General features: G+C 48.7%; 96 protein-coding genes (2 of these 96 only partly in view). 39 read left to right on the forward strand and 57 right to left on the reverse strand.

Annotated elements, in window-relative coordinates:
• A protein-coding gene (gene zapE / locus CPY98_RS17365) for a cell division protein ZapE (protein WP_096388503.1) crosses the window boundary here: on the reverse strand, positions 1–127 show its beginning. It extends 1,022 nt beyond the left edge of the window; only the first 127 of its 1,149 coding nucleotides appear in the window; it begins with the start codon at positions 125–127; the stop codon falls past the left edge of the window.
• A 409-nt stretch (positions 128–536) separates the two neighbouring features.
• Between zapE and zapG the strand changes: the two genes are divergently transcribed.
• The 3 genes from zapG to degS all read left to right on the forward strand — a co-directional run bounded on the left by zapG (position 537) and on the right by degS (position 3,669).
• On the forward strand, positions 537–932 hold the full coding sequence (gene zapG / locus CPY98_RS17370; RefSeq protein WP_040047155.1) for a Z-ring associated protein ZapG: 396 nt from the start codon (positions 537–539) through the stop codon (positions 930–932).
• 209 nt (positions 933–1,141) lie between these two features.
• On the forward strand, positions 1,142–2,470 hold the full coding sequence (locus CPY98_RS17375) for a Do family serine endopeptidase (RefSeq protein WP_046448696.1): 1,329 nt from the start codon (positions 1,142–1,144) through the stop codon (positions 2,468–2,470).
• 122 nt (positions 2,471–2,592) lie between these two features.
• Positions 2,593–3,669, forward strand: a complete 1,077-nt coding sequence (gene degS / locus CPY98_RS17380) for an outer membrane-stress sensor serine endopeptidase DegS (RefSeq protein ID WP_025801135.1) — start codon at positions 2,593–2,595, stop codon at positions 3,667–3,669.
• 80 nt (positions 3,670–3,749) lie between these two features.
• On the opposite strand, the gene murA is transcribed toward degS, so the two are convergent.
• From murA to mlaF, 7 genes are all read right to left on the reverse strand, one after another.
• Positions 3,750–5,009, reverse strand: a complete 1,260-nt coding sequence (murA, locus tag CPY98_RS17385) for a UDP-N-acetylglucosamine 1-carboxyvinyltransferase (protein ID WP_025801134.1) — start codon at positions 5,007–5,009, stop codon at positions 3,750–3,752.
• A 66-nt stretch (positions 5,010–5,075) separates the two neighbouring features.
• Entirely contained in the window at positions 5,076–5,330 is a 255-nt protein-coding gene (gene ibaG, locus CPY98_RS17390) for a BolA family iron metabolism protein IbaG (RefSeq protein WP_008815209.1), read from the reverse strand.
• A 188-nt stretch (positions 5,331–5,518) separates the two neighbouring features.
• Entirely contained in the window at positions 5,519–5,833 is a 315-nt protein-coding gene (gene mlaB / locus CPY98_RS17395; protein WP_025801133.1) for a lipid asymmetry maintenance protein MlaB, read from the reverse strand.
• The gene (gene mlaC, locus CPY98_RS17400; RefSeq protein ID WP_025801132.1) at positions 5,833–6,474 is read right to left on the reverse strand and encodes a phospholipid-binding protein MlaC; all 642 of its coding nucleotides are present in this window, start codon (positions 6,472–6,474) and stop codon (positions 5,833–5,835) included. The genes mlaB and mlaC overlap by 1 nt, the downstream gene beginning before the upstream one ends.
• Before the next feature lie 17 nt (positions 6,475–6,491).
• Entirely contained in the window at positions 6,492–7,031 is a 540-nt protein-coding gene (gene mlaD / locus CPY98_RS17405) for an outer membrane lipid asymmetry maintenance protein MlaD (RefSeq protein ID WP_025801131.1), read from the reverse strand.
• 4 nt (positions 7,032–7,035) lie between these two features.
• A complete protein-coding gene (gene mlaE / locus CPY98_RS17410) occupies positions 7,036–7,818 on the reverse strand; it encodes a lipid asymmetry maintenance ABC transporter permease subunit MlaE (RefSeq protein WP_025801130.1) in 783 nt (260 codons plus the stop codon).
• Between the two features lie 4 nt (positions 7,819–7,822).
• Positions 7,823–8,653, reverse strand: a complete 831-nt coding sequence (gene mlaF / locus CPY98_RS17415; RefSeq protein WP_025801129.1) for a phospholipid ABC transporter ATP-binding protein MlaF — start codon at positions 8,651–8,653, stop codon at positions 7,823–7,825.
• 542 nt (positions 8,654–9,195) lie between these two features.
• Here mlaF and CPY98_RS17420 point away from each other — a divergent pair.
• From CPY98_RS17420 to CPY98_RS17475, 12 genes are all read left to right on the forward strand, one after another.
• The gene (locus CPY98_RS17420) at positions 9,196–10,179 is read left to right on the forward strand and encodes a calcium/sodium antiporter (RefSeq protein WP_043489284.1); all 984 of its coding nucleotides are present in this window, start codon (positions 9,196–9,198) and stop codon (positions 10,177–10,179) included.
• A 75-nt stretch (positions 10,180–10,254) separates the two neighbouring features.
• Positions 10,255–11,241: an arabinose-5-phosphate isomerase KdsD gene (gene kdsD / locus CPY98_RS17425; protein ID WP_025801127.1), complete on the forward strand. Its 987-nt coding sequence runs from the start codon at positions 10,255–10,257 to the stop codon at positions 11,239–11,241.
• A gap of 25 nt (positions 11,242–11,266) precedes the next feature.
• A complete protein-coding gene (gene kdsC, locus CPY98_RS17430; RefSeq protein WP_025801126.1) occupies positions 11,267–11,833 on the forward strand; it encodes a 3-deoxy-manno-octulosonate-8-phosphatase KdsC in 567 nt (188 codons plus the stop codon).
• Complete coding sequence (gene lptC, locus CPY98_RS17435; protein WP_040047150.1) at positions 11,830–12,408, forward strand: LPS export ABC transporter periplasmic protein LptC; 579 nt, start codon at positions 11,830–11,832, stop codon at positions 12,406–12,408. The genes kdsC and lptC overlap by 4 nt, the downstream gene beginning before the upstream one ends.
• On the forward strand, positions 12,377–13,006 hold the full coding sequence (gene lptA, locus CPY98_RS17440; RefSeq protein ID WP_025801124.1) for a lipopolysaccharide ABC transporter substrate-binding protein LptA: 630 nt from the start codon (positions 12,377–12,379) through the stop codon (positions 13,004–13,006). Before lptC ends, lptA begins: the two co-directional genes overlap by 32 nt.
• Before the next feature lie 6 nt (positions 13,007–13,012).
• Positions 13,013–13,738, forward strand: coding sequence for an LPS export ABC transporter ATP-binding protein (gene lptB, locus CPY98_RS17445; protein ID WP_025801123.1), 726 nt, complete (start codon positions 13,013–13,015; stop codon positions 13,736–13,738).
• A gap of 133 nt (positions 13,739–13,871) precedes the next feature.
• Positions 13,872–15,305 carry an RNA polymerase factor sigma-54 gene (gene rpoN / locus CPY98_RS17450; protein WP_025801122.1) on the forward strand — a complete coding sequence of 478 codons (1,434 nt, stop codon included), beginning with the start codon at positions 13,872–13,874 and terminating at the stop codon, positions 15,303–15,305.
• 23 nt (positions 15,306–15,328) lie between these two features.
• Positions 15,329–15,616: a ribosome hibernation promoting factor gene (gene hpf, locus CPY98_RS17455; protein WP_040047149.1), complete on the forward strand. Its 288-nt coding sequence runs from the start codon at positions 15,329–15,331 to the stop codon at positions 15,614–15,616.
• A gap of 124 nt (positions 15,617–15,740) precedes the next feature.
• Positions 15,741–16,205: a PTS IIA-like nitrogen regulatory protein PtsN gene (ptsN, locus tag CPY98_RS17460; RefSeq protein WP_025801120.1), complete on the forward strand. Its 465-nt coding sequence runs from the start codon at positions 15,741–15,743 to the stop codon at positions 16,203–16,205.
• Between the two features lie 142 nt (positions 16,206–16,347).
• A complete protein-coding gene (gene rapZ / locus CPY98_RS17465; protein WP_025801119.1) occupies positions 16,348–17,199 on the forward strand; it encodes an RNase adapter RapZ in 852 nt (283 codons plus the stop codon).
• A 10-nt stretch (positions 17,200–17,209) separates the two neighbouring features.
• Positions 17,210–17,482: a PTS phosphocarrier protein NPr gene (gene npr / locus CPY98_RS17470; RefSeq protein WP_025801118.1), complete on the forward strand. Its 273-nt coding sequence runs from the start codon at positions 17,210–17,212 to the stop codon at positions 17,480–17,482.
• 238 nt (positions 17,483–17,720) lie between these two features.
• Positions 17,721–22,118, forward strand: coding sequence for a S6 family peptidase (locus CPY98_RS17475; protein ID WP_096388504.1), 4,398 nt, complete (start codon positions 17,721–17,723; stop codon positions 22,116–22,118).
• Between the two features lie 80 nt (positions 22,119–22,198).
• Here CPY98_RS17475 and CPY98_RS17480 read toward each other — a convergent pair whose 3' ends face one another.
• From CPY98_RS17480 to CPY98_RS17520, 9 genes are all read right to left on the reverse strand, one after another.
• Positions 22,199–24,118 (reverse strand): transcription antiterminator, encoded by a 1,920-nt coding sequence (locus CPY98_RS17480; RefSeq protein ID WP_096388505.1) that lies wholly within the window; start codon positions 24,116–24,118, stop codon positions 22,199–22,201.
• 372 nt (positions 24,119–24,490) lie between these two features.
• Positions 24,491–25,231 (reverse strand): KDGP aldolase family protein, encoded by a 741-nt coding sequence (locus CPY98_RS17485; RefSeq protein ID WP_046360451.1) that lies wholly within the window; start codon positions 25,229–25,231, stop codon positions 24,491–24,493.
• 16 nt (positions 25,232–25,247) lie between these two features.
• A complete protein-coding gene (locus CPY98_RS17490) occupies positions 25,248–26,360 on the reverse strand; it encodes a DgaE family pyridoxal phosphate-dependent ammonia lyase (RefSeq protein ID WP_038502481.1) in 1,113 nt (370 codons plus the stop codon).
• Positions 26,350–27,483 (reverse strand): amidohydrolase/deacetylase family metallohydrolase, encoded by a 1,134-nt coding sequence (locus CPY98_RS17495; protein WP_096388506.1) that lies wholly within the window; start codon positions 27,481–27,483, stop codon positions 26,350–26,352. Before CPY98_RS17495 ends, CPY98_RS17490 begins: the two co-directional genes overlap by 11 nt.
• 76 nt (positions 27,484–27,559) lie before the next feature.
• The gene (locus CPY98_RS17500) at positions 27,560–28,207 is read right to left on the reverse strand and encodes a DUF4310 family protein (RefSeq protein ID WP_025801114.1); all 648 of its coding nucleotides are present in this window, start codon (positions 28,205–28,207) and stop codon (positions 27,560–27,562) included.
• A gap of 18 nt (positions 28,208–28,225) precedes the next feature.
• The gene (locus tag CPY98_RS17505) at positions 28,226–29,002 is read right to left on the reverse strand and encodes a DUF4311 domain-containing protein (protein WP_025801113.1); all 777 of its coding nucleotides are present in this window, start codon (positions 29,000–29,002) and stop codon (positions 28,226–28,228) included.
• Positions 29,003–29,172: 170 nt separating this feature from the next.
• Positions 29,173–29,472, reverse strand: coding sequence for a DUF4312 family protein (locus CPY98_RS17510; protein WP_025801112.1), 300 nt, complete (start codon positions 29,470–29,472; stop codon positions 29,173–29,175).
• A 3-nt stretch (positions 29,473–29,475) separates the two neighbouring features.
• Positions 29,476–29,838 (reverse strand): glycine-rich SFCGS family protein, encoded by a 363-nt coding sequence (locus CPY98_RS17515; RefSeq protein ID WP_040047142.1) that lies wholly within the window; start codon positions 29,836–29,838, stop codon positions 29,476–29,478.
• 2 nt (positions 29,839–29,840) lie between these two features.
• A complete protein-coding gene (locus CPY98_RS17520; RefSeq protein WP_096388507.1) occupies positions 29,841–30,188 on the reverse strand; it encodes a transcriptional regulator in 348 nt (115 codons plus the stop codon).
• A gap of 429 nt (positions 30,189–30,617) precedes the next feature.
• Between CPY98_RS17520 and rnk the strand changes: the two genes are divergently transcribed.
• A complete protein-coding gene (gene rnk / locus CPY98_RS17525) occupies positions 30,618–31,028 on the forward strand; it encodes a nucleoside diphosphate kinase regulator (RefSeq protein ID WP_025801109.1) in 411 nt (136 codons plus the stop codon).
• 157 nt (positions 31,029–31,185) lie between these two features.
• Positions 31,186–32,277, forward strand: coding sequence for a transglutaminase-like domain-containing protein (locus CPY98_RS17530; RefSeq protein WP_096388508.1), 1,092 nt, complete (start codon positions 31,186–31,188; stop codon positions 32,275–32,277).
• A gap of 61 nt (positions 32,278–32,338) precedes the next feature.
• On the opposite strand, the gene CPY98_RS17535 is transcribed toward CPY98_RS17530, so the two are convergent.
• The 3 genes from CPY98_RS17535 to pmbA form a co-directional block, all read right to left on the reverse strand.
• On the reverse strand, positions 32,339–32,839 hold the full coding sequence (locus CPY98_RS17535) for a cytochrome b/b6 domain-containing protein (protein ID WP_226930203.1): 501 nt from the start codon (positions 32,837–32,839) through the stop codon (positions 32,339–32,341).
• A 14-nt stretch (positions 32,840–32,853) separates the two neighbouring features.
• On the reverse strand, positions 32,854–33,246 hold the full coding sequence (gene cybC / locus CPY98_RS17540) for a cytochrome b562 (RefSeq protein WP_025801106.1): 393 nt from the start codon (positions 33,244–33,246) through the stop codon (positions 32,854–32,856).
• A gap of 236 nt (positions 33,247–33,482) precedes the next feature.
• Positions 33,483–34,823: a metalloprotease PmbA gene (gene pmbA, locus CPY98_RS17545; RefSeq protein ID WP_025801105.1), complete on the reverse strand. Its 1,341-nt coding sequence runs from the start codon at positions 34,821–34,823 to the stop codon at positions 33,483–33,485.
• 188 nt (positions 34,824–35,011) lie between these two features.
• Here pmbA and yjgA point away from each other — a divergent pair, with 188 nt between their 5' ends.
• Positions 35,012–35,569, forward strand: coding sequence for a ribosome biogenesis factor YjgA (gene yjgA / locus CPY98_RS17550; RefSeq protein WP_025801104.1), 558 nt, complete (start codon positions 35,012–35,014; stop codon positions 35,567–35,569).
• 83 nt (positions 35,570–35,652) lie between these two features.
• On the opposite strand, the gene CPY98_RS17555 is transcribed toward yjgA, so the two are convergent.
• The 4 genes from CPY98_RS17555 to CPY98_RS17570 all read right to left on the reverse strand — a co-directional run bounded on the left by CPY98_RS17555 (position 35,653) and on the right by CPY98_RS17570 (position 38,640).
• The gene (locus CPY98_RS17555; RefSeq protein ID WP_043489253.1) at positions 35,653–35,931 is read right to left on the reverse strand and encodes a barstar family protein; all 279 of its coding nucleotides are present in this window, start codon (positions 35,929–35,931) and stop codon (positions 35,653–35,655) included.
• A 5-nt stretch (positions 35,932–35,936) separates the two neighbouring features.
• On the reverse strand, positions 35,937–36,395 hold the full coding sequence (locus CPY98_RS17560; RefSeq protein ID WP_046448664.1) for a ribonuclease domain-containing protein: 459 nt from the start codon (positions 36,393–36,395) through the stop codon (positions 35,937–35,939).
• A 256-nt stretch (positions 36,396–36,651) separates the two neighbouring features.
• The gene (locus CPY98_RS17565) at positions 36,652–38,112 is read right to left on the reverse strand and encodes an NAD-dependent succinate-semialdehyde dehydrogenase (protein ID WP_227743349.1); all 1,461 of its coding nucleotides are present in this window, start codon (positions 38,110–38,112) and stop codon (positions 36,652–36,654) included.
• A 213-nt stretch (positions 38,113–38,325) separates the two neighbouring features.
• Entirely contained in the window at positions 38,326–38,640 is a 315-nt protein-coding gene (locus CPY98_RS17570) for an HdeA/HdeB family chaperone (RefSeq protein ID WP_025801100.1), read from the reverse strand.
• Between the two features lie 710 nt (positions 38,641–39,350).
• On the opposite strand from CPY98_RS17570, the gene hha reads away from it, so the two are divergent.
• The 4 genes from hha to glsA all read left to right on the forward strand — a co-directional run bounded on the left by hha (position 39,351) and on the right by glsA (position 43,931).
• On the forward strand, positions 39,351–39,560 hold the full coding sequence (gene hha, locus CPY98_RS17575) for a hemolysin expression modulator Hha (RefSeq protein WP_025801099.1): 210 nt from the start codon (positions 39,351–39,353) through the stop codon (positions 39,558–39,560).
• A 227-nt stretch (positions 39,561–39,787) separates the two neighbouring features.
• Positions 39,788–41,188, forward strand: a complete 1,401-nt coding sequence (locus tag CPY98_RS17580; protein WP_025801098.1) for a glutamate decarboxylase — start codon at positions 39,788–39,790, stop codon at positions 41,186–41,188.
• A 152-nt stretch (positions 41,189–41,340) separates the two neighbouring features.
• Positions 41,341–42,888 carry a glutamate:gamma-aminobutyrate antiporter gene (gadC, locus tag CPY98_RS17585; protein ID WP_096388511.1) on the forward strand — a complete coding sequence of 516 codons (1,548 nt, stop codon included), beginning with the start codon at positions 41,341–41,343 and terminating at the stop codon, positions 42,886–42,888.
• 104 nt (positions 42,889–42,992) lie between these two features.
• Positions 42,993–43,931, forward strand: coding sequence for a glutaminase A (gene glsA / locus CPY98_RS17590; RefSeq protein WP_096388512.1), 939 nt, complete (start codon positions 42,993–42,995; stop codon positions 43,929–43,931).
• Between the two features lie 129 nt (positions 43,932–44,060).
• Here glsA and CPY98_RS17595 read toward each other — a convergent pair whose 3' ends face one another.
• Positions 44,061–47,666, reverse strand: a complete 3,606-nt coding sequence (locus CPY98_RS17595; protein ID WP_231899425.1) for a transporter substrate-binding domain-containing protein — start codon at positions 47,664–47,666, stop codon at positions 44,061–44,063.
• Positions 47,659–48,273, reverse strand: coding sequence for an acid-sensing system DNA-binding response regulator EvgA (evgA, locus tag CPY98_RS17600; protein WP_025801094.1), 615 nt, complete (start codon positions 48,271–48,273; stop codon positions 47,659–47,661). Before evgA ends, CPY98_RS17595 begins: the two co-directional genes overlap by 8 nt.
• A gap of 675 nt (positions 48,274–48,948) precedes the next feature.
• Here evgA and adiC point away from each other — a divergent pair.
• The 5 genes from adiC (at position 48,949) to CPY98_RS17625 (ending at position 56,076) form a co-directional block, all read left to right on the forward strand.
• Positions 48,949–50,277, forward strand: a complete 1,329-nt coding sequence (adiC, locus tag CPY98_RS17605) for an arginine/agmatine antiporter (RefSeq protein WP_046448661.1) — start codon at positions 48,949–48,951, stop codon at positions 50,275–50,277.
• A gap of 81 nt (positions 50,278–50,358) precedes the next feature.
• Positions 50,359–52,665: an Orn/Lys/Arg decarboxylase N-terminal domain-containing protein gene (locus tag CPY98_RS17610; protein WP_043489241.1), complete on the forward strand. Its 2,307-nt coding sequence runs from the start codon at positions 50,359–50,361 to the stop codon at positions 52,663–52,665.
• A 106-nt stretch (positions 52,666–52,771) separates the two neighbouring features.
• Positions 52,772–53,065, forward strand: a complete 294-nt coding sequence (locus CPY98_RS17615; protein ID WP_096388513.1) for a YtcA family lipoprotein — start codon at positions 52,772–52,774, stop codon at positions 53,063–53,065.
• Positions 53,066–53,077: 12 nt separating this feature from the next.
• Entirely contained in the window at positions 53,078–54,097 is a 1,020-nt protein-coding gene (mdtN, locus tag CPY98_RS17620) for a multidrug transporter subunit MdtN (protein WP_043489239.1), read from the forward strand.
• A gap of 11 nt (positions 54,098–54,108) precedes the next feature.
• On the forward strand, positions 54,109–56,076 hold the full coding sequence (locus tag CPY98_RS17625) for an FUSC family protein (RefSeq protein ID WP_096388514.1): 1,968 nt from the start codon (positions 54,109–54,111) through the stop codon (positions 56,074–56,076).
• 97 nt (positions 56,077–56,173) lie between these two features.
• On the opposite strand, the gene CPY98_RS17630 is transcribed toward CPY98_RS17625, so the two are convergent.
• The 15 genes from CPY98_RS17630 to yiaK form a co-directional block, all read right to left on the reverse strand.
• Positions 56,174–56,536 carry a hypothetical protein gene (locus CPY98_RS17630; RefSeq protein ID WP_147602449.1) on the reverse strand — a complete coding sequence of 121 codons (363 nt, stop codon included), beginning with the start codon at positions 56,534–56,536 and terminating at the stop codon, positions 56,174–56,176.
• Between the two features lie 180 nt (positions 56,537–56,716).
• Positions 56,717–64,021 carry an inverse autotransporter beta domain-containing protein gene (locus CPY98_RS17635; RefSeq protein ID WP_172863851.1) on the reverse strand — a complete coding sequence of 2,435 codons (7,305 nt, stop codon included), beginning with the start codon at positions 64,019–64,021 and terminating at the stop codon, positions 56,717–56,719.
• Positions 64,022–65,381: 1,360 nt separating this feature from the next.
• The gene (dbpA, locus tag CPY98_RS17640) at positions 65,382–66,761 is read right to left on the reverse strand and encodes an ATP-dependent RNA helicase DbpA (protein ID WP_025798220.1); all 1,380 of its coding nucleotides are present in this window, start codon (positions 66,759–66,761) and stop codon (positions 65,382–65,384) included.
• Between the two features lie 209 nt (positions 66,762–66,970).
• On the reverse strand, positions 66,971–67,234 hold the full coding sequence (locus CPY98_RS17645) for a YdgH/BhsA/McbA-like domain containing protein (protein WP_040046064.1): 264 nt from the start codon (positions 67,232–67,234) through the stop codon (positions 66,971–66,973).
• A 157-nt stretch (positions 67,235–67,391) separates the two neighbouring features.
• Positions 67,392–68,795, reverse strand: coding sequence for a GH1 family beta-glucosidase (locus CPY98_RS17650; RefSeq protein WP_043489218.1), 1,404 nt, complete (start codon positions 68,793–68,795; stop codon positions 67,392–67,394).
• 56 nt (positions 68,796–68,851) lie between these two features.
• A complete protein-coding gene (locus CPY98_RS17655; protein WP_096388773.1) occupies positions 68,852–70,168 on the reverse strand; it encodes a PTS sugar transporter subunit IIC in 1,317 nt (438 codons plus the stop codon).
• Positions 70,169–70,306: 138 nt separating this feature from the next.
• Positions 70,307–70,879, reverse strand: coding sequence for a C40 family peptidase (locus CPY98_RS17660; RefSeq protein ID WP_096388517.1), 573 nt, complete (start codon positions 70,877–70,879; stop codon positions 70,307–70,309).
• 533 nt (positions 70,880–71,412) lie between these two features.
• The gene (gene araD / locus CPY98_RS17665) at positions 71,413–72,114 is read right to left on the reverse strand and encodes an L-ribulose-5-phosphate 4-epimerase (protein ID WP_025798231.1); all 702 of its coding nucleotides are present in this window, start codon (positions 72,112–72,114) and stop codon (positions 71,413–71,415) included.
• Positions 72,108–72,980: an L-ribulose-5-phosphate 3-epimerase gene (locus tag CPY98_RS17670; RefSeq protein ID WP_043489212.1), complete on the reverse strand. Its 873-nt coding sequence runs from the start codon at positions 72,978–72,980 to the stop codon at positions 72,108–72,110. The genes araD and CPY98_RS17670 overlap by 7 nt, the downstream gene beginning before the upstream one ends.
• Positions 72,977–73,636 carry a 3-keto-L-gulonate-6-phosphate decarboxylase UlaD gene (ulaD, locus tag CPY98_RS17675; RefSeq protein WP_046448992.1) on the reverse strand — a complete coding sequence of 220 codons (660 nt, stop codon included), beginning with the start codon at positions 73,634–73,636 and terminating at the stop codon, positions 72,977–72,979. Before ulaD ends, CPY98_RS17670 begins: the two co-directional genes overlap by 4 nt.
• 12 nt (positions 73,637–73,648) lie before the next feature.
• On the reverse strand, positions 73,649–75,175 hold the full coding sequence (locus tag CPY98_RS17680) for an FGGY-family carbohydrate kinase (RefSeq protein WP_096388518.1): 1,527 nt from the start codon (positions 75,173–75,175) through the stop codon (positions 73,649–73,651).
• A 145-nt stretch (positions 75,176–75,320) separates the two neighbouring features.
• Positions 75,321–76,658, reverse strand: coding sequence for an MFS transporter (locus CPY98_RS17685; RefSeq protein ID WP_096388519.1), 1,338 nt, complete (start codon positions 76,656–76,658; stop codon positions 75,321–75,323).
• Positions 76,659–76,782: 124 nt separating this feature from the next.
• Complete coding sequence (locus CPY98_RS17690) at positions 76,783–77,745, reverse strand: DUF4862 family protein (RefSeq protein WP_043489202.1); 963 nt, start codon at positions 77,743–77,745, stop codon at positions 76,783–76,785.
• A 37-nt stretch (positions 77,746–77,782) separates the two neighbouring features.
• Positions 77,783–78,250 (reverse strand): YhcH/YjgK/YiaL family protein, encoded by a 468-nt coding sequence (locus CPY98_RS17695; protein ID WP_096388520.1) that lies wholly within the window; start codon positions 78,248–78,250, stop codon positions 77,783–77,785.
• A gap of 12 nt (positions 78,251–78,262) precedes the next feature.
• Positions 78,263–79,261 carry a 3-dehydro-L-gulonate 2-dehydrogenase gene (gene yiaK, locus CPY98_RS17700; protein WP_040046074.1) on the reverse strand — a complete coding sequence of 333 codons (999 nt, stop codon included), beginning with the start codon at positions 79,259–79,261 and terminating at the stop codon, positions 78,263–78,265.
• Positions 79,262–79,559: 298 nt separating this feature from the next.
• Here yiaK and CPY98_RS17705 point away from each other — a divergent pair, with 298 nt between their 5' ends.
• Entirely contained in the window at positions 79,560–80,381 is an 822-nt protein-coding gene (locus CPY98_RS17705) for an IclR family transcriptional regulator (RefSeq protein ID WP_025798246.1), read from the forward strand.
• A 27-nt stretch (positions 80,382–80,408) separates the two neighbouring features.
• Here the strand turns inward: CPY98_RS17705 and CPY98_RS17710 are convergent, their stop codons facing one another.
• Together CPY98_RS17710 and CPY98_RS17715 are read right to left on the reverse strand one after the other, a co-directional pair.
• Entirely contained in the window at positions 80,409–81,026 is a 618-nt protein-coding gene (locus CPY98_RS17710) for a DUF3156 family protein (RefSeq protein WP_096388521.1), read from the reverse strand.
• Positions 81,027–81,275: 249 nt separating this feature from the next.
• Positions 81,276–82,853 (reverse strand): DNA cytosine methyltransferase, encoded by a 1,578-nt coding sequence (locus CPY98_RS17715; RefSeq protein ID WP_096388522.1) that lies wholly within the window; start codon positions 82,851–82,853, stop codon positions 81,276–81,278.
• Between the two features lie 402 nt (positions 82,854–83,255).
• On the opposite strand from CPY98_RS17715, the gene CPY98_RS17720 reads away from it, so the two are divergent.
• Both CPY98_RS17720 and CPY98_RS17725 read left to right on the forward strand, forming a co-directional pair.
• Entirely contained in the window at positions 83,256–84,401 is a 1,146-nt protein-coding gene (locus CPY98_RS17720; protein ID WP_096388523.1) for an MvaI/BcnI family restriction endonuclease, read from the forward strand.
• A gap of 353 nt (positions 84,402–84,754) precedes the next feature.
• A complete protein-coding gene (locus CPY98_RS17725) occupies positions 84,755–85,045 on the forward strand; it encodes a hypothetical protein (protein ID WP_096388524.1) in 291 nt (96 codons plus the stop codon).
• Positions 85,046–85,126: 81 nt separating this feature from the next.
• Here the strand turns inward: CPY98_RS17725 and CPY98_RS17730 are convergent, their stop codons facing one another.
• Positions 85,127–85,744: a DUF3156 family protein gene (locus CPY98_RS17730; protein ID WP_025798252.1), complete on the reverse strand. Its 618-nt coding sequence runs from the start codon at positions 85,742–85,744 to the stop codon at positions 85,127–85,129.
• A gap of 501 nt (positions 85,745–86,245) precedes the next feature.
• Between CPY98_RS17730 and CPY98_RS17735 the strand changes: the two genes are divergently transcribed.
• From CPY98_RS17735 to CPY98_RS17755, 5 genes are all read left to right on the forward strand, one after another.
• Positions 86,246–87,157: a LysR family transcriptional regulator gene (locus CPY98_RS17735; protein ID WP_096388525.1), complete on the forward strand. Its 912-nt coding sequence runs from the start codon at positions 86,246–86,248 to the stop codon at positions 87,155–87,157.
• Between the two features lie 122 nt (positions 87,158–87,279).
• On the forward strand, positions 87,280–88,398 hold the full coding sequence (locus tag CPY98_RS17740) for an adenosine deaminase (protein WP_172863852.1): 1,119 nt from the start codon (positions 87,280–87,282) through the stop codon (positions 88,396–88,398).
• A 13-nt stretch (positions 88,399–88,411) separates the two neighbouring features.
• The gene (gene dcuC, locus CPY98_RS17745) at positions 88,412–89,668 is read left to right on the forward strand and encodes a C4-dicarboxylate transporter DcuC (protein WP_040046081.1); all 1,257 of its coding nucleotides are present in this window, start codon (positions 88,412–88,414) and stop codon (positions 89,666–89,668) included.
• Between the two features lie 510 nt (positions 89,669–90,178).
• Positions 90,179–90,973 carry an MgtC/SapB family protein gene (locus CPY98_RS17750; RefSeq protein ID WP_231899426.1) on the forward strand — a complete coding sequence of 265 codons (795 nt, stop codon included), beginning with the start codon at positions 90,179–90,181 and terminating at the stop codon, positions 90,971–90,973.
• Between the two features lie 95 nt (positions 90,974–91,068).
• Positions 91,069–91,950 carry a pirin family protein gene (locus CPY98_RS17755; RefSeq protein ID WP_096388526.1) on the forward strand — a complete coding sequence of 294 codons (882 nt, stop codon included), beginning with the start codon at positions 91,069–91,071 and terminating at the stop codon, positions 91,948–91,950.
• A 78-nt stretch (positions 91,951–92,028) separates the two neighbouring features.
• Here the strand turns inward: CPY98_RS17755 and CPY98_RS17760 are convergent, their stop codons facing one another.
• The 3 genes from CPY98_RS17760 to CPY98_RS17770 are packed head-to-tail and all read right to left on the reverse strand — an operon-like array spanning position 92,029 to position 96,982.
• Entirely contained in the window at positions 92,029–93,153 is a 1,125-nt protein-coding gene (locus tag CPY98_RS17760) for an ABC transporter permease (protein ID WP_096388527.1), read from the reverse strand.
• Positions 93,153–95,912: a ribosome-associated ATPase/putative transporter RbbA gene (gene rbbA / locus CPY98_RS17765; protein ID WP_096388528.1), complete on the reverse strand. Its 2,760-nt coding sequence runs from the start codon at positions 95,910–95,912 to the stop codon at positions 93,153–93,155. Before rbbA ends, CPY98_RS17760 begins: the two co-directional genes overlap by 1 nt.
• Positions 95,909–96,982 carry an HlyD family secretion protein gene (locus CPY98_RS17770; RefSeq protein ID WP_096388529.1) on the reverse strand — a complete coding sequence of 358 codons (1,074 nt, stop codon included), beginning with the start codon at positions 96,980–96,982 and terminating at the stop codon, positions 95,909–95,911. Before CPY98_RS17770 ends, rbbA begins: the two co-directional genes overlap by 4 nt.
• Positions 96,983–97,463: 481 nt before the next feature.
• On the opposite strand from CPY98_RS17770, the gene CPY98_RS17775 reads away from it, so the two are divergent.
• Positions 97,464–98,963 (forward strand): aldehyde dehydrogenase family protein, encoded by a 1,500-nt coding sequence (locus CPY98_RS17775; RefSeq protein ID WP_096388530.1) that lies wholly within the window; start codon positions 97,464–97,466, stop codon positions 98,961–98,963.
• A 222-nt stretch (positions 98,964–99,185) separates the two neighbouring features.
• Here the strand turns inward: CPY98_RS17775 and tynA are convergent, their stop codons facing one another.
• The 3 genes from tynA to CPY98_RS17790 form a co-directional block, all read right to left on the reverse strand.
• Positions 99,186–101,453, reverse strand: a complete 2,268-nt coding sequence (tynA, locus tag CPY98_RS17780) for a primary-amine oxidase (protein WP_096388775.1) — start codon at positions 101,451–101,453, stop codon at positions 99,186–99,188.
• Between the two features lie 328 nt (positions 101,454–101,781).
• The gene (feaR, locus tag CPY98_RS17785; protein ID WP_043489174.1) at positions 101,782–102,693 is read right to left on the reverse strand and encodes a transcriptional regulator FeaR; all 912 of its coding nucleotides are present in this window, start codon (positions 102,691–102,693) and stop codon (positions 101,782–101,784) included.
• A gap of 135 nt (positions 102,694–102,828) precedes the next feature.
• Positions 102,829–103,929 (reverse strand): DUF1615 family protein, encoded by a 1,101-nt coding sequence (locus tag CPY98_RS17790; protein ID WP_046448979.1) that lies wholly within the window; start codon positions 103,927–103,929, stop codon positions 102,829–102,831.
• A 354-nt stretch (positions 103,930–104,283) separates the two neighbouring features.
• Between CPY98_RS17790 and CPY98_RS17795 the strand changes: the two genes are divergently transcribed.
• Together CPY98_RS17795 and CPY98_RS17800 are read left to right on the forward strand one after the other, a co-directional pair.
• Positions 104,284–104,595, forward strand: coding sequence for a type II toxin-antitoxin system HigB family toxin (locus CPY98_RS17795; protein WP_043489169.1), 312 nt, complete (start codon positions 104,284–104,286; stop codon positions 104,593–104,595).
• Positions 104,592–105,011, forward strand: a complete 420-nt coding sequence (locus CPY98_RS17800; RefSeq protein ID WP_043489166.1) for a type II toxin-antitoxin system HigA family antitoxin — start codon at positions 104,592–104,594, stop codon at positions 105,009–105,011. The genes CPY98_RS17795 and CPY98_RS17800 overlap by 4 nt, the downstream gene beginning before the upstream one ends.
• An 84-nt stretch (positions 105,012–105,095) precedes the next feature.
• Here CPY98_RS17800 and CPY98_RS17805 read toward each other — a convergent pair whose 3' ends face one another.
• The 7 genes from CPY98_RS17805 to caiT form a co-directional block, all read right to left on the reverse strand.
• A complete protein-coding gene (locus CPY98_RS17805) occupies positions 105,096–105,779 on the reverse strand; it encodes a hypothetical protein (RefSeq protein ID WP_096388531.1) in 684 nt (227 codons plus the stop codon).
• Positions 105,772–106,806, reverse strand: a complete 1,035-nt coding sequence (parM, locus tag CPY98_RS17810; protein WP_038503035.1) for a plasmid segregation protein ParM domain-containing protein — start codon at positions 106,804–106,806, stop codon at positions 105,772–105,774. The genes CPY98_RS17805 and parM overlap by 8 nt, the downstream gene beginning before the upstream one ends.
• A 673-nt stretch (positions 106,807–107,479) precedes the next feature.
• Complete coding sequence (caiD, locus tag CPY98_RS17820) at positions 107,480–108,262, reverse strand: crotonobetainyl-CoA hydratase (RefSeq protein WP_043489162.1); 783 nt, start codon at positions 108,260–108,262, stop codon at positions 107,480–107,482.
• 14 nt (positions 108,263–108,276) lie between these two features.
• Positions 108,277–109,848, reverse strand: coding sequence for a crotonobetaine/carnitine-CoA ligase (gene caiC / locus CPY98_RS17825; RefSeq protein WP_096388532.1), 1,572 nt, complete (start codon positions 109,846–109,848; stop codon positions 108,277–108,279).
• 27 nt (positions 109,849–109,875) lie between these two features.
• On the reverse strand, positions 109,876–111,081 hold the full coding sequence (gene caiB / locus CPY98_RS17830; RefSeq protein WP_096388533.1) for an L-carnitine CoA-transferase: 1,206 nt from the start codon (positions 111,079–111,081) through the stop codon (positions 109,876–109,878).
• Between the two features lie 233 nt (positions 111,082–111,314).
• Complete coding sequence (gene caiA / locus CPY98_RS17835) at positions 111,315–112,457, reverse strand: crotonobetainyl-CoA dehydrogenase (RefSeq protein WP_025798286.1); 1,143 nt, start codon at positions 112,455–112,457, stop codon at positions 111,315–111,317.
• Positions 112,458–112,510: 53 nt separating this feature from the next.
• Entirely contained in the window at positions 112,511–114,034 is a 1,524-nt protein-coding gene (gene caiT / locus CPY98_RS17840) for an L-carnitine/gamma-butyrobetaine antiporter (RefSeq protein ID WP_043489156.1), read from the reverse strand.
• A gap of 761 nt (positions 114,035–114,795) precedes the next feature.
• Here caiT and CPY98_RS17845 point away from each other — a divergent pair.
• Positions 114,796–115,343 carry the 5' portion of an electron transfer flavoprotein gene (locus CPY98_RS17845; protein WP_025798290.1) on the forward strand. The gene runs 226 nt beyond the window's last position, so only the first 548 of its 774 coding nucleotides appear in the window; it begins with the start codon at positions 114,796–114,798; its stop codon lies beyond the right edge, outside the window.

The raw sequence follows: 115,343 nt of genomic DNA on the forward strand, positions 1-115,343 counted from the left end.
GCTGAATGACGGTTAAAGCCTCGACGGTTTGCCGCTGCACGGCGTCGGGTTGATAGTCTCCGGCATCGAGCGCCTGCTGGTAGAGCATGGTTGGCGTCAGCACGGACGTTGTGCGATTTGGTGGCATTAGGTACAGGATCCCTACTCAATTTTTATCATTAGTTATATACCCAAAATAATTCAAATTGCATTGCGGCGGCAAGTGAGCTCATCCCGATGAGCTTACATCAGTAAGTGATTCGGATGCGCGAATGTAGCCAACAAAAATGCGGCTTGAAGTATGACGGGTATAAAGAATTTTAAAAATCTTAAACGCGACTTTTCGCGCAGCTTAGCGGCTGATTGTCGCCTGTTAACTGACTTTTGTCTTGTATCGACAATTGTTTTTGCCCGTAAATCTCTCAGCAATGCACCTTCAGGATTCCACTCAGGTAAGGTTAACGGTTATAGTGTGCTTATGTGTAGGATATGTCGTTGAATCCCTACTAAGTAAAATAGCTAACGCAAGCACATTCTATATACAGATAGGAGTCATCATGACCTGGGAGTATGCGCTTATTGGTTTAGTCGTCGGTATCGTGATTGGTGCGATAGCGATGCGTTTCGGCAACCGAAAACTCCGCCAGCAGCAGGTGCTGCAAAACGAGCTCGAAAAAAGTAAAAACGAGTTGGAGCAATATCGCCAAGAACTGGTGAGCCACTTTGCTCACAGCGCCGAGTTACTTGATAACATGGCAAGCGACTATCGCCAGCTGTATCAGCACATGGCGAAAAGCTCAAACAATCTGCTGCCAGATATGCCGCCGCAGGATAACCCTTTCCGTTACCGCTTGACCGAAGCGGACAACGATCAGGCTCCAGTTGAGTTCCCACCTCGTGATTACTCCGATGGTGCATCTGGATTACTGCGCGCCGAACGCCGCGACAAATAAGAAATATACCCAAAATAATTCACGGGTATAAGGCACTTCGGTGGCTGTTTTTTCTAACAGCCACCTCTTTTAATTACTCTTCTTAATCCCCACTTTGTTATTCTGAATAATATGGAACTTAATGCGCGCTGTTCGTTCTGAGTAGCACACCGGATTAATTTGCCCAAGACACATTGACCCTTTTGAAGACCATGAGAAAACATTCCATGATGAAGAAAAAATCTTTATTGCTCAGTGCGCTTGCTTTAAGCATGGGCTTAACAATGTTATCCGCACCGTTTGCGAATGCCGCTTTACCACCCATCGTTGCTGGACAAAGCGTACCAAGCTTAGCGCCGATGTTGGAAAAAGTGCTGCCAGCCGTGGTAAGCGTTCACGTTGAAGGGATGCAAAATGCCAAACCAACGCCGGCGGCCAAAGGTGGGGAACGTCAGTTTGAGGGCTTAGGTTCAGGTGTCATTATTGATGCAGCCAAAGGCTATGTGCTGACCAATAACCACGTTATCAGCAATGCGACTACCATCAAAGTGCAGCTCAACGATGGACGCGAATACGCCGCTAAGCTGATTGGCCGTGACGAACAATCGGATATCGCGTTAATTCAGCTCACCGATGCGAAAAACCTGACGGCGATAAAAATCGCAGACTCAGACAAACTGCGCGTGGGTGATTTTGCCGTTGCCGTGGGTAATCCATTTGGCATTGGGCAAACGGCCACCTCAGGCATTATTTCTGCATTGGGTCGCAGCGGGTTAAATCTCGAAGGTCTGGAAAACTTTATTCAAACAGATGCTGCCATCAACCGCGGTAACTCCGGTGGTGCCCTGATTAACCTCAACGGCGAGCTGATTGGCATTAACACCGCGATCTTGGCTCCGGGCGGCGGGAATATCGGTATCGGCTTTGCGATCCCAAGTAACATGGCGCAAAGCCTCAGCGCTCAACTGATCAAATACGGCGAAGTTAAACGCGGCGTTCTCGGTATTCGCGGTCGGGAAATGACGGCTGACCTCGCGCAGGCCTTCAAGCTTGACGCACAACGCGGTGCTTTCGTGAACGAAGTATTGCCAAACTCTGCCGCGGCGAAAGCGGGGATTAAAGCAGGCGACGTCATTACCGCACTGGATGGCAACCCACTCAGCAGCTTCGCCGAGCTGCGCGCCAAAATTGGCTCTGCCGCTCCGGGTACCGTGCTAAAGCTCGGTTTACTTCGCAACGGCAAGCCATTAACCGTTCCCGTTACGCTGGAAAATAGCGGTGTTACCACCACTCAAGCAGAAAACATCAGCCCTTCACTGCAAGGTGCAACGCTGAGCGATGGTGATGTGAAAGGCACACCGGGCATTAAAATTGATGACGTTGCCAAAGGCTCTGTTGCTGCACAAATGGGCATGCATAAAGGCGACCTGATCATCGGTATCAACAGCGAGCGTATTCGTGATATCGCCTCTTTGCGTAAGGCACTGGCGGCAAATCCACCGGTTATTGCGCTGCACTTATTGCGCAACGGTGAAAGCCTGTATTTGCTGATTCGCTAAATGCGGCTTCACTAAAAGAGTGATTTAAACAAAAACTGCACAAAAATCGGGCATAGGCGTGTGCCGTGCCCGATTTTCTCTGTTATTCTTCGCCTATCTTTTCTTACCCTTTCAGAAACTTCATGTTTACTAAGATATTACGCTCAGTTTTTCTGGGGCTTGTGGTAGCCATCATTTTGCTGATTGCGGTGCCATCACTGCGTCCGGTAGGGCTTTTTTCGCTATTTAAAGCAGCCTCATTCGAAGAAGCACCTATTAGCTACAATTCTGCGGTGAAACGAGCTGCACCCGCCGTCGTTAACGTTTACAACGGCAGCATGAATAATAGCGGTCAAGGCAACAATGGCTTAGCAATCAAAACTCTAGGCTCTGGCGTTATCATGGATAGCCGAGGCTACATACTCACCAATAAACATGTTGTCAGCGGCGCAGACCAAATCGTAGTCGCGCTACAAGATGGTCGCGTTTTTGAAGCTATGCTCGCCGGTTCAGACACGCTCACCGATTTGGCCGTACTGAAAATTCAGGCGACTAATCTGCCCGTTATCACCATCAACCCAAAACGCGTTCCTCACATTGGCGACGTGGTACTGGCTATCGGTAACCCCTATAACATTGGGCAAACCACAACCCAAGGGATTATCAGCGCTACCGGTCGTGTAGGGTTAAGCACCTATGGACATCAGAACTTCTTACAAACCGACGCCTCAATCAACCACGGTAACTCAGGCGGCGCATTAGTGAACACGCTGGGTGAGTTGGTGGGAATCAATACCCTATCGCTTGATAAGAGCAACGACGGCGAAACGCCTGAAGGCATTGGTTTTGCCATTCCAACCGCCCTTTCGACCAAGATCATGGCCAAGCTGATTCGCGATGGACGCGTTATTCGTGGCTTTATCGGCGTGAGCGGCAGAGAAATTGCACCGGCGCGCAATCAGCCGCAGGCGAATGCGATGGAGCGTATTCAGGGTATTATCGTGCGTGACGTGGCCGCTAACGGCCCTGCGGCTAACGCAGGGATCCAGCCGGGCGATATCGTGCTCAACGTCGATGGAAAACCTGCGGTCAGCGCAGCCGAAACCATGGATCAGGTGGCTGAAATTCGCCCTGGAACGGTAGTACCAGTAATTATTATGCGTAACGGTGAACGTATGACGCTAAGTGTGACCATCGAAGAGTTTCCAAACGTCGATTGATAACCTTACACCACAGCGAAAAAATGCCATAAAAAAACGCCATCGAAGGATGGCGTTTTTGTTTTCAAGCTTAGGCTAAATTACTCGCCTTTAACGCGCTCGATATTTGCGCCTAAGGCGCTTAACTTGTTCTCGATGCGGTCATAACCACGGTCGATGTGGTAAATACGATCGACGATAGTTGTACCTTCCGCAACGCAGCCAGCAATAACCAAACTTGCAGACGCACGCAGGTCAGTGGCCATTACCTGCGCACCAGACAGTTTTTCAACGCCGTAGCAGATCGCAGTATTACCTTCGATTTCAGCATGAGCACCCATACGGATAAGCTCAGGGATATGCATGAAGCGGTTTTCGAAGATAGTTTCGGTGATAACACCAGTACCTTCAGCCACCAGATTCAGCAAGCTGAACTGAGCCTGCATATCGGTTGGGAAACCAGGATGCGGAGCAGTACGAACGGTAACGGCTTTTGGACGCTCACCGTGCATATCTAAGGAAATCCAGTCTTCGCCAGTTTCAATATCTGCACCCGCTTCACGCAGTTTTGCCAACACGGCATCCAGCGTATCAGGACGAGTATTACGGCAGATAATCTTGCCGCGTGTAACCGCAGCGGCGATCAGGAAAGTACCGGTTTCGATGCGATCTGGCAGCACGCGATAAACACCGCCGCCCAAGCGCGCAACACCTTCGATAGTGATACGGTCTGAACCCGCGCCTGAAATTTTTGCCCCTAAGGTGTTCAGGAAGTTCGCGGTATCCACGATTTCCGGCTCACGCGCGGCGTTTTCAATAATCGTTGTGCCTTCAGCCAGCGTAGCTGCACTCATGATGGTTACGGTAGCGCCAACGCTCACCTTATCCATAACGATATGCGCGCCTTTCAAGCGACCATCAACGGAAGCTTTCACGTAGCCTTCTTCCAGTTTGATTTCTGCACCCAGCTGTTCTAAACCGGTGATGTGCAAATCAACGGGGCGAGCGCCAATCGCGCAACCACCCGGCAAGGAAACCTGACCATAGCCAAAGCGAGCAACCAGTGGGCCCAACGCCCAAATAGACGCACGCATGGTTTTCACCAGATCGTAAGGAGCACACAGCTCATTTACGTTGCTTGCATCAACGTGAACCGAACCATTACGCTCAACGCGAACACCTAACTGGCTTAACAGTTTCATCGTGGTGTCGATGTCTTTCAACTTCGGCACGTTTTGAATTTCTACAGGCTCTTCCGCCAGCAACGCGGCGAAAAGAATTGGCAGGGCTGCATTTTTTGCACCAGAAATGGTGACCTCGCCGCTTAGGCGAGTGGGCCCCTGCACACGAAATTTATCCATTATTACCGATCTCAGTTAAATATTTGAAACAACCATCACCGCGAACGGTAATAGCGAGTATTGGGATCACAACGCATTAAGCTTGCGATCGCGCTGCCATTCTTCAGGAGTGAAAGCCTTGATCGACAGTGCGTGAATTCTGTTATCTGCAATGTATTCCATCAGAGGTGCATACACCGTCTGTTGTTTTTTAACACGGCTCATACCAGCAAACTGTTCGCCGACAACAATCACCTGAAAGTGGCTGCCGTCACCGGTTACATGGGCTTCCTGCAGGGATAATGCGTTCATCAACACATCTTTAATTTCGTTGTTGTCCATGGGCGCTCAATCATTGAATAAAGAAAAAATATGAACATCGTTTTGGCATTATTGGCATAAATGCTCTTTGCAGCCAAAAGGACTAAGCCGCCCATATTAGAGTAAATATGCTCTATCTTAAACAAAGAAAAGCCCCCGATAGCATCGTTATCGAGGGCTTTAGAAATAATCCTAATTATTGCACTGGGTTAGGAGGCTAATTCAGCCCCTTCAGCGATCAGGATGTCATTGAGGTTATAGAGCGCAATCAGCGTGCGTAGACGCTCGCTCACACCGGTAATCACAATCTGGGAAGCACCGCTCGCAGGCGTGTTTTGCACGTGAACCAGCATGGCGAGGCCCGCAGAATCCACACGCGCCAACTCGCTTAAATCCAGACGTTTCTTACCTTCAAGCAACGTGTGGCGATCGTCCCAAAAACTCATGAGTGAATCTCGATCGAGAATACCAATCAGCTTGAGCGTATCTTCTTCGCTACGCCATTGCAGGACATTCGGCGTCATTATTTTTGATCCAGCGTAATCGGCTGTTGCGCAGATGAGATCAGCTGTTTGGTTAAACCATCAACGCCGTTCTGACGCAGAATAGATGCCCACTCATTTTGTTTGGTGGTGATCATGCTGACGCCTTCAGCGATCATATCAAACGCCTGCCAGTTGCCCGTTTGGCTGTTTTTACGCCACTGGAAATCCAGACGAACCGGAGGGCGCCCCTGCGGGTCAATGATAGTGACGCGAATAGGTACGATGGTCGCATCGCCCAAATCACGCTCTGGCGCAATGTTGTAGGTCTGGCCATGATACATTGCCAGAGCCTGACCATAAGCCTGTTCTAAGTATGACTGGAAAGCCTTGAAGTAAGCGTCACGCTGTGCAGGTGTCGCGCCACGGTAATACTGACCTAGCACCAGCGCGCCTGCGTATTTGACCTGCACATACGGCATCAGCTCTTCATGCACGATGGTGCGCAGATAGTTAGGATCCTGCTTGATTTTAGGCTGTTCGTTTTTAAGACGATCAAAAGTTTGCTTGGCTGCGGCATCCATCAGCTTGTAAGGGTTTGTCTGATCGACGGCAGCATTTGCCAGTGTGGGTACCAGTGGGGCTACCGCCAGCAGTGCCACCATTAACATACGTTTAAACATGAATAAATCCCCTTAAATTAATGTGCTGCCGGAGCTTCAGCAGGCGCAGATGCGTCGCCCGAAGCGCTGTCTTTCTTGTTGGCGTCATCGTTGCCGCTCTTATATAAGAACTGGCCAATCAAATCTTCCAATACCATCGCCGATTTGGTGTCTTGAATGGTGCCGCCATCTTTAAGGATAGACGTTCCCATTTCAGGATCTTCAAAGCCCACGTTTAATGCGAGGAATTGCTCACCCAGCAGCCCTGACGTGCGAATAGCCAATGAGCTGGTATCTGGGATCTGGTTATACTGCTCGTCGATATCCATCGCGACGCGAGGCAGATACGTTTTAGGATCTAAGGTAATATCCGCAACGCGTCCAATCACAACGCCGCCGATTTTGATTGGCGAACGTGCTTTCAAACCACCGATGTTATCGAATGTCGCATAGATACGATAGGTTGGCTCATTGCCCAGCGATTTAACGTTTGCAACCTGCAAGCACAGGAATACTACCGCACACAGCGCGATAAGCATGAATACGCCAACCCAAATTTCACTTTTTTTCGTTTGCATTGCATCAGTTCCCAAACATCAGTGCTGTCAGCACAAAATCTAATCCCAAGACCGCCAGTGACGAATGCACGACGGTGCGCGTGGTCGCGCGACTAATCCCTTCAGAAGTGGGTATCGCATCATATCCGTTGAACAAGGCAATCCACATGATTGTAATGGCAAACACCACGCTCTTAATCATGCAGTTGACTAAATCCGTATGGAAATCGACCGAGCCCTGCATCGCTGACCAGAAGAAACCGCTATCAATGCTTTTCCAATCGACGCCCACTACAGATCCGCCCCAGATACCCACAGCGACAAAGATCGCCGTCAACAAAGGCATACTGATAAGGCCAGCCCAAAAGCGTGGTGCCACGATGCGGCGTAGCGGATCGACGGCCATCATCTCCATGCTGGAGATCTGTTCTGTGGCTTTCATCAGACCTATTTCAGCCGTCACCGCAGAACCGGCTCGGCCCGCAAACAGCAACGCGGTGACAACCGGGCCCAGTTCACGCAGCAGCGACAACGCCACCATCATGCCAAGACTCGCCTCAGCGCTGTAGGTGGTTAAAATCAGATAGCCCTGTAAACCGAGCACCATGCCGATAAACAAACCAGAAACCACGATGATCAGCAGAGACTGCACGCCAACGCTATACAGCTGTTTACGCAGCAGCGGCCATTGTTTGGCAAATTCTGGTTTACCTATCAAGGCATTAAACATCATCAAGCCTGCGCGCCCAAATGAAGCACAGACGTTGATTCCTCGGCGTCCAAACGACGCCAACGCATTTAACAGCATGAGATCACTTACTCCCTGATCCTAATGGGGCTAATCCAAGCAGCGCGGAACGATAATCGCCAGCCGGATAGCGGAATGGCACGGGTCCGTCCGCGATGCCGTCAAGGAACTGTCGGACTCGCGGATCGCTATTGCCGCTGAGCTCCGCTGAACCGCCCTGCGCAACTACGCGCTGATCCGCCACAATATAAGCGTAATCCGCAATACTCAATACCTCAGGCACGTCGTGCGACACCACCACGCAGGTAATACCCAGCGAGTGATTTAGCTCATCAATCAATTTGACCAAAACGCCCATTGTTATTGGATCTTGCCCAACAAAAGGCTCATCAAACAAAATCATTTCAGGATCAAGTGCGATGGCACGTGCCAGCGCCGCGCGCCGCGCCATCCCGCCAGAAAGCTCTGACGGCATTAAACCGCCGGCACCACGCAGCCCGACCGCCTCTAATTTCATCAATACCGTCGTGCGGATTAACGATTCTGGCAGTTGGGTATGTTCACGCAGCGGAAACGCCACGTTATCGAATACGGTCAGATCGGTAAACAACGCGCCTGATTGAAATAGCATGCTCATTTTTTTGCGAGCTTCAAACAGCTTATGACGCGAAAGCGATGGGATATTTTGCCCATCGAACCAAATTTCACCTTTATCTGGGCGGATCTGCCCGCCAATCAAACGCAGTAGCGTGGTTTTACCGATCCCCGAAGGCCCCATGATGGCAGTGATTTTTCCTTTCGGGACGGTCATCGTAATATCGGTAAAAATTTGCCGGTTACCACGGCTAAAACTCATGCCGTTGATTTCCACCAAATTTGTTGCCTGTTGATTCATGAGCAAGATTCTCTTAGTCATCTTTATGGCACTGATTTATGGCGATTTTCGCCCTCATCCATGAGGCTGCATTAGATTTCACAGCACACGCGTTCCAAACGGTATTTCAAAGATCGGGATTCTCTCACGTTCTGACCCAATACCGCGCCAATACTTTGGCTATATTTATAACAATTTTGCGATTACGGCGCTTAAACCAGACTTATCCGGCTCATTCTGACAAATAATTCTCATGTTTTTCTGGCTAAAGGTGCCATGGGTTTTACTTTTCCCTCTCCGGCAGTCAGAATTGTTAAGATTCACGATAGTTATGGCTTAACGCTACATCGGTAGTTCATTTTCAAGAATTTCCGCCCCATTTGATAAGCCAGATCTTCGGAAATCATTTTTTCGCTTAACGTTTTTTACTATACCCAAAATAATTGGCGTTGCATCAAGGCGGCAAGAGAGAGGATCCCGAATGCAGCCAACACAGGGGCAACGTCAGGTATGACGGGTATAGAAACTGCAAACGCTGGATTATACCCAACAAAGGACTCTGCATGCTGCTCGCCACCCTATTGTTGATCGTTGGTTTAATACTATTAGTTTATGGCGCAGACCGCTTAGTTTACGGTGCCGCAGCTATAGCACGCTCATTCGGCGTCCCGCCGATGATTATTGGGATGACCATCGTGGGGATAGGCACATCCCTGCCCGAGCTGACGGTTTCCCTCACCGCGGTAATGAATAATCAAATAAACACCGCTGTCGGTACAGTCATTGGCTCAAACATCGCGAATATCTTACTTATTTTAGGCAGCGCCGCGATATTACGCCCACTTTCAGTTCGGTCTGATATTCTCAGGCGCGAACTGCCGTTAATGTTAGGCGTCACAATTTTGTGCGGGTTTGTCCTTTATGACAATCAGCTAACGCGCGTAGACGGCGTTATTTTGATTCTCGCCTTTGCGGCTTTTATGTGGCTGATGTTAAAGATGGCGCGGCTGGCGATGCGCGACGGTAACGATCCGCTCACCGACGAGCAAATGGCAGAACTTCCCAAGGATACCAGCAATACCGTGGCTTTATTATGGATTGCTTTGGGGCTGATTATTTTGCCGCTGTCGGCCAAGATAATCGTTGATAACTCAACGGTAATCGCCCGTTATTTCGGCGTCAGTGAATTGGTGATTGGCCTAACCATTATTGCCATTGGCACTAGCCTGCCAGAATTGGCAACGTCCATCGCAGGAGCGATAAAAGGTGAGCACGATATCGTGTTGGGTAATATTATTGGCTCCAATATTTTCAATATTTTGATTGTACTTGGTGTTCCAGCCCTCATATCACAAGGGGATACCCAATTTGATCCCAGCGCCTTTAGCCGCGACTACTGGGTCATGCTTGGCGTGAGCGTGGTGCTGACTGCCCTGTGTATCAGGCGAAAACACAAAATTGGACGAACGGCCGGAGCGCTACTGCTTTGCGGATTTGCAGCCTACGTGGTGATGCTATTCATACATCAGCCGATGGGTATGGATTAAATAAGTACGAGACGGTGAGTACCGATTCATTAAACGTACCGCCGATTAAACCGCTGAATCGAGTGAGAAAAAAACATGTCACATTTGGATTTACAGCCGGGATTTGATTTCCAGCATGTGGGAAAGCAGGTTCTTCAGACTGAACGCGAAGGGCTGGCACAGCTAGATCAATATATTAATCAGGACTTCACCCACGCCTGCGAGGCGATTCTTTCCTGCATAGGAAAAGTTGTCGTGATGGGCATGGGCAAATCCGGTCATATTGGCCGCAAAATTGCCGCTACGCTTGCCAGTACAGGAACCCCCGCGTTCTTTGTACATCCTGGCGAAGCTAGCCACGGCGATCTCGGCATGGTCACCTCCCATGATATCGTGCTGGCGATTTCAAACTCTGGCGAATCTCACGAGATCCAGGCGCTGATTCCAGTTCTAAAACGCCAAAAAGTTAAGCTTATCTGCATGACCAATAATCCAGAAAGTTCAATGGGTAAAGCTTCAGATATCCATTTGTGCGTTAAAGTCCCACAGGAAGCCTGTCCGTTAGGATTAGCCCCAACCACCAGCACGACCGCAACGCTGGTGATGGGCGATGCGCTGGCCGTTGCTCTGCTACAGGCGCGCGGTTTCACCGCTGAGGATTTTGCACTTTCGCACCCTGGCGGCGCATTGGGCCGTAAATTGTTGCTGCGCGTCAGCGACATCATGCACACCGGTAGCGAATTACCACACGTCAGCCGCGATGCTTCACTGCGCGACGCACTGTTAGAGATTACGCGTAAAAACCTTGGGTTAACCGTTATCTGTGATGATTTGATGAAAATCGAAGGGATTTTCACCGATGGTGACCTGCGCCGGATTTTTGATTTGGGTGTTGATTTAAACAATGCGAAAATTGCCGACGTGATGACATCTGGCGGGATTCGTATTCGTCCAAATGCCTTAGCGGTCGATGCATTAAACTTGATGCAGGCTCGTCATATCACGTCGTTGTTGGTTGCCGACGGCGATCAACTGATCGGCGTCGTTCATATGCATGATATGCTGCGCGCTGGCGTGGTTTAAGATTTAACGTTTAGGTGAAAAATTAATGAGTGAACAAGGTATGAATATCGCTACCTGTTACGGCCCGGTTGCCCGTAAAATCATGGACAGCGCAGCAGATATTCGTCTCGTTATCTGCGACGTAGACGGTGTGCTATCTGATGGTCTGATTTACATGGGCAACAATGGCGAAGAGCTAAAAGCGTTTAACGTTCGCGATGGCTATGGTATCCGCTGTCTCATTACCGAAGGCATTCATGTGGCGATCATTACCGGTCGCCAATCCAAATTAGTCGCCGACCGCGCGGCTACATTGGGAATTGAGCACCTATATCAAGGGCAATCTGATAAACTGATTGCCTTTGAAAAAATTCTCTCCGATCTGAATTTGCAGCCAAATCAGGTTGCGTATATTGGTGATGATTTGATCGACTGGCCAGTCATGGCCAAAGTAGGACTTTCTGTTGCTGTAGCAGACGCGCACCCTATTTTATTGCAGCGCGCTCAATATGTTACCCGTATTGCAGGCGGGCGCGGTGCTGTTCGTGAGTTATGCGACCTTATCCTACAGTCACAGGGCAAACTGGATGAGGCCAAAGGGCTATCAATATGAGTAAAACCAAACGCTGGGTCATCCTGCTATTAACGGTCATTGCATTGGCGCTGATTGGATGGAATCTCACCGAAAATGATTCCGATTCCGTGCTGACCCCTACGAATAATCAGGAACCGACCTACCGCAGCCAGCATACCCTGACCGTGGTCTATGACCCGACGGGTAAACTAAGCTATAAGCTGGTAGCAGAAGATGTTCAGCATTTCACCGAGGATAAAACCAGTTGGTTTACCCATCCGGTGCTAACGACTTACGATCAGGACATTCAACCGACCTGGTCTATTCGCGCTGATAAAGCAAAACTTACCGATGACCGTATGCTTTATTTATACGGCAACGTTGAAGTAAACAGTTTGACGACGACCTCGCAATTGGAAAGGATTACCACCGATAATGCGCAGGTAAATCTAGTGACTCAGGACGTCAGCTCTGATGATGAAGTCACTCTTTATGGGTCAAACTTCACCTCCCATGGTCTGAAGATGCGCGGGAACATGCGGGAAAAATCCGCAAGGCTGATTGACAAGGTAAAAACCTATTATGAAATTCAAAACAAACAACAAAATCCTTAGCCTTATCATTGCCGGTTCATTGATCGCAGCCAGCGCCCCTGTGCTGGCGCTGACCGGGGATACCGAGCAACCGATTCATATTGACTCGGCTCAGCAGTCTTTGGATATGCAAGGCAACACCGTGACGTTTACCGGTGATGTGGTCGTGACCCAAGGCACTATCAAAATCAACGCCGATAAAGTTGTGGTGATCCGTCCTAACGGTGCTCAAGGCAAAGAAGTCGTTGAAGGTTACGGTAATCCCGTCACTTTCTATCAGATGCAAGACAACGGCAAACCGGTTAGCGGTCATGGACAGAAACTGCGTTATGAACTGGATAAAGACTTTGTCATCCTGACCGGCGACGCTTTCCTGAAACAGGTTGATAGCAGCATCAAAGGCGACAAAATCACCTATCTGGTCAAACAGCAGCAGATGGAAGCCTTTAGCGATAAAGGCAAGCGCGTAACCACGGTACTGATCCCATCCCAGTTGCAGGATAAGGGCGGCAAAGCGGCTCCGGCGGCAGCGCCAGCTAAATCACAACCGCAGAGCAAGCCTGCCGCACCGCAGGGTAAATCTCCGTTTAGTCAGTCCTCACAGACCAAGAGTAACTAATTCGTTATGGCAACTTTAATTGCTGAAAATCTGGCCAAGGCCTACAAAGGCCGCCGTGTGGTTGAAAACGTTAGCCTCACCGTTAACTCAGGCGAAATCGTAGGGCTGCTAGGGCCTAACGGCGCGGGTAAAACTACCACCTTTTATATGGTTGTTGGTATTGTGCCACGTGATGCGGGTCGCATTGAGATTGACGATGAAGACATCAGCCTGCTGCCGTTGCACGCACGTGCTCGTCGTGGGATCGGCTACCTGCCGCAAGAAGCCTCTATCTTTCGCCGCCTGAGTGTGTATAACAACCTTATGGCCGTGTTAGAGATTCGCGAAGATTTAACCAAAGAGCAGCGTGCCGATCGTGCCGATGAGCTTATGGAAGAGTTCCACATCGCTCATCTGCGTGACAATCTCGGACAATCGCTGTCTGGTGGTGAACGCCGTCGCGTTGAAATTGCACGTGCATTAGCCGCAAATCCTAAGTTCATCCTGTTAGATGAACCTTTTGCGGGCGTTGACCCAATCTCTGTTATTGATATTAAAAAAATTATCGAACACCTGCGCGACCGCGGTTTGGGCGTATTGATTACTGACCATAACGTGCGTGAAACGCTAGACGTTTGTGAACGTGCTTATATCGTGAACCAGGGCAACCTAATTGCTCATGGTACGCCATCTGAAATCTTGGCCGATGAGCAGGTTAAACGCGTCTATCTGGGTGAAGAATTCCGTCTGTAACGACGGCTATCTTGCGTCATATTTACCCTGTGCCATCTCGTGCAGGGTATACCGCACGGTGGTCTTCATGCGGCCGGACTCTTTTTAGTTTAGCAGGCACTCTGCTTACACCAATGGAAATGAGCTCGCGATTATGAAGCAAGGTTTGCAACTCAGGCTGAGTCAGCAGTTAGCGATGACTCCACAGCTGCAGCAGGCAATTCGCCTGTTGCAATTATCAACGCTAGAGCTTCAGCAAGAGATTCAACAAGCATTAGAAAGCAACCCGCTGCTTGAACAAGATGACACTCACGATGAAATCGAAACTTCAACGGAAGAAGTCAACGAAGAGCTGGATACCCGCGAACAGCTAGAGCAGCCGGATATGCCGGAAGAACTTCCTCTCGATGCCACATGGGACGAAATCTATACGGCTGGCACCCCATCAGGTACAGGAACCGACTACAGCGACGACGAGCTACCGATCTATCAGGGTGAGACCACCCAGACCCTGCAAGACTATCTGATGTGGCAAGTTGAACTCACCCCATTTAGTGATACCGATCTGGCTATTGCCACCGCCATCGTGGATGCCGTGGATGATACCGGCTACCTCACCTCCTCTCTCGACGATATTTTAGAGAGCATGGGCGATGAACACGTCATGATGGATGAAGTCGAAGCAGTACTTAAACGCGTACAGCGTTTCGACCCCGTCGGCGTTGCCGCCCGCGATCTGCGTGATTGCCTGCTGGTTCAGCTCTCACAGTTTACCGATGGAACGCCTTTCCTTATCGAAGCACGCCTCATTGTTGATAAGCATTTAGATCTCTTAGCGAATCACGATTTCCGTAATCTGATGCGTTCGACTAAGCTAAAAGAAGATGTCCTCAAAGCGGCGATGCAGCTGATCCAAACGCTCGATCCGCGCCCAGGGCTTTCTATCAATACCGGCGAATCCGACTACGTTATCCCAGACGTTTTGGTACACAAACATCAAGGACGCTGGGCAGTTGAATTAAATCAGGACAGCGTTCCACGCCTTAAAATTAATCAGCACTACGTCTCGCTCGGCGCACAAACCCGAAGCGATAGCGATACCCAGTTCATCCGCAGTAACCTGCAGGAAGCGAAGTGGCTGATTAAAAGCCTGGAAAGCCGTAATGAAACTCTACTGAAAGTGTCACGCTGTATAGTAGAACAGCAGCAGGCATTTTTTGATAATGGCGCTGAGTTCATGAAACCGATGGTGCTGGCCGATATCGCCCAGCAGGTCGAAATGCATGAATCCACCATCTCGCGTGTAACAACGCAGAAGTTTCTGCACAGCCCGCGAGGCATATTTGAACTGAAATATTTCTTCTCGAGTCACGTCAGCACCGAAGACGGCGGCGAAGCCTCCTCAACGGCAATCCGTGCTCTCGTGAAGAAACTCGTTGCGGCGGAGAATCCTGCCAAACCGTTAAGCGACAGCAAGCTAGCGACCTTGCTTGCCGATCAGGGTATTATGGTTGCCAGACGTACCGTTGCTAAATACCGAGAGTCTTTGTCCATCCCACCGTCAAACCAACGCAAACAATTGGTTTGACCATAACAGAGAAGGAAGACACTATGCAGCTCAACATTACCGGACATCATGTCGAAATTACCGAGGCTTTGCGCGAATTCGTCACCACTAAATTTGGCAAGCTAGAGCAATATTTTGACCGAATAAATCAGGTTTATGTGGTACTGAGCGTGGAGAAAATCCAGCACATTGCGGAAGCAACGGTACATATTAACGGCGGTGAGCTGCATGCTACCTCGGAGCAGCTAGATATGTATGCTGCGATTGATACTCTGGTTGATAAACTGGCGCGCCAGCTCAATAAACATAAAGACAAATTGAAACAACACTAGCGTTTAAATTGTTTAAACGCCTGCTGACTTCATCGGCCTGTTTCCTCCATGAAACGGGCCGATAAGCCATCATGGGGAGCATGAAAAATCAGCCCTTTGGTCTGATTTAAATGAAGAAGATGAGATGAGTAACGATTTAACTATGCCATTAACCTCCGTACTGAGTCCGGAGTGCACGCGCAATGCAGTTCACTGTTCCAGTAAGAAACGTGCTCTGGAAATCATCAGCGAACTCGCAGCTGCACAGCTGAACCTGCCACCACAGATCGTCTTTGATGCGATCCTAACGCGTGAGCGTATGGGGAGCACCGGCATTGGCAACGGCATTGCGATTCCTCACGGCAAGCTTGAGGAAGACACCCTGCGAGCCATTGCGGTTTTCATTCATCTAGAACAGCCGATAAGCTTTGACGCTATCGATAATCAGCCCGTCGACCTATTGTTTGCCTTGCTGGTTCCCGCTGACCAATGCAAAACCCACTTACAAACACTCGCTATTATGGCGCAGAAATTGGCCGATAAAGGTGTATGCCGCCAATTACGCAGCGCGCAAAGCGATGATGAGCTGTACAAAATCATTACAGAATAAAGCGTTAGCACGCTGTCAAAACAGTGGCAGTAAGTGCTGCGTCACGTTACATTGGATATAACAATGAGTGATAGACCTCCTTTTGGAGGTCAAATTTCCACAGACAGTCAAAAGGCTGTCCGAAATTAAGGGGAGTTGTGACATGGTGCTGATGATTGTCAGCGGCCGTTCCGGTTCAGGGAAATCCGTTGCGTTACGTGCGCTTGAAGACATGGGATTTTATTGTGTAGACAATCTTCCCGTTGAGCTCTTGCCGAATTTAGCTCGCTCTCTGGCCGATCGCGGAACCTCCGCCGCCGTCAGTATTGACGTGCGTAACATGCCAGAATCTCCAGAAGTTTTGGAAACAGCGATGGACAGTCTGCCTGACAGCTTCTCTCCACAGTTGCTGTTTCTAGATGCCGATCGTAATACGCTAATCCGCCGATACAGCGATACCCGTCGTCTGCACCCTCTCTCGACTAAAAATCTGTCGCTCGAAAGCGCCATTGATGAAGAGAGTGATTTGCTGGAGCCACTACGCTCACGCGCCGATCTTATTATCGATACGTCCGAAATGTCGGTACATGAACTGGCTGAAATGTTGCGTACACGCCTGCTTGGCAAACGCGAACGCGAGCTCACGATGGTGTTTGAATCATTTGGCTTCAAGCACGGTATCCCGATTGATGCCGATTATGTCTTCGACGTTCGTTTTCTGCCAAACCCGCACTGGGATCCCAAACTACGCCCAATGACAGGTTTAGATAAACCGGTTGCTGCATTTTTAGATCGTCATACCGAGGTGCACAACTTTATTTATCAGACCCGCAGCTATTTGGAACAATGGCTGCCAATGCTGGAAACCAACAACCGCAGCTATCTCACGGTAGCCATCGGCTGTACCGGCGGCAAACATCGTTCTGTTTATGTGGCTGAACAGCTTGCAGACTATTTCCGTTCACGCGGGAAAAACGTGCAATCTCGTCACCGTACGCTAGAAAAACGTAAATAGGCACCGTTGAATGACCGTAAAGCAAACCGTGGAAATCAAAAACCGCTTGGGCATGCATGCTCGCCCAGCGATGAAATTGTTTGAACTGGTTCAAGGCTTTGATGCTGAAGTATTGCTACGTAATGAAAGCGGCGTTGAAGCCGAAGCCAGCAGCGTTATCGCACTTCTGATGTTAGATTCCGCTCAAGGCGGTCATATTGAGGTTCAGGCCGAAGGGCCGGATGAAGATAAAGCGTTAGAAGCCGTGATTTCGCTGTTTGAAGCTGGGTTTGATGAAGACTAGTTGATTCTCGATTTTCATTACTAAGAACCCCGATTTTCGGGGTTTTTTCGTTATAAAAGCATCATTATCTCCCTGCCCCTAACAAAAAATATTTTACCCGCAATTATAAAAAAGCGTTGATTAATATAATTATTAAACAAAGATTAACTTTGAATTAATTAACATGATATTTATTTCATGATAAATAAAAAATGATAATGAATAGGAATATTCCTTTTTTTTGGAAAATGGAAAACCTATGAAATGGAAACCAAAAGTTTTTAGCTTGCTGACATCTATTATAATATCGAATGCTAATGCGGGTATTATGCGTGAAGATGTATCGGTTCAAGACTATCGAGATTTTGCAGAAAACTTAGGAAAATATACACCCGGCGCTGAAAATGTTGAGGTATTTAAAACAGACGGGACCTCCGCCGGAATATTAGATTTTCCCATTCCTGATTTTGGCGCATCGGATGATAGCGCAGTCGCTACGCTTGTTGCCCCCTCCTATATTGTGAGTGTGGCACATAATACCGGGTATGGTGGTGTGAAGTTTGGTAACGGTGCCAAATACAGCGTCAGTTATAAAATCATTAACCGTAATGTGGATCCTGCTCCTGGTAAAGACTTCCATATCCCTCGGTTAAATAAAGTCGTTACCGATATTGCCCCCGCCGACATGGTTATACCTGACGATGCGCGTCACGATAAAGTACGCTATAAATATTTCGCACGCGTGGGCTCAGGATCTCAATATCAAGTATCTCCCACAACGCATAAGCCGGTATATATAGCCGGTGCCTACAAATGGAAAAGCGGCGGAACAATTGTTAATCCCACGTTTGAAAACTGGCGCTTACGCTGGACCGATTACGGTCCACCGGATACCCGAGCTCAACCTTTTAGCTCCGCAGGTCAAGGCGGTGATAGCGGTAGCCCATTGTTCGTTTATGACAGTCTTGAGAAAAAATGGAAGCTTTATGGTGTCACAACTAGCATTGCAACCTATGGCACCTACGATACCACAACTTATGTATTAGATCTGCAGACGGCATTTATCAACCAAATCATCGCTGGCAACACCGATCCCGATGTAACCGACGTCGCGAGCAACGGTGATATCCACTGGACTAAAGATGCCATAACCCAAGGTGACAGCAGTTGGGGATGGCACGGTATTGCCGATAAAGCCCTTCCCTCCAGTGCCACCTATGCCGAGTTGGATACGACCAAAGATCTGCGCTTCAACGGCGATGGAGGTCTAATTGTATTAGATAGCTCAGTGAATCATGGCGCCGCGAAGCTGCAATTTTCGAGCGACTATCGGGTGATTTCGGCCGAAGGCGCAAATGCCACTTGGGTCGGCGGCGGTATCGAAGTGGACGCGGATAAAACCGTCGATTGGGAAGTTAACGGGCTCGCCGGTGACACACTGCATAAAATTGGCGAAGGTACGCTATACGTTAACGCCACCGGTGTAAACGGCGGCGGGCTTAGAGCCGGCGATGGCACCGTGGTATTGGCGCAGCAGCCCGATCAAGACGGCAAACGGTCAGCATTTTCTACCGTGACGCTCGTCAGTGGCCGAGCGACCGTAAAACTCGGGGGTGAAGATCAAATCAGCGGCGAGAATATTCAATTCGGCTCTCGCGGCGGGATCCTCGATCTCAACGGCTACGATATGAGCTTCAGCACCATTAACCATAACGATTCCGGTGCTCGGATCATCAATGGTAATGCAGATACGCCTTCCACGGTGACGCTCGACAATACCAACGCTCAAGCCTTCATTGGTCATTTCGGTTCATCCGATACGGCCAATTCACTCAATGTCAATTACGCACCGGTGGGGGATCAGCAATGGACTCTTGGCGGCGGGGCTGACATTAATGAGCTAACCCTCAATGGCGGCGTATTTGCGATGAGTGGTCGGGCAACACCGCATGCAGGGGGTACAATATTTACGGATGACTGGATTAGTGAGGCCTATCACGCCAACCATATTCAGGTGGAAAATGGCTCACAGCTGCATTTGTATGAGCATGCAGCGCTGTATGGTGATGTTTCGATTGCCGATCATGCCACCATGGCCATGACCGGAAAATCCCGTTTCACCGGCAATCTTGAGATTGGCGATGAAGCATCACTTATCGTTGATACCAGCCAAACCAACCTCGCCAGTACCGATGGCAACACGGATTCTTGGTTAGCATCAAACGTATCGGGTACCGGCAATGTCGATAAATATGGCAGCGGAACATTGCACTGGATCGGTGATAACACCTATACGGGTCTTACCACGATTTATGGCGGTGTATTAGATCTTACCGGCTCCCTCGCTTCAAATCTTCAAATGATGAGTGGAACTGAACTAGCAGGCAATTTAAGCGTGCAAAGCTTAACGCTGGAAGATGGCGTTACCCTGCGCCCATACGCTGCCCCCGACTCGAATTTACTCACTGAAAGCACGTTCACTCCCCAGTCAATGACGGTTCAAAATAACTTCACTACTGGGGCAGGCACACAGCTTTATCTGCGGAGCCATATGGATGAAGCCCAACCAGACTCAGATCGCCTTTTGATTAATGGCGACGTTGATTCCTCGGCGGGTACCACCTTTATCAATATCGATCTTTCTGGTGAAGGTTATCTCACCGACACAAATAACAGTGGCATTGCGGGCCCAACAGAAGGGGTTTCACTGGTACAAGTTGGAGGTCTCTCAACCAAAGATAGCTTCCAATTGGCGGATGGTTATGTTGCCAATGGTCCATGGCAATATTCACTCTACGCCTTTGCGCCGGGTAAAAGCTCTGGTGACGAACGACTCATCAGCGGTAGCGGCAATCAATACTGGGATTATCGGTTAGAAACTCGTTACCTTTCCGAAGGTGATGAACCGCAACCTGACGATGGCGGCAGCACGCCTCCACCTGATGACGGCGGCAGCACCCCTCCACCGGACGACGGCGGCAGCACGCCTCCACCTGATGACGGCGGCAGCACACCTCCTCCTGACGACGGCGGTAGCACCCCTCCACCTGATGACGGCGGTAGCACACCTCCACCTGATGACGGCGGTAGCACACCTCCACCGGACGACGGTGGCAGCACACCTCCACCTGACGACGGTGGCAGCACACCTCCACCGGATGACGGCGGTAGCACACCTCCACCTGACGACGGCGGTAGCACACCTCCACCGGATGACGGCGGCAGCACACCTCCACCGGATGACGGCGGCAAAACGCCTCCACCGGATGACGGCGGTAGCACTCCTCCACCGGACGACGGTGGCAGCACACCTCCACCGGATGACGGCGGTAGCACACCTCCACCTGACGACGGCGGTAGCACACCTCCACCTGACGACGGCGGCAAAACGCCTCCACCGGATGACGGCGGCAAAACACCTCCACCGGATGACGGCGGCAGCACCCCTCCCCCTGACGACGGCGGCAAAACACCTCCACCGGATGACGGCGGCAAAACGCCTCCACCGGATGACGGCGGCAAAACGCCTCCACCGGATGACGGCGGCAGCACGCCTCCACCGGATGACGGCGGCAAAACGCCTCCACCGGATGACGGCGGCAGCACCCCTCCCCCTGACGACGGCGGCAAAACGCCTCCACCGGATGACGGCGGCGGCACACCGCCAAAACCTCGTCGCATTGCCGTGGTTCCGCAGGTGCCATCTTATTTGTCTCTGCCTTCAGCACTATTAAGCTATAACAGCAGGGTCAATCAGATGTTCCGTAATCTTGCACAATCACCTGATTCAAGTGGAAAAGTGGTTGATAGTTATCCTGTTTGGTTGCAGTACATCAACGGGGAGGATAAATATCACACTGCCATGGGCTTCCTCGACTATGGTTATGATTACACTCAAAAAGAGCAAGGTTGGTTGTTAGGTGGCCGGGTGCTACAGCTGGGTGACGAGCGTCAATACCTAACGTGGAACGTGGGCTTTGCTAACTCAACCCTGAAAATCACCCCCGATGCGAAGGATGGGAACAGCGAATCACACTACAACGCCTATGGTCTGACATCGTTGCTAACCCTTCGCCATCAGAGCGGTTTAACTCTCGACGTGGGAGCCGATGCCACCAAATATGACGGGCATGTCACCACGGATACCCGTCCTGGTCACGTTGCCGATATCAAGGCCTATTCTTACAGCGGTAATGCCGAAGTGAGCTACCCGTTTGAGTTAGGTAACCATGAAATAGCGCCAGTTTTGGGTGGTGGTATACAAGTGTTGAAAGTGGATGATTTTACCGATGCGGATGATATACACGTCCACTACGGTACTATCACTCGCCCTACAGGCCAGTTGGGCGTCCGCTATAACTACAAGCTTCGTGATACTCCGTTAGGTAATTTTGTTTTCTATACCAACAGCTACCTCACCAAAGACTTCAGCAATACACCTGATGTCTGGATCGGCAGCACCCGAACTAATGGAGCCTCCTCAACGTTTGATATGGGGAAAGTCGGTAGCTCAGCCACGGTAGATGTGGGCATTATCAATGAAATCACCCCAATGTTTGCAATCAATACCGGTGTTCAATATCAACAACGGCTCAGCAATGATGATGAAGGGATTAACTCTTGGCAGGCGAATGTAGGTATTAAAGTGACATTCTAAAACTGAGTGAAATCTCAACGCACTCTCTAAAAGCCAGCCACTACCGTGACTGGCTTTTTCATTCAAGGTACGGGCCCAAATTAACTACGGCTCAAACAATCCATCGCAATATCCCTAAACTGCTCAAAATCAGTACTCGCCAATAGTCGCCCTACGGCACGCTCTCGCATAAAGGTCACGAATAAATCGTAAATAGCCATCGCCTCTTCATAATCCTTCTTGCTAATGGCGAGCAGAAAAATCACGTGCGCCGTTTCATTCTCGCCCCAACGCACGCCTTGCGGAGCAAGCACGGTATAAATCACCGTTTTCTTGGCCAGTAATCCTAAGGAATGGGGTAGCGCAATACCCTCGCCTAGCATCGTAGACACTATGCTTTCACGCTCAACCAGAGAAGGATGAAAATCTGCGTCGATATATCCTTCCTGCTGGATTTGATGGCAAATTCGGGCAAATAAATCCGCCTGCGAAACAGGCTCATGCAAGACACAGAAATGAGCCGCATCAAAAAATTTTTCCAACATATAAGGCTTAGTTCGATCGACTAAGACCAGCTTAGCTAACTGCTCTAACTGAAAACTGGTTGGGAAAGGCGCTACGGTGACAACCGGTTTATTCTTCTCAGGCACCTTCGCCATGGAGATAACAAAGTCTTCTTCGATGTGATCGAGCTTTTCATACTCTCTTAGCGAATCAACCTGATTGACGATCAGCTGTGGAAACTCACGTTTCAGCTTAGTTTCCAGCAAGCGCAGCGTAGACATACCGGAATCACAGACCAGCAGCGCCTGCGGATGACGCTCGTAGCCAATGTCATAATGGCGCTCCAATCCCACGCCGATGTGCAAAACCAGATAGCCAATTTCATTATCGGTAATGGTGTAGGGCATATTTTTGCCCCAACTCGACACCGCGGCCAGCGTCACATCATACGCTAATGGATAATGCTGTTTGATATGCTCAAGCAGAGGGTTAGGGATATTTATCTGGTACTTAGCGCGAGTCATCATCGTCGCAATATGCGACAGTAAATCGCTGCTCAGTTGCTCATCGCCGCGTAAATCGTAGTTATAATGCTCGTTGATAAAACCAAGAATATGATTCACCAGCGCATGGTTTTCATCACCGTCGATATTTTGCAGGCTGCTGGCATCCGTGATGCGGCGGGCAGCAATTTGCACGCTCAGATAGGCTACTTCGGTTTCAGGAATACCACAGCCAAATCGCTCTTCCAGATAAAGAGCAACATCACGCGCGGCCTGAGTAAACACCGGTTCGACGTCGCTAACATCCAGTTCATCTAACAGAAAACCGGTGCGAATACGGTGCAAAATAATGCCGCAATAAATCAGTAGCTGCTGCTCAGCCTCATCCGTTAAACGGATGTGATACTGCTGCATGGTGAGATGTAGTTGTTCGCGCAGTTGGGCAATATCAATTTCAGGTAATACTTTGCCTCGCAGCTCGCCAAACAGCGGATCGCCCGCAGGATACTGAAACAGCAGGTTTGCCAAACAGGCGCGCACCGCATTCTCACGACCAAACAGCTTCATACCATAGTGTGGCTTACTTTCTATCGTTAATCCGTACTTTCCCACCATGTCACGCACGTCGGTCATGTCACTTTGCAGTGATGCTCGGCTGACGAACCAGCTATCCGCCACGTCATCGAGTTTGATTGGCTCGCCCTGCGCCAAAAAACGTAGCAATAGATGAGTGACACGATCTTTTGCCGAGCGCGGTACGCTTCGCGTCGCTCGACTTTGCTGCTGTAGCAGTGAAAAACGGTCGGCATCATGCACATCTAACCGGTAGCCGCTGCCCCGTAAATGCACAAACTCGGCACCATATTGGCTCAGGATATCGTTCAACGCGGTGACGTCGGTTCGCACGGTTCGAGTTGAGACAGCAAAACGCCGCGCTAGCTCCTCTTGAGGCAACGTTTCCTCAAGAAGCGCATCAAACACCTGATTTAAACGAGGATAAGGAAATGAGATCATGCTAATACCGCTGCTAACTTACTGATGGACGCAACCCTGCGCAAAAAAATCATAGAGAAAACCAAATATGCAGAGGCAATTTATGGACCAACTTTACACTGATGTATCAAATCATACGGTGAATGGTTGCATTGGAATTATATCGTTCACTAGCAGATGCAGACAGGCAAGTAATGTGATCTAACGGGCAGAATTCGGAATTACTTCGCGGCGAGAAAAAAGAGAATGGCTGAAAACAACCTTAAAATTTACCTCACCCTATCCCTGCTCAAAAGAGGGAATCATTCATAGTCGTTCAATGGTGCGCGATCGGCTCTTCCTTCTACCAACAAGGGCGACTGGGAGAAGCTATCTCTCCCAGCCCAAAAAAGACTACCCCACCAGCTTCTTCACCATCCCCAGCAACCGCGCAACATCTTCCGGACGCGTATTCCCCGTGGCTTTATCAATGATCGAACTGTAGATATGCGGGATCACTTTTTCTACGCCAGCATCCAGCGCGATTTTCAGGATCGCTTCAAAGTTATCCAGATCGATCCCGCCCGTTGGCTCTAGCCAGAAATTCTGTTTCGCACAGGCTTTAGCCACATACTCAAACTCTTCACGGCATTTCAACCCGCCCATTGGGAAGTATTTCACCGAGCTGCCGCCCATATCCTGTAATAGCGCAATCGCAGACTCGACAGGCACAATCGCATCAGGCCCTTGGCAGCTCAGCGGGCCGGTCGAGATCTTCACCTGCCCAACCGTTCCGGTAGGCGACACTAAACCATTCACCACCGATGCATTCTGCCCAAGCATTCCACGGCTGGTGCCCACGCCGGTAAATACCTGATTCACATGCTGTGGCTGCACCTCAGCTGAAATCTGCGACACCATCAGCGATTGGTTGGGATCCCCTGCCCCCAGCCCCACGGAAAGCGCATTATTAATCAGCGCTGAGTATTCCTTCATATCCGCCACGGCAGAAGAAACATCGGGATAATCTTTCGATAACACCCCAACCAGCACATAGCCTTCGGCCGCTTCATAAATATCGCGGGCGTTCTCTTTGGAACCCGCCAACACATTCAGGCAAACACGATTTTTATAAAATTTAGGTGTCAGTTGCATCAGTTAACTCCCTTAATTAGAACAATGCTTTAATACACTGGTAAACGGTATGCAGCTGCTCGGCGCTAACGCTACGCACATCCACTTCGATTTTTCCTTCGTTAGCCTTATAGCCACGGAAATAAATCGCGGGATCGCCGTTCTTCAAACGGTCAACGATCTCCTGCGTGCTGATCCCCAGCGCCGCATGATCGAACGCGATTTCAGTGCGCGCAATATCGCGACCGGCGCTGTCCCAAACGACTTTGGCCTGTACGCCGTTAAGTGAGTTCAGATTCTCGATAAACGCCGTCATTTTTTCGACCATCTGCTGGCCGCTCTCTTTTTCAAGCGTCATATAGCTGGCGATGGCCTGAGTCAGGCCAAGAATGCCCTCTTTACCCACTTTCATCGCACGCCCAATCCCATTGGACTGCAGCTTCACCCACTCAACATACTGCTGCTTACCGATCACCAAACCACTGGTTGGGCCTTCAATCGCCTTAGCACCGCTATAAATCACCAGATCGGCACCCATATGGTAATAGCACTGCAAATCCTCTTCCGCCGCCGCATCAACAATAAGCGGTAGCTGGTGAGCTTTCGCGACTTCAGCGGCCTGTGCCACATTCAGCATGCTTTTCTGCACACAGTGATGGGATTTGATATACAGAATAGCGGCCGTATTGGGCGTAATCGCCGCAGCCAGCTGTGCTGGAGAGCATTCATTGGCATATCCCGCCTCGCGCAGCGTACCACCGCCCAATTGCACCATGGTGCCCACCGGCGCACCAAAGTTCACGTTATGGCCTTTTGGCACCACGATCTCGCTGGGTACATCATGCGGATGCGCATGCAGGTTTTCCAAACGATACAGATTATCTTTAACGATTACCGCAGCCACCGACTGAGCGATCCCCGCAGAAGCGCAAGACACCACCACCGCATCTTCCACGCCAAGCAAATCAGCAATATAGCGACCGGTTTTATTCACCAAATCTTTGACTTCAAAATAGTGATTCAGGCCAAAATTGACGGCTTCGACCACGTCTTCGCGCGGCGTCGACACGCCCAAAATGGTCATACGGCCTGAAGTATTGATCACCGTTTTCAGGTTATATTTCTGGTAGATAGACTGATTAGAAGACATTTCTGGATTCTCCATCCTGAGTAAGCATTGGCTGCCCTGCCACAACGGCGGCCAGCGGCAGGATTAGGGTTTGCCCGCTCCTGCTTTGTTGTTCTGAGTCTGCAAAAACCTGCGCCTGTTCAACCACATCAAAAATCGTAAAGTCAGCGTCGCAGCCCACGGCTAAGCGGCCTTTATTTGGCAAACGCAGCGCCTGTGCGGCATTGGCGGTGACGCAGTTAATGATGTGTGGCAACGAGAGTCCCACCAGCAGGAATTTAGACATCACGTAGGCCAGGCTATAAACCGGCCCCTTAATACGATTTTTACAGTAGATATCAGAGCTAATGGTGTGCGGATAAATCCCCTGCGCGATAGCCACTTCAGCCACATCAAAACTAAAGCTGGCGCTACCGTGCCCAACATCGAGTAAAACACCGCGATCCAACGCGCGCTTCACGGCGCTGCGTAACTCCCCTTCTGGGGTCAGAATGCGGTTCGGTTTACCGTTATAGCAATGGGTAATGATGTCACCCTGAGTGAGTAAATCGGCAATGTCATCGAGGTTGGGTGGATTGTTACCAATGTGCACCATCAGCGGTAAACCGCCGTTGTTGGCCTGAATTTCTTTGGCGCGAACCAGTGGTTGGATCCCGTTTTGCTGTACTACGCTGCTGCTCATTCGCGCCTTAATACCGACCACAAAGCCTTGATGCGCCCGAATTGCCTTATGCGCCAGCGCATCATCAATATCATTCATATCTCCCAGCTCATTTTGGCGCAACAGACCAATGCGAGAGATGTTCAGAAAGGCAAACACGTTGGTTTTAGCACTACGGGTTAGGCGATAAAACTCATCGATGTCATCAGCGCCGGTGCTTCCCGCATCAACAACGGAGGTCACGCCGCTGGAAACACCCACCAGATCGGGCTCATCGTTATAAATGGGAGAGGAGGGATAACAGTGGGTATGGGAATCAATCCAGCCTGCGCTGAGGAAATATCTGCCTTGCAGATCGAGTGTTTTAGCCGCCGTCGCGTTATGTTCCAGCGAGCCTAACGCCGCAATTTTTCCCTCTTTGACAGCAATATCCATCACGCTGCCGTCAGCACATTTTCCCTGTTTAATGATTAAATCGTACATCGCACACCTTCTTACTTCTTAGTTCAGGTGAAGAGTGTCCCGCGCCATGGCGCGGGCATTGAGGAGATTTAAATAGTTAAATCGCGACTGGGAAAATTGAGCCAAAAATCATGGCACCCAGAATTGCACCACCGGTGATCGGTTTCTGCCAGAGATAGAACAGCAGAGCGCCAATCAGTGAGCCGATACCGATAGGAATGGACGCGGTAATCGCAGACAGAATAATCAACGGCCCCAAAAAGCGACCGGAAGCATTCCCCGCGCCCATCATGACGTCAGCACCGTAGGTGGAGTTGCTCTGATTGATGGTAAATTTTCGTGCCAAAATAATCAGGTAGCCAATCGCTAAACCAATGGCCAAGCCAGTTGCCAGCGAAGCACCAAAGTTCTCTACCGGATAAGCAAAGCCGGCCCCGAGTAGCAATGCAGGAACCCCCAAACCAACGCCGGTTTGGATAGCGCCGCCGATATCCAGAATCCCCACCAGAGAACCTTCGATAATACGGGCAAACAGGAAGCTCGCCCCGAATGCCGCGACCGCACCGTAAGAACCCGTATCGATACCCGCACGCAGCATAGAAACAAACGCCACTTCGTTAAATGCGCCGATGCCATACAGGTAGTACATATGTGTACCGGCGAACACACCGGCAGAGAGCAAGCCAACAAAGATCGGGAATGACCAGTCGGCGTACCAGAAGTTATTCTTTAATTTCTCGTCCATTATCTGTACTCCGCCTGATTATTTGCCGCTAAGGGTGTTGTGGATTTGGTCTAACCAGAACGGCACACCAAGATGGAAGGACTCCAGCATTTTCATGTCGAAGCCACGGAAGAACCCGCTCAGCACGAACAGCAGCACGATAACCGCCATCATGATCTTAGTGACCTTGTTCCAACCGCTCTCTTCCACGCCTTTACCAATCAGGATGCCCAATACCAAACCTGGTACGGCGTTCCCCATGATAAGCTGCGCCAAACCACCGAAAATCGTGGCCCAGAAGCCAGAGCGACGTCCTGCATCAATGGCGGCTAACCAGAAAATTACTGGCATCACGGTATTCACCAGCAGATTCGCCGCAGGCACCAACACTTTAACGGCGGTAATTTGCAGCGCGGCAGGTACCGCTGAAGCCGTTGAGTTCAGGAAGGCAACCACAATCACACCGATGATGCCGCAGGCAATCGCCATCTTTTTAGGGTCATGCATGGTGGTGGCTAAGTCGCGGTTTTTCATCAGCAATACGGCAGCACCCCAGTTAGGGATGATGCGGTGATCGACGTCCTGCGTGAATGCACCGGCGGCAACGGAAGATGCCCAGGCGTTAAAGAAGAAGCCCAAGCCAAAAGAGAAATGCGAAGCCGGATCGCCCTCGCAGGAGTTCAACTCACCTAACGTACGGAACGCCCCCATACCCTGAACCGTGGGAGCATGAAACATTCGCGCAGCCCCTGCGCCAACCCCCACGCCAACCAATCCGCCGATAATAATCGACTTCAGGAGGATAATTAGAAACATCAGCATATTCCTTATAATGTTATATACCCTTCACCTTTCAAACTGCCGCTTTTGGCATGTATGCTGAAAAGGATGGAGTACAGGAGAACATTAAATAATTAATATTCTCCTATTGTGATAATACACTGGAGTGGTTATACCCCTATTATATTTGGCACGGGGCCAAGTATTTAGGGCATTAATTTAAAATCAATTTTATCGGTATCGACCGTCGTCATATTCACCGTAACGTCGATGGTTACAGAATAGAGGTATTTCTTTCTTGGCAAGAAAAAGAAAAGAAACTTTTCGGTCGTTATTTTCTCTTCTGCCTTTATAACTTTAATATCGACTGGTTCAATTCTCAGGAATACTTTTTTGGACTCCCGCAGTAATGCACCCTGAACGCTACTTAAAGCGGCGGCAAAAGCTTTTTGCTTGGTATCACTTTTACCACTGACGGTTACCGTCGTCGTGATATTTTCTTTCATAAATTAGCAACCGTATTTTTTGGCATACGCTTCAACTAATCTCTGGCCTAACTCTTCTTTATCCATAAAGCCAAAACCCAGCACGTTGTAGCCTTCATTAATTGCGGTTACACCTTCTTCAACTGAACGCATACCGTATTTTGCTTTATAGCCATGCTTAGTTTGAGCCGTAATTGCACCAGCGCCGCCGCTGCCGCAGAAAGAGATCCCCAGGTTCGCTTCTTCTTTCTTCATCACGTCGCCCAGCTTCATATCAGCCGCAACCCCTGGGATGACAACCGCAACACCGCCAGCAGCTTCGACACCCTGTCCAACTTTCTGACCTTTACCCAGACGATCACCAATTACCACCTTAATTGCAGTCATGATTATTCTCCCGTTACACAACTTAATTCGTTTTCTTTAGCCACTTCAAAGTGGACAGATAATAAATGCGCTTCTTCATAGGCCAGATTATTAAACCAGCTAACAACCTGCTCTGCTAAATTTAGCGATAAAGGTGAAATTTCATCGAAGAGAGAAATATCAACTTCAGGTAATGCTTCACCCGTATGAGAACGTAACACCATGGCTTTGACGTGCGAAAATAACATCTGCTTTTGCACATCATTAGGATAAATGCCTTTATCCGTAAGCAGGTCGACAACTTTTTCAAGCGTCGTATTCGTTTCTGATTTTACTATTTTCTCATCCACTGAGAGTTGTTGTTCTGCCACGCCTTCTCTCCCCTATTATTCATTTCAACCGGAGCATTATCTCTGTTGATGTTTGTACCCTACAGCGGATAAATAAAAGTGAGCAGAGGGTCTTTTTCCAATTCAAACTGGAAATTAATGCCAAAAACCATTTCCAGTTCAAATTTCGTTTAAAGTTCGACAGTGGAAAATATTTTATTCCCTGATTTATCAGGAAAAAACAGTTGAGAGGTTATAAACCCGGATAGATTTTGATACTATCAAAGAGTCGGATATAGACTGTCCGATTCGTGATACAGCTCACTTTTAAAAATCTGGCAAGCTATCTATTATCACGTTATAGAAATCTGAATAACTCTGAACCCTTGCGCTTACGGGCGCGAGGGTTTTCTTTTGACACAAGACAACAAGAACAGGAGAGCCTCCTGTCTACCTTACATGGAGAGAACTATGTCACGACCAGCCATTATTCTGAACGAACTCGATGCTGCCCGCTTAGACACGCTGCTCGAGCAGCCCGCTTTCGCCAGCCTGCCGGTCGCTGAAGCATTAAACAATGAGCTTGATCGCGCTGAAATGCTCAGCCCTGCAAACATGCCAGCTGACGTGGTGACCATGAACAGCCGGGTTAAATTCCGCGACCTCTCTTCCAAAGAAGAACACGTGCGCACGCTGGTTTATCCTGCCAGCCTGAAAGACAGCGCAACTCAGCTGTCGGTCATGGCACCTATCGGCGCAGCATTACTCGGCTTACGCGTGGGCGATGCTATTACATGGGAACTGCCGAACGGCCAGAAAACCCATATCGAAGTCTTGGAATTACAGTATCAGCCAGAAGCGGCCGGTGAATATCATCGTTAATCATCACCATCCGTAATCATATTTAACGGGTAAAATATCTCTCTCACCTCGCTGGGTTAGCGGTTGGCTTCAGGCAAACAGAAACGGCGGATGAAAATAGGGAAGCCACATCGAACTCGCTGGCTTCCTTTTCCTACAACATCAACTTGGGAAATTCATGAACAGACGTCGTTTTCTCCGCCTCAGCGCTGCCGTTCCTTTCATTGCCTCGGCCCTTATGGGCGTTAGCCACGCTAACGCAGCAAATGAAACCAAAGACTGGAACCATTATCGCGTCACAACACAGGTTGATATTCCAGCAACCAACGAAGCGGTGCAGCTGTGGCTGCCATTGCCCGCTACCCGCTTAGGCGACTATCAACGCGCTCAAACGCCACACTGGAAGGTGTCAGACGATGGCAAGGCCAAGCTGATGCTGATAAAGCCGTACAACAGCCTAGTACTGCATGTCACTTGGCCTACCACAGCCAACCAGCATAGCGTGACCATGACGCAAAGCGTGAGCACTCGCAATCGCCATATCGACCTTAAAACGCCTCCAGCCAATCCCATCAAGTTAACAGCAGAAGAAATGGCGCTCTATTTGCAGCCAACGCGCTATTTACCAACCGACGGCATCGTGGCTAAAACAGCCAATAAAATCATTCAAGGACGCGGCGAAAACAACATCGATCGCGCCAAAATGATCTATGACTGGGTGGTGGCCAATACCCAACGAGATCCCAAAACGCTGGGCTGCGGCGACGGCAACGTTAAGCAAATGCTCGACAGCGGCAACCTGTCTGGCAAATGTGCCGACATCAATGCGCTGTTTGTGGCGCTAGCACGCTCGGTTGGGATTCCAGCTCGCGATGCCTACGGCGTGCGTTTGGGCAAGTCAGACATGGGCTTTAACAGCCTAGGCAAAGATGGCGACATCACCAAAGCTCAGCACTGCCGCGCCGAGTTTTATATGGAAGGTTATGGTTGGATCCCGGTCGATCCGGCGGATGTGCGTAAAGTGATGCTGGAAGAGCAAGCCGGTGGACTACCGTTTAGCGATCCAAAGGTACAAAAAGCCAACGACTGGATGTTTGGCGGTTGGGAGATGAACTGGATGGCCTATAACCATGCCCATGACCTCAAACTGCCAGGCACCCAAGATCAGGCGGCCTACCTGATGTATCCACAGGCACAGGTCGGGGATAAAAAACTGGATAGTTTGAAACCAGACACATTTAAATACTCGATTAACAGCGTGAAACTTTAATCGTCGCGCAACGCCAATCCTCTCCTCACGCGAAGAGAGGGTTGGACGTTTACCAAATCGATTACCGCTTACCCGGCAACATGGCGCGCACCAAGTCCTTACGCAGCCAAATCGACATCACAATCACCGCCACAATATGTACACAAACCAGCGCCGTGACCGCGTTCACTAACCAATAATGCCAATCATCGACCGGATAGAGATCGATGAAATCCGTATCTTGTGCCCAGCCGGTGAGGGCAACTAGCGGCAACAAGATCCAGAACAGCCAAATCCCAATAGCACCTAGCGGATTATGGTGTAGCTCGGATGGGGAAGTTCGCGTTTTCAACTCGCGAAAATGGTTCTTCAGAGATGAAGGCGTTGGAACAATCGCAGACAAACGCGCGGGGCCTTTAGCGAACGTCAGCCCCCACAGCAAGCGCAGGATCACCAGACCTGCCACGACAAGCCCAATTCCCTGATGCCAATCGCTGCCCGGCTTGGTGACATGCAGGCGGTTAAGCAAAAAGCCCAACGCGACGCCCCAATGCGTGACGCGCACTACACTGTCCCAACGCATCCCTCGCGCCATTATTACTTGTACTTCTTATGGTAAGCGTTTCGCGTATCTTTAAATTTCTCAGCGGCAGCTTTAGCCTGCTCAAACTGGCCAGCATCAGCGAGTTTCTCAGCATCGTTGATTTGCCCAATGAGAATATCTAACCCATGGCGAAAATCAGTCATTTTCGCGCCATCAGCAGGCTCTTTTTCCAGCTTAGGCGGAGTGCCTTTTTGTGCCTCTTGAGCCCCTGCCTTCATACCTTCCAGCGCTTTCTTAAACTCTTGCGGGTTATCCGTCTTTAACGCGGTTTTATAGTTGCTGGCGATGGTATCCATAGCATCACCCACATCTTCTCCAGCTGCATAGGCTAAAGAACTCCCCATCAACATTGCCGCACTTGCCAATACCAGTAATGTTTTACGCATCTTATTTTATCCTTACGTATTGATAACATTTGCTCACGTTTATCAACATAGAGAGTAGGGGCGGGATGTGCAAGATATGAAAGAGGAATTTACGTTTATTGACGGGGTATCAACATCTCTGCGGATGACTGACCCCCTCCCAACCTCCCCCTTCGCAGGGGGAGGAGCCGATCGTGATTCTTACAGACTACACAGAACAGTCCCCTCCCCTGCAAAGGGGAGGGTTAGGGTGGGGTCTATTCCCCCGCGATCTTCATCGCTTCCAGCAGCGCCGAGCCGCACTGGATATTGCTGCGTAGTTCGATGTCATCGCCCATGGTGACTAGGTTCGACCACATGTCTTTCAGGTTACCGGCAATCGTCACTTCGCTGACTGGGTACTGAATTTCACCATTCTCAACCCAGAAACCCGCCGCTCCGCGAGAATAATCACCGGTTACGCCGCTCACGCCTTGCCCCATCAGCTCTGTCACTAAGAAGCCGGTGCCCATTTTCTTCAGCATATCCTCAAAGCCCAAACCTTGGCCCGCAATACGCCAGTTATGAATACCACCCGCGTGTCCGGTGCTTTGCATACCCAGCTTACGCGCTGAATAGCTGGTCATCAGCCAAGTCTGTAACACACCATTTTCGACAATGTTACGTTCCACGGTGCGCACACCTTCGCTGTCAAACGGCGTTGAGGCCATTCCTTTCAGCAGATGCGGCTGTTCATTGATGGTCAGCCATTCAGGCAAAATCTGCTTACCAAGGCTATCGAGTAAGAAAGTTGATTTGCGATAAACGCTGCTGCCGCTAATCGCGCCCACGAGATGACCAAATAGCCCCGTAGCCACTTCCGCTGCAAACATGATCGGCGCTTCCATAGTCGGCAGGCGACGCGGCGCTAAACGTGAAAGCGTACGGCGAGCGCACTCTTCACCAACCCATTCCGGCGTTTTCAGCTCGTTGATATCACGCGCAATGGTGTATGCATAATCGCGTTCCATATCACCTTCATGCTCGGCAATTACGCAACTAGAAAGCGAATGACGGCTGGAGCTATAGCTTTGCAGCATACCGTGGCTGTTACCAAAAACTTTGATGCCATAGTGGCTGTTAAAGCTGCCGCCTTCGGTATTCGTAATACGCGGGTCAAACTGCAAAGAAGCTTGCTCAGCACGTGCTGCTAATTCAATACCGCGCTCCGCATCCAGCTCTGCTGGGTGGAACAGATCAAGATCCGGCGCATCAAACGCCAGCAGCTCTTTATCTGCTGGGCCAGCAAACGGATCGGGAGAGGTGTAACGTGCAATATCCAGCGCGGCCTGCACGGTGCGGGCAATCGCATCAGGGCTCAGGTCGGTCGACGACGCGCTACCTTTACGCTGCTGGTGATAAACGGTGATGCCTAAAGCACCATCGCTGTTAAATTCAACATTTTCAACTTCGCCAAAACGGGTGCTAATACTGATACCGGTGGTTTTGGTGACGGCCACTTCGGCGGCATCGGCGCCGACTTTAGCCAGTTCCAACGCCTGTGCAACCGCGTTTTCCAGCGTCTTGCGTTGTTCTGCAACCTGAGTGATTACTTTCATCAATCTGCCATAATTATCAGAAATGGATTAAACCACCGGCGCAATCATCGCCGTAGGCCGTTATGATAGGCACCTTAACGTGCCTGTTTCTAAAGCTTAGCTAGTTCTGAGTTTATCAGGAACTGAGATCAATTTCGCACAATCGCTACAACCTGATAGGATTAGCGTCTTTTTTTAAGGAATCAGATATGCAGAAGCATCCAGACGAAGACTGGTTAGACGAAGTACCCGAAAACGACATTGATAAAGACGAAGACGACGAGATCATCTGGGTCAGCAAAAGCGAGATCAAACGCGATGCGGAAGCCTTGAAAGATCTTGGCGCAGAGCTGGTTGATCTCGGCAAAAACGCGCTGGATAAAATTCCGTTGGACGTCGATCTGCGTGCTGCCATTGAACTGGCGCAGCGCATTAAAAAAGAAGGCCGCCGCCGCCAGCTACAGCTGATTGGTAAAATGCTGCGTCAACGCGACCCAGAGCCAATCCAAACTGCGCTAGATAAACTCAACAACCGCCACAACCAGCAGGTCGCTCTGTTCCATAAACTGGAACAAATTCGTGACCGTTTGATTGATGAAGGCGATGACGTGATTGCGGTTGTCTTGGATCTCTATCCACAAGCCGATCGTCAGCAGCTACGTTCGCTGATCCGCAATGCGAAGAAAGAGAAAGCGACTAATAAGCCGCCTAAGTCAGCCCGCCAGATTTTCCAATATCTGCGCGAACTGTCTGAAGAAAGCGAGTAATGGCGCCCCTGCCAGTGCATCTTTCAGCTCAGCGGATTACCGCTTGAAGGGTGCACTGTTGCAGACGTCGTTATACGTGCGCCCTAAAGGGCTTTTTCTGCCGTATTAAAACGTAATGCCCCTTCCAGCTCCTCTTCGGCTTCTTCAAAAAGCAGAACCAGCGCGGCAAAGCGACGTTTTTTATGGCCGTTAAAATTCACGAACTCAATTTCTACCGGTAATTTGATGCCCGCCGTCACCACATCCCAGAGCGCATCAAGGTTGTTGCCAAACTCACTATCAAGAGAAAATGCTTGGCTAAACTGATGGTAAAATGCCGGAAGATCGGCAATATGATTAAAATCGAACTTAACTTTATTCATGCTGATCACTCCATTTTAGTAAAGTTGCGATAGTGATCTCGCGTTACGTAAATCAGCCCATCATTAGAGTAGATCAACCGATCGGCCTGCCGACGCCCACAACGGTAATTAATATCAGCTTCTCGCCACACCCGCTTAGCTTTTTGGGGTAGGCGTTTTTCACGATTCGAAAAACGATCGCCGCCAATCGCTTTGCCAGGGAGCACACTACATAAATTCCCCGCGCTAGGCTCCCACCCTTCCGCTCTGGCCTGTTTTTTCGTGATGTAAAAACTAGGCAATCGTTGATGTTCGCGTAAGTAGCTGATAACACGATCCTGTTTGGTGAGCTGCTCAATATCTTCTGACGTCGAGGCTGATTGCTCTTCATTGCTGCTACTGCTGCTGGCGGCCTGACTATTAAGAAATGCCACCCCGCTCAATGCCAGAATAATCAGTAATCCTGTCCACAAACGCTTTGCCATACATCCTCACCCAACCATTACATAAAAGATCTAACTAAAAATAATTGCGAAAAATGAAGCACAGATGAAACCCACATTTTTATTTTAGGCCGCTTGATCCACGTGATTACGCAGAACTGAAAAATCAGCCTCGTACTTATCATAATCGCAGAATAGGGAAACACCAGTAGGTATGGACTGAACAAATAGGAAAATAGCGTAGAGTTTGTCTTATAAGGGCGAAATACGTAAACACACGCAGTTCGCCCGTTAGGATTTAGAGGTTACCGAGGTGCAACGTTTTCACTTCCATAAACTCTTCCAGACCCAGCGTGGAGCCCTCACGGCCCAGTCCAGACTCTTTCACCCCGCCAAATGGCGCGAGCTCCGTTGAGACCGAGCATTCATTAATGCCGATCATCCCGCTTTCCAATAATTCGGATACGCGGAACACGCGCGAAAGATTCTGAGTATAGAAATAGGCCGCTAAACCAAACGGCGTATCGTTGGCGCGTTTGATCACTTCATCTTCAGTTTTGAAACGGTAGCAAGCAGCAACCGGGCCGAAGGTTTCTTCCGATGCCATCAGCATGTCTTCGTTAGCTTCAGCAATCAGCGTTGGTTGGAAGAAATTGCCGCCCAGCGCATGGCGCTGACCACCTACAATCACTTTCCCGCCGTTTTCTAGGGCATCTTTGACGTGTTGTTCCACTTTATCCACGCCCTTCTCGCTGACCAACGGGCCAACATTCACGCCGTCGTCCATGCCGTTGCCCACTTTCAGCTTACGTATTTCATCCGCCAAACGACTAACAAACGTATCGTAAATGCTGTCGTGCAGATAAATACGGTTGATGCAGACGCACACTTGACCTGCATTGCGGAACTTATTCGCCATCACACCTTTAATTGCAGCATCTAAATCAGCGTCTTCAAAAACGATGAAAGGCGCATTGCCTCCCAACTCCATTGACACCTTTTTCATGGTTTCAGCGGCATTACGCACCAAGGTTTTACCTACGCCCGTTGAGCCGGTAAACGAAATTTTACGCACGTCTTTGCTGGCCATAATCACGTCGCTGATAGCCAGCGTATCCCCCGAAACTGCGTTCAACACGCCATCTGGAACACCGGCTTTCTGCGCCAGCGCCAGCAGTGCAAAGGCACACAGCGGAGTTTCATTGGCAGGTTTAATCAAACCGGTACAGCCCGCTGCAAGAGCAGGGCCTAATTTGCGGGTTAACATCGCTAACGGGAAGTTCCACGGCGTAATCGCCGCCACTACCCCAACAGGTTCACGCGTCGCCCATATGCGCGAACCCGGTTTCACCGGTGGGATGATCTCACCGTTGGCACGCTTGGCTTCTTCAGCGAACCACTGAATAAAACTAGCGGCATAATCCACCTCACCCAACGCTTCTTTCAGCGGCTTACCCTGCTCTGCCACCATCAGTTCGGCTAAAAATGGCTTATTTTCAACAATCAGATGATACCAATTCTGTAGGATTTCAGAGCGTTGCTTGGCCGTCGTTTTACGCCATGCAGGTAATGCTTCACTAGCTGCGCGAATCGCGGCCTGAGTCTCTTTTAGCCCTGCATTGGCGACTTTAGCTACCACTTCACCTGTTGCAGGGTTAGTGACTTCATAGGTATTCGAGGCGTCCTGCCATTGACCAGCAACAAAGAAGCCGGTTTTAAAGAATTCATTTTTCTTAAGTTTTTCGTGTAATGGGTTCACTTCTGCCTCCAGAATCGCCGCGATGCTCACAAATGAGGTTCACTGTGAGTGGTAAAAAAAATGCACACCGAAGAGTATAGAGGAAGATTTTTGAGGTGGAGATAAGAAGTCGATGAATTTTAACCGGTGCTAGCGACATTCCTTATTTTAGTCAAGGAACGTTATTATTCGCCAAGCGTAAGAAATCTTAGCGCTTGGCATTAGATTTAAATCTTAGTGCGCAACTAAATCCTGCAATTTGTTTTTAAACTCATAGACTTTTTTGTCTTGGTTTTTCTTACAGAATTCAACCATAGGCGGCACAGCAATAACGGCTGATTCACGCAAAGAAACAGAGTCACCGCCTTTATAGTCGGTGACATCATCAAGCATAAAGAAGGCAATCGGAGCCATAGCTTTAGGATTTAGATCGAGAAATTCTTTGCAGCTCATATTTTTAGGTGTCATATCTACATTAGCAGCAAAAGTTGAGCTCAGGGGAATAAACAATGCAGCAGAGAGCGTGGCAATAAGAATTGATTTCTTCATAAAAACCTCAGTGAGTTAATGATGAGTTATTGATGAAAGAACAATACATTTTAAAATTATAAATTCAAATCAATAAAACAGTCTGTTTACATAAAGTTTATAAACCATTAATTAGATGTGGCATAAATAGATAAAAAAAATATAATTTACAACTAATACTTTATGAGTTATCTGACGAGTGTAATCCACAACCTACGCCTTTCTAGCGCCCGCCCTATAGACGATATCACCTCAGATACCTATCATATTCACTGTAACGCCAAGACACTATAAAAAAACCTGATTTAAGTTAATGTATTTCATTAACCTCTAATAAAAATAAATTCATCGTAACCAGTTGCCAAAACATGCGTATCACTACATTAGAACTGTACGCTAACGTATATGATAAACCTGTTAAATAACGCAAAGGTATTTTGTGAAGATTATATATATTTTTATTATCGGTATTATGTGCATACCCGCCCTACATTCAGACCATGAACATGGCATGCAAAAATCATCAATTACCTATTTAATTCATAAGGTTAACATAAAGGATACCACAAAGAGCATTATGAATAGCCCATTGTTAAATAATAGAAAATGCTTCACACTGACGTTGATATGTTCAACAAAACATATACACTAAAGATATTTCAACTCACGAAATAATTGCCTCTATACAAATCACCGCATAATTAAAGAAATGAAGTTTGAGCGCCATTAACATGAAGAAAACAAAACAAGATTGGCTATTACAGCTTCGCCGCTGTACATGCAAGGACACACTAGAAAAAGTTATTGAAGCTAATAATTATAAACTCAGCAAAAACGACCTTATCATTTTCTACTCTGCGGCCGATCATCGACTCGCTGAAATAACAATGAATAAACTCTACGACAAAATCCCTGCCTGTGTCTGGTCATTTGTAAGATAGCGGCTACCTGTATACATAAAACTTAAAGCAAAGGCAGCATCCTACACTTGTAGGAAAATGACTTCATTTCTCCCACCTCATCTAACATCGTTAAAAATATTACTCTCGAGGTTAAAACAAGAACACCTTCGTTGATAAAACTGAGAGCAATAATAATGTTTAATCATGTAACTAGAGTGAATCTAGCATCTAGCTTAAATATGACGTCAATCTTTTAGAGGTGATACATGAATAATAAACAAACGCTGAAATGCAATGATGGACTAGACGATGTTTACGCTTCCATTGAGTTAGCATCCTCATTACCAAAAACAAAATTCCCAGCTCAAGAACATGACCCTCGTAATATTTTTAACGCAGTGCGTGATGAATTAATGTTAGACGGCAACTCTCGTCAAAATTTGGCAACCTTTTGCCAAACCTGGGTTGATGAAGAGATTCGTGATCTGATGGATTTATCAATTGATAAAAACATGATTGATAAAGATGAATATCCACAGACTGCCGAAATTGAAACTCGCTGTGTTCACATGCTAGCCGATCTTTGGAACTCTCCAACACCTGAAACGACGCTAGGCTGCTCTACTATTGGCTCATCAGAAGCCGCCATGCTGGGTGGATTAGCGCTTAAGTGGCAGTGGCGCAAAAAGCGTGCGGCCTTAGGCCTATCGACTGATAAACCGAACCTAATCTGCGGCCCAGTACAGATTTGCTGGCATAAATTTGCCCGTTATTTTGATGTTGAACTGCGTGAAATCCCGCTGCAAGGCGACCGCCTCATTATGAGCCCAGAAGAAGTCCTGAAGCGCGTCGACGAAAATACGATTGGTGTAGTCCCCACGCTCGGCGTTACTTTCACGTGCCAATATGAACCGGTAAAACAGGTTCACGATGCCCTCGACCAGTTGCAGAAAGAAACGGGTCTGGATATCCCAATGCACATTGATGGCGCAAGTGGCGGTTTCTTAGCCCCATTCTGCGCACCCGATCTTGAATGGGATTTCCGCCTACCTCGCGTAAAATCCATTAATGCTTCCGGCCACAAATTCGGCCTTGCTCCGCTCGGGACTGGCTGGGTGATTTGGCGTGAAGCGGCTGACCTACCACAAGAACTTATTTTCAACGTTAATTATCTTGGCGGCGACATGCCAACCTTCGCGCTGAATTTCTCGCGCCCAGGCGGCCAAATTATTGCGCAGTATTACAACTTCTTGCGTTTAGGCCGCGAAGGCTATGCCAAAATTCACAATGCCTGTTATTCAACGGCCCAATACTTAGCCCAAGAAATTGAAAAACTGGGCCCATTCGAAATGATCTTTGATGGTGATTGCGAAAAAGGCATCCCTGCACTTGCTTGGAAGCTGAAAGATAACGCCTCAACAAATGGCTATACCTTGTACGATTTGGCTGACAGACTACGCAGCCGTGGTTGGCAGGTGCCAGCCTATTCCATGCCGGCTGAGCGTGAAGACCTCGTGGTTCAACGCATCCTCGTCCGACATGGCGTTAGCCGCGACCTCGGTAGCTTATTGATTGATGATATGAAACGGGCACTTGATTATTTCGAAAAACACCCAGTGAGCCATGCTCTATCAGCAAAAGAAGCCGGTGGATTTAACCACGGTTAAATTTTATTAGTTTTTCCTATGATTATTTAATCAATAACTTTATTAGATTTATATAATCTAGGCCTCCCTATATTTAATAGACAACAGCTGCCCTTTCATAACTATATTCCGTAAGGAATAGAGAGGGTAATTGTTGTTTCAAGGAAATAACAATGGCGAATATAAAAGCCTCACCGGTGACAAACCAATTATCGTTATTAGGCTTCTTTGCTATAACGGCATCAATGGTTATGGCTGTATATGAATATCCCACTTTTGCAACTTCAGGATTTAGCTTAGTCTTCTTTCTGCTGCTCGGTGGTATTTTATGGTTTATTCCTGTAGGCCTGTGTGCCGCAGAAATGGCCACAGTTGAAGGCTGGGAAGAAGGCGGCGTTTTTACTTGGGTATCTAAGACTCTCGGCGAGCGATGGGGGTTTGCCGCAATCTCATTTGGGTATCTGCAAATTGCAGTAGGCTTTATCCCGATGCTATATTTTATTTTAGGTGCTTTATCTTTCATCCTAAAATGGCCAGCGCTCAATGAAGATCCGATAACAAAAACCATTGCTGGATTAATTATCCTCTGGGCATTAGCGATTACTCAGTTCAGCGGCACAAAATACACCGCTCGCATTGCAAAAATCGGTTTCTTTGCGGGTATTTTACTACCTGCACTCATTCTGGTTGTTTTGGCCATTAGCTATTTAGCAAGTGGTGCACCGTTACAGATTGAAATGAGCACAACGACCTTCTTCCCTGATTTCACACAAATCGGAACCTTGGTTGTATTTGTTGCCTTCATTCTGAGCTACATGGGCGTTGAAGCGTCAGCAACGCACGTCAACGAAATGAAAAACCCAGGTCGTGATTACCCTATTGCGATGATACTGCTGATGATTGCCGCTATTTGCTTAAGCTCAATCGGCGGACTTTCTGTTGCTTCCGTTATCCCACATAATGACATTAACCTGTCTAGCGGTGTCGTCCAGACATTCAACGTGCTAATTTCCCATTACGGCCCCGGCTTCGAATGGGCGACTCGTATCATTGCTGCACTGCTGATGCTGGGTGTTTTAGCCGAAGTCGCGTCTTGGATCGTCGGGCCTTCACGCGGTATGTTTGTCACCGCACAAAAGGGCATACTTCCTAAAAGCTTTGCGAAAGTGAACAAGAACGGCGTACCTGTTGCATTAGTGATTTCTCAATTGGCTATTACGACCATTGCGTTAACTATTCTGACGAACACCGGTGGCGGCAGCAATATGTCGTTCCTAATCGCATTGTCATTAACAGTGGTTATATATCTCTGCAGCTATTTCATGTTGTTCTTGGGTTATATTCAATTAATCCGTAAACAGCCTGAGAAAAAGCGTGCTTTCCATATCCCTGGCGGCAAGAATTTCAAAATTCTGATTGCTGTTGTTGGGCTAGCAATTTCAATCCTTGCCTTCATTGTTTCATTCTTCCCGCCAAGTTCATTACCAGGCGGTGAGGCAAATGATGTTTACGTTGAACTGTTGGTTGTTAGTTTCCTGATTGTATTGTCCATACCTTTCATCGTTTATGCATTGCATACCAAGAAAGGGAAAACAACCAATGCGACCCTAGTACCTATCAAGTCTCACAACGCGCCAGAGGGGCATTTCTTCATGCATCCACGCGCACGTTCAACACATCATTTTGTTGTTGGCAGCGAAAAGAAAATTGATAGTAAATAGTTAGCATTTCTCCTCAGAAACAAAAGCCCCCTGAAACGCCTAATTATTCATTAGGCGTTTCTTACTCTTTAGAGACTAAAATATTTCACAGTAGGGTTAACTTTATGACCATGATTCTAAATAATGTACAAGATGCATTAGTGAACGCCTATTCCCAATTCTCACTGCTCGAGGGCGGGGAAAACGCAAACTATATTCCTTATTTAGCAAGTATCCCAAATAACGTCTCATCAATGGCTATTGTCACCGTTGATGGCGATATTTTGTCTCAGGGAGATTCTGACTTCCGGTTTGCTTTAGAGTCTATTTCAAAAGTATGTTCGCTTGCCTTAGCACTCGAAGACGTAGGACCAGCAGAGGTGCAAAACAAAATTGGAGCCGATCCGACGGGGCTAACCTTTAATTCAGTGATTGCGTTGGAATTGCATAACGGAAAACCCTTATCGCCATTGGTTAACGCGGGTGCTATGTCTACCGTTAGCCTCCTTAAAGCAAACAGCAGCGAACATCGATGGGAGCGTATTCTCGATATTCAGCAACGGCTAGCCGGCGCGCCGATTTCATTGTGCGAAGAACTTAATCACTCAGAGCAAACCACTAACTTTCATAATAGAGCCATTGCATGGCTGCTTTATTCTGCCGATGCCATGTATTGTGATCCCATGGAGGCCTGTGATGTATATACCCGTCAGTGCTCAACACTGGTTAATACCGTTGAGCTTGCGACGATGGCGGCCACCTTTGCCGCTGGCGGTATAAATCCAATGACACAGAAAAAAGTATTAACCGCAGCGAATATTCCTTTCCTGCTTGCTGAAATGACCATGGAAGGAATGTATGGAAGCTCTGGCGATTGGGCTTATACCGTTGGCTTGCCTGCAAAAAGCGGCGTCGGTGGAGGGATTTTAACGGTAGTTCCGGGTGTGATGGGAATTGCGGCATTCTCTCCACCGCTTGATGCCATGGGTAACAGCGTGCGAGGCCAAAAAATGACAGCTGCCTTCACTCAGCAATTGGGTTATAACCTGTATAAAAATCGCTAAAATCCAACGCCGCTGTTTCGCTCGCTCAATAGATAAATCGGCTGAAACAGATGAAAGAACTTGATGGCTCCATCTTCTCTCTAAATTTTGACGATTTCGATGGAGCCATTTATTTTACATAAACATTAATCATGTCGGTGAAAAACTATTAATCGCCTCTCTTAAACGATTTAGCTCAACCTCAAGCAGTTTCATTCCATGTTCAATGGCTGAATCATCAGTCTGAACCACTAAATAGTTCTCTAACTTTTCGGCTAGTTCCTGTAATTTCGCCGCACCAAGAATTTGGGCAGTGCCATTAATACGATGCATATGCATTTTGAATGCAGTCCAATCACCGGCCATTTTAGCCTCCTGCGCAGCAAGATAATCTTTATTATTTTCTTGCTGAGACTGTTCCAACATCTGCTGCATTAATTTTGGATCATTTAATGCCAGCGATCGTAGCGTCGCAATATCAATAATTTCGTCTAGCTGGTAAGTCATATTTATCGTTCCCACAGAGGCCAATGCAGAAGCCAATTGTTGTAAATTAATCGGTTTGAAAAGGCATGCGTTCATACCAATTGCAAGGCATCGATCTTTTTCCTGCGTTTGGGCATTTGCGGTTAAGCCCCAAATAACGATATCACTATCAAAACTTCGAATATGACGGGTCAAAGTCACCCCATCCATATTCGGCATATTGACATCCGTTATTACCAAGTCATAGCTATTTTCATTTATCAGTATCAGCGCGTCATTTCCATCACTCGCCTCATCGACTTTATATCCCAGCGTATCTAATTGACGACGCAGCAGCAGACGGTTAACCGGATGATCGTCAACGATCAATATTTTTAGTTTCTTGGCAGGATATACCGCGGGCTGCAGTTCAACCGAGCTAATCATCGCTTCATGAGATACCGCCGTGACCAGATCGATCGTCATCGTTGTCCCTTGTCCAACCTGACTCACCAGCCCCAGCTTTCCATTCATGCGCGTCACTAACTCTCGGCAAATCAAAAGCCCTAACCCAGAGCCTGTCTGCCGTTTACCCGTTTCAGTTTGACTGTAGGGTTTAAAGAGCCGTTCCTGATCTTCTTGGCTAATGCCCGCCCCAGTATCTGTCACTCGTAAAATCAGCTGGGTTTGGCCAGAACGCGTGGCGATGGACTCTGCACTGACCTCAACACCACCGTGTTCTGTGAATTTTATAGCATTGCTTAGCAGATTGGAGAGCAATTGCTTGGTTGCCTGAGGATCTAGACGTAAATATTCCCCTTTGACCAGTCGATTAACAAAGGTGAGTTTGAGCTGTTTCTGCTTGGCAAGACCTTCAAATCCTCTCATCACCGTCGTAATCAGCACATCGAGATTGACCCAATCTGGAGATAATTCAAAGCTCCCAGATTCGATTTTATTCATATCTAAAATGTCGCCGATCAATCCTAGTAATGACTGAGCCGTGGCGTAAGCCAGCGAAATAGACTCTTTATCTTCTTCAGGGCTTTGGTTATGTAGCGCCAGTAATTCAAGGAATCCCATTACCGCACTGACTGGCGTGCGAATCTCATGGCTCATGCTGGCTAAGAAGGTGCTTTTCGCCTCATTAGCCTGGATTGCTTTGTCTTTTTCAGTTTGCAATGCACTGAGCAACTGTCGGGATTCCGTCACATCTTGCCACCCACAAATTAGCGTTGGCATAACGTTGTCAGACGGCATAACACAAAGCGTAATCCAATGAATAATATGGCGATCCTCTCGACCATTGTTCAGCATAATGCTGTGCTCAATAACCTTATCCGGGATCAGACCATGTTGAATGTCTCGGTTGAGAACCGAAAAAATATCAGACAGTGGGTTACGACTATCAAACAAAGATGTAGAGGTCACATTTTTCTGGTCAGTTGAAAAAAACGACATAAAAGCACTGTTATAGCTTTGAACTTCACCATCGAGAGAAATGGTATAAACCGGTATGGGGATCGAATTAGATAATGTTTTTCTAAAGCTGAGTTGATTCTCTAAATCCGCCTGAGATTGTTTTCTCATACGAACTTCCCGTGATAGGTATCCACCCCATAACAAGAAACTCAAAATAATAAAAATAGACAGCGTAATGACAATATAAAATTGCTTGTTATATAGATGCCAAGTGTCAATTTTTATATCTGGTAGCTTAACCCATTTTGAGGAAATAAATAATATCGATTTTGGCGGGATATTATCTAACGCTTTATTCAATATCTGCTTTAACTCTTGATCTCCACGCGGGATAGCAAAACTGACTAAAGCCGGCGCTTCATCCGCCATGATCTCATATTTGAGTTGATTTGGATAATAGTGGTCTATCATGTAACGAGCGGTTAGCTGCGTTGATATGACAGCATCAACTTTTCCCTCAGCCAAAAGATTGAGTCCAATGCTGGTATTTTCGACCTGCACAATCTTGATCCCTGGATATTTGGTAGGCAATTTTTCCGTAAGTATATGCATAGTAGTCACTGCTACTTTCATACCCGGCAACAGCTCAGCTTTGCTAGAAGAAACTCTCACTACGATAGCAAAAGGCGTCGTAATAATGGGATGAGTAAATGAAATTAACTCCTCACGGCTAGGACTATATGTTGCCGTAGGGAGTATATTCCAATCACCGTTTAGCATTTTATCAACCATTTCGGTATTGGAATTAGCCGTCACCGTTTCAAACTCTAAGCCCGTCTGCAAATGAATAAGATTGAGGATATCGCCTGTCACACCTCTGATTTCATTATTCTCATCCAAGAGTGTAAACGGCGCATAATACGGATTAATTAATACTTTAAGTTTGGGATGTTTCTCTAACCAACGCTGTTCCTGAGGGGTTAGTGATAAAGGTTTCGTCAAAAGCGCAGGATTACCGCTCTCTAGCCACGGCTGAGAGATATGATTAGTAATAGGATTTGTCAATCCTGCTAAAAAATTATTAATAATAGGGATTAGAGGCGATTGCGTATCTAGAGCGATAAACTGATTATGTATCGGTGATGTACGCCAGAATTTTATAATACTTAATGACTGATGGAAATCACGCATTATAGTCGTGCCACTGGCAAGATTATTACCAATGAAATAGTTGCTTTTTCCGTTATATAACGAGGCGAGCGCTTGATACGCAGTCTCATAGTGAAGAATTTTAGCATTCGGAAATGAAGCTTTTACAAACTGTTCGCTAGGATAACCCTCTGCAATAGCAATGGTTACCGGACTATCCGTATGTAGCGGTTGCATAACATTTTTTTGCGTGGTGACTAAGGCTGGATAGGCGCTTACCATTGGCAAAGATGCAATAAATGGTGCCACGGCATTAAAATTTGTTCTAAGCGAAGTCAGCACTAGATCAGCTTTACCTGTTTTGACTGCATTCAAAGCAAACTCTTCGCTTTCATAGCGGTCAATTTTAACGTTGATACCCAACGCTCTCTGCAACAAAGACAGATATTCAGCATTCATCCCACGGAAACGACCAGAGGAACTATCCAACATCAGCGGTGGCGACTCAGGGGAATAGACAGCCACAACTAAGGTTTTTTTCTTCGCCAGCCACAACTGCTCAGCAGTGCTCAATTTGAGATTAGGGAGCATGGGCCCGCTATTACTGAAAATCTCAAGCCTTATGGGTTCTTTACCAGCAATTGCACCCTGAGCAACGAATAGCGTTCCAATGAAAAACAGAGTAAATCTGAGCAAGCGTTGCAGCATAAAATCAGCCAATTTTATTTCTATTTGATAAATTAAATAATTCCATCAGTGACTTACACTCCAGTTTTTCCATTAGACGACTTTTGTAGGTGCTTACTGTTTTGCTGCTAATATTCATCTCAGTAGCAATATGCATGTTATCCACGCCATTTAAAATATAGCGCATAACTTTGATTTCTTGTGTTGATAAGGAATCCAGCTTTTCTTGCTCTGACGTTAACTTACCAACAAAGCTATCCAATGAAAAAGGAAAATAACTATAGCCATTACGCGCAGCCTTTACCGCCGCCACAATATTAGACATGCCCTTTTTCTTGCTCACAAACGCGTTTGCCCCAGCATCAGCGCTACGCTTGCCATAGAAGCGATCGTTTTTAGCAGAAACCACCACGATAATGCAGCTATTTTGCTGTCGTCTTAGCTTCTCGACAACTTCGATTCCGCTCAGAACAGGGATATCAATATCGACCACGACAATATCTGGCTGCATTTCTTTAATGACCTGCAGAGCTTCCGCGCCATCTCCTGATTCAGCAATCACGTTGATGTCATCATTTTCCAGCAAATTTCTGATTGCCACTCTCGCCAGAGGATGATCGTCTATAATTATAGCGCTCAACTTGTTATTTTCACTCAACATTGCTACCTCAAAAATAAACCGTACTGTATTGATAAATATAGAGGAAAACCTCAACAGCGATTTCAGCAATGGCGAAGGCCATAACGTTTTTCGTGATGAGAGCCCTATCACTTTTATTGATGTAGACAACCTTGAACACGCCTTATCGGCTCCAGCTTTGCGAGGGAGGGTTCATTGATTGCAAACAAGAAGCACGCTACAACGTCATCTTATAAACAAAAGAATAGTAATATGTTCTCGATAGCGCGAATGTAGAATTGAGTTGATTATATGCTAATAAAATAAACAGTAGCTAAATGAAACCATTAGTTTATATATTCCACATGCTTAATTTTATTTGTTACCCACTGCTTGGGGCTACATTATTCCCTCATATATCTTATACATACGCTACCTGATACCTACAAGCGTAGGACGCCACCTACCTATAAAAAACGCTGAGTCTTATATATTTGCATTACTGCAACAGTTATAGTTTTCTACATAAACTTCATTCACACACTTTTAATCCACCTCTAATCAGAATGACATCTGTTTATATTAGTGAGAGTTTAATATAGGCCCCACCGTAACTAAAAATATTAATACTCACTTAAATAACGTTGCTCAAACTAATATTTAATTAAACAAATAGGAACCGTTAAGGTTATATATATGGCAATTGAATCAGATTCACATAAGGTAGGTCTCATACCTGTAACTTTAATGGTTTCAGGTAATATTATGGGGTCAGGTGTTTTTCTCCTTCCTGCAAACCTAGCATCCACGGGCGGCGTTGCTATTTATGGTTGGCTGGTCACCATCATTGGGGCTTTAGCGCTATCCATGGTGTACGCAAAAATGTCCTCGCTGGATGCCAGCGCTGGCGGATCTTATGCCTATGCTCGTCGCGCTTTCGGCCCATTCATTGGATATCAAACTAACCTGCTGTATTGGCTAGCCTGTTGGGTCGGTAACATTGCCATGGTTGTTATCGGCGTTGGCTATCTCAGCTACTTCTTCCCTGCGCTAAAAGACCCCATGATCATGACGCTGACCTGCGTTTTAGTTCTCTGGTTCTTTGTTATTTTGAACATTATCGGCGCAAAAATGATAACGCGCGTGCAGGCTGTAGCAACGGTGCTAGCACTGGTTCCTATTCTGTCAGTGGCTATTTTTGGCTGGTTCTGGTTCAGCGGCGATACCTATATGGCCGCATGGAACGTCAGTGGGAAAGGTACGCTGGGCGCCATTCAAAGCACCTTGAACGTTACGCTATGGTCATTTATCGGCGTAGAGAGCGCGTCCGTTGCTGCTGCCGTGGTAAAAAACCCGAAGAAAAACGTCCCAATTGCCACCATTGGTGGTGTACTGATTGCCGCCGTTTGCTACGTACTCTCGACCACCGCCATTATGGGTATGATCCCGAATGCAGCGCTGCGTGTTTCAACCTCTCCGTTCGGTGATGCCGCGCGTATGGCATTGGGTGAAACCGCGGGCGCTATCGTGACATTCTGTGCCGCAGCCGGTTGCCTTGGTTCATTAGGTGGCTGGACATTACTTGCCAGCCAAACCGCTAAAGCAGCCGCTGACGATGGTCTATTCCCACCAATCTTCGCTAAAGTGAATAAAAAAGGTGTTCCGGTACAAGGTCTTATTGTGATCGGCATTCTGATGACAATATTCCAAGTCGCTTCGATATCGCCTAATGCAGCTGCGCAATTTGGTATTGTCTCTTCAGTTTCCGTTATTTTTACCTTAGTACCTTATCTTTACACCTGTGCAGCGCTCCTGCTTGTGGGACACGGGCACTTAGGAAATCAAAAAGGGTTATTTGCGTTTATCACATCGGTTGCCTTTGCTTATTGCATATGGGCTGTTATTGGCTCCGGCGCACAAGAAGTCATGTGGTCGTTTGTTGCGTTAATGGTCGTAACCGCACTCTACTCTTTAAATTACAACCGAACACACAAAAATCCATTCCCGCTGGATGTTCAAGCTTAATAACAACACTAAGTGGCCTAGTTATCACTAGGCCACAAAAAGTTATTTAATAGTTTATTTAATTAATAGATAGGACTAAACATGATTGAATTAAATCATCTCAAAAAACGTAAAGTACTAGTGGTAAATAGCGACATTACAAATAAAAACACTGCTAATGGGCAGTCCATCTGTAATTTAATCGAGGCTCTAGAAGAAAGAAACCTCTCGGTTATCGTTGCAACAACCTATAACGATGGAATAGCGAGCATTACCTCTGACGCCTCTATTTGCTGTGTATTCGTAGATTGGACCTCTGAAGAGGATAATGCTGATTCACACAGCCAAGCATTAAAATTGTTGCAAGAAATTCGCCGTCGAAATAAAACAGTGCCGGTATTATTGATGGCAGAGCATGCCTGCCTCGAGACGCTAACGCTCGAAACGATGGAGTTAGCGAATGAATTTATCTGGATGCAAGAAGACACCGCAGAATTCATCGCTTCGCGCAGCATCGCGTTAATCAAAAAATATTTCGACCAGCTATTACCACCTTTCACAAAAGCCTTATTCAACTACACCAACGGCTCGCCTGAATATTCATGGGCAGCACCCGGTCATCAGGGCGGTGTTGCGTTTACCAAATCGGCGGTTGGTCGTGAGTTCCTTGATTTCTTCGGCGAAAATCTTTTCCGTACCGATACCGGAATTGAACGTGATTCGCTCGGTTCGCTGCTCGATCACAGCGGCCCAATCAAAGACTCCGAAGCCTATGCTGCCAGAGTATTTGGTGCCCACCAAAGCTATTCCGTTCTGAATGGCACATCAGGTTCTAACCGTGCCGTCATGTCAGCCGTCGTTGGGGAGGGCCAATTTGCGCTCTGTGACCGTAACTGTCATAAATCTATCGAGCAAGGGCTGGTGATGACCGGCGGGATCCCGGTGTTCTTCATTCCAACACGTAACCGTTTTGGCATCATTGGGCCGATCCCTAAGTCACAGTTCCAACCAGAATCTATCCAGCAGAAAATCGATGCGCATCCACTGAAACAGCTTGCCGTTGACCCTAAACCGGTTTATTCCGTGGTCACCAACTGTACTTACGACGGTATGTGCTACAACGCAAAACAGGCTCAAGATCTTCTGGCTGAGAGCGTCGATACTATTCATTTTGATGAAGCTTGGTATGCCTATGCACGTTTTAATCCACTCTATCGCGATCGTTTCGCGATGCGTGGAAATCCTGCAGAGCATGACGCAGCCGGTCCAACGGTATTTGCTACGCAGTCTACCCATAAGCTTTTAGCGGCGCTTTCTCAGGCTTCCTACATTCACATTCGTAATGGCAAAAAACCCATTGAACACTCGCGTTTCAATGAGTCTTACATGCTGCAATCCACCACCTCACCGCTGTATGCCATTATCGCGGCCAATGAAATTGGTGCAGCCATGATGGATGACCAACAAGGTGAAGCGCTGACTCAGGAAGTGATTGATGAGGCAGTAGATTTCCGTCTTGCACTCGCAAAAGTTCACGCCGCCTTTGCCGCTAAAGGGGAATGGTTCTTCTCTCCGTGGAATGCGCCAGACGTGATTGATGCTGAAACGGGCAAAAAAGTGCCGTTCATGAGTGCGTCTAAAGAACAGCTAACCACCGATCCTGAGTGCTGGGTGCTTCGTCCGGGCGAAAACTGGCATGGTTTTGAACAGCTGGAAGACGATTGGTGCATGCTCGACCCAATCAAAGCCGGCATTTTAGTACCAGGCATGGGCGACGACGGCGAGATGCAGGAAACCGGTATTCCTGCCGCTGTTGTAACCGCATTCCTGTATCAGCACGGCATCGTTCCGTCGCGCACTACAGATTTCATGGTGTTATGCCTGTTCTCCGTGGGGATCACCAAAGGCAAATGGGGAACATTAATTAACGTTCTGATCGAATTCAAAAAACACTACGACAGCAATACGCCACTGTCAGTCTGTCTGCCTGACCTTGCCGCCTCTCATGCTGAGAACTATGCCGGTATGGGCATGAAAGATCTGTGTGATGAGATGTTTGCCTACATGAAAACCAGCCAGATGGATAAGCTTCAGGCAGCCGCCTTCAGCCATATTCCAACGCCGGTTAAACTTCCTCGCGCCGCATTCCAAGATCATATGGCCGGACGCTGCGAATTACTGTCGCTTGATAAACTTGCAGGGCGTATTTCCGCCGTTGGGGTGATCCCTTACCCGCCGGGTATTCCGATTGTGATGCCAGGCGAAAGCTTCGGCACCACTGAGCAACCATGGCTGCAATATATTTATAGCATTGCGAAATGGGGCAAAAAATTCCCTGGTTTCGAAAAAGAGCTTGAAGGCGCTGAGCTGAAAGATGGCCAATATTATATATGGGCACTAAAAAACTAAGTCGCTCTGTAAAATAACCTATAAAAGAGATTCTTAATGAATCTCTTTTATTTCATTTCTAATTAACCCCTCGTGATTTTATGAAAAATTCTATGCAGAAACTTATATGCAGAAGTTAGCGACTAAATACATCAAGTTCCATTCAGCAAAAGCGATCGGTTTAGTCTTTATTATTCTGTCCCTAACGGGTTGTTCCTGTGCACCATCAATAGTTCTGTTTGGCGCATCTTTTCCTGACTGGCTGATATGTTCAGGCATTGGCGTTATTGCTATGACACTCATGCACACAATGTTAAGGAAAGGCGAACACCAGTGCTGGCTTGAGCCTGCCGTGATTGTCTATCCCTGTGTTACCGCTCTCAGCGCAATGTTGACTTGGTTGTTGTTTTTTACCCATTAAGAGAAATACAGAATGTCCCTTAAGAATAAGTTTTATATTTGCTTGCTCGTATTTTTAACGTTAATTGCGCTATGCATTGTGATGTTAAAGATCGATGAAGCCCCACAGACTGACGATGCATATATCTATGCCGATACCATTAATGTGGTTCCTGTAATTGAAGGGCATATAGTGACGATCCCCGTCAAAGATAACCAGCTGGTTTCTAAAGGCGATCTGCTGTTTAAAATCGACCCAAGACCCTATGAGCATGCCATTGAATCTGGTACCGCTCAGCTTGCTACCTTAGATGAACAAATAAAGCTCGCACAGCGAACCATTGATGCCCAGCAATACAATGCTCAGGCCGTTTCAGCGAAAGAAGCCAGCGCCAAAGAGAACTACCTGCAGGCACTCAGCACTTATCAACGTATATTGGCGCTTCAAGGCAAGGGATATGTTTCCGCGGAAGAGTTTGATCAAGCTAGAACGGCAAAAAATAGCGCCGAGGCTATGTATAAAGCCTCTCGCAGCGAAGTAGAACAGGCCAAATCAGCGGTAAGCAGCGTAGATGCACTCATTGCACAGCGTAAGGTTGTTTGTGTGGACATCGCAAAAGCCCAGTTAAACCTTGAATACAGTGAGATTCGTGCGCCTTTCGATGGTCGAGTAACATCTCTAAATACCACGATTGGGCAATATGCCTCGCCGCAGCAGCCGGTAATGACGCTCATTGATACCCAAGCATGGTATGTGGTGGCTAATTTTCGTGAAACCGACCTAAAAAATGTCTGTAATGGCGTTCCCGCGCGCATATACGTCATGGGCGATACCGGTAAATCCTTTAGCGGCAGCGTTGATTCCATAGGCTACGGCGTATCTCCTCAAGATGGCGGCGTGAGCAACGGCCTCCCGTCGGTAGCACGCACCATCAACTGGGTGCATGTATCCCAACGCTTTCCTGTCAAAATTCGCGTCGATAACCCAGAACCTGCGCTATTTCGCGTTGGTGCCTCGGCGATTGCCATCGTCTATCGAGATACCGCCCCCTAGAGGAAATCAGAATGAAATCATTTGACCTCTTCGTCTCTCGATTTTATCAGGGGCTTGGGTTTTATCCGGGCCGAGCAAACCAGATCCTGCGAACCACCGTGGCCTGTATCATTGTGGTTATTCTCAGCCAAACGTTACAGATCCCCGATCTAGCGCTATCACTTATCGTGGTCTTTTTTGTCACCCAAACCAATATTGTAGTAACCAAGCTCACCGGCCTGTTTTTTATTATCTCTATCGCGCTGGCCGTAGCAACGTCGCTGTTAATTTTAAAAATAACCTGGGACGTGCCTTTTTTACGCATTTTACTGGCATCATTGGTGGCCTTTATTAGTCTATTTATGATGCGAGCCTCAAAGTATGGCGTGATATTCTACTTAGTCGCTCTGATCGTTATTTTTTCACAAAGTTTTGTTGATGTGAGTTCAGATTCAGAAGAGATCATCAGAAACATTTTATGGGTATGGGTGGCGATGAGCTATGCCATTGCAGTTACTCTCATTATTAATGCTTTATTTCTTCCCTCAGAGCCCGAGAAATTACTCAATAAAACGCTTATATCGCAACTTAACCATATAGCGGACCTCTTAACTCCTGACAATGAACTCAAGAGAAAAGAAAATACCCTCGCCTCTATTGGTCAAGATTTACAATCGCTGTATAAACTTCTGCAATATACCAAATCCCGCGATCGATTAAGTTCCAGCGATCATACGGCGCAATTAGCGATGGTAACAATGGTTTCTGAACTGCGCTCTCTTTCGTGCCATTTGCCAGTGGAGATAATTAACCAAAAATCCCGTGATACAGCCTTAAGGATTAAGTCTGTTTGTGAAGTTATGATAGCTAGTTCAAAAAATCACTCAGCACCTTTTACGCCAGATGCTATTAATACGAATATAGGAGATACAACCCTACGTGAAATGGCAAAGGTGATAAATAATTACGATCAAAATAAAAATGTCTCTTACGACAATAGCCCGAGCCAAAAGAAAAATTTCTCATTCTTCGTTCCTGATGCATTCTCAAATAAAATCTATGTTACCTATGCATTAAAAACATTACTTAGCGCGTTGATTTGCTATATTTTTTATACCGCCACAGACTGGTTTGGTATTCACACCATCATGCTAACCTGCCTCGTTGTTGCCCAGCCAGGTTTAGGCAAAACACTGCGAAAAATCACGCTACGTTTATTAGGTGCTATTGCTGGAAGTATTGCGGCACTGATTGCCATTGTTTTTATTCTGCCAAATTTAACCACGCTATTTGGGCTGCTATTACTTTCAGCGCCTATTTTTATACTTTGTTCATGGGTTGCCACTGGCCCAGAGAATATTAGCTATGCTGGCATCCAAATGCTGCTGACCTTCTCACTCGCCGTTCTCAATGGTTTTACGCCGGTCAGCGATCTCACCGAAGTACGCGACAGAATTGTCGGCGTCATTTTAGGCATTATTATCGCTGGGCTGATTCAAACCTTAATCAAGCCCGAAAGAAATGGGGAAGTATTGCAGCTTAAGCTCGCTGGCCTAATGGACTTAATGAAAACCAGCCTATCCATGAAAAATGCTACCGAAGATAAACGAGGTGCATTAATGCTAAGCTTTAAAGAGTGTGAGGATTTAGCCACCGAGATTGCCCTTGAGCCCACTTGGATGAAAGCAGAAGGTTCCCATGATGGGACTTGTCAGAAGTTACAGGAGGTTATGCAACAGGCAAAAAGCATGCTGATCAATACTGATGCGGTGGTGCTTTGGTGTCAGCAAAACGCGCCCGTTAACCCCGAAATTGGATGTTTTATCCAGCAAAATGTAGAAAATATCGGCGTTATAGTTAAGCGGCTAAAAACGGGGGAGAAAAACGAAAATATGACCCTGCCTGATTTACCGGAAGGGCTATCCAAAGAAATATCGACTATGCTTACTTTGCTCAGTGACTCAATTTATAGCTTTTGGTTGCTTCTTCACGAAATATAATTCGTTCTACAATTAATGGGTGAACCACTATTCTGGAACAATAAAGGGAGTCAGTGTGATTACGTGGACTCCCTTTTAATTTGTCATGAATTATCAATCAATGAGCGCCGCCCGCGCGTTTTAGCTTGCAGCTATTCATAAACTCCGCATCTCGGTTTTTAATGACCTCCGCCGTTTTATCATCAACATCGACGGGAATGCCCATATCATTCCAGGCCGACACGCTTAATACGCGGTATGAAGATAAAACGCCATCAACGTGGATCCTAAATTCCAACGTACCATTCGCTTTGATTGGGCCAAGATTCGCCACTTTCGCACCGCTTGGTATGCAGTTTTTATCGATGGTGATATAAGTCAGCGCGCTATATGGCAATGTCTCTGAACTATTATTTTCCATCGTACCGCCAATTTCATAATGGCCATTGGCACCAAGGCCCATATGAAATAGCAGACTCAAGCTGGGTTCTGCCAAACAAGGATAACTACTAATAAGAAGTATAAAGAATACAATTTTTTTCACACACTTCACCAATATTCAAATCTATATATTGCAAAGAGCCTATCATTTTTATCTTCCCCTGAGTCCAATAGCCGCCCAAAAGGGCGGCTATCGGTTAAACCACTTAACTACAGGTTATTACTGAAGACAACTGACAGTATCCGGAGAAGAGTTAAATGATGTACCAACATCATTAGCCCTCGTCATACCCACCACTTCGTACGATGAATCCGACGCAGGAGTGCCTGAGCGATAACGATAAAGTTGAGTCGGCCAGCCTTGAACCGTGTTCAACGTATTAGATGGATACGCATTGTACAGTGCAACCAACTGTGTTTTTGACGGCATTTTCGAACAATAGGCTTGAGCCTCACTAAACGTGTATTTCCCCCAATTTTCATTAATTTCAAGATAGTTTTTGTTTGTCTTATTTTCTGCCGTCAGTAACGGACGCTTAAAGACAACGCCTCCAGCGGTTAAGGTATTTGGCATGTGCCCCCACATATTCGCCTTATCCGTATCCGGACTGGTGACTACGGTGAATGTCACATTCGTTGATACCGGACTAACCGTGCTATCGGTCGAACTAACCTGTAACGTAGTTTGTACACCAATACCGTTAGGATCGGTCACGGTGACATTAAGTTTACCGTCGCTGTCGGTTTTGGCCGTGTAGCTGGTTGCAACTGTATTGTTTAACAATAGCTTACCACTATCAGTTCGCGCCTTATTCTGACGGTCTTTAATAGTGGGTGTTGCAAACTTAACGTTAACGTTGGCTGCTGCCGTTTGGGTATTCTCATATGTGGTTTTTACCACCAAATTAATAGGGCTGCCTTTTTTCTGGATCGCTTTGTCAGTCGACACGGAAATAACAACCGGTGCATTTACTACTGATGCGGCAACTTTAGTTAAGGTATTACCGCGAACATTCAGACCATTGACGGCCTGCACTGACAGCTCCATTACTTTACCGGCATCAGCCAGCGCTAGCATTCTGCCGGGAACTTTGCCAGATGAAGTCACCGTATTGCCTGTAGTGGCCACATCTTTACTTGTCGCGCCCTGATATCCCCATAAATAAACCGAGCTATCTTTTGGGCTACCATTATTATCATTAAAGGCATAAGTGCCGGTTAACTCTATACCTACTTCTAAGTTACCGACGATCGACAGATTGCTAATGACGGGCGCTGCCGCTAGATCAATCACCTTGCCATTGTTGCCGCCATCAAGCTTATTGCCAGCCATGCTGGTATCAGTAGTCAGGATATTCCCGGTAACTCCGGCGCCGTTCTTCGCCAGCACCGAAACTTCCAGCACTTTACCGGCATCCGTCTTCTTGATGAGGTAAGTCGGCAGTGTGCCGTTACTGGTCGTCTTACCCTGAGAGGCCACGGTGCCTGCAGTACTGCTCTGGCTGCCCCATTGGGCCAGCGAGGCATCGGTCTGGTTTCCGGTGCGCGGGTCGAATGTATAGCTGCCGGATAGGACACTACCTACAGTCAGCTCGCCGCTGATACTGAGTTTGCTGATTTCAGGTGCCACTGTCTCATTGATGATGGTGCCGCCATTGCCGCCGCCAGTAGTGTCATTGCCCGGGATGTCCGGTTGGGTAGTGACCGTTTCCGTATTCCCGGTGACCCCAGCGCCATTCTTCGCCAGCACAGAAACTTCCAGCACCTGACCCGCATCGCTGCTCTTCACGGTATAACTTGGTACCACGCCGCTCTGGTTAATCGCGCTGCCGTTGCCGTTATCGACTACGTTTGCGGTCGTGCCTTCCACACCCCATTGATATTTCGACGCATCGGTTGGATTACCCGTATTCGGCACAAAGGTGTAGCGGCCACTCAGTTTTTCGCCCACCGCCAGTTTACCGCTGATAGCCACGCTATTGATGCCTGGCGCCGCGGTCTCATCAACAACGGTGCCTCCTTCTCCGCCGCCGGTCGTTTCATTACCAGAGCTATCCGGAACGGTGGTGACGGTCGCGCTATTACCGGTGACATTAGCGCCGTTTTTCGCCCGCACTGACATTTCTAACACCTGACCCGCATCGCTGCTCTTCACGGTGTAGCTTGGGACCACGCCGCTCTGGCTAATCGCGCTGCCGTTGCCGTTATCGACGACGCTCGCGGTTGAGCCTTTCACGCCCCATTGGTACTCGGAAGTATCGGTTGGGTTACCGGTATTAGCCGCAAACGTATAGCGGCCGTTTAGTGCTTCGCCCACCTTCAGCGTACCGCTCATGACCACGTCGCTGATGCTCGGCGCCGCGGTCTCATCAACAACGGTGCCTCCTTCTCCGCCGCCGGTCGTTTCATTACCAGAGCTATCCGGAGCGGTGGTGACGGTCGCGGTATTACCGGTGACATTAGCGCCGTTTTTCGCCCGCACTGACACTTCTAACACCTGACCCGCATCGCTGCTCTTCACGGTGTAGCTTGGGACCACGCCACTCTGGCTAATCGCGCTGCCGTTGCCGTTATTGACTACGCTCGCGGTTGAGCCTTTCACGCCCCATTGGTACTCGGAAGTATCGGTTGGGTTACCGGTATTAGCCGCAAACGTATAGCGGCCGTTTAGTGCTTCGCCCACCTTCAGCGTACCGCTCATGACCACGTCGCTGATGCTCGGCGCCGCGGTTTCATCAACAACGGTGCCTCCTTCTCCGCCGCCGGTCGTTTCATTACCAGAGCTATCCGGAGCGGTGGTGACGGTCGCGGTATTACCGGTGACATTAGCGCCGTTTTTCGCCCGCACTGACACTTCTAACACCTGACCCGCATCGCTGCTCTTCACGGTGTAGCGTGGGACCACGCCACTCTGGCTAATCGCGCTGCCGTTGCCGTTATCGACGACGCTCGCGGTTGAGCCTTTCACGCCCCATTCATACTCGGAAGTATCGGTTGGGTTACCGGTATTAGCCGCAAACGTATAGCGGCCGTTTAGTGCTTCGCCCACCTTCAGCGTACCGCTCATGACCACGTCGCTGATGCTCGGCGCCGCGGTCTCATCAACAACGGTGCCTCCTTCTCCGCCGCCGGTCGTTTCATTACCAGAGCTATCCGGAGCGGTGGTGACGGTCGCGGTATTACCGGTGACATTAGCGCCGTTTTTCGCCCGCACTGACACTTCTAACACCTGACCCGCATCGCTGCTCTTCACGGTGTAGCTTGGGACCACGCCACTCTGGCTAATCGCGCTGCCGTTGCCGTTATTGACTACGCTCGCGGTTGAGCCTTTCACGCCCCATTCATACTCGGAAGTATCGGTTGGGTTACCGGTATTAGCCGCAAACGTATAGCGGCCGTTTAGTGCTTCGCCCACCTTCAGCGTACCGCTCATGACCACGTCGCTGATGCTCGGCGCCGCGGTCTCATCAACAACGGTGCCTCCTTCTCCGCCGCCGGTCGTTTCATTACCAGAGCTATCCGGAGCGGTGGTGACGGTCGCGGTATTACCGGTGACATTAGCGCCGTTTTTCGCCCGCACTGACACTTCTAACACCTGACCCGCATCGCTGCTCTTCACGGTGTAGCTTGGGACCACGCCACTCTGGCTAATCGCGCTGCCGTTGCCGTTATTGACTACGCTCGCGGTTGAGCCTTTCACGCCCCATTCATACTCGGAAGTATCGGTTGGGTTACCGGTATTAGCCGCAAACGTATAGCGGCCGTTTAGTGCTTCGCCCACCTTCAGCGTACCGCTCATGACCACGTCGCTGATGCTCGGCGCCGCGGTCTCATCAACAACGGTGCCACCGTCTCCACCGCCCTCGGTATTGTTGCCGCCGCCGCTTTGCGCGGTGTTCACCGTGGCAGTATTGCCGTACACATTGGCACCGTTTTTAGCGCGTACCGACATTTCCAATACCTGACCCGCATCGCTGCTTTGCAGAGTGTAGCTCGGTACGATGCCGCTTTGGCCGATCGCTTTACCACTGCCGTTGTCCACCACGCTTGCGGTCGTGCCTTTAACGCCCCACTGGTATTCCGACGCATCGGTTGGATTACCGGTGTTGGCTGCAAAGGTGTAGCTGCCGCTCAGCGCTTCGCCCACCGACAGTTTGCCGCTGATGGCCACGGTGCTGATGCTTGGTTCTGCGGTTTCATCCACGATGGTGCCACCGTCTCCACCGCCCTCGGTATTGTTGCCGCCGCCGTTTTGCGCGGTGGTCACCGTAGCGGTATTGCCGTACACATTGGCACCGTTTTTAGCACGTACCGACATCTCCAACACCTGACCCGCGTCGCTGCTTTGCAGGGTGTAATTCGGTACGATGCCACTTTGGTCGATCGCTTTGCCGCTACCATTGTCCACCACGCTTGCGGTCGTGCCTTTCACGCCCCACTGGTATTCCGACGCATCGGTTGGGTTACCGGTGTTGGCTGCAAAGGTGTAGCTACCGCTCAGGGCTTCGCCCACCGTTAGCTTGCCGCTGATGACCACGGTGCTGATACTTGGTGCCACCTGTTCATTTACGATGGTGCCGCCTTCACCGCCACCCTCGGTATTGTTGCCGCCGCCGTTTTGCGCAGTGGTCACCGTGGCGGTATTGCCGTACACATTGGCACCGTTTTTAGCACGTACCGACATTTCCAATACCTGACCCGCATCGCTGCTTTGCAGGATGTAATTCGGTACGATACCGCTATGGCCGATCGCTTTGCCGCTGCCGTTGTCCACCACGCTTGCGGTCGTGCCTTTCACCCCCCACTGGTATTCCGACGCATCGGTTGGGTTACCGGTGTTGGCTGCAAAGGTGTAGCTACCGCTCAGGGCTTCGCCCACCGACAACTTGCCGCTGATGGCCACGGTGCTGATACTTGGTGCCACCTGTTCATCTACGATGGTGCCGCCGTCGCCACCGCCCTCGGTGTTGTTGCCGCCGCCGTTTTGCGCAGTGGTCACCGTGGCGGTATTGCCATACACATTGGCGCCGTTTTTAGCACGCACTGACATCTCTAACACCTGACCCGCGTCGCTGCTTTGCAGGGTGTAGCTCGGTACGATACCGCTTTGGCCGATCGCTTTGCCGCTGCCGCTGTTCACCACGCTCGCCGTGGTGCCTTTCACGCCCCACTGGTATTCCGACACATCGGTTGGATTACCGGTGTTGGCTGCAAAGGTATAGCTGCCGCTTAGGGATTCACCCACCAACAGCTTGCCGCTGATGGCCACAGTGCTGATACTTGGCGCTGCTGCTTCATCCACGATGGTGCCGCCTTCGCCACCGCCTTCGGTATTATTACCGCTATCACCCGGAACAGTAGTGACGGTCAGTGTATTCCCTAAGGTCTCCACTCCGTTGCGTGCTTGAACCGACAGCTCTTTTACCTGCCCAACATCGCTGGTGACTAACGTATAACTCGGTACACTGCCTGAAGTGACGATAGCCTCAGCACTATTTAGTCCTGTAGTCTGTCCTTTATTACCCCACTGATAGAGGGAAGCATCTTGCGTATTGCCATTATTGCTATCGAATTGGTAGTGGCCAGACAGTTGCTCACCTAAAGCCAGTTTTCCACTGATGGTCAAATCGCGGATCATCGGTGCTCCACCGACATACAACATCGCGGGAGCAATTTTGATATTCTGGATTTCAGGCGTGAGTTTGTATTCAGCTATATTTTTGCCCGCCGTCACGGTGGCTTTATAGGTGCCCAAGCGATTCACATCTTCATTAAAAGCACTTACCGTAGCATCTGACTGAACACGCGCAGTCGGGGTAACCGTGGTTTTAATATCACCCGCTACGCCACTAATCGGGTGGTTATTGGCATCACGCAATACCAGCGTCAGTTCAGCCGTTGAGTGACCGTCGTTAGGTAACTGTAGCTCCATCGGCGTAAGCGTACTGTTAAGAACACTTACCGCAGCTGACGCCACGATTACCACGCTTTCTGCTTTAGGTGATGCATTACCCGATTTATCATAGGCAACACCGCTGATTACATAGCTGTTGTTCGCATCGCTGCCGTATTGATATTCAGGAATAATGACGTTGAACTGCTGCTCAGAAACCTGAACAATCTGTCCTCCCTGACTCAGCAGTTCGGGTGCAGTCCAATCAATGCGTTCAACACCGTTAGTGCTATTCACAGAAACACCCAGCGATTTACTTTCACCGCTGTAGCCGCTGATTTGCGAGGCTAACCTGAGGCTGATGGTGTCTTTTTTGCGATATTCCAACACGATGTTGTTATTACGATCGACGAAGTCATAGCGATTAGCGGCCAGACTACGACTCACGGCCAGCATGCTGCTATCCAACTGCTGACTGAGCGGCGCGCCAAGGACGTAGTTCAGATCGATGCCAAAGCGGGTATCGTTTTGATTGCTTTTGCCCATGCGGTGATCGACGTTGAACTTCATCAGCGGGAAAGGTGAATAGTTGATCCCGGCGGTCACTGCAACCGGATTTTTTTGCTGATTATCTTTACCAAACAGTCCGACGCGGTCGCCGTAATATTGCTCATACACCAGCTTGCCGCCGATACCCGGATAGGCAGGTAAATAGCCTTCGGTACGAATATCCCAACCGTTCGCTGGGCGTTCTTCGTAGTTATCGAAGTCCGGTGAATTTTTCCAGTTGGTCAGACGCATATAGGCGTTAGCGGCTACTTTGAGGAAATCGCGCTGATATTCGGCACCGAGGCCTAAACGGGAATGGCTACGCGACCAGTCGTGGTCGAAGAAGGTATTCGCCCCCAACATGTAGGTACCTTCAAAATAACGATACCCCAGCCCTAAGTTAGACTGGTTTCGGCTGTCGGTATGATGCACCGACCCCTGAGTAAAGATCTGATGGGCATTGTTTTCCCACAGCGGATACAACACATCCAGCTCAGAGTTTTTTAATGAGAAATCACGGTCGGCATCCAATTTTACCCGCGCTTTTCCCTTACCGTTCAGCCAACTGGCAACTTCTTGATTCGCTTTGCTGTTCGCTGCCCCCAACGCTTGACCGCGCGCTAAATCTTTAGCGCTGTCAGCGCTGGGGTTATTTTGCAGGAAACTACCGGCCTGCTGGGCACGCTGAGCCAGTTCAGCGCTACCATCACTGCCAGCGTCGGTGACACTGCTTTTGGACTGAGCAGGAACATCGATCTCATCCCCAGCGCTCACTGACTCAAACCCATGGGCAAAGGTTCGATATTGATTCAGCGTTTTAAGCTGCGCCACGGTGAGATGATGCTTCTCAGCGACCTGCGCAAGCGTATCGCTAGGCTGTAAAACATAAGGAATGGTTTTCGCTGCGGTGGCCGCAGCAAAAAACTTTTTTTCTCCGGTCTCGGCTCGAGCAACCATCATCGGGGTAAATGACAGGGCGAGTGGAAATACGACCTGCATTCCAATATTGAGATGCGCAATAGCGCGGATACAACCTTGAGTCATTTTTATATGACCGGATGTTGGAGGTTTTTTGTTATTCATATTTAGCTCTAATAAATAAATGAAAACATTCGATGTTTTGATTACGTGGTTTTTGCTGCGATGGCATATAGCCATTGAAAATCAACACTCATTTTTCTGAATGCCTGCAAATGGAATTATTAAACGTTCCCTAAACATATTTTATATTTAGTGTTAAACCTTTTTTCGTATCACTCCATTTAAACGCTCAATGATTAAATGAAAGAAAAATCTTTCGAATGACACAAATGAAAATAGAAATAGATTTTATTCCCCCTCATAAAAAGGTGCAGACAACACGTCCTTAAACACTCGATTTATAAAGTCCCACTTGCTCACCCTGGAACAATAAGAAAATCAATGAAGGTACTACTGGCCCTTACAACTCATAGATAGACTGCAGAGATTAAGGATTAATTTCTTTTGTATTTCCTATCCTTTTGACTACCCGACATGCTTGAAAAACCCATATAAACGCATAGAGAAGGGAGTTCAAAAACCATCAAATGCCGCAACAAAACTGCTTAGCATTTGTCACTAACCCTTCAACATTTAGATCATTATATCAATTTAAACAATATTGCGATCATATGATCTGAAAAATTACAAAAAACAGCATTAAATCCTGTTTAATGGTTTTTTATTCAATTCACAAGTACTTTATATGAAAAGATAAGTAAGTAATGGATTATTTATATCGAATTTATTTTTAACGCTGTCTGTTTCACTTATGTTTAAATTAAATTGTTTTATTTAAAAATAAGTAAAACCAAGTATACAAAAGAAAATAAAACAATATTAAAACTCATGTCGTTTAGTTTTTATTTAAAAAAAGAGTTAACAAATAATGGATAAACAATATATCAACCACATCTTTAATGGCTTTCATGATATTAACAATAAAAATAATAAATTTTAAACATTGAATTAACATTGGATGCTAATTATTTATTTAGAAACAAAACTGCTAGCTGGGTTTACTCATGGATAATTAAAACACTATGCATAGTAGCTTTTGCTATATTCGACGTATATAGGATGTAACCCCAATAACTGGCGTCCAAAGCTTACAGTTGTAAGGTGGCACCTACTGTCGCAGACTTGATAGTCACTGCAGTTAATATAATAAACAGCATGCCCTCTCTTAAACAGACTTCGTTAAGCTCAATATAAATAAGAGATAGTCGCTATTTTCTGTAAAATTTAAACAGAAGGGTAACGTAAAGGCGTATTACTACTGTCAGGCGAAGCTAATTAAACATTGAGTGAAATATTTTAGTTAGGTAGGAAATTATATTAAGGGAAACTTTTGCGGGTATCTGATGAGATATGATGCTAGCCCCCCTACAGGTAAGGGAGGCTAGAAAGGAGAATTGGTGGGTTACTTATAAATACGAACCTTGCAGCTTTTCCCTTTGATCTTGCCTTCCTGAAGCTGCTTGTAGGCTTTCTTAGCTGATGCTTTACGGATAGCTACATAGGCATGAATCGGGAACATATCGATTTTACCCACGTCCGCGGCGGTAAGGCCTGCGTCACCGGTCAACGCGCCCAGAATATCGCCAGGGCGGATCTTGGCCTTACGGCCACCGTCGATGCACAACGTCACCATTTCAGCTTCCAATGGCTGCATCGGTGATGCCATCATTTTATCCGCAGACAACCAAGTTGGTTTCAGGCCGATATAATCTTCCAGCGCATGAGCGCGCACCATTTCTGATGGAGCCACAAAGCTCACAGCTAAGCCTTTCTGGCCTGCACGTGCGGTACGGCCAATACGGTGGACGTGAACTTCAGGATCGAAAGAAAGCTCGTAGTTCACAACCATTTCCAGCTCTTTGATATCTAATCCACGCGCGGCGACGTCGGTAGCCACCAGCACGCGGCAGCTACGGTTGGAGAAACGTACCAGCACCTGATCGCGTTCACGCTGCTCTAAATCACCGTGCAGAGCCAACACGCTAATATTCTGCCCAGACAGCGCCTCGTAGACGTCTTGGCAATCACGTTTGGTATTACAGAACACCACGCATGATGCCGGTTGCAGATTGCTCAGCAGCGCTTGGAGCAACGCTAATTTCTCACCGCGTGAGGTTTCATAAAACTGTTGTTCGATATCTGGCAGCGCAGAAACATCGCCGGTTTCAATATTCACAGGCTCACGTTGAATACGCGCGCTGATGCGTTCAATGCCCTGCGGATAGGTCGCAGAGAACAGCAGGGTTTGGCGTGAAGTTGGGGTGTAGCTGATCACATCGTCGATCGCATCAGCGAAGCCCATGTCCAACATGCGGTCGGCTTCATCCAACACCAGCACTTTCATCGCATCCAAACTAACGCTTTTCTTGCGCAAATGTTCCTGAATACGGCCCGGCGTGCCCACTACGATGTGCGGCGCATGAACTAAAGAATCCAGCTGATGGCTGATTGGCTGGCCGCCACACAGTGTCAAAATTTTGATGTTCTGGGTGAAACGCGCTAAGCGGCGCAGCTCTTTGCTGACCTGATCCGCCAGCTCACGCGTTGGGCACAGCACCAGCGCCTGAGTCGTAAACTGGGTAACATCAATCTGCTGTAGCAGACCGATACCAAAAGCGGCTGTTTTACCGCTGCCGGTTTTGGCCTGCGCCCGAACGTCACGCCCTTCTAAAATGGCAGGCAATGCAGCGGCCTGCACGGGGGTCATTGAGGCATAGCCAAGTTCAGCGAGGTTTTCTAGCTGCGCCGCTGGCAGCGTCAGGGAAGCAAAAGATTGGGTCACAACGGTTACTCTAATCAGACAAAAAATAAGGGGGAGCAAGTTTGCTGTTGAACGCGATTATAGACTCGTAGCGCCAGCGGACTTGTACTCATAGGCGCACATAATAACAGAGAAGCGGTGGGTCGAGCAGAAGTAAAAATAGACAACATGATGAGAGAAGAAATGCGGGGAAAATCCCCGCTTGATAATCCGCGTCGTACAGCCTTAGGCTATTTATATACTTCCGCAATAGCGCTGATTTTGCCGTGCTCACGGCCAGCGATAATTACGTAATATTTACCGCCTTTCTCATCTGCCAGCTTAGACAAGACTTCTTTAGCATCCATTGGCGATGTGGTTTCTGCCGTGGTGCTTACGGTACCAATTTTCGTATATTTTGCGGCTTCTTCTTTCGTGATTTCCTCTGCTGCCAAAGCGCCAAAAGATACTGAACTCACCAGAATCGCTGCGGTAATAGCTTTAATTGCTTTCATAAATCACTCCTTGTTGTTTGTCATTGGATAGAACAACTACAGGATTAAAGGTAGTACAGATTCATCAACGCCGCAGGAAATGCCATTTTTTTGGTCAGAATTAAGAAATATCTCCCCTGAAAGGGGAGATAAAAAGGGAGGGATAATCGGTCCAGTGCTAGAGCTCATCACCGTTTGAGCGGATCACTTTTTGGTACCATTCAAAACTCAGCTTCTTCTTACGCGCCAAGTTATTCTCACGGTCGATATACACAAAGCCGTACTGTTTTTGGTAACCGTTGAGCCAAGACAGCAAATCAATAAATGACCAAGGATAGAATCCACGTACATCGGCGCCCTGCTCAATAGCACGACCAACGGCGCGAATATGCTCGCTCAGATAATCAATGCGCGGCTGATCTAAAACCGCGCCGTCAACAATCGGATCCTTCGCGCCTAAACCATTTTCAGTAATATAAATAGGCACTTCACCGTAGCGATGACGAATACGACCAATCGCGTCGGTCAGCCCTTCTGGATAAATTTCCCAATCCCAATCGGTGTAGACCCCGTTTGGATTTTTCACGATCTTGAATAGGCCTTTGAAGCCCATTCCGCCGCCGCTGCCTTTCTGGCCTGACGTATTAAGATCGAACCCTTGCACGTCATCGTTACGCGCCACCATTTCACGCTTGTAGTAATTCAGGCCGATGAAATCAACGATGTTTTCTTTCAGTAATTCAGCATCACCAGGGTGGAATTCAGGCACGCCAAATGCGGCCTGTGCCATTTCGAGCATGTCGTGCGGATATTCGCCTTTTAGCACAGGATCATACAGCCAGTGGGTGTAAATCCCTTCGGCGATCTCCCACGCGCGCAAATCTTCAGGCTCTTGGCTGATCGGATCGTTAGGTTGAAGCACGTTAACAAAACCAATTTGGCCTTTAATTCCCATCTCACGAAAACTTTTCACCGCACGGGCATTGGACAAGAAAACATGATGACAGGCCTGAATGCCCAACTTAGGATCTTTCAGCTTCGGTGGATGCTGACCGGTGAAATACCCCATGCCAATAAATACGATGGTTTCGTTAAACGTTGACCACAGGTCAACGCGATCGCCGAAGCGTTGATAACAAAGACGGGCATATTCATCAAAGGCATCAACAATTTCACGCCCTGCCCAACCGCCAAATTTATCCTGCAAAGCCTGAGGAAGATCCCAGTGATACAGCGTAATCATCGGGCGAATATTGTGGCGCAAAAGCTCATCGATCAAATCGCTATAAAATTTGATTCCGGCTTCATTCACTTCACCAGTGCCGTTCGGCAACACGCGTGGCCACGAAATAGAAAAGCGATATGAGGTCATCCCCAATTCTGCCATCAGCGCCACATCTTCTTTAAAACGATGATAGTGATCGGCCGCGACGTCGCCGTTTGTCCCTTCGTGCGTGGTGCCCGGCAAATGAGAGAACACGTCCCAAACAGATAATCCTTTACCATCAGCGTCATGTGCACCTTCCACCTGATACGCTGCCGTTGCGGCTCCCCAGAGAAAATCTTTTGGAAACTGGCTCATAGTTTTATTACTCCGTTAACGCTATAAATAAAAAGATAAAATAGTGATTGCCGCTGTTACCACACGATAGCTTCATCGTCTTCTGGTGCCGATTCGGCCTGTTCCTGTGCCAAGAGCTGCTTCTCATAAACCTTAAAGAACGGGTAATAAATCAGGGCAGATAACGCCATCAGCAACAGCACTAATACGGTGACACGGAAATCCCAGCCCATTGCCCACGCGGCACCAATCGGCGCTGGCGATGTCCACGGAACCAGAGAAATCATGTGAGGAAGCAGATTGGTCGTCACAGCGGTGTAGGCCACAACCGCATTGATCATCGGCGATAAAATAAAGGGAATGAAGAAGGTTGGGTTCATAACGATCGGCGTACCAAAAATCACCGGCTCATTAATATTGAACATGCTCGGAACCAGACTCAGTTTCCCCATCGCCCGTAGATGCACAGATTTGCTGCGCAGGAACAACAGCACTAAACCGAAGGTGGCCCCCGAGCCACCGATTACGATCAGAAAATTCCAGAACGCCTCCGTCATGATATGCGTAAGCGGCAGCCCTGCGGCAAGATCGGTTTGATTTAACCCTAAATTCGTCAGCCAAAATGCCTGCAACATGCCGGAAACAATGGCTGAGCCGTGGATTCCTGCAAACCATAACAGATGACAAATCAGCACGGCGAGTAGGATAGCCGGTAGTGAATCAGCGGCAGAAATCAGTGGTTGGAACAGCGCCATAATCGCCTGAGGGAGCAGTTGGTCAAACAGAGCCTGCACGCCCATGCTGATCGGATACAGCGTAATAATGACGGCGAGAATCGGGATCAGCAGATCGAATGATTGTTTGATGTTTGCCGGAACCTGCGAAGGGAGCCTTATTCCAATATTGTGATGTTTGAGAAAACGCGTGAGCTCCGTGACATAAATCGCCACGATAACGGCGGTGAAAATCCCCACGCCGCCCAGTGCAACGGTAGGCATATTTCCGTTAGCCTGTGGTGCTGATACCAATAAAAATCCCATCAGGGCCAGCATTGCCGTCATGAAAGGATCAAGCTGATAGCGTCTTGCGAGGTTGTAGGCAATGGCCGCGGTGATATAAATCGACATGATCCCCATCGTCATATTAAACGGCGTCAGGATTTGGCTTTCATACTTTCCAGACAGCGCCAGCCAACTGCGCGCAAAACCCCAGCTACTCTCAGCGGAAAACGGGGGGTAGACAAATACCAGCAAAAACGAACCAACAATCATGAATGGCATGGCGGCAATAAAGCCATCGCGAATCGCCATAATATGCCGCTGAGAAGAAATTTTTCCTGCCACTGGGCTAATTCGATTTTCGATAAAGCTAAACAGCGATTGACTGATATTCATCATGCTCTACCCCTAATAAGACGCGTAAGGAACAGAGTATAAGGTGCCATTTTCACTTACTGCAACCGGTTTCAGTAACCGGTTTCATTATTCATCTAGAGTGTGAAGGCGATCGAAAAAATCGAAGAATACGCACGCTTAAATCACGCGCACCGAGGTTTCGTAACGGTTTTCCCAGTATTGATCATCGAGGCGAGAAGTCGTTACCCCCATACTCTTTGATGCATGGATGAACTGACCATTACCCACATACACGCCAACATGTCGCGTCTCCGGCGAGGTTTTAAAGAAAACCAAATCACCGATTTTGAGCTGCTGCTTAGCAATGTGATTACCGGAATGAATTTGCTCGGAGGTCGTTCGCGGCAGATTAACCGAGAGTTCGCCGAGCACACGGCGCGTAAATGCAGAGCAATCGATGCCATACTGAGAATCGCCGCCCCAAAGATATCTCACCCCCTGCCAGCGCCGATAATCCTGCAAAATCACCTGTTTGATATTGGCCTGCTGCGGATCGTTAAAGCTTTTGCTATTGAACGCGCCCTGAAAGGACGCTCGGTAGGAAGAGAGCGCTGAGCGGGATTTAACATGCAGGTTTTCATTCATCTTGTCGGATTTAAAATATGTGGGTAATTCAAACGCAGATGAAGGCTGAACCACAAACGCGCCAGAGCAAAATACAACGGCTGAGATAAGTTTTCGAAATAACATTTTGAGATCATCGTAGAGAGAGAAGAGCGTCCTTAAGAGGCGTCGCGACTGGCCTCAACATCAAGGGCTTCACGCTGAATCACGTCCATTGCAGGGTGAAAACTACACAGCTATTCACCCAGTCTCCACTGAATCAATTTTGAAGTTATGCTTACGAGTTAAGCATATGTTTTATGAATTTATGTTTTGCTTGGTGAACCATAGCGTTAAAACAAGAAGAGAATGTTAATAAGAAAATTTGTCAGGAATAAAAATTAAAAAACCGCCAAAGAATGGTAACGCTGTTCACTTAAGCTCGATTTTAGGGGGAGCACACCGATGGGGTCGTAGCGGCGAAAGCCGCCGACAACTTTGCTTGAGCAAAGTTGAACCACGCTTTAGCGTTGGCCCGTAGGGTGGAACACAAGGATGTGTTCCATAACGGCCCCGCGGTGTGCTAGACCCGTGTATCTCTTAAATGAGCGGCGTTACCACATAGCGATCTATGCCCAAAATAATTCAGGTGGCTTGAAAGTAAGACGGGGATAAATCCGCTATTTCCCCTGCCCATAATAGGCACCCGCACCGTGTTTACGCAGGTAGTGTTTATCCAATAAAGCACGCTGCATCGAGTCAATTTCTGGCATCAGTTGGCGGGAGAAGATCCCCATGTAAGCGCACTCTTCTAGCACCACGGCATTATGCACCGCATCTGCGGCATCGCAGCCCCACGCAAAGGGCCCGTGTGAATGCACTAACACTGCGGGAACCTGCATAGGGTCAATATCACGCTGGGTGAAGGTTTCAATAATCACTTCACCGGTTTCATGCTCATAGTCGCCTTCAATTTCGTCTTGATTCATCAGACGCGTGCACGGAACAGTGCCATAAAAATAGTCTGCGTGCGTGGTGCCCCAAGCAGGCAAATCAAGTCCGGCCTGAGACCAAATGGTGGCGTGGCGCGAATGGGTATGAACGATACCGCCAATGTGCGGAAAAGCCCGATACAGCGCGAGATGGGTGGCCGTATCCGACGATGGCTTTTTATTTCCCTCCACCACATGACCGCTGGCTAAATCTACCACCACCATATCTTCTGCCTGCATTCCGTCATATTCGACGCCAGAGGGCTTAATCACTACCCGCCCAGATTCACGATCGATTGCACTCACATTTCCCCAGGTAAACGTGACTAAGTGATGCTTAGGCAGAGCCAGATTGGCATCTAAAACCTGCTGTTTTAATTGCTCTAACATAACAAACCTCCTTCCAGCATCTTCGCTTCGATCCACTGCCGCGCTTTGATGATTTCCAGCACCGGCTCCGCTGATTTTTCCGTCCACATTTCGATCAAGAATGAACCACGATAGTTCAGCCGTTTTAGCGTTTGGAACACGCCGACAAAATCAACGCAGCCATCACCGAATGGCACATCGCGAAACTGCCCTTGGCTGGTTGCCGTCACCGGATAGGTATCTTTCAAATGAATCGCCGCAATACTATCGATACCCAACTCCAGTTCGGCAGAGACATCATTGCCCCACGCGCTCAGATTTCCCACGTCGGGATAAACGCTAAACCACGGCGATGAAAGCAAACGATCCCATTTTTTCCACTTGGTAATGGAGTTCATGAATTCGGTATCCATGATCTCAACGGCCAGCATCACCTGCGCACCTGCGGCCTGCTCCACCGCCCACGCCAGCCCCTCGGTAAAACGCTGCTGAGTGCCTTCATCTTGCTCTTCGTAATACACGTCATAGCCCGCAAGCTGAATCGTTCTGATGCCTAAGTCGCGCGCCAGATAAATCGCTTTCGTCATAATGCTACGCGCCTGCTGGCGCACATTTTCGTCGTGACTGCCAAAAGGAAAACGCCGATGCGCTGATAAACACATGGAGGGAATAGCAACCCCACTTTCCAGCATTGCTCCCACCAACGAGGTTCGCTGAGCAACGCTCCAGTCTAAACGGCTGAGTCTTTCGTCCGTTTCATCCACCGACATTTCAACGAAGTCGAACCCACAGCTTTTTGCCAGCGCTAAGCGCTCTGGCCAGCTTAAGGTTTTTGGCAGGGCTTTTTCATAAATGCCGAGTGGATGACGTCGTTTGATGATGTTCATCGTGATGCCCCCCAAATTTCATCGATCTGCTGATGAAACGCCTGTGCAACCTCTTGCGGATGCTCAGCTTCAGACAATGCACGGCCAGCGATAAACGCTCTGACGGAGATATCTTTAAACAGCGCGAGATCCTGTGGCGTGATCCCTCCGGTGATCGACAACTCCAATCCCAGATCGGAAAGCTGCTTCATTCGATCCAGATCCTGCTGGCTCCAAGATTGCCCGCTAGCCTGAGCGTCGCGCCCACGATGATAAATCGCCTGACGCACTCCGGCGGCTCGCCAGGCTTTCGCATCGTCGAGCGTCCAATTGCCAAATAGCTCAATTTGAATCTCACCGCCGCGAGACTGAGCCACCTGATGCGCTTTTATCACCGTCGCCAACGGGGCTGCGCAGATCACCGTCATCCAGTTTGCACCGGCGTCGAAGGCCTCGGTTGCCAAGGTTTCTCCGGCATCTGCCACTTTGAGGTCGGCAACAATAATGCTATCAGGACACATCTGACGCAGCGCCCGCACAGCCTGCAATCCTTCACTGATGCACAGGATCGTACCGGCTTCGATAATATCCACGTGGTTTCGCAGCGCACTCACGCTTTGCAACGCCGGGTTCAGGCTCGTGTGATCCAGCGCGAGCTGGAGCAAAGGTCGGTTCATATGAATAGCTCCTCAAGACTTGGACAACGATGAGCAGCGCACGTGATAGCCATGCAATGCTCCAATCAAATATTGGTAACGGGTAAATTTGTGCTGATAGGCCGACCACGCCGCGCTATCGGGTTCAATGCGTTGAATGGCGTGGTTAAGCTGGCTTTGCGCCTGTTTAACGCTGGAGTACACACCGCTGCCTACCAGCGCCACCAAGGCCGCGCCTAAACAGCCCGTTTCTTCAACCTGTGGCAATTCAACGGGTAAGCCACTGACATCCGCTAGCATTTGCATCCAGACTTTTGAGCGCGCAGGCCCGCCGGTAACGCGCAGTTTGCGTACCTGCGTAAAACGTTCACGCATACGGTTAAGATGCGTCATGTGGCTAAACACCACGCCTTCGTAAACCGCCTGTAAAAGATGCTCGCGCCGATGGAGCGATTGCAGACCATAAAAACCGGCGGTCATATCCAAACCGGCATTGCTGCCATACAAAAACGGCAAAAACATCACGTCGCTGCCGGCCTTCGGTAAAGCGCCTACCGACTGATTAATCTCTTCAAAACTGATACCGCCGCACTGTTGGGTTAGCCATTCCAAGTTGGCGGAAGAGGTTGGGCTGGCCTCATGCACGATGTAATTATTCTCATCGTCGCCCGGTGCATTGGCATAACGCCCATAGACGTAGGGATAGGGTTCATTCGGGGAAATATGTTTGGCAACACCGCTGGTCACCGCCCAGGTTCCCATCACGGCGTTAAGCGTGAGCTCATCCTTTAGGCCCGCACAGATCGCGGTAGAGACCACATCAAACAGCCCACCCACCACGGGAGTACCCGCGCATAGCCCCGTGGCTTCAGCCACCTCATGCGTCACTTTCCCGCATATTTCAGTGGAGCCCACTATCGGTGGTAGAGCACCAGAAACCTCGGAAATCCCAAGCCACTGCGTGAGCTGAGGGTCATATTCACCCTGCATCATGTTGTAGAGATTGGATTCAGAAATGTTCGTCTCTTCGCAGCCGCGCTCTCCCGTCAGGCAAAAACGCAGATAGTCATGCGCCATCATTACTGAGCCAATTTTCTGATAACGCTCTGGCTGATGCCGTTTAACCCAGCGCAGTAAAGAAACCGGATGGCCGGTCCACAGAGTTTGTCGTGTCAGTGGATAGAGCATCTCCGGCAGCCCATCACGTTGCCATTGCGACACCACGTCAATCGCTCGCCGATCCGATGACAACATGGCATTGCCCAGCGGCCGGTTTTCTTTATCTAAGAGAAACAGTCCCTTGCCCTGAGCCGATATCCCGATAGCCTGCACCTGCTGACCATTTACACCGCTTTGGCGCAACAGCGTGGCGATAGTTTCTATGCAGGCTTTCCACAGCAGAGACATATCACGTTCGGCCCAGCCCGGATGCTCACTTATCACCGGCAATGCTTGGCGGCTAATACACAATTCCGCACCTTGCCTATCGTATAATCCCGCTTTGAGATAGGTTCCACCGCAGTCGATACCCAGCCAATATTCCGTGGATGTCGCACTCATAATCATTCCTGTTATTTGCATTGATTGCCCAACCAGTCCCCCTCCCAGCCTCCCCCTTGTCAGGAGAAAGGGCCGATCGAGACCCTTACAAACTACGCTGAACGGTCCCCTCCCCTGCGAAGGGGAGGGTTAGGGTGGGGTCTATTTATGCCGCCGTACGTTTACCTTCTGGCAGTTGCGCACCAGACTGCGTTGGCACATCACATTTTGCTGGCAGCAACAGGGCCAGCAGCGCCGCTATCGCCAGCGACAGCGAAAGGCAATAAACACCGGCGTCTTTGTTGTAATAAGTAATCAGCAAGCCAACCGCATACGGCCCGCAAAATCCGCCGAGATTACCGAGCGCATTAATTACCCCACGCGCCCCACCCGCCATTTCTGCGCTAAATAGCTTGGCTGGAATGGTCCAAAATACGCCCGCGGCCGACTGTAGAAATACGCCGCAGCCCACCAGCATTGCGTATGACCACCACACATGGTTTTTCAACGTCACAGACAGGAACATACACGCGGCAAAACCCAGCAGCGGTAAGAACACAAACAGCTTGCGTTTGCCGGTGCGGTCAGAGAGTGAAGAAAAGAGGAACATGCCTGCCATCGCTCCCACATAAGGGAGGATGGCCAACATGCCCACCTGCCCCATTGAGGTATGCGTCAGCTCTTTGAGGATGGTCGGCAGCCACAGGGTGTAGCCGTAAATACCGGTTTGATAAAAGAAGTTCAGCGCGATCAACTGCCACATGGTTTTATCGGACAGCACCGCACTCAGAGAGGCGTTTTTCACCTCTTTTCCGGCAATCGCGCGCTGCTCTTCGGCTAAGGTGGCGATCAGCCAATTTTTCTCTTTTTCCGAGATCCAGCGTGCCTCTTGTGGTCGGTCACACACCGCCATAACCCACAGAACCAGCACCGCCACCGACATCAAACCTTCAATAATGAACAGCCAGCGCCAGTCAAGCGCAGTGATAATCCAGCCCGAAAGCGGTGCCGTGATAATGCCGGCAATCGGCACAAACATAATCACAATCGCATTGGCGCGTCCGCGTTCCGCATCTGGGAACCAGTTGCTGATCATGGTGAGCACGACGGGCAGCATTCCCCCTTCCGCCACCCCGAGAGCAAAGCGCAGAAACAGGAGTTGGTAATGATTCGTCACCAAGCCGGTTAAAATGGAAATTACGACCCACGCAACCAGTGACCAGCCAATAAATTTTTTCCCGCTGCCATGCACGGCAATTTTTCCACCGGGAACTTGCAGGAATAAATAACCAATAAAAAAGATGCCGCCAGCTAAGCCTGCCATGGAGGCCGTAATACCGAGATCTGCATCCATGCCTCCAGGCATCGCAAACGCGATATTCACCCTATCCATATAGGAAATAATGCAGGCAATTAAGATCGGTGGAATTATTCTTAGCCATCGCTGACGAGGAATATCATTTGGTATATTATTTTTATGTAGGGTATCAGAGTTAGATTTCATAACTTCACGCCTTAATCATTATTGATACGGCCCGTACAGTGATATGCACAGATTTCCCCATTGACATGGGTTTATTTGGTGAAGACTTAATGCATTTAATCCATTAAAAAAAGATAAAGTTTTATTACTGATTTCGTGTCGCGATATTTAAAGCCTTAATTCCATCGCGCAATATATCAATACGATGTGCAACGCTGGCTTGCGGATCAATTTCTAATAGTTTAATTCCAGCAAAACTTAATGATTCCAATGGCGCTAACGCAAACATTTCAGACGCCAGTTCTACGGTCATTAAACTTTCAGCACAGTTAACCCGTGCGCTTGCGAACGGCGCAAAAGGCGCGTGTAAATCTTGCCAATCACCGTATGCGCCACCTGTCGTGGTGCCAGAAAACATCAACGCTTTGAGCACTCCGGCCTGCTGGCTTTGTTGCAGATGCTGTAATGGCAATTCCGTACTGCGTCCTTCAATCGCTGAACGAGCCCAGTTAATGGCTACCCCAACCTCTTTTTCCAATGCCTGTATCACCGCAATTTCCTGCTCTAAAGGCAAAAAGCCTTTGCGTGAATCAGATTTATTCATTGCGTCGCAGTGTTCAATCACCAGTTCGCACGGCCAGTCCCAGCGCACAATCTGCTGCATTGACTCAGCAAAGCATTCTGCCGCCAGCGCAACATCATCAGAGCCAGCCAATGGCGCAGACTGAATCTCCAAAGCGAGGATTTTCTTCATGCCAAAGCGATCGTTGGTACGGTTAATTTTATTCAAAATATGGCGATAGTATTCAACGCAGGCCAAGCGCTGCGCTTTATCTGCCGAAGCTAAACCAAAGCCACCATGCCCTGCACGACGGCGCATCGTTTCCATGACGGCGGTAACAACAATTTGCCAGTCCGCGGGGATCTGTTGAAATAAATAGTCATCGCCATATGGATGAAGGTTTTCTAAACAAGGCTGTTCAATCCCACTAATTCCCTCAACGTCCGCAAGGCCACGCCAGAACGCCGTCTCTTGATCGCGGTCGAGTTGATGAAATGAAGGTGCGCAGGGGTATGCCCCGACGATAAAGCCGTGATTATGATTCATTGAAAATTATCCCTTGGTGGTGGAAATAATGAATACTTTAAATAAGCTCGCTCAGTGCGACTTTTACGACAACTTTACGAATTGGCGTCGCTTTATTTTTTATACATCCGGGACGATGAACATCTTGTGGGAAGAAAATAGCATAGCTTCCCTCGGTCATCGTTAATTCTGATTCATCATTCACATCGTGATAAAAAATAATATCTCGCTCAGCTAATAATGATTCAGATATTTTATTATTTCCGCGTTCCGCCGCAACGCAGATAATTTCTTCACCCTTGGCTAAAAATTGAATATCAATATAGCGGCGATGAACTTCTGGGCGATTATCTTTTTTGGGGCGCGTTGTCATATCAATAATTTGCGCATAAATATTGCGCCCATCGATTTCGACTTCCCCAACCTTTTGCTGGCTGAAATCCGTGGTACGTAAAAAATTGAGCGCTCTTTGGATTGCCGTTGGCAATACACACGGGTTTTCATTGCTAATATGGCCGAATATCATGATATTGCGTCCTTAAAGTGCCTGAATTTTTGCCCATACGCTGTCGTCAATGGTGATACCATTGCGGCGGTTTTCGGCCAGCAGTTGAGTAAACTCATGGCCTGGCAAACGAATCGCCACCTCAGGATTAGCGCGTTCAGCCCCTTTCACGTAATCCATAATGCGCTGTAGCTTGGCATCGCGAGTCGCACCTTCAATTAAGCGATCGACCTCAATGGCGATAAAAATCTGTGAAATCCCATATTCATCAGAGTTGTCCTCTGTCACTTCAGCAACCGAGGCACCATCAGACAACAGCGTCGCAATCATATCCAGCACGATGGATAAGCCAGAACCTTTCCAGTATCCCATCGGTAAAATACGGCGGTTTTTCTCTATCACGCCCGGTTCACGAGTGAGATTACCCTCATCATCGAAGCCCCCGTCAACGGGCAATTCACGTCCTGCTAGGCGGTTCACTTCCAACATGCCATAAGAGAACATCGACATCGACATATCTACCATGGTGATCGGATTTCCCGGAATTGCCACGATCAACGGATTCGTACCAATGCGACACTCTTTTGCTCCCCACGGTGGCATAACGGCAATCGAATTCGTCCAGCAAATACCAATATAGCCCTTCTCAGCGGCCTGCCATCCGTAGCTTCCCCCACGCATCCAGTGGTTGGCGTTGCGCACCGCAATTAAGCCAATGCCATGGTCTGAGGCCAAAGACATTGCGCGATCCATCATTTTTTTTGCCGTGAGATTACCGATAGAGCGCTGCGCATCCCATTGCTCAATCGCCCCCAATGCTAAAACGCGTTTTGCCTGTGCATCAGGAATAATATCTCCCGCTTCAAGCTGCTGAATGAAACGAGGGAAACGGTTCACCCCGTGAGAATACACGCCGGATTCCGTGGTTTGGGCAAACATGGTCGCGCACTCACTGGCGGTTTCAGCCTGAACGCCACGTGCCAATAGCACGCGTTCAAACTCCTGTTTTAACTGGTCAAAACTCACTCGCATACCGCTCTCCTCGTGATTCAGACAATCTATCTGTTGGTTTTTAAATCTTTAAATTTCACTATGTGAAATCAGATTCCAAAAAATAATACCGCTCAAATTTTAACAAGTCAAAGCACTGACGTTTTTTAAAAGTCATTAAAATCAATAGGTTGTTTTTTATCATTCAAGAACGTGACGTGAAACACACTTCGGGTAGGGGGAACAGAGAAAGGGAAATAATGCAAAGGAATAGCAAGAAATGGCGATAAATTGGGTTAACATCACTGCAGTGTGATTTGACTGGAAAGATTAAAGGCGAATGAAAACAAAAGAGAAAGAAACCGAGATCGAGCCAAGCAAAGAAAAACCAGCAGGAAGCCAAAGTCTTTTTCGCGGCCTTCAGCTTATTGAGATCCTGAGCAACTACCCTAACGGCTGTCCGTTAGCGCATCTTTCTGAGCTAGCGCAATTAAACAAAAGCACCGTGCACCGCCTGTTACAGGGCCTGCAATCCTGCGGCTATGTCACTCCGGCACCAGCGGCAGGCAGCTACCGTTTAACCACCAAGTTTATTGCCGTTGGACAAAAAGCACTCTCTTCGTTAAACATCATCCATGTGGCAGCCCCTCATTTAGAGGCGCTGAATATTGCCACCGGAGAAACCATTAACTTCTCCAGCCGCGAAGACGATCACGCCATTTTGATTTATAAATTAGAGCCAACGACCGGCATGCTGCGAACGCGCGCCTATATCGGCCAGCACATGCCTCTGTATTGTTCAGCGATGGGGAAAATCTACATGGCCTATGGCCATCACGACTATGTAGAGCCTTATTGGAAGAGCCATCAAGATGAGATCCAGCCGCTTACGCGCAATACCATTATTCAGCTAGATCAGATGTACCAAGAGTTAGAGCAGATCCGCCAGCAGGGAATGGCGATGGACAGAGAAGAAAACGAGCTGGGCGTATCCTGTATTGCGGTACCGATCTTTGATATTCATCACCGCGTAAGTTATTCCGTCTCCATTTCCCTTTCAACCGCCAAGTTGGGGATGATTGGTGAACAGAATTTGTTAAAACCACTCAAAGAGACCGCAGCGGCGATATCGCGCGAGCTGGGCCTCAATACTTACGAATAGTCCCGCTGTGTTGTCTACCGTTGCCGCCTAGGCGGCAACGCCTACGCTGGCGACTCGCGTCATTAATTCATCAAACATCTGCATAACGTTTACTAACTGCTGGCGCTGATCGTGATGCAGTTTTTGATACCGACGCTCTACCGGAACCTGACTAATCACCTCGGACGCCGCGTAGTGCTCAATTTCCAGCCACCACTGGCCTTGCTCCGCGCGCAGATTTAGATGGCGGAAATGCAAGTTTTCCAGAGCTGCAAAAATATGCGGATAACAATTCAGAACCGCTAACAAACGCTGGCTATCGTCATTTTTATCTTTGCAGCGAAACTGCACGCCGCCGCGCCCTAAAATATTGCCATTATGCGCCTTCAGCCTGACGGGCTGCTGCAATCCGGTCGATCCCTGAAGATGAAAATGACTACACACCACAAATGAGCGAAATAGCGCCGTCGCTTTTTCCCGTATTTCGATCGTTAATCCCTGCGGCAAAGCAACCGTCAAACTACACGGTGAGGTGCGCTCACAGGCGTAAGGACGAAAATCACGCGCCACCAGATTTAACATCTGCCCAGGTCGATAACCCACAGGTTCACGCGACGTCATCAACCAATGCCACGCACGACTCAGTAACGGAACTGCGCTGTTCACTACTCACTCTCCATCGACAAAATTCATATTGTTACGTTAGCCAAGCGCGGCCAACAGGCGGCGTAATATACACAATCCGCAGACTGATGCAAAAGCACTCATGTGGATGAGGTTTAGAGAGTTTGGGGAGGGGTATTTTGATGTGAGATTACTATTTATTTACATTTTTGCAACTTAATTCAAAACCAATGCAACGTGATTACTTCAATACTAGATGAAAGGAGGGCTGAAGCATCAGCCCTATAAAACCTACAATTTCTTTATCAGGTTACATATAACTTCACCTAGTGCACGCCCAAGCAAAGGAGGGACTGCGTTGCCAACCTGAGTATATTGTGGTACTTCAAACTTTCGCATTTGCCCGCCAGTTGTTATCTTTGATCTGAAAACAAAAGAATCAGGGAAAGATTGAATTCTTGCCATCTCCCTCACTGTCAGTGTTCTGAGCTCATCATGGTGATAGTGGCAAGCATCATCAGGAATAGAAAGCGCTGCCGGGGCTGGCTGAGAAGCTACAAGTGCTTTTTGCGTTTGTTTTCTTGTGGAATGCTCATTCAGATACTTTATTAGTTCGAGTTTATCTGAGAATTTTTTATATTCCCCAACCCCAACTAAATAATCATAAGCTACCAGTTCTTCATAGGCAGAATCACTTAACTCATTGCTCTTACCTGAAATAACCTTCTTAGCTTCCTTTTTACTATCATTAGTAACAGAAGATAAAATTTGATATATACGAAATCGGCGTTGAACTAGCTCACCATTTCTTCTTAGCTCATGATTCAAAATTGATTTCGGCTCTATTTCCATGCCGAAAATCCTATTAATATTATCAACATAGCTAGATGCACATAGCCCTGATTCAGCCCTTAGGTCATCAATTGCATCTTTGACAGTATAAAAATCAGACTTCTTTTTCAACAGTGGTGATAAAAACGTGCTTTCAAAAAAGCTTATATCTTTTTTATTTACAATATCTAAGCAAGGAAGAGTCCCATATTCAGGCGTTTCTCCTGCTGAAATTCGATCAAAAAATACTTTTGAGCGTTCCAAAATGGAAACTTCAACAGTTGTAGAACTGCGGATTATAGGTTTATAAAGATCCGCACGGATCCCAATAAGAATGAATCGAGGTCGATTCTGAGCAACACCTGCAAACCTTGCATTGATATGAAGGCAGACAGGAATATACCCCACTTCAGAAAATGCCTTAGCGACTTCAAACCAAGCATAAAAGCTAGCGCCATTATGATTGAATGCTCTTAAAATTCCTGTAACGTTTTCTAAAAGAGCAAACTTAGGTTTTATCATACCGACAAATTTAGCGAACTCCCATGGTAGGACATTCCTGTCATTAGATAGCTGTCGCAAACCAGCCATACTAAAACTTTGACATGGTGGCCCTCCAGAAACGAGATCTACCTCGCCTTTAGGCATGAACCCTGTTTTTAGCTGGCTTAATATGTTCTCATTTTTTTCAAGCCATTTATTAAGTTCAACAATGCTGCCGACAACAAGATTACCTTTTAAATCTGACCCTTGAGAAATATCGCAAAAACCTTTTCCCAGCTCTGGATAAGTCCGAGGGTCTTCTCTTAATCGCGAAGGCATGGAGGCATAATCATATGAGCTACTCAGCCATACGGCTTTATTTTTTGTCTTATCGTCGTTCACTGTATTTTGGGCTAAATTTTGTCCAAAAAAGTTATAGGCAAATGTCTCTGCAGCCATAGGCGATAATTCATTTGCCATAACTAATTCAAAACCAACGGAATCTAGCCCCAAAGATAGGCCACCGCAGCCAGCAAACAACTCAATATGATTCACTTAAGATACCCTTGATGAAATGCACTGCGGGGATTTTAGAAGAGTTCAAGCCAAATGTCCAGGAGAAAAGTGCTGTATGCATAAACATATTAAAATTTTGCGGCGAGCATTCCATTTTTGTCAAAGCTCACATATCAGACATACCAAGTTGATAGTGGCAGTTTGCTATGACACCATCAGATATTCTAATGCGTTTATTTTTCATATAAATTCATCAGATGCTGTTTTTGTATAATTTAATAAAAACCCTCTCATTAGACATCTCAGTCCACTGGGCTCTTAAAATTCACAAAAATATGCAATTATGGCTCTCACCTATAACAGGATGTTTACGACTTTATATGGAGCAATATAAAGCCTAGAGAGCAGTATATATTTCAAGCAAAAGCACACTAAAAGTATATGACAGACTTAGTCGAAATCAATAAAAGGTCACTAACTAAACGAGGCTTAGACTTTGCTATTCTCGTGCCTACACGAACAGGTCTAACAAAATCCATTCTTGATGCTACGCAAACTATTCGAAACCTCTTCGAATCCAAAAATTTCCACGCCTATGCACACCAAAAACAGGGACGCGCAAGCCTTATTATAGAACAGGCATTTTTCATAACCTCAGAGAATATAGATCCAACCATCGTAAGCCTTTATAGGCCCGAAACTAAAAAAGGTGATCCTCGCTTGTGGTTTAGAAGATTGAAGGATTTTGCAGCGCCTGAGCAACAAATTGCACTCACCTTTGTCGATAATAAACTCTGCTTACTAAACTTATCACATGATTCTTTCGAAACGACCCATCAAATTCGTGACTTCCTAGATAGGGCGCAGGACTGTGAAGAGAAAGTTGCAAAAGAGCTTTTAGCTAAACTTAAAGCCATAGCAGCACAAGGTCCTATCAAAGCAATTAAGAGGGGAGATACTGCCATCGGCATGACCATTGAGCATGCATTAGGGATCCCAGCTAACTCAAGTAAAGAGCCAGACTACAAAGGCATTGAGCTTAAATCAGCAAGAGGGGCTGGCACGACCCGATCAACTCTTTTTGCTCAAGTAGCTGATTGGGCACAAAGCCCAAAAAAAAGTAGTGAAGAAATCTTAAATGCACACGGCTATGTAAGAGACGATAATTTTAAGCTTTACTGCACAATATCAGCACTAAAAAGTAACTCTCAAGGACTTAAATTTGAGATTAGAGATGAGGAACTTCTTGTGGAAGTTAGCGACTCTAATGGCGATGTTGCGGTCTGGCCAATTAACACTCTCAAGAACCGATTACTAGAAAAACATAGAGAAACCTTCTGGATTAAAGCCAATGCAATTCGAAAAGGTGAGGATGAATACTACGAGTTAATATCTGTTATTCACACAAAATCTCCTTTAGTGAACCAACTTATCCCACTACTCGAAGCTGGTGCAATCACAATGGATCATTTAATCAAAAGATCAGGTTGTACAGGGAGAGTCTCTGAAAAAGGGCCTCTGTTTAAAATCAAACCGCAAGACTTACCACTTCTGTTCCCAGAACCCAAAGAATATAGATTGAGCTAACATTCAACTAATAGCCCTCTAAATTAACTAGGGGGCTATTTTGCGTGGTTGATTCCAATTCCTACAGCAACTCCACTGTAAATGCATCCACCCTATTCCTATTTTTTTTGTTCGTTATATAGTCATTTCGCCGCGACACAATCGCGACCGGAATTGGCGTTCCGAACCTATCATAAAACCCAACAGCTTTTGGTTGGCAAAGTCTGCTCATACCTGAATAATGGTGGTCCAGACGGGGGCTTCTCACGAAGCACCGAGTTTTATGGTAATCGGTACGCCAACCCCGTCTGGGCTACCACCAGCATGCTTGGCGTCTGCTGGGGAGCAATGCTAACTACCATAAGGCTAAAACTATGATCGACTACATCCCCACCCCAGCCAGCTCTATCACCATCTTCCGTGAACTTGTCTCCGAACTTGATAGCCAGCAATTGAGTGATATTCAACACATTGATTTATCCGCAGTCGCAGAGGAAACCATTGAAGGGTTGTGCCATGGATTGATGTTTATCAGCGAGGCTTTTACCAGCGATAACACATTCACGAATGATAGCCTCAAGCAGGTCGGTGCATTGCTTAGCGCCGCAGCGCATCTAATCCCTGCATTGACCGTGCTTGGTGAATATCCACGTAGCACGTACTGAGTCGCTATAAACAACAACCCCAACATCAAACTCATTCAATGTTGGGGTCGTAGATAAGTCTTAGATTTGGGTAGAGAGGAATTAAGCCGCCACACCTTGCACCGTCACGCGATCCATCAGTTTTTGGAACATCTGCATCACGTCTAACATCAGGTGACGCTGCGCGTAAGGTAAGCGTTGATAGCCGCTACATACCGGACGCGGGCCTACCAATTCTGTTGCTGCAAATAGCTCAATTTCAAGCTGCCACTGCCCTGCTTCAGAACGCAGATTCAAGCGGCGGAAATTGAGGCAATCCAACGCATCGGTGATTTCAGGGTAGCAATCCAGCACCGCCATCAAACGACGGCTATCGTCATTGCTGGTTTTGGCACTAAAACGGGTATCCCCGCGGCCAAGAATATCGGTATTTTTAGCCTGAATGTGGATCGGTTGCTGCAAGCCTGTCTCACCACGCAGATGGAAATGACAGGTCACGCTATAGCTTCTGAAACTGGTCACAACGCGCTCTTCAACTTCCACTTCCAACCCTTGCGGGCAAACAACGTGGAGCACGCGATCGGACAGGCGTTTGCATTCAAATGGCTGTAGGTTTTTTTCAACCAGATGCAATACTCTTCCAGGCTGATAACCGATAGGATCACGCTGGCCGCTCAACCAACGCCATAAATTATTCACGACCTGAACTTCACTGTTCATATCATTATCTCCCGTGCTCACAAAAATGAATCAAAACCAAACTTTGGCTGCTGTTGTTACGTTTTTATCCTGCTGAACTGTCTGACATGAGGCCATTCGCTACAGCGCTAATAAGTTTGGATAAATCGTCACTGGCGTACGCTACTTCTCTCGAACTTCTTTCGGACTTTTCTCTTTACTCTAAATTTAGAGTGAGTGAAGCCACACAAATTTCGCATATAGATGCAATTGATTTGTGTTTTAGTGAATAACTGAGTGAGTAATCACGACCTTGTTATTCATAAATGCCAGCTTGCCGTGACAAATACAACAGAGATAATCATCTTTAATAGTGAGGTTATTGTCAGAAGTAATAGTAATAATTTCAGTGACTAATATAGTTAGGCAAAAATAAAGCTGTTTTATTCATTTTTATATCGGCTATTTTTACTGATAAAATCGCGTTATCGGTATACGACCAAAACGAAATAAATTGCTACGCGAACAATAGGATACTTACCCATGGATACCGGCTGGTTAGAAGACTTTTTAGCACTGGCTGAATTGCGTAATTTCTCGCGAGCCGCGCAGTTACGCAACATCACTCAGCCCGCTTTTGGCCGCCATATACGCGCATTGGAAGAAAGTATCGGTCAGAAATTAGTCGATAGAAGTTCATCACCGGTGACGCTCACGCCTGCCGGGTATCAGTTTCGTTTAATTGCCCACAGCATGGTGAATCAGCTTAAAGAAGGTATTCAGAAGATAAATGGCTTACCGTCCGAGATGATTAATCCCGTTCGTTTTAGTGCCCCGCATTCTCTTTCATCCCCCTTTTTGCTCGATTTAATTGACCGCATTGATCCCACAACGCCATTTTCCGTTGATATTCTGCGCGTAGATTTTGCCGTTGAATCGTTAATTGAAGGCGCCAGCGATTTTCTTTTAGCCTTTGATACCCACGCGTTACTTCAGCCGCCTTTCACCAATTTGCTATTGGGGAAAGGCAATCTTCTGCTGGTCAGCGCCGCTGATGATCAAGGGCTGCCACTGTTTACTCCCGACGAAAACCACCAGCAGCCAGTACCCTATTTACGTTATTCGCCAGACTCTTACAGCGCGAGAATGGTGGAGAGGCTCATGCCGCAGCAACCTTTTGCCTGTCAGCCGGTGTTTGAATCTTCGCTGTGTGATTTGCATCGGCAAATGGCTCTGCGCGCTAAGGGATTGGCTTGGTTACCAGATTGTCAGATTGAAAACGAACTGGCAGAAGGTAAGCTGGTTGCCGTCAACCGCAGCCGCTGGCACATTCCCTATCAAATTCGCCTGTATCGCAATCAAGCGCAGCTTCACCAGCGCGCAGAAACATTCTGGCATTGCCTGTCTCAGCAAATAACACAGGGCATCTCTTATTGGCCACCGGTGCAAAACTAGACGTCTTACACGAAACCACTCACATAGTGCCTAAACGTACCCGCCAATGCCGGAATAGCATTTCACCACTTCAGTCGCTTTATTTATGATTGCGTTTTCTTTTTTATCGATGAGCGCTGTTAATGATGCAGGATACGCAAACGATTACGTTACCAGAATTTTTCGCCACCTTCCCTAAAGTGGATCTCCATTACCATCTGCTTGGCGGAGTTCGTCTCACCACCATGCTGGCGTTGGCAGAGAAATACGGGGTGCCGCTCACCGAATCCGAAGCCAAAAGTTACTATCGCCGTTATCAGCATGAAACCAGCGTGGTGAAAGGCGGAATTGCGGCGCTTAACTTTTTATATCCGCTGATGCGCAGCGCCGAAGATTATTTCCGTGTGACCTATGAAGTCGCACAAGACGCCGCAGCAACCGGTATTCGTCATCTGGAACTGTTTTGGAATCCCTCTGATACCGAGCTTTCCTATGCCGACGTCACCGAAGCGATGAGCCGCGCAATGGCGAAAGCGGGGGAAGAATGGGATATTCGTGCGCTCTTTATTCCTTCTATCAACCGCGAAAAATCGCCCGAAGAAGCCGTGGCGATGGTGGATGCCGTGCTGAGTTATCCGCACCCTTTAGTACCCGGTATTGGCATTGACTATAAAGAGAATGACGCCCCTATCGAGCATTTTTGGAAAGCCTATCGCAAAGCAAAACTCGGTGGATTACGCCTCACGGGGCACTGCTCAGAGTTTGGTTTGCATTGGCGTAACGTAGAAACGGGCTTAGATTTGATTCATCTGGAGCGCATCGATCACGGCTATACCGTATTGGATAACCCAGAACTTACCGCCCGCTGCGCCCGCGAAGGCATTCCATTTACCGTCGTGCCCAGCAATACCTATTACCTCAAAAAATGGCCGGATGCAGACCAGTGGCGTAAGCATCACCCCATTCGCCAAATGGCGCTGGCAGGCATGAATATCATCCCAGCCACCGACGACTGGCACATGCACAATACCAACGGTGCCGAATGCTATCGCGTTATGGTGGAAGAATTCGGCTTCGATCTTGATGGCGTGCGCCAACTAATGCTCAACGGCATCAATGCCTGCTGGCAGCCTGAAGAAATAAAACAACAATGGCGACAGGCGTGGACCGCCGAATTTGACGCCCTACGCAGCAAACTGGCGCACGAACCGCAGATCGATCCGGCTCAGCATATTTCCTATCATCGTTCCCAAACGGCATAGCATCGAGAACCTCATGTTGACCTTAACTCTTGGCGTAATAATTCTGCTGTTAACCATCATCCTGCTGATCAAAAAGCAGGACACCCGCACCGTTCTGCTGTTTTCCGGCATGTTGATGTGCCTGATCTCATTAGAACCGATGGCCGCGATGAACAGCTTTGCGGAAAAGATGGTGTCTGAAGGGCTGATCCAAGCCATTCTGTCGGCCATTGGATTTGCGACCGTCATGAAATTCACCGGCTGCGATCGTCATTTAGTCCGCCTACTAAGCGCCCCACTTAAACACGTTGGACTCTTTCTCATTCCGGGCACTATTTTGCTCACCACGTTCGTGCAGTTGGCTTTGCCAAGCGCGGCAGGTGCTGCGGCAGCCGCGGGGATAACCATGATCCCGTTACAGCTAGCTGCGGGGATCCATCCCGTCATGGCGGCGGCATCGGTATTAGCCGGAACCTTCGGTGCGAGCTTACTCAATCCAGGTAGCCCGCATATGGCACTGGTGGCGAAAATCGTGGGTGGCGACGTCATGACGATCATCGGTGACCGCGTGATGACCGTCGTTTGGCTAGGCCTGATCATCATGATTGGTATGACGATCACCGCCGTGCTGCGCAAAGAACACAAGGGCTATCATTCGCGCCTTGACGCTGAAGATCCGCAAGAAGGCCCGATCAATATTTTGGCCGCGCTGATGCCGCTGGTGCCTATTGCGCTGCTGATGCTGGGTGCATTTGGCGGCGTAAGCTGGTTAAAAATGGGCGTTCCTCAAGCCGTTATGTGGGGCGTTCTCGCCACTCTCGCCGTCACCCGCACGCATCCTGGCAAGGTGGTTCCCGCCTTCTTTGATGGAATGGGCAAAGCCTACAGCGACGTATTCGGCATTATCATCTGCGCCGGTGTGTTTGTGGCGGGGTTAACTTCGGTCGGGCTGATTGATGCGGCGAAAAGCGCGCTGATTGATTTCCCTGAAGCCGCCCGTTTTGGCGGTACCGTAGGGCCATTCCTAATGGCCATCGTGATTGGCTCTGGCGATGCAACTGCCTATGCTTTCAATGAAGCCATCACGCCACACGCCGCTGAATTTGGCATGAACCCCACGAATCTTGGAACTGCCGCCGCGTTTGCCAGCTACTTGGGCCGCACAGCCTCCCCGCTTTCGGCTGCGGCCATCGTGGTTGCGGGTATGGCCGGTGTTTCTCCTATAGACCTGATTAAACGAACCGCTCCCGTTATGCTGATTGGTTTAATTCTGCTGATTGTGCTTATTTAACGTGCGTAGAAATACCCTGACAGAAAATATGTTTTGATTTATAAAAGAGGGCGATAGTTATCGTCCTCTTTTATTCTTTCTTTGATTCGCTGTTTATTCATTATTTACACTAACCGTTTAGATAAGGTTCAGACTCAATCCGCTATAATTACCGGCGTTATAAATTGAATACCTACGTTATCTGCACCAATCTAAGGAAATAGTATGGACAACGACAGACCGAGATCGCGTGTTTTTCTCAGCTGATCGCATGATGTGATACTGTCCCCCTTCACATCCTGCATAGACAAAGGATGTGGTGCTATTCTCCGTTTACCACCGCAGTTTCATTGTTAAGGCTTACGCTATTTTGCGTAAACAGCCTCGTTGAATTAACACGCCTCAATCTCACAATCACGTGGTTATTAATCAGATTTATTTCTGATGAATTGCTGCTGTTTATTTTTCTGCTTATTCGCAACGGAAATAACGTTCTTCATCCTTTGTTGTGCAAGATATTGCGACAAATTAATGATGACGAAAGTTTCGTGGCACCGCCACGGGCAAAATATGCCTATTTTCGTTACTAAAAAGCAGAGCCCAATTTCTGAGGCTTATTACATGAACTTCACTCTGCATTACGAAACATTTTCTATTTTACTGGTCGCATTTTTACTCGGCGCCATTATTGGCTACGAGCGCCAATACCGCCAGCGTACGGCTGGATTGCGCACCAACACGCTGGTTGCCACCAGCGCCGCTATTTTTGTCCATTTGGCAATGAGCATCGATACGCCTAGCGGCGCTGTACGGGTGATCTCTTATGTGGTTTCTGGCGTCGGCTTTCTCGGCGCGGGAACCATCATGAAAGAAGGATTAAACATCCGCGGACTGAATACCGCAGCTACGCTGTGGGGCTCCGCCGCCGTAGGTGCCTGCGCAGGTGCAGGAATGATTGCCGATGCCTGTATGGCAACGTTTTTTGTCGTGGCATCCAATACCTTGCTGCGCCCAATGGTCAACATTATCAACCGCCAGCCGCTCACCGACGAGCGTGGTGACGCCACTTACGAGATTTGCGTTATCGCGTTAGAAAACGATCAGCGCGAAGCGCTGACGCTGGTAAAACAAACGTTAAAAGCGGAGAACTGCTTTATGTCGCACCTCGACGTTGAGCCTTTCGGCGATGATGACGTGGAGATCACCGTCGCACTGATCCCTGCATCGGTTTCCGCCGATGATTTGGATAATCTGGTTAATGTGTTGCTCGATGAAAGCCTCGTCAAACAGGCCTATTACAGCCGAATTGGCGGCAGCTCCAGCTAGAATGGGAATGATGAGGGCATCACTGCAACTCGGCGCTAAGTGGTATAGGATGAAATATCGGTGCTTATCCTATACCCAATAACGAGCGAGCGACTATGAACAACAGCCCTACTCCCCTACAGCGCATCACGTCCCGTATTAAAGACGTTGGCGGGATCCCCGTTTCGCGCGCCATTCCGGTTAAGGAACGTCGTTTGATTGGCGCATGGTGTTTTCTCGATCACGCGGGTCCATCGGTGCTCAAGCAAGACAACGGTGGATTCCGTGTTGCCCCTCACCCACACACCTGTTTGCAGACGTTCACATGGATGCTTGAGGGCGAGGTTTTACATCGCGACAGCCTTGGCTACGAACAAATCATCCGCCCTGGTCAGGTGAATTTAATGACGGCCGGACACGGCATTGCCCATACCGAAGAGTCGGTACCGGGCTTTTCGCGTCTGCACGCGGCTCAACTATGGATAGCCTTGCCCGAAGCGGTTAAAGATATGCCGCCGCGTTTTGATCACTATCCAACGCTGCCCGTATGGGATGCTGATGGCATCCGCCACACGCTTCTGGCCGGAGATTACGCCAGCTATCATGCGCCAACCCTGTGTTTCTCCGATTTACTGGGCGTCGATCTCTATACGCCCGATGGTTCAAACACCCAGTTAGCGCTGCAGCCCGATTTTGAATATGGCCTGTTTGTACTGGAAGGTGAGATCAATATTGAAGGCGAACGTTTTGCGGAAAATGAGCTGGCCTATATTGGCACGCAAAATACGCAGCTCAACGTCACGCTGGCGCCAAAAACACGGGTGTTATTCCTCGGCGGTGAGCCTTTAGGTGAGCAGGTGCTGATGTGGTGGAATTTCGTGGGACGCAGCAAAGAAGAATTACGCCAATCCATTGCCGATTGGAACCAAGACACGGGCCGCTTTGGCACCGTTCACGGCTTTAACGGCGAACGCACACCGTCGCCAGAAATGCCATAGGCGTGTATGGCTTCGCCTTTCCGTGGCAGATATCCATCAATAAACCCAAATGAAAACTGCCACGGAATCCACCTTAACCTAAGCCATCGAGCTAATGGTTTTACGGAATCGGCTCAGGGCAAAACCAAAGAACGCCATACCAATCACTAGCAGCGTAGCAAACTGCGGCCATACGATGCTGAAATCAGCGCCGCGATACAGTATTGCCTGCGCAAGGCTGACAAAGTGTGTGGTTGGCATAGTTTGCATAATGTCTTGCACCAACTGCGGCATGCTTTCTCGCGGAGTTGAGCCACCCGAAAGCATCTGCAACGGGATCAGCACCAGTATCATCAGCAGGCCAAGCTGCGGCATTGATCGGGCGATGGTGCCCATAAAAATCCCGATGGAGGTGGTGGCAAATAGGCTAAGCGCTACACCCAACATAAACAGCGGAATCGAGCCTTCAATCGGCACATGCAGCACACCCTGCACCATAAAGATCAGCGACAGTCCCGATGCCACTAACACCACCAGCCCCATCGACCATACCTTCGCTAGCATGATTTCAAACGGCGTAATTGGCATCACCAATAGGTGCTCGATGGTGCCGTGCTCGCGTTCACGGATTAGCGCTGAGCCCGTCAGAATAATCGCCAGCATGGTGATATTGTTGATAATCGCCATCACCGCACCAAACCACGACTGATCGAGATTCGGGTTAAAGCGCGCCCTCACTTCTAAATCAATGGGTAATGCACTTCCCGCCCGATAGCGCGCCATAAATTCGCTCACTTCGTCATTCACAATATTCTGAATATAGCTGTTACCCAGAAAAGCCTGACTCATGCGCGTAGCGTCAACGTTGAGCTGAATGGCGGGATGACGCCCAGCCAACACATCTCGCTGAAAATTCGGCGGAATATCCAATGCAAAAGTGTAGGTTCCCGCATCCAACAGCGGATCGATTTGATTCGAATCGATCATTGCCGGAGGCATAAAATAGGGCGCGTAAAAGCTATTCACGATACGGGTGGAAAGCTGGGATTGATCCTGATCGGCAATCGCAATCGGTGCCATATGCAACGAGCCCGGCGTTACGGTTGCCGAGGAGTAGATCGATAGCGTGAACGAAAACACGATCAGCGCCAGCATAGCTTTGTCGCCCAGTAAGGTGCGTAGCTCTTTGATCCCCAGATTAAAGATATTGCGTAAGCTGCGCATCAGCCCTCCTGCTTTTTCAATAGAAGAACGCTGAGCCCAATAACCACCGGAACGGCAATCAGCAACGGGATAAACGAAGCCTGAAGATCAAACAGGTTTAGCGCCTTTGAGAAGGTGCCGCGCGTGATGGTTAAAAAGTGGGAGGTTGGGTAAATATTACCGATCCACCGTCCGATCCCTTCCAACGAAGAAACCGGATCGATCATGCCGGAGAACTGCGTCGCGGGAATTAAGGTGATGATCGCAGTGCCGAAGATCGCGGCGATCTGGCTTTTCATAAAGGTCGAGATCAGCAGGCCCATGCCGGTGGCGATAATGATGTACAGCAGCGCCGCCAACGTCAGCGTGAGGAAACTGCCCTTATGCTCAACGCCAAACAAAAAGACCGATAACGCGCACAGCAGTAAAAAGTTAAACATGCCCAGTACGATATAAGGCAGTTGCTTGCCGATCAGGAACTCGGCCTTGGTCACCGGCGTCACATACAGATTGATGATTGAGCCCAGCTCTTTTTCACGCACCACGCTTAACGCGCTGAGCATCGCGGGGATCATCATCAACAGCAGCGGGATAACCGCAGGCACAATAGCAGGCAAACTTTTTACATCAGGGTTATAGCGATAGCGGGTTTCAATATCCATCAGGATATTCCCCATATTGGCCGTTGGCTGACGCGAAGCCATATCACTCAGCCACGCCAAGTGCATCGCCTGCACATAGCCGCGCACGGTTTCAGCCCGATTCGGCATTGCCCCATCAACCCAAACGCCAATTTTCACCGTATGCCCACGCGCAATATCACGGCCAAAGTTAGGCGGTATCTCAATTGCCACGGCGAGTTCACCGTCGCGCATTCGGCGCTCCAACTGCTGATAATCAGTAATCGGCGGCTGTTCGATAAAATAGCGCGAGCCCGACAGATTGAGCGTATAGGCTTGGCTGGTGCCGGTCTGATCGCGGTCTATCACCGCAAAACGCAGGTTTTCCACATCCATACTGATGCCGTAGCCCATGATGAACATCAGGATCACCGTCCCCAGCAGAGCCAAGGTTGAGCGAATAGGATCGCGCCGCAGCTCCAAAGCTTCTCGACGGCTATAGCTGAACATCCGCGTGAAGCTAAAGTGATGGCTGATGGCTGGCGTTGTCGTTTCAACCTGAGGCGTCTCGGGCATCTGCTCCGGCGGAGCACCGCTATCACCAGAAGCCTCACGTAAGTAGGCAATAAACGTGGCCTCAAGCGTGCCTAAACCACGCTGCTTCACCAGCGCCTCTGGCGTATCGCTCGCCAGTATTTTTCCCGCATGCATCAGCGATATACGGTCACATCGCTCGGCTTCATTCATAAAGTGCGTTGAAATAAAGATGGTGACGCCATCGCGCCGTGACAAATCCACCATCAAATTCCAAAACATATCGCGCGCGACCGGATCGACTCCCGACGTTGGCTCATCCAAGATAAGCATTTCAGGTTTATGGATCACCGCAACGGCGAGAGATAAACGCTGACGAATCCCCAGCGGCAGCGCCTCTGGCAGCATATCTTCTACATCACTCAGCATGAACCGCTGATTCATCTCCTCAACGCGTGCAGGAATATCCTCCTCGGGAAGATGAAAAAGACGTGCGTGCAGTTCAAGGTTTTGTCGCACCGTAAGCTCGCTATACAACGAAAAAGCCTGCGACATATAGCCTACTCGGCGGCGGGTTTCGATATCTTTGGGATCGACCTCCTGCCCAAATAACCATGCTTTCCCTTCGCTGGCGGGCAGTAATCCGGTCAGCATCTTCATGGTGGTCGATTTGCCGCAGCCGTTAGAACCGAGGAAACCAAAAATTTCGCCGCGTGGTATGCGCAAATTGACATCGTTAACCGCAACAAAATCGCCAAAGCGCATGGTTAGCCCCTGCGCCTCAATGGCTACCACGTCATCCTGCGAAGTATCACGCGGTGGGATAACCACCTTTTGGTGCGCGTTGCGTTTCTCTTCCGGCAGCAGGGCAATAAAGGCCTCCTCTAGCGTTGCGCTGCCGGTACTTTCACGCAGTTCCTGTCCGCTGCCGGTGGCCAGAACCTGTCCCGCATCCATCGCCACCAGCCAGTCAAAACGCTCGGCTTCTTCCATATAGGCGGTGGCTACCAACACGCTCATGTTGGTTTGCCGTTCACGAATACGATCGATCAGCTCCCAAAACTGGGCGCGTGACAGTGGATCGACGCCGGTCGTCGGTTCATCAAGGATCAACAGTTCAGGATCGTGGATCAGCGCGCAACATAGGCCCAGCTTCTGCTTCATACCGCCAGACAATTTGCCCGCCGGACGATCGCGAAACGGAGCTAATCCAGTGCTTTGCAGTAAGTCATTAATACGCTGCTCTCGCTCTTGAGCGCCTTGCCCAAACAGTCGACCAAAGAAATCGACGTTTTCGTAAACCGACAGCGTGTGATAAAGGTTTTTCCCCAAGCCCTGCGGCATATAAGCCACTTTCGGGCATACCTTGCGTCGATGATCGGCGTCCGCCATATCACCACCCAGAACGTTAACGTTTCCCGACTGAATAACGCGTGCGCCCGCGATCAGCGATAACAAGCTGGATTTTCCTACGCCGTCAGGCCCAATCAGCCCCACCATTTTTCGCGCAGGAATATCCAACGTTATCTGCTGTAATGCCTGAGTATTGCCATAGTGCTGGCTCACCTGCTCAAGCCGAACGATGGGTGCCGCCAGCGGGTCTTTATTAGCACCTAATGGCCTCATTGCGGCAACCTCACATCCAGATCTTCTGGCCAGCTTTTACTGTTATCCAAACGCACGTAGGCCATACCTGGCAAACCCGTTTTCACGTATTCGAGGTATTTTTCCAGCAGTTCGGGGGAAATTCGCGCTTTTACGCGGAACATCAGCTTCAGGCGCTCGTTATCGGTTTCGACCGTTTTCGGCGTGAACTGCGCCACGCTGGCCACAAAGGTGGCTTTTGCCGGAAGACGCAGCGTTGGTGCGGCATCAAGAACAACGTGCACGTCGCTACCGATGGCGACCCTGCCCGCCTGTTCGGTTGGCAGGAAAAACGTCATGTAAACATCGCTGAGATCGACCATATTCAGCACGCGACCACCCGCGGCTAACACCTCTCCCGGTTCAGCCACGCGGTACTGGATCCGCCCATCACGCGGCGCCTTCAAGGCGCTGTCTTCAATATCAGCGGTAATACGGCGCTCGGTGGCTTTAGCGGCTTCCACGCGTGTATTAGCCTGAATGATGCCCGCCTGTGCGGATTCGATAGCGGCCTGCGCGGCTGAAACCTGAGCCTTAGCGGATTCCAACGCTGCGCGAGCGCTTTGCGCCGCTGCCATATCGTCATCAAGCTGCTGCGCCGACACCGCCCCGCGCTTAGACAGCGCTTGTGAACGGGCATAGCGTTTATTCGCCGAGTTCAATTCAGCTTCACGCTGTTTCACCACTGCCTGCGCCGCCAGTTTTTCACTTTGCCGCTGCGCCAGTAATGACTTCGCCGTAGCTACCGCGCTTTGTGTTTCGCGGATTTGCGCTTCGGCTTCTATACGTTGCTCGTTCAAAACACGCGTATCCATGTGCGCTAGCACTTCACCCTGCTTCACAAAGTCGCCTTCGCGCACCACGATTTTATCGATACGCCCCGCCACTTTGGTCGAAATATCGATTTCCGTGGCTTCAATGCGCCCATTGCTGCTGGCGAATCCGTCAGGCAAACCGGGCGCACGCAGGCTCCACCACGCGGCAAAGGCCACCACGACGGCGATGATAATAATTGAGTAAAAAGTGAGACGTTTTCTATTTTTGATATCCATAAATACTCGCTGTGTTCCATGCTAGTAAAAACAAAAAGCGCGGCACTCGGCTACAGACGCAGCTAATCCGCTCTGTGATGAAGAGTTTCGGTCAATGGGACAAGGTTAAAAGAGGGGAAAAAATGCGTGAAAACAGATATCTGCCCATCTAAATGGCAGACATCAACGCGGATTGGGATAACGCCAACAATGGATGTTTTCATAACAAGACGTCCTATCTTTGTATGAATGAAACAAACACATTAATAGCTTTTGCTTATGTATAGTAACATGAGAAACCACATTGTCTACGTGACTATCCCACCGCTATTAGAGAATCGTTTAACGCCTCAAACCTCTCTGTCATATCCCGCCAATCGAATGTCAGGCACAGCAAAAAGATAAAACTATCCTTGTTATAAACTCATGAGGTGATGACTGGTTTTGTCACTCCACGACAACGCCATTCTGCTAATCCATTTTTCGACCGACGGGAGGGCTTATGCCCGACAACACAGTAGCAATCCTCGACAGCGTTACGCGTTTTCTTGACCGTCAGCACGGACTTTATATTGATGGGAAGTGGTGCGATTCCTTATCGGATGCACGCTTAGCGATTTATAACCCCGCAAACGGCGAACAGATCGCCTCTTCGGCTGATGCCAACGCCGAAGATGTTTCCCGCGCGGTCACGTCTGCTCATCAGGCCTTTTGCGCCGGTGTATGGTCACAACGTTTGCCCGCCGAGCGCGAGCGAATTTTGCTGCGCTACGCTGACTTAGTCGAACAACACGCAGAAGAACTGGCGCAGCTAGAAACCTTGGAACAAGGCAAATCGATTAACATTTCCCGCGCCTTCGAAGTGGGCTGTACGCTGAACTGGATGCGCTATACCGCCGGTCTCACCACCAAAATCACCGGGCAAACTATGGATGTATCGATACCGATGCCCGCCGGTGCGAAATATATGGCTTACACCCGCAAAGAACCGATCGGCGTAGTAGCCGGCATTGTGCCGTGGAACTTCCCGCTGATGATTGGAATTTGGAAAGTGATGCCAGCGCTGGCGGCGGGATGTTCTATCGTTATCAAACCGTCTGAAACGACGCCGTTAACCCTGCTACGCATGGCTGAACTTGCCAGCGAAGCAGGAGTTCCCGATGGCGTATTTAATATCGTCACCGGCAAAGGTTCGGTATGCGGCAAAGCCTTAACTGAACATCCGCTGGTGGCGAAGGTCAGCTTTACCGGCTCAACGCCGGTTGGCAAAGGCATTGCTCGCGCCGCTGCCGACCGCTTGACGCGAGTCACTCTGGAACTGGGCGGTAAAAATCCGGCCATCGTGCTGAAAGATGCCGATCAGCAACAGGTGATTGAAGGCCTGATGGCGGGAAGTTTCCTCAACCAAGGACAGGTCTGCGCCGCCAGCTCACGTATCTATATCGAAGCACCGATTTTCGACAATCTGGTTGCCGGTTTTGAACAAGCGGTAAAATCGCTTTCCGTCGGCCCAGGTATGGATGCCACCACCCAAATAAATCCATTGGTTTCACGCCAGCATCGCGACAAAGTGGCATCTTATCTGCAAGATGCTAAAGCCAAAAATGCCGAACTGATCAGCGGAGCTACAGGGCCTGATGCGCAGGGCTTTTATATTCCTCCGACGCTGGTGATTAACCCTGATGCGGCGCTGAATTTATCGCGAGAGGAAGTTTTCGGCCCCGTCGTTAACCTCATTCGGGTAAAAGACGCCGAAGATGCACTGCGTCAGGCCAATGATACTGATTTTGGCCTCACCGCCAGCCTATGGACCACCAGCCTGCAAACCGCGATGGCTTATACTCCGCGCATTCAAGCTGGCACCGTGTGGGTGAATAGTCATACGCTGATCGATGCGAATATGCCGTTTGGCGGCGTAAAACAGTCAGGAACCGGACGTGATTTTGGCACTGATTGGCTGGATGCCTATACCGAAACCAAAACGGTGTGCGTGCGGTATTAAGAACGGCGTTTTCCTCAGCAACCCCCTCCCAACCTCCCCCTTCACAGGGGGAGGAGCAGATCGAACACTTAATCAACATTAAAGCTCACTCAGCTCCCTATTCACCTAAGGGGAAAAGATTGAGCGCTTAATCAACATCGAGGCACATTCGGCTCCCTCCCCTGCGAGGGGGAGGGTTGGGGTGGGGGCAAAAAAGGTGAGGGGGTCACAGCCGGAAATAAATTACTCCCCCTTCTTCCCATTCAAATCCAACGTTGGCGTTTCACTGAAGAAGTTCCACGGTTTCAGTAATGCATGCACCCATTCCGTTGGCATAATCGGCCACTCTTCCGCGCGCGCCACGTGCGTGGTGCCGGTGGTCAGCCACACCACGTTATCCGTATTTTCAATCGACTGATTGTCTGAGGAATACTGCCCCAGACCGGTATCATGGATAGAACGGTTGGGATATTTCCCCTCAGGGTAGCGTTCTTCTGGGCTATAGCGCGTCACCCACAGCTGTTTATCCATAAAGCTCAGGCGATGATAAATCCATTCGTCTTTACCAAAGTTCGCCCCTTTGGCGATTGGATGAGTTCCGCCCGCGTAAGGGATCAACTGATAAGAAACCGGATTGCCCATTTTGTTGGTAATGTTAGCGTTGCTCAGCAAGCGGATAGTGGAAGGATCAAACTTCTGCGCCGCCTCTTTTTCGGTTTTCACATCGACCTGATCCACCTGCATGGTACTGGTGCGTGGGCCGCTACGATCGTTTGGCTTCACATCAGGATTCAACTCAACCAAGCTATTGTTTTCGCCGTCGATGTCCATATCCAATCGGAAATTGTAGATATGCTGATGCGTGGTTCCGACGATGTTGTGATCGATAAGGGTGCCGTATTTGGTATCTTCTTTGGCGGTTGGATCCTGCATGGTGCGCGCTTTCACGCCTTTCACCGCTTCGATCCCCGTTGCACCCGCGTCGATGCCAATGGTGCCGTTTTGATGGAATACCCAGTCAAAAATATAGTCATAGTTGCCCACGGTGCTGATCCAGCGCACCACCAGCTCACGGCGCTCGGCGCTCACGTTGGGCTGCCCCATTTCCTGATGCTTATATTCTGGCCCTGCGTAGCGTTCGAAAATGGCTATCGCACGCGGAATGGTCATCGGCTGGCCGGTGTAATCCGCGATCGTTTGGTCGATCAGCACCGCATTTGACGGCGCATCTTTGCCACGTGCAATCGGGGAAGTTAACGTGCCCATGCCGTAATCGCCTGAATCAAGATAGGCTTTGAAGTACCAGCCAATATCCGGATCGCCATAAGGCACAATCATGCCGCCCAGCGATCCTTCATACATGATCTTGCGCTTTTTGCCCTGATCGTTGTAGGTCACCGTCGAAATGATCGGGCCAACGCGAGAGTTCAACCCCACGTGGAAATCCCAGTTTTGCCAGTGGATCGTATTGCCGGTGATGGTGTAGTTTTTGCCTTCCGGCTCAACGATTTCCAGCGGTTTAATATCTGGCGCTTTGCGGTCGCGGCCATCATACGGGCGCGGAGCCATCGGCACCGGGATCACCGGCCCCTCTTCTATTTTGATAATTTTTTTCTGTTCAAGATCGACCACTGCCACAAGGTTTTCGATCGGATGCGCCCAATAGTTGCCGTCACCCACGTCCAGATAGCTGATCACTTTGAGCAAGCGTTGATCCTGCGTTAGCCCATCTTTACCATCGAAATAACCCACGGTCAGCGGCGTGGTAATCACCTTGCTGGGATCGGCAATTCCACGTTTTTTCAGCACGGCGGCAAAATCAGTGCTGGCGCTTATCACCGCCTGAACGGTGGCAAAATCATCCAATAGCACCATGCCCTGCGCATCTTTGATTGGCGTCCACGACACCACTTTTTTGTCAGTTAAATCCACCACGCTTTCCACAACGTGCTTACCATCCAGCACGGTGACATTCGCCTGACGCGGTTGCTCAACGGTTTTTCCGCTCAACACAAACTGCCAAACCTCATCTTTTGGCGGCTCACGCAGAGAGATTTCCGTAAAGCGGAAATTATCGTGATAGTTATCTGAAGCCTTAATCGCCTCTACCGCCGTTTTGATTTCATCTGCGCTCAGCGGATTAAGCGGATGTGCGCGTTTTTCAACGGCGAAAGTCTGATCTAAGCCAGATTGAAAAACTTCATTGATAAAGTCTTCCGACATATAGGCCACTTTGCCGCGAAACACCACCGGCACCGCCAGTTTCAACGGTTTGCCATTCACGATGGCCTCGTTGGTATCAGGTTTAACCTTGATATAAGCGCCGTCTTTGGCAATGGTAAACATGCGGGCATAATCATCCCACTGCACATCCGCCCCAAATTCAGCCAGCGTTTTCTCCATCGGAACCATATGCGCCGCCGCACCGTGTGCCTGCGCGCTGTTTTGCCAACCCGCAGACGTCAACAGCCCGAGCGCCAGCGCAATCGCAACCGGCAGGCGTTTTTTCATCATTATTTTGCGAGTCAGTTTTTTATAGGACTGGGTTTTATAAAACATAGCTTTATTACCTCACCGCTAAAAGTTGGCATTCATGTCAGTGAATCAGTGCGCGGGATAATCTCGACCTGGTATACGAGCGTGCTATTGAAATCGGTTCCTCAAGAGATCTTTTAGAGACTTTTTTGGTGTCTTATTGTTGGTCTGCCGCCACGCGCTGCTACGGTTATGCAGAGCCAGTATCAACTGACCCAGCTCAAACATAGCAATTCATCGGGGGGATTAATTTGTTGTGTATGCCATCAGCTTTGTCGCTGGTGACAAACTCACGAAGATGAGACTAACGATACTGTTTGCGGTATTCGCCCGGCGTAATGCCGAAACGCGTTTTGAACGCGGTAGAGAAATGGCTATGGTCGGCAAAGCCCCACGAGTAGCCAATATCTGATAGTTTTTGCCGCACCGGCGCACTGCGCAACGCGTGGGCGCAGAGATCAAGACGGCGATTTTTGATGTATTGCGCTACCACCAGCCCTTTGCGCGCAAACATGCGATACAGGCTACGCACCGAAACGCCCACTTCGCTGGCAATCCACTCTGGCCGCAGCGATTCCGACTGAATGTGTTTATCGATAAAAGTCAGCGTGCGGCTAAATACTTTATCCTGTGGCGCATCATCATCACGCGCAATCAGCGCCGGACGCAGCAAGGTAGCCACCGCATCTAAGACCGCTTCGCTTTCCTGCTGATCTAACGTGCTATTACGCATACTCTCTTGTACCAGCTGTTGGCTAAGCCGCACCATCGGCGCGCCTGCCGCCAATCGTTGCGCACAGCGCAAATCGGCAAACTGCAAATTACGTTCAAGATAGCCGCGCGGCAGCAGCAATGAAATTTGCCTAGAGGTGTCGCTGAAGGTAAAAGTGCTCGGTTTGGCGGCATCAATCAGGGTGATATCCCCCGCCGAAAGCAGCGCTCGCTGCCCTTCTTGCTCCATTTCAGAATGACCGCTGAGCTGAAATACGGTGTAAAAGTAAGAACCGTCGCTCTGGGCAATTTCCTTTGGCGTGCGGTAAAGCTTGGTTTGCGCAATATCAACCATGCTCAAACGCAGAGCACCGGTGCGAAACTCCTGCACCGAACCACTAAATCCTTCCCCCAGCGTTTTGGCAGCAAAGCGCCCACAGGCCTGATTAATACTGGCCAGCCAGCCTTCAAAATCGGCGTCTTTTAGCGGGTTGGATGTCGTCATGCTCTACCTCACACGGATATCTTATTGCAGCTCAACGGTGGTAAAAGCGTCCAATAGTAGACGCTTTTTACGATAACAACTGATTAACAGTTGAGCAACAAAGATAAGCATAAGATGCGAAGCACCGCGCAATTATTAACGCGCCTTGGCCATGCACTTCTGCCAGCGCCCATCCACGCGTTTGGCAAACCATGCCGTGGTTAGTTGGCGGGTAATCTTAGGACTTTCCAGCGTGATCCCCGGCAGGATCTCACGCGGCAGCTTTTTACCACTCGATTTCTCGGCCAGCGCATATACCTGTTTATAGAGCGACGTTTTCTCGAAATCGATGCTATCCCCTTTCTCTAACGCTCGGCGGATAGTGGAATCACTCATATCCAAACGCTTGCCCAGAGAACGCACGGCCAGCTCCGTGGATCCGGGTTTATCAGTGCCGTAGTTAATCAAATCGCCATCCAGCGCGAGTTTAATTCCGCTAACTCGGCTGACGGCGCTCTGAAACGCCGCATTCCGGCTGGCGTACCATCCGGCATTGAAGTCAGCAAAACGATAGATAGGCTGTGGGTAATTAGCCGGATAGCCAAGCAAATGCAGGGTGCCGAAATAGACACCGCCGCGTCGGCTGAAGACTTCACGGCGAATCGTTCCGTCGATTTTATACGGATAGCCTTTGGCGTGCGCTTCGGCAAACGCAATGCTGACCTGCATCGGGCCGCCGGTACGTACCGGATTCAAACTGCCAAACAGTTTTTGCCCCATTGGCACCATGTCGATAAAGTCATCAAAAATCGCGCTGAGCTCTTTCTCACTACGCACCTTATCTAAGCGTTCGCTATAGCTTTTCCCATTGGGGGATTTGATCAACAACGCGGTGTGCACCAAAAAGTTGGGGATATGCATCTGATCGGCGCGGCGGTCGATCTCCTTCCATGCAATTTTCCCCAGTCCCGGCACCTGTGGATCGGCTTGAAAGGTCGACTCCTGCTCGGTCACGGCTAACACCGCACACAAATTTTCTGCGGTTGGCGCAATATCCTGTGCGGTAAATGCGGCGGCGATATCCGTCGCCCAGCCCTGACTGTCGCGCACATTATTCGGCATTAGCTTAACCAACTGTGATTTCACATCGGCCGGTCGTGGTGCAGGCGCTTGACTGGTTTTGGTTGAGCAGCCAGCCAAGACCAATAGGGCTAATAAGCAGATGGGACGTAAGGCTACAGCGTGAAAATTTGGCATTTTTCTCGAATTATCATAGAGGCAGGAGATAAGGAACGGTAACGCAGATAGCAAGACGGGTCTAGGGTTTGCAACGATGCATGGGTCATATCGACCATTTTCGCGAGGTGGATTCCAGATAAAAAAACAAACGCTGCACAACCTCTACAGTCTATTTCATCTTAAAAACAGTCGGAATATAGTTTTCGCGCTGAGAGACAAACCATTCTCTTCTGAACAAGAATCAAGCCGTCATCTTAGATGAGTGACTACCTCATCAGCGACCAAGGATTGGGTAAAACTGTTAAGTTCACATATTGTAAACCAAACATTGCTCGTCTATTATGTTCACATGATGTAAACAGAGAGTCTGACATGCACATCATATCTAGGGATCCGTTTGAAGACGCCGCGCGAAAATACCCAAACGATGCCGCATCTCTCATCGCAGCATACCGATTGCTTAAAGAGAATGAATTTGAAAGTCCTGCAGAATTACGCAAACTGTTTCCTAACCTCGATAACTTCAAATATAGGAACAAGTGGTGGGTAATCAACATTGGTGGCAACAATCTGCGGATGATTTCCTACATCAACTTTGTAAACCAGCGCTTTTACGTCAAACACATCGTCACCCACGCAGAGTATGACAAGCTAACGAGGCAGTACCGGGAGATAAAAGAATGATTTTAGAACCGACCAAAGCGCTAGAGGCCGCAAAAGTATTGGCAGATGCCGTGCCTTTTTTAGGCGGCAATACTTCTGAGGAGGCCTATCGCGATGCGCTCGCTATGGTTGATTATCTTATCGAGCACGATGACGAAAGCCCGCTAATAGATTTTCTAGCGTTAAAAATTGCTGAATATGAAGATAACAATGAGCGATTTAAAGCCTTCAATCAGGCCGTGACTGATATGCCTACTGGCGTGGCCGCGCTACGGGTTCTTATCGAACAACATCAGCTTTCCTACTCAGATTTAGCCTCAGAAATTGGTTCAAAAAGCCTCGTCAGCATGATTTTATCCGGCAAACGCTCATTAACCATTGAGCATATCAAAGCACTCTCAAAGCGCTTTAACGTTAGACCAGACCTGTTTTTCTAATGCGATTCGGTCGGTATCAGTATTCGTAAAAAAGCCACGTTAAACGTGGCTTTTTATTCATGAAAGTCAGGCTAGTTCCCCAACTTAAAAAATCCCTTTCTGACGGATTTTTTTCATTTTTTCGGTCGGTGGTGCGATATCAGCCAGATCGACCTCTTCCGCGTTGCCGTTACGGGTTGGTTCTACGACGGCAGGCGCTCGCTGGCTAAGGCGCAATTGCTGGAGCTGTAAATTTTGCTGTTCCAGCAGTTTGCTCATCCGCGCAAGCTCGCTGCGCAGATGCGTAAACTCAGCCTGTTGCTCAGCGCTAATCCCTTCGGCTTGTATCGTTTCACTCACCGCGGAATGCATTGATTCAACGGTTTTGACTTCAGGGATCGACTGCTCAAACACCTGACGCAGTTGCTCTAACTGCTGTGCCGAGAAATCGGTATTTTGCGCTGAAGACGCCGCTGGAATCTCTACCGGTAAAAGCTCGCAGCGCACCAGTTCTTCAGCCAGTTCGGGCAGCGTTAAGTGTTCACGCCCTATCGATTCTGCCACATGATGACAGAGCTGCGGGTTGAGCTGATGCAGCTGTAAACCCGCCAGATACACATTACGATGAAAAGTACGGGTTTCCATATTTACATCGTTGCGATCGCTACCGCTCTGTTTTAGCTGACGATGCAGCTGTTGCAACACCGTCATAGTACGTAAATCGGCCTGAGACTGAGCGGGGCTGAGATAAAGCGAGAAGTTAACTCGGCTCGTCTGCCCTTTACTCATTTTCCTCTACCTCAAGCATCAAAGGCTCTGCCAGCGCATCGGCCCCAGACTCTGAATGATACAGGCAAATTTCACGCGACAACGCGCTCTGCGGATTATCAATGGTGATAATGCGATCGCCCAGCGTGGAATAGGCTTCGCGGATCGCTTCTTCCACCAGCGTTGCTCCACCGCCTACCAGATAAACGCGGTTTGGGTTTTTAGCAAACTTCTTCGCTTCATAGGCCACCTGATCGCCTAGCTCACGAATTTTGGTTTCAATGCGCTGCAAGATATCTGGAATACGCGTTTCGTCATTCACCACGCTACGCACGAAAGCCATATCGTGGCGGCGTTTAATCAGCTCATTCGCCACCAAATAGCTTGAATCGCTGTCGGCAGAAGCCAGCGCTTTGCGAATGGCATCCGTCACCATCGCCACACCGATTTCGTTGTTGCCGTAAATCGCAGATACGTCGTCAAATTCACCGACGATGACGCCCATATCCAACGTTGTGCCGCCGCAGTCGACCACTAAAGAGCGGGTGAATTCGCTGGTTTCAGAATTCAATAAATGTGAAAGCGCCGCAGGCAAACTTTCTGGCATCACCTCAACGCCAACGATTTTGAACAGCTCGCCTTTGTTCAGCGAGATTTCGCGCATCAGATTGCGGCGTTTGGCTTCAATTTTATCTTCGTTGCGCTGGCAGTCATCGGGGTTATAAAACTGGGTGATCGGCAGCGTCACCACTACGTCAACTTCACACGGCTCAAGACCGCTTTGCAGCAGGGCATGGTGCACCGCCAGCAGATTTAAATCGTCATACTGATACTCGATATGCGTGGTCGATAATGCTTTATCGGAGGTCGCATCGTAGGTGTATTTGGTGGTGCCAATGGTGTAGTTGAATACCTTTTGCCCGCGCAGCAGGGCCGCACTTTTCCAGTCTTTACGGAATGAATTAGGGGAAACAACGGTTTTTAGCGTGCCGTTCTCAATCCAACTGATTTTGACGTTGGTAGAGCCATCATCGATGGCAAATTTCATGCGGGCTTGGGTGGTCATAGCGTTTGTCTCAATAGCATATTGTGTGGGCAAAGCCAGCCATAGCAGAGCGCTTCGATGGGGCTTTGTCTAAAATTTTTAAAACCAATAAACAGGATATTCGGAGAGGGGATATCGGCAGCGATATCTAAGCGAATACATCAATGCGAATGAATCAATGTGAATAAATCAATTGCAGAATATTGCTTCATCTCCCCGCCATCAGCAGAGATATCCTTAGAAGGTTAAGCGAATTGTATCTTATGCCAGCGACGTATTGAGGAAATGCTAACCGCATTATGATGCATGTCAGAAAGGTGAGATCTTTAAAAAATAATATTTAAGTTCTGTATTTATTGTGTCGCCATTGATTTTCTATTGCTCCAGCAACATGTTTTATATGGCGTTCAAAATTAAAGCAGCGGCCCTATTTCTGACCGCTGTGATAATCCTATCGCGCTGTTATCCCACGCATGAAGAGACATTTTTCTTGCACCTTGGGCACCACGTTTGGCACTGATTCAGCATGCTGTACAGTTGGCCCCTAATGCGCTGTTGGCAGCCCGGACACGTCACATAGCGTGACCCCAGCAAACTTTGCATACCCGCATTGCTTGCTGAGTTGTTTGCTGTACCGGCGCTCTGCTGCTGTCTCTCCGGCTTACACGCCATGAAACTAGCGTCCTTTCCAGACCGGTTCACGTTTTTCCGCAAAGGCGGTTGGCCCTTCCAGCGCATCTTCAGAGTGCAATACCGATGGATAGTGTTTTAGTTTGCCGCTGCGTGCATGACGATACCCTTCTTCAACCGCCAGCTCGCTGGTTTCACGATAAATTTCTTTAATCGCCGCGACGGCAAGTGGTGCATTAGCCGCAATTTGCGCCGCCAGTTCGCGGGCATGTGGCATGAGCTGTTCGCTCTCCACCACCGCATTCACCACGCCCCAGCGCAGCGCTTCCTCCGCGTCCATGCTGCGACCTGTCATCATCATTTCCATCGCAATCGCTGGAGGTAAAATCTTCGGCAAACGCAGCATTCCGCCGCTGTCTGGCACAATCCCTAACTTAGCCTCAGGCACAGAGAAACTGGCATTGCGCGAGCAGACGATCATATCGGCAGCCAGCGCCAATTCGAACCCGCCGCCAAAGGCATAACCATTGACCGCGGCGATCACCGGCTTATCCAAATTAAACAGTTCGGTGAGGCCAGCAAAACCGCCGGGGCCGAAATCAGCATCGGGCGCTTCACCCTCGGCGGCGGCTTTTAAATCCCAACCCGCAGAAAAGAAACGCTCCCCCGCACCGGTAATAATGGCGACGCGTAGCTCAGGATCGTCACGAAAAGCGATAAACGCTTCGCCCATCGCAAAACTTGTTTTGGCATCAATCGCATTGGCTTTCGGTCTGTCTAACGTAATTTCTAGAATGTAGCCATTCCGCTTAATATGTAATTCACTCATGCTAAGACCTCATCTTAATAAGAAACTTCAACCAGGCTTTTTTTAATTACTTTTCCCGAGCAGCTTCTAGGTAGACTCGTTCTTATTTCAAAGAAAGAGGGAACCTTGAATTTTGCCATGTTATTTTCACAGAACGTGAAGAACTCTTTTTCCGTCATAAACTCACCGTCATTTAAAACCACGACGGCTTTTATCGCTTCATCTCGGATCGAGTCTTTTAAACCAATCACCGCGACGTCCATAATTTTTGGATGGGTTGAGATAATATTTTCTATTTCAACGCAGGAGATATTTTCCCCGCTACGCTTAATCATGTTGCAGCTGCGCTCAACAAAATAAAAATATCCGTCATCATCTCGATAACCGTAATCACCGGTACGCAACCATCCGTCGGCGTTCAGGGTTCGCGCACTTTCCTGAGGCAGTTTGTAATACTCTTTGAACAGCGTTTTTCCCGGAATGCCTTTTATCCAAATTTCACCCGTTTTTCCCACCGGCATTTCATTGCCTTGTGCATCGCTGATTTGAGCTTCATAGCCCATACCCACTCTCCCAATCGACGGCCAGCGGCGCTTATCTCCGGGCCTGTCGCCAATGGCGCCCACGATGGTTTCGGTCATGCCATACGAGGTGAGTAACCGCACACCAAAACGCTGAATAAATTCATCTTTTTCTTGCTCGGACAAATTAAGATAAAACAGCACCTCGCGCAGGTTATGCTGTTTTTCCCACGGCATAGGCGGCTGCATCATCAGCGTTTTTATCATCAGAGGGATGCATTCCGTCACGGTGGCGCGGTATTGGCATACCTGCCCCCAAAACGCCCGGGCGCTGTATTTTTCAAGCAGCACAAAGGTGGCTCCCGCCGTAAATGTGGGCATCGCAGCGGTACACTGACAATCAATGTGAAAGGCTGGCATCGGCGTTAAATAAACGTCATCTGCCCGTAGTGCGCATTGCCAAGCCGTGTAGTAGCCCGCAAATAACAAATTGTGGTGGGTGATCACCACGCCTTTCGGGCTGGAAGTGGTGCCTGAGGTAAAAAGAATTTCCGCCACATCATCGCTATTAAGCTCCACCGAATAGATAAGCGTATCAGGCTGAGTCTTTTGCAATGGGTGAAAATAAAGAACATCGCGGGAACTCTGAGGATCTATATCATTATCAATTAAAATAATGGGCCACAAAAAAGACGAATTCTTTGACGTGAGGTCGGCGTAGATAGAATAAAATTCCGTGGAGGTCACCACCATTTTGGCCTCACACTGATTTATGATATAAGCGCTCTCCTCACGTAATAGATTGGCGTTGATAGGCACAACGATTGCACCAATTTTCGCTAAGCCAAACCAGCAAAATATAAATTCAGCACAGTTATTAAGATGCAGAGCAACTTTATCGCCCTTATTCACACCCAGTGAATGAAATAGATTAGCCGTGCGATTAATTTCTTTATTTAACTGAATATAGCTATATTGAGAAACCTGCCTTGCCTGATCTTCGAAGACAAGCGCCGTTTTATCACCGTGCATATCCGCTAAATCATCCCAAGCCTGACGCAAGCTTCGTTTGCCTATCATATCCATATCTATCTACCCAAATAATTTCAGTGCCTAGTCAGCCTTGGCTAAACCTTTAGCCACCAGCGTTTCAATGTCGGCATCAGAATAACCAATACTGGCAAGAATGGTCGCGGTATCCATGCCGTGCGTTGGCATTCCACGCCAAATTTGCCCTGGGTTATTCTTAAACTTCGGCATGACATTTGGCCCTTTGTAGGTGCGGCCATCGATGGTGTTCCACGTCGTGAGAGATTCACGGGCGATATACTGTGGATTGCCTTCTAATTCAGGAATAGTCAGGACTTTCGCTGAGGCAATATTGAGTTCAGCAAAGCGCGCCAGCGCCTCTTCATACGGCTTCGTCGCCAAATATTCATCCAGTTTGGCTTCAACCAGCTCGCCAAACGGGCATTCGACGCGATGGATTAACTGTGTGCCGACAGGGATTTCAGGCGTGCCCAGCAGGTGCGCAATGCCCATATCCTCAAACATTCCCTGCATTTGGTTAACGCCAACCAGCTCCATCACAATGTAACCATCTTGGCATTTGTACAGGCCACAGCCCGCGTAATACGGATCTTTGCCTTTGGTCATACGTGGGCACACTTCGCCGCCGTTGAAGTAGTCCATCATGAAGTATTGCCCCATGCGCAACATCACTTCATACATCGCCACATCAATACTTTCGCCCACGCCCGTTTGTTGCATTTTATACAACGCCGCCAGCGCCGAGGTGGTCGCCGTCAGGCCGGAGAAATAATCGGCGGTATATGGGAATGCAGGCATCGGCTGATCTTTATCACCGTTCTGGATCAGGTATCCGCTGAATGCCTGCGCAATGGTGTTGTAAGCCGCCAAATTGGTGTATTCCGGCGTGCCGTACTGACCAAAACCTGACAGGTGCACAATAATCAGCTTGGGATTTCGTTCCCAAAGCACTTCATCGCTAATACCACGACGCGCAAAGGCGGGGCCTTTACTGGCTTCAATAAATATATCGGTGGTTTCCATCAGCTTTAAGAAAGCTTCACGCCCTTCGTCTTTAAAGATATTCAGCGACAGCGCATGTAAATTACGGCGTGAAAGCTGCGGATAATTTGGCTGAATGCGGATCGTATCGCCGTAGGAGACATTTTCGATCCAAATAACTTCAGCGCCCCACTCGGCAAACATTTGCCCTGCAAAAGGGCCTGCGATTTCAATTCCAGAAAAGACCACGCGTAAACCCGCCAGCGGGCCAAATGTTGGCATAGACATAAAATATTCCTTCACAATGAGAGATGGTGTAGTCACTACAACACCGCCTTTTAACCCGAGATACCCGGGCATAGCGCACCGCGGGGCCGTTATGGAACACATCCTTGTGTTCCCCCCTACGGGCCAACGCTAAAGCGTTGTTCAACTTTGCTCCAGACAAAGTAGTCAGCGGGCAAGCCCGCTACGACCCCATCGGTACGCTCTCCCTAATATCTGACTTAATCTGTTGTCTATTACCGATACTGCTTCAGCACCGCACGACCCAGCGTTAGGATCTGCATTTCATCCGAACCACCGGACACACGATCCACGCGCAGATCGCGCCAGAAGCGGGTAATACGATGATCGCCTGCGATCCCCACGCCACCGAGTACCTGCATCGCCGAATCCACCACTTCAAAAGCGGCGTTAGCGCAGAAGTATTTGCACATTGCGGCATCGCCGGAGGTCATCAAACCGTTATCACTCTTCCATGCTGCTTCAAACAGCATGTTTTTCATTGAGTTCAGTTTGATAGCCATGTGAGCAAACTTTTCTTGGATCAGCTGGAAGCGCCCAATGGCTTCGCCAAACTGAACACGCTGGTTGGCATAACGCGCGGCGTCTTCAAAAGCACAGAATGCGGTGCCGTAGTTGGTGAGTGCGACGATAAAACGTTCGTGATCAAACTCTTCTTTCACGCGATTGAAGCCGTTACCTTCGCGTCCGAACATGTCTTTTTCTTCGAGCTCAACGTTGTCGAACAGGATCTCGCAGCAGCTATCCATGCGCAGACCTAGCTTTTCCAACTTATTGACCTTCACACCCGGCTTGCTCATATCCACAAACCATTCAGAGAAAATCGCTTTATCCGGTGAAGCCGCATCCCTCGCCATCACCACGATGTAAGGCGTATGCGCGCTGCTGGTGATGAAGCATTTGCTGCCGTTGAGATAAACTTTGCCGTTTTTACGGGTATACGATGTTTGCATGCTGCCCACGTCAGAGCCCGCGCCAGGTTCGGTAATTGCCGAGTTCCACATCTGCTTGCCGGTGCCGCGGAAAGCCATAATCTTGTCGATTTGCTCCTCCGTTCCTTCACGCAGCACCGTGTTAAATCCACCCGGCAGCTGATACAGCACATAGGTTGGCGCACCAAGGCGTCCAAGCTCCGCCCACACGGCGGCTAAGGTAACAAAGCCCGCATCCAAACCGCCGTGCTCTTCTGGCAACAGCAGGCTATCAATGCCCATATCGGCCAGTTCTTTGACGAACCGCTCTGGATATTCGCTGTTACGGTCACATTCCGCGAAGTACGCTTCCCAGTTTTCTTGCGCCATCAGGTCGCGGATACCGGAAACAAATAACTCTTGTTCGTCAGACAGTGCAAAATTCATAAATCAGGCCTCTTGGTGGTTAATATCGTTCGAATTCAAACAGGGTAAAACGCTTAGTATTTCCAGTGCGTAGCCTTAGCATCTTTTAAGAAAGATATGGTTATCAGTATGTTGACGAAGAAAAGCGGACATCCTCCGGCAATGATCGCGGTTTGAATCGGTTTCAGCCCGCCGAGCGCCAGCAGAATGATGCCGATAACGCCTACCAGCACAGACCAGCCAACGCGAACCCAAATCGGCGGTTCGTCATAGCCGTTTGCGCCCTTACAGGTCGACATGGCCAGCGTGTAGGAACAGGCGTTAATGAGCGTGACGGTGGCGAGGAAGCACAGAATAAAGAACGCCCACATCGTGACGGTGCTGAGCGGCAACGTGGCCCAGGTTTCAATGATGGCGCGCGCCACCCCGTGTTGTTCAATGATCTGCGGGATGTTGATTTTGCCGTTATTGATCAGGGAGAGCGTATTGCTGCCCAAGATGGTCCACAGCAACCACGTTGAAGCCGTTAACCCACCAACCATTCCCAAGCAGAGCTGGCGCACGGTACGGCCCTTAGAAATACGCGCTAAGAAGATGCACATCTGGATGCCGTAAACGATCCACCATGCCCAATAGAACACCGTCCACGCCTGCGGGAATCCACTCTTGCCGACTGCATCGGTGTAGAACAGCATACGCGTAAAGTTAGAGAGCAGAATGCCAACAGAATCAGTGAAATAGTTGATGGTGAAGCTGCTCGCGCCGATGATGAATACCCACGCCAGCAGGATCAGGCTGAGATAGTTTCGAACGTCGCTAGCCACCTTAACCCCGCGCTGCAAGCCAAAGGCAACGCACACAGCGTTAAACACCACCCAACAAGAGATAATCAGCGCATCCAGCTCTAACGTGTGCGGCACCCCGAACAAATACTGAATACATTCGGTCACCAGCGGTGTTGCAAGCCCAAGGCTGGTTCCCATCGCCAAAATCAGCGCCACCAAATACAGGTTGTCGATGATGGTGCCAATAATTCCGTTGCAGCGTTTTTCACCAAAAAGTGGCACCAGCGTACCGCTTGGGCGCACCACGTCGATTTTCTTCACATACAGGAAGTATCCGAACGCCACGGCGAGGAAGCTGTAGGTTGCCCACGGTAAAGGCCCCCAGTGAAACAGGCTATACGCTAAGCCAAGATCTTTAGCTGGGTTTGAAAATGGCGTTAAGCCAAACGGTGGAGAAGAAACGTAGTAGTAGATCTCAATCGATCCCCAAAACAGCACGGCGGCTGAGGTACAGGAGGCGAACATCATGAAGATCCAGCTTACGGTGCTGAACTCTGGCGCTTCTTCGCCGAGACGACGCTGGGCAAAAGGGCCAAAGATCAGCCAGAACCAGCCGACAAACATCACGACCATATACCACTCAAACGCCCATCCCCACTGCGTTGTGATGTAGTTGAATACCGAATTAATCACGATATTAGAGGCGTTCAGATCACGGATAGTTAAATAACAAAGTAGTGCGACAATTATCAATGACGGGAAAAAAACCTTCGGTTCTATCCCTATTTTCCGTTTGCTCGTTTCTGTCTTCATTTACACATTTCCCTCATGGAAAGGAGTTCCTTGCCATAACAACTTGAGATGCAATATTCAGAATAAACGTCAGAATTTCTGTCATGAAAAGACAGAACACCAACACTAATTTTGCAGGTAAATTTTCAATTAATGGTGAATCTAGTTATTACGAGTTATTTAGCTTGCCAAAAATATCTGTTAAAACTTCGGCTAATAATAGTTAAAGGTATCTGATTGAATGTGTGCAGCCTTTACCGTTTAACGCCGAGATATAATGAGATTTGGCTGTTCAATAATCCGTGATCTTAATCAAACTATTTTCTGACACCCAATACATGCCCAAGCGCCTCGAATGAGGAACACAAATTAAATCCTTTAAAATCATAAAAATAACAAAATTAAAACATTATCCACGAAGGTTTTTTGCCCCTAAGTCGTTCAATATTGGTGATCTAGGTATTATTTTGGTCTGGTGAATCATGGTATTTCTATTAGCGTGATAACAAGGCACGAATAACAACTTACAGGGATACCTTTATTAGATATTAATTAATTTAATCCATTCTTTATTTTAGTGATTTTAATTACACCACTAATAGCGTTTAAATCGGCTATGGCGTACACACATTTATATATATAGCGAACCTTCGCTTTCGTTATTTTTATTTATCTTTGCCTAGCGTTTCTCGCTGCAGAAATAATTACACCTGTCATTACGGGCATCGTCTTATGTACAGGGTATTACGGATATTGTATTGCCTATCGAAATCGGAGAAGTGATGAAAATTATTGCATGTTACAAACTCATCCCCGAGGAGCAGGATATCACCGTCAATAGTGATGGCTCTCTGAATCTCAGCAAAGCGGATGCCAAAATTAGCCAATTCGATCTCAACGCTATCGAAGCAGCGATCGGCTTGAAATCGCTTAATGACACCATCCAGATTACGGCGATGAGCGTGGGTGGCGAAGCGCTGTCCAACGCCAAAGGCCGCAAAGACGTGCTGTCTCGCGGCCCTGATGAGTTAGTTGTCGTTTCCAGCGCAGGTTTGGAGAAGATGCTTCCTCACCAAACGTCTGCCCTGCTGGCGGCCGCTGCGCGAAAAACCGGTTTTGATTTAATTCTTTGTGGTGACGGCTCAGCCGATCTTTATGCACAGCAGGTTGGATTACTGCTCGGCGAGGCGCTAGGCGTCGCCTCCATCAACGGGGTGAGCCGGATCGTATCCCTCAGCGACGACAGCATTCAGGTTGAACGCACGCTAGAAGACGAAGTTGAAACCTTAACCATTCCGCTGCCTGCGGTGATTTCGGTATCCACTGACAT

This window comes from Hafnia sp. CBA7124 (genome assembly GCF_002355555.1).
In the GTDB taxonomy this organism is placed as follows: domain Bacteria; phylum Pseudomonadota; class Gammaproteobacteria; order Enterobacterales; family Enterobacteriaceae; genus Hafnia; species Hafnia alvei.

Excerpts from the sequence above, each read along its gene's own strand:
- zapG (WP_040047155.1), top strand. The coding sequence starts at position 537 with ATGACCTGGGAGTATGCGCTTATTGGTTTAGTCGTCGGTATCGTGATT.
- CPY98_RS17375 (WP_046448696.1), top strand. The coding sequence starts at position 1,142 with ATGAAGAAAAAATCTTTATTGCTCAGTGCGCTTGCTTTAAGCATGGGC.
- degS (WP_025801135.1), top strand. The coding sequence starts at position 2,593 with ATGTTTACTAAGATATTACGCTCAGTTTTTCTGGGGCTTGTGGTAGCC.
- murA (WP_025801134.1), bottom strand. The coding sequence starts at position 5,009 with ATGGATAAATTTCGTGTGCAGGGGCCCACTCGCCTAAGCGGCGAGGTC.
- ibaG (WP_008815209.1), bottom strand. The coding sequence starts at position 5,330 with ATGGACAACAACGAAATTAAAGATGTGTTGATGAACGCATTATCCCTG.
- mlaB (WP_025801133.1), bottom strand. The coding sequence starts at position 5,833 with ATGACGCCGAATGTCCTGCAATGGCGTAGCGAAGAAGATACGCTCAAG.
- mlaC (WP_025801132.1), bottom strand. The coding sequence starts at position 6,474 with ATGTTTAAACGTATGTTAATGGTGGCACTGCTGGCGGTAGCCCCACTG.
- mlaD (WP_025801131.1), bottom strand. The coding sequence starts at position 7,031 with ATGCAAACGAAAAAAAGTGAAATTTGGGTTGGCGTATTCATGCTTATC.
- mlaE (WP_025801130.1), bottom strand. The coding sequence starts at position 7,818 with ATGCTGTTAAATGCGTTGGCGTCGTTTGGACGCCGAGGAATCAACGTC.
- mlaF (WP_025801129.1), bottom strand. The coding sequence starts at position 8,653 with ATGAATCAACAGGCAACAAATTTGGTGGAAATCAACGGCATGAGTTTT.
- CPY98_RS17420 (WP_043489284.1), top strand. The coding sequence starts at position 9,196 with ATGCTGCTCGCCACCCTATTGTTGATCGTTGGTTTAATACTATTAGTT.
- kdsD (WP_025801127.1), top strand. The coding sequence starts at position 10,255 with ATGTCACATTTGGATTTACAGCCGGGATTTGATTTCCAGCATGTGGGA.
- kdsC (WP_025801126.1), top strand. The coding sequence starts at position 11,267 with ATGAGTGAACAAGGTATGAATATCGCTACCTGTTACGGCCCGGTTGCC.
- lptC (WP_040047150.1), top strand. The coding sequence starts at position 11,830 with ATGAGTAAAACCAAACGCTGGGTCATCCTGCTATTAACGGTCATTGCA.
- lptA (WP_025801124.1), top strand. The coding sequence starts at position 12,377 with ATGAAATTCAAAACAAACAACAAAATCCTTAGCCTTATCATTGCCGGT.
- lptB (WP_025801123.1), top strand. The coding sequence starts at position 13,013 with ATGGCAACTTTAATTGCTGAAAATCTGGCCAAGGCCTACAAAGGCCGC.
- rpoN (WP_025801122.1), top strand. The coding sequence starts at position 13,872 with ATGAAGCAAGGTTTGCAACTCAGGCTGAGTCAGCAGTTAGCGATGACT.
- hpf (WP_040047149.1), top strand. The coding sequence starts at position 15,329 with ATGCAGCTCAACATTACCGGACATCATGTCGAAATTACCGAGGCTTTG.
- ptsN (WP_025801120.1), top strand. The coding sequence starts at position 15,741 with ATGAGTAACGATTTAACTATGCCATTAACCTCCGTACTGAGTCCGGAG.
- rapZ (WP_025801119.1), top strand. The coding sequence starts at position 16,348 with ATGGTGCTGATGATTGTCAGCGGCCGTTCCGGTTCAGGGAAATCCGTT.
- npr (WP_025801118.1), top strand. The coding sequence starts at position 17,210 with ATGACCGTAAAGCAAACCGTGGAAATCAAAAACCGCTTGGGCATGCAT.
- CPY98_RS17475 (WP_096388504.1), top strand. The coding sequence starts at position 17,721 with ATGAAATGGAAACCAAAAGTTTTTAGCTTGCTGACATCTATTATAATA.
- CPY98_RS17480 (WP_096388505.1), bottom strand. The coding sequence starts at position 24,118 with ATGATCTCATTTCCTTATCCTCGTTTAAATCAGGTGTTTGATGCGCTT.
- CPY98_RS17485 (WP_046360451.1), bottom strand. The coding sequence starts at position 25,231 with ATGCAACTGACACCTAAATTTTATAAAAATCGTGTTTGCCTGAATGTG.
- CPY98_RS17490 (WP_038502481.1), bottom strand. The coding sequence starts at position 26,360 with ATGTCTTCTAATCAGTCTATCTACCAGAAATATAACCTGAAAACGGTG.
- CPY98_RS17495 (WP_096388506.1), bottom strand. The coding sequence starts at position 27,483 with ATGTACGATTTAATCATTAAACAGGGAAAATGTGCTGACGGCAGCGTG.
- CPY98_RS17500 (WP_025801114.1), bottom strand. The coding sequence starts at position 28,207 with ATGGACGAGAAATTAAAGAATAACTTCTGGTACGCCGACTGGTCATTC.
- CPY98_RS17505 (WP_025801113.1), bottom strand. The coding sequence starts at position 29,002 with ATGTTTCTAATTATCCTCCTGAAGTCGATTATTATCGGCGGATTGGTT.
- CPY98_RS17510 (WP_025801112.1), bottom strand. The coding sequence starts at position 29,472 with ATGAAAGAAAATATCACGACGACGGTAACCGTCAGTGGTAAAAGTGAT.
- CPY98_RS17515 (WP_040047142.1), bottom strand. The coding sequence starts at position 29,838 with ATGACTGCAATTAAGGTGGTAATTGGTGATCGTCTGGGTAAAGGTCAG.
- rnk (WP_025801109.1), top strand. The coding sequence starts at position 30,618 with ATGTCACGACCAGCCATTATTCTGAACGAACTCGATGCTGCCCGCTTA.
- CPY98_RS17530 (WP_096388508.1), top strand. The coding sequence starts at position 31,186 with ATGAACAGACGTCGTTTTCTCCGCCTCAGCGCTGCCGTTCCTTTCATT.
- CPY98_RS17535 (WP_226930203.1), bottom strand. The coding sequence starts at position 32,839 with ATGCGTTGGGACAGTGTAGTGCGCGTCACGCATTGGGGCGTCGCGTTG.
- cybC (WP_025801106.1), bottom strand. The coding sequence starts at position 33,246 with ATGCGTAAAACATTACTGGTATTGGCAAGTGCGGCAATGTTGATGGGG.
- pmbA (WP_025801105.1), bottom strand. The coding sequence starts at position 34,823 with ATGAAAGTAATCACTCAGGTTGCAGAACAACGCAAGACGCTGGAAAAC.
- yjgA (WP_025801104.1), top strand. The coding sequence starts at position 35,012 with ATGCAGAAGCATCCAGACGAAGACTGGTTAGACGAAGTACCCGAAAAC.
- CPY98_RS17555 (WP_043489253.1), bottom strand. The coding sequence starts at position 35,931 with ATGAATAAAGTTAAGTTCGATTTTAATCATATTGCCGATCTTCCGGCA.
- CPY98_RS17560 (WP_046448664.1), bottom strand. The coding sequence starts at position 36,395 with ATGGCAAAGCGTTTGTGGACAGGATTACTGATTATTCTGGCATTGAGC.
- CPY98_RS17570 (WP_025801100.1), bottom strand. The coding sequence starts at position 38,640 with ATGAAGAAATCAATTCTTATTGCCACGCTCTCTGCTGCATTGTTTATT.
- hha (WP_025801099.1), top strand. The coding sequence starts at position 39,351 with ATGAAGAAAACAAAACAAGATTGGCTATTACAGCTTCGCCGCTGTACA.
- CPY98_RS17580 (WP_025801098.1), top strand. The coding sequence starts at position 39,788 with ATGAATAATAAACAAACGCTGAAATGCAATGATGGACTAGACGATGTT.
- gadC (WP_096388511.1), top strand. The coding sequence starts at position 41,341 with ATGGCGAATATAAAAGCCTCACCGGTGACAAACCAATTATCGTTATTA.
- glsA (WP_096388512.1), top strand. The coding sequence starts at position 42,993 with ATGACCATGATTCTAAATAATGTACAAGATGCATTAGTGAACGCCTAT.
- adiC (WP_046448661.1), top strand. The coding sequence starts at position 48,949 with ATGGCAATTGAATCAGATTCACATAAGGTAGGTCTCATACCTGTAACT.
- CPY98_RS17610 (WP_043489241.1), top strand. The coding sequence starts at position 50,359 with ATGATTGAATTAAATCATCTCAAAAAACGTAAAGTACTAGTGGTAAAT.
- CPY98_RS17615 (WP_096388513.1), top strand. The coding sequence starts at position 52,772 with ATGCAGAAGTTAGCGACTAAATACATCAAGTTCCATTCAGCAAAAGCG.
- mdtN (WP_043489239.1), top strand. The coding sequence starts at position 53,078 with ATGTCCCTTAAGAATAAGTTTTATATTTGCTTGCTCGTATTTTTAACG.
- CPY98_RS17625 (WP_096388514.1), top strand. The coding sequence starts at position 54,109 with ATGAAATCATTTGACCTCTTCGTCTCTCGATTTTATCAGGGGCTTGGG.
- CPY98_RS17635 (WP_172863851.1), bottom strand. The coding sequence starts at position 64,021 with ATGAATAACAAAAAACCTCCAACATCCGGTCATATAAAAATGACTCAA.
- CPY98_RS17645 (WP_040046064.1), bottom strand. The coding sequence starts at position 67,234 with ATGAAAGCAATTAAAGCTATTACCGCAGCGATTCTGGTGAGTTCAGTA.
- CPY98_RS17650 (WP_043489218.1), bottom strand. The coding sequence starts at position 68,795 with ATGAGCCAGTTTCCAAAAGATTTTCTCTGGGGAGCCGCAACGGCAGCG.
- CPY98_RS17655 (WP_096388773.1), bottom strand. The coding sequence starts at position 70,168 with ATGAATATCAGTCAATCGCTGTTTAGCTTTATCGAAAATCGAATTAGC.
- CPY98_RS17660 (WP_096388517.1), bottom strand. The coding sequence starts at position 70,879 with ATGTTATTTCGAAAACTTATCTCAGCCGTTGTATTTTGCTCTGGCGCG.
- araD (WP_025798231.1), bottom strand. The coding sequence starts at position 72,114 with ATGTTAGAGCAATTAAAACAGCAGGTTTTAGATGCCAATCTGGCTCTG.
- CPY98_RS17670 (WP_043489212.1), bottom strand. The coding sequence starts at position 72,980 with ATGAACATCATCAAACGACGTCATCCACTCGGCATTTATGAAAAAGCC.
- ulaD (WP_046448992.1), bottom strand. The coding sequence starts at position 73,636 with ATGAACCGACCTTTGCTCCAGCTCGCGCTGGATCACACGAGCCTGAAC.
- CPY98_RS17680 (WP_096388518.1), bottom strand. The coding sequence starts at position 75,175 with ATGAGTGCGACATCCACGGAATATTGGCTGGGTATCGACTGCGGTGGA.
- CPY98_RS17685 (WP_096388519.1), bottom strand. The coding sequence starts at position 76,658 with ATGAAATCTAACTCTGATACCCTACATAAAAATAATATACCAAATGAT.
- CPY98_RS17690 (WP_043489202.1), bottom strand. The coding sequence starts at position 77,745 with ATGAATCATAATCACGGCTTTATCGTCGGGGCATACCCCTGCGCACCT.
- CPY98_RS17695 (WP_096388520.1), bottom strand. The coding sequence starts at position 78,250 with ATGATATTCGGCCATATTAGCAATGAAAACCCGTGTGTATTGCCAACG.
- yiaK (WP_040046074.1), bottom strand. The coding sequence starts at position 79,261 with ATGCGAGTGAGTTTTGACCAGTTAAAACAGGAGTTTGAACGCGTGCTA.
- CPY98_RS17705 (WP_025798246.1), top strand. The coding sequence starts at position 79,560 with ATGAAAACAAAAGAGAAAGAAACCGAGATCGAGCCAAGCAAAGAAAAA.
- CPY98_RS17720 (WP_096388523.1), top strand. The coding sequence starts at position 83,256 with ATGACAGACTTAGTCGAAATCAATAAAAGGTCACTAACTAAACGAGGC.
- CPY98_RS17725 (WP_096388524.1), top strand. The coding sequence starts at position 84,755 with ATGATCGACTACATCCCCACCCCAGCCAGCTCTATCACCATCTTCCGT.
- CPY98_RS17730 (WP_025798252.1), bottom strand. The coding sequence starts at position 85,744 with ATGAACAGTGAAGTTCAGGTCGTGAATAATTTATGGCGTTGGTTGAGC.
- CPY98_RS17735 (WP_096388525.1), top strand. The coding sequence starts at position 86,246 with ATGGATACCGGCTGGTTAGAAGACTTTTTAGCACTGGCTGAATTGCGT.
- CPY98_RS17740 (WP_172863852.1), top strand. The coding sequence starts at position 87,280 with ATGATGCAGGATACGCAAACGATTACGTTACCAGAATTTTTCGCCACC.
- dcuC (WP_040046081.1), top strand. The coding sequence starts at position 88,412 with ATGTTGACCTTAACTCTTGGCGTAATAATTCTGCTGTTAACCATCATC.
- CPY98_RS17750 (WP_231899426.1), top strand. The coding sequence starts at position 90,179 with ATGATGACGAAAGTTTCGTGGCACCGCCACGGGCAAAATATGCCTATT.
- CPY98_RS17755 (WP_096388526.1), top strand. The coding sequence starts at position 91,069 with ATGAACAACAGCCCTACTCCCCTACAGCGCATCACGTCCCGTATTAAA.
- CPY98_RS17760 (WP_096388527.1), bottom strand. The coding sequence starts at position 93,153 with ATGCGCAGCTTACGCAATATCTTTAATCTGGGGATCAAAGAGCTACGC.
- rbbA (WP_096388528.1), bottom strand. The coding sequence starts at position 95,912 with ATGAGGCCATTAGGTGCTAATAAAGACCCGCTGGCGGCACCCATCGTT.
- CPY98_RS17770 (WP_096388529.1), bottom strand. The coding sequence starts at position 96,982 with ATGGATATCAAAAATAGAAAACGTCTCACTTTTTACTCAATTATTATC.
- CPY98_RS17775 (WP_096388530.1), top strand. The coding sequence starts at position 97,464 with ATGCCCGACAACACAGTAGCAATCCTCGACAGCGTTACGCGTTTTCTT.
- tynA (WP_096388775.1), bottom strand. The coding sequence starts at position 101,453 with ATGAAAAAACGCCTGCCGGTTGCGATTGCGCTGGCGCTCGGGCTGTTG.
- feaR (WP_043489174.1), bottom strand. The coding sequence starts at position 102,693 with ATGACGACATCCAACCCGCTAAAAGACGCCGATTTTGAAGGCTGGCTG.
- CPY98_RS17790 (WP_046448979.1), bottom strand. The coding sequence starts at position 103,929 with ATGCCAAATTTTCACGCTGTAGCCTTACGTCCCATCTGCTTATTAGCC.
- CPY98_RS17795 (WP_043489169.1), top strand. The coding sequence starts at position 104,284 with ATGCACATCATATCTAGGGATCCGTTTGAAGACGCCGCGCGAAAATAC.
- CPY98_RS17800 (WP_043489166.1), top strand. The coding sequence starts at position 104,592 with ATGATTTTAGAACCGACCAAAGCGCTAGAGGCCGCAAAAGTATTGGCA.
- CPY98_RS17805 (WP_096388531.1), bottom strand. The coding sequence starts at position 105,779 with ATGAGTAAAGGGCAGACGAGCCGAGTTAACTTCTCGCTTTATCTCAGC.
- parM (WP_038503035.1), bottom strand. The coding sequence starts at position 106,806 with ATGAAATTTGCCATCGATGATGGCTCTACCAACGTCAAAATCAGTTGG.
- caiD (WP_043489162.1), bottom strand. The coding sequence starts at position 108,262 with ATGAGTGAATTACATATTAAGCGGAATGGCTACATTCTAGAAATTACG.
- caiC (WP_096388532.1), bottom strand. The coding sequence starts at position 109,848 with ATGGATATGATAGGCAAACGAAGCTTGCGTCAGGCTTGGGATGATTTA.
- caiB (WP_096388533.1), bottom strand. The coding sequence starts at position 111,081 with ATGTCTATGCCAACATTTGGCCCGCTGGCGGGTTTACGCGTGGTCTTT.
- caiA (WP_025798286.1), bottom strand. The coding sequence starts at position 112,457 with ATGAATTTTGCACTGTCTGACGAACAAGAGTTATTTGTTTCCGGTATC.
- caiT (WP_043489156.1), bottom strand. The coding sequence starts at position 114,034 with ATGAAGACAGAAACGAGCAAACGGAAAATAGGGATAGAACCGAAGGTT.